This is a genomic window from Sutcliffiella deserti (assembly GCF_020037475.1).
Classification (GTDB): domain Bacteria; phylum Bacillota; class Bacilli; order Bacillales; family Bacillaceae_I; genus Sutcliffiella_A; species Sutcliffiella_A deserti.
The window spans coordinates 173,015-288,357 of record NZ_JAIQDB010000002.1; the positions used below are offsets into that span (position 1 = coordinate 173,015).

General features: G+C 40.3%; 87 protein-coding genes, 2 pseudogenes and 3 riboswitches (2 of these 92 running past the window's edge). Of the genes and pseudogenes, 62 read left to right on the forward strand and 27 right to left on the reverse strand.

What is annotated here, in order from left to right; genetic code table 11:
* From K9B36_RS06265 to K9B36_RS06295, 7 genes are all read left to right on the forward strand, one after another.
* Nucleotides 1-1,870: the 3' portion of an LPXTG cell wall anchor domain-containing protein gene (locus K9B36_RS06265; RefSeq protein WP_223701170.1), read on the forward strand. Its footprint begins 638 nt before the window's first position; 1,870 of the gene's 2,508 nt are visible here — the last part of the coding sequence; its start codon lies off the left edge, out of view; its stop codon occupies nt 1,868-1,870.
* A 60-nt stretch (nt 1,871-1,930) separates the two neighbouring features.
* Entirely contained in the window at nt 1,931-2,638 is a 708-nt protein-coding gene (locus tag K9B36_RS06270; protein WP_223701171.1) for a class D sortase, read from the forward strand.
* Nucleotides 2,639-3,169: 531 nt separating this feature from the next.
* Complete coding sequence (gene licT / locus K9B36_RS06275; protein WP_223701172.1) at nt 3,170-4,000, forward strand: BglG family transcription antiterminator LicT; 831 nt, start codon at nt 3,170-3,172, stop codon at nt 3,998-4,000.
* Between the two features lie 139 nt (nt 4,001-4,139).
* Entirely contained in the window at nt 4,140-5,996 is a 1,857-nt protein-coding gene (locus K9B36_RS06280; RefSeq protein WP_223701575.1) for a beta-glucoside-specific PTS transporter subunit IIABC, read from the forward strand.
* 65 nt (nt 5,997-6,061) lie between these two features.
* Nucleotides 6,062-7,489: a glycoside hydrolase family 1 protein gene (locus tag K9B36_RS06285; RefSeq protein WP_223701173.1), complete on the forward strand. Its 1,428-nt coding sequence runs from the start codon at nt 6,062-6,064 to the stop codon at nt 7,487-7,489.
* A gap of 588 nt (nt 7,490-8,077) precedes the next feature.
* Nucleotides 8,078-9,280 (forward strand): NAD(P)/FAD-dependent oxidoreductase, encoded by a 1,203-nt coding sequence (locus tag K9B36_RS06290; RefSeq protein ID WP_223701174.1) that lies wholly within the window; start codon nt 8,078-8,080, stop codon nt 9,278-9,280.
* A gap of 188 nt (nt 9,281-9,468) precedes the next feature.
* Nucleotides 9,469-10,302, forward strand: a complete 834-nt coding sequence (locus tag K9B36_RS06295; RefSeq protein WP_223701175.1) for an aminoglycoside adenylyltransferase domain-containing protein — start codon at nt 9,469-9,471, stop codon at nt 10,300-10,302.
* 33 nt (nt 10,303-10,335) lie between these two features.
* Here the strand turns inward: K9B36_RS06295 and K9B36_RS06300 are convergent, their stop codons facing one another.
* Both K9B36_RS06300 and K9B36_RS06305 read right to left on the reverse strand, forming a co-directional pair.
* The gene (locus tag K9B36_RS06300; RefSeq protein WP_223701176.1) at nt 10,336-11,499 is read right to left on the reverse strand and encodes an ABC transporter permease; all 1,164 of its coding nucleotides are present in this window, start codon (nt 11,497-11,499) and stop codon (nt 10,336-10,338) included.
* Nucleotides 11,483-12,235, reverse strand: coding sequence for an ABC transporter ATP-binding protein (locus K9B36_RS06305; RefSeq protein WP_223701177.1), 753 nt, complete (start codon nt 12,233-12,235; stop codon nt 11,483-11,485). Before K9B36_RS06305 ends, K9B36_RS06300 begins: the two co-directional genes overlap by 17 nt.
* A 176-nt stretch (nt 12,236-12,411) precedes the next feature.
* Between K9B36_RS06305 and K9B36_RS06310 the strand changes: the two genes are divergently transcribed.
* On the forward strand, nt 12,412-13,113 hold the full coding sequence (locus tag K9B36_RS06310) for a LytR/AlgR family response regulator transcription factor (RefSeq protein WP_223701178.1): 702 nt from the start codon (nt 12,412-12,414) through the stop codon (nt 13,111-13,113).
* Between the two features lie 22 nt (nt 13,114-13,135).
* Nucleotides 13,136-14,116 carry a sensor histidine kinase gene (locus K9B36_RS06315; protein ID WP_223701179.1) on the forward strand — a complete coding sequence of 327 codons (981 nt, stop codon included), beginning with the start codon at nt 13,136-13,138 and terminating at the stop codon, nt 14,114-14,116.
* Nucleotides 14,117-14,500: 384 nt separating this feature from the next.
* On the opposite strand, the gene murJ is transcribed toward K9B36_RS06315, so the two are convergent.
* Both murJ and K9B36_RS06325 read right to left on the reverse strand, forming a co-directional pair.
* Nucleotides 14,501-16,012, reverse strand: coding sequence for a murein biosynthesis integral membrane protein MurJ (gene murJ / locus K9B36_RS06320; protein ID WP_223701180.1), 1,512 nt, complete (start codon nt 16,010-16,012; stop codon nt 14,501-14,503).
* A gap of 33 nt (nt 16,013-16,045) precedes the next feature.
* Nucleotides 16,046-17,068 carry an ATP-grasp domain-containing protein gene (locus K9B36_RS06325; protein WP_223701181.1) on the reverse strand — a complete coding sequence of 341 codons (1,023 nt, stop codon included), beginning with the start codon at nt 17,066-17,068 and terminating at the stop codon, nt 16,046-16,048.
* A 566-nt stretch (nt 17,069-17,634) separates the two neighbouring features.
* On the opposite strand from K9B36_RS06325, the gene K9B36_RS06330 reads away from it, so the two are divergent.
* The 3 genes from K9B36_RS06330 to K9B36_RS06340 all read left to right on the forward strand — a co-directional run bounded on the left by K9B36_RS06330 (nt 17,635) and on the right by K9B36_RS06340 (nt 22,989).
* Nucleotides 17,635-18,855, forward strand: coding sequence for an MFS transporter (locus tag K9B36_RS06330; RefSeq protein ID WP_223701182.1), 1,221 nt, complete (start codon nt 17,635-17,637; stop codon nt 18,853-18,855).
* Nucleotides 18,856-19,123: 268 nt separating this feature from the next.
* Nucleotides 19,124-20,389 carry a beta-ketoacyl-[acyl-carrier-protein] synthase family protein gene (locus K9B36_RS06335; RefSeq protein WP_223701183.1) on the forward strand — a complete coding sequence of 422 codons (1,266 nt, stop codon included), beginning with the start codon at nt 19,124-19,126 and terminating at the stop codon, nt 20,387-20,389.
* Nucleotides 20,390-20,607: 218 nt separating this feature from the next.
* The gene (locus tag K9B36_RS06340; RefSeq protein ID WP_223701184.1) at nt 20,608-22,989 is read left to right on the forward strand and encodes a sensor domain-containing protein; all 2,382 of its coding nucleotides are present in this window, start codon (nt 20,608-20,610) and stop codon (nt 22,987-22,989) included.
* A 571-nt stretch (nt 22,990-23,560) separates the two neighbouring features.
* Here K9B36_RS06340 and K9B36_RS06345 read toward each other — a convergent pair.
* The 4 genes from K9B36_RS06345 to K9B36_RS06360 form a co-directional block, all read right to left on the reverse strand.
* The gene (locus tag K9B36_RS06345) at nt 23,561-24,529 is read right to left on the reverse strand and encodes a DMT family transporter (RefSeq protein ID WP_223701185.1); all 969 of its coding nucleotides are present in this window, start codon (nt 24,527-24,529) and stop codon (nt 23,561-23,563) included.
* Nucleotides 24,530-24,605: 76 nt separating this feature from the next.
* On the reverse strand, nt 24,606-24,920 hold the full coding sequence (locus K9B36_RS17045) for an SdpI family protein (protein WP_223701576.1): 315 nt from the start codon (nt 24,918-24,920) through the stop codon (nt 24,606-24,608).
* A gap of 266 nt (nt 24,921-25,186) precedes the next feature.
* A complete protein-coding gene (locus tag K9B36_RS06355; RefSeq protein WP_223701186.1) occupies nt 25,187-25,651 on the reverse strand; it encodes a hypothetical protein in 465 nt (154 codons plus the stop codon).
* Between the two features lie 107 nt (nt 25,652-25,758).
* Nucleotides 25,759-26,544 carry a PhzF family phenazine biosynthesis protein gene (locus K9B36_RS06360; protein ID WP_223701187.1) on the reverse strand — a complete coding sequence of 262 codons (786 nt, stop codon included), beginning with the start codon at nt 26,542-26,544 and terminating at the stop codon, nt 25,759-25,761.
* A 281-nt stretch (nt 26,545-26,825) separates the two neighbouring features.
* Between K9B36_RS06360 and K9B36_RS06365 the strand changes: the two genes are divergently transcribed.
* From K9B36_RS06365 to K9B36_RS06465, 22 genes and pseudogenes are all read left to right on the forward strand, one after another.
* Nucleotides 26,826-27,737: a GNAT family N-acetyltransferase gene (locus K9B36_RS06365; protein ID WP_317889862.1), complete on the forward strand. Its 912-nt coding sequence runs from the start codon at nt 26,826-26,828 to the stop codon at nt 27,735-27,737.
* Nucleotides 27,738-27,825: 88 nt separating this feature from the next.
* A complete protein-coding gene (locus tag K9B36_RS06370; RefSeq protein WP_223701188.1) occupies nt 27,826-28,683 on the forward strand; it encodes an NERD domain-containing protein in 858 nt (285 codons plus the stop codon).
* Between the two features lie 185 nt (nt 28,684-28,868).
* Nucleotides 28,869-28,971: riboswitch (SAM riboswitch) on the forward strand.
* 167 nt (nt 28,972-29,138) lie between these two features.
* Nucleotides 29,139-30,242, forward strand: a complete 1,104-nt coding sequence (locus tag K9B36_RS06375) for a 5-methyltetrahydropteroyltriglutamate--homocysteine S-methyltransferase (protein WP_223701189.1) — start codon at nt 29,139-29,141, stop codon at nt 30,240-30,242.
* A 427-nt stretch (nt 30,243-30,669) separates the two neighbouring features.
* Complete coding sequence (locus K9B36_RS06380; protein ID WP_263399286.1) at nt 30,670-31,668, forward strand: Gfo/Idh/MocA family protein; 999 nt, start codon at nt 30,670-30,672, stop codon at nt 31,666-31,668.
* Between the two features lie 284 nt (nt 31,669-31,952).
* On the forward strand, nt 31,953-32,495 hold the full coding sequence (locus tag K9B36_RS06385; protein ID WP_223701190.1) for a hypothetical protein: 543 nt from the start codon (nt 31,953-31,955) through the stop codon (nt 32,493-32,495).
* 160 nt (nt 32,496-32,655) lie between these two features.
* Nucleotides 32,656-33,843, forward strand: a complete 1,188-nt coding sequence (locus tag K9B36_RS06390; RefSeq protein WP_223701191.1) for a transglutaminase-like domain-containing protein — start codon at nt 32,656-32,658, stop codon at nt 33,841-33,843.
* A 7-nt stretch (nt 33,844-33,850) separates the two neighbouring features.
* Nucleotides 33,851-34,048 (forward strand): annotated as a pseudogene (locus tag K9B36_RS06395) (carbohydrate ABC transporter permease); the annotation flags it as partial.
* A 606-nt stretch (nt 34,049-34,654) separates the two neighbouring features.
* Nucleotides 34,655-37,054 carry a S8 family serine peptidase gene (locus tag K9B36_RS06400; RefSeq protein WP_223701192.1) on the forward strand — a complete coding sequence of 800 codons (2,400 nt, stop codon included), beginning with the start codon at nt 34,655-34,657 and terminating at the stop codon, nt 37,052-37,054.
* A 154-nt stretch (nt 37,055-37,208) separates the two neighbouring features.
* Nucleotides 37,209-37,586 (forward strand): nuclear transport factor 2 family protein, encoded by a 378-nt coding sequence (locus K9B36_RS06405; RefSeq protein WP_223701193.1) that lies wholly within the window; start codon nt 37,209-37,211, stop codon nt 37,584-37,586.
* Between the two features lie 394 nt (nt 37,587-37,980).
* Nucleotides 37,981-39,780, forward strand: a complete 1,800-nt coding sequence (locus tag K9B36_RS06410; protein WP_223701194.1) for a sigma-54-dependent Fis family transcriptional regulator — start codon at nt 37,981-37,983, stop codon at nt 39,778-39,780.
* A 264-nt stretch (nt 39,781-40,044) separates the two neighbouring features.
* A complete protein-coding gene (locus K9B36_RS06415) occupies nt 40,045-41,355 on the forward strand; it encodes a four-carbon acid sugar kinase family protein (RefSeq protein ID WP_223701195.1) in 1,311 nt (436 codons plus the stop codon).
* Nucleotides 41,334-42,353: a 4-hydroxythreonine-4-phosphate dehydrogenase PdxA gene (gene pdxA / locus K9B36_RS06420; RefSeq protein WP_223701196.1), complete on the forward strand. Its 1,020-nt coding sequence runs from the start codon at nt 41,334-41,336 to the stop codon at nt 42,351-42,353. Before K9B36_RS06415 ends, pdxA begins: the two co-directional genes overlap by 22 nt.
* Nucleotides 42,346-43,236 (forward strand): 4-hydroxy-tetrahydrodipicolinate synthase, encoded by an 891-nt coding sequence (dapA, locus tag K9B36_RS06425; protein ID WP_223701197.1) that lies wholly within the window; start codon nt 42,346-42,348, stop codon nt 43,234-43,236. Before pdxA ends, dapA (K9B36_RS06425) begins: the two co-directional genes overlap by 8 nt.
* Before the next feature lie 240 nt (nt 43,237-43,476).
* Entirely contained in the window at nt 43,477-44,478 is a 1,002-nt protein-coding gene (locus K9B36_RS06430) for a tripartite tricarboxylate transporter substrate binding protein (RefSeq protein ID WP_223701198.1), read from the forward strand.
* A gap of 84 nt (nt 44,479-44,562) precedes the next feature.
* Nucleotides 44,563-45,078, forward strand: coding sequence for a tripartite tricarboxylate transporter TctB family protein (locus K9B36_RS06435; RefSeq protein ID WP_223701199.1), 516 nt, complete (start codon nt 44,563-44,565; stop codon nt 45,076-45,078).
* 23 nt (nt 45,079-45,101) lie between these two features.
* Nucleotides 45,102-46,580 (forward strand): tripartite tricarboxylate transporter permease, encoded by a 1,479-nt coding sequence (locus K9B36_RS06440; RefSeq protein ID WP_223701200.1) that lies wholly within the window; start codon nt 45,102-45,104, stop codon nt 46,578-46,580.
* Between the two features lie 51 nt (nt 46,581-46,631).
* Entirely contained in the window at nt 46,632-47,963 is a 1,332-nt protein-coding gene (locus K9B36_RS06445) for a hypothetical protein (protein WP_223701201.1), read from the forward strand.
* Between the two features lie 33 nt (nt 47,964-47,996).
* Nucleotides 47,997-48,863, forward strand: a pseudogene (gene dapA / locus K9B36_RS06450) (4-hydroxy-tetrahydrodipicolinate synthase).
* A gap of 59 nt (nt 48,864-48,922) precedes the next feature.
* On the forward strand, nt 48,923-50,089 hold the full coding sequence (locus K9B36_RS06455; RefSeq protein ID WP_223701202.1) for an iron-containing alcohol dehydrogenase: 1,167 nt from the start codon (nt 48,923-48,925) through the stop codon (nt 50,087-50,089).
* 238 nt (nt 50,090-50,327) lie between these two features.
* Nucleotides 50,328-51,314, forward strand: coding sequence for a phosphoglycerate dehydrogenase (locus K9B36_RS06460; RefSeq protein WP_223701203.1), 987 nt, complete (start codon nt 50,328-50,330; stop codon nt 51,312-51,314).
* Nucleotides 51,315-51,470: 156 nt separating this feature from the next.
* Nucleotides 51,471-51,620: a DUF7713 domain-containing protein gene (locus K9B36_RS17085; RefSeq protein ID WP_451923550.1), complete on the forward strand. Its 150-nt coding sequence runs from the start codon at nt 51,471-51,473 to the stop codon at nt 51,618-51,620.
* Between the two features lie 178 nt (nt 51,621-51,798).
* Nucleotides 51,799-52,965 carry a nucleotide sugar dehydrogenase gene (locus K9B36_RS06465; protein WP_223701204.1) on the forward strand — a complete coding sequence of 389 codons (1,167 nt, stop codon included), beginning with the start codon at nt 51,799-51,801 and terminating at the stop codon, nt 52,963-52,965.
* Nucleotides 52,966-53,017: 52 nt separating this feature from the next.
* On the opposite strand, the gene K9B36_RS06470 is transcribed toward K9B36_RS06465, so the two are convergent.
* The 3 genes from K9B36_RS06470 to K9B36_RS06480 form a co-directional block, all read right to left on the reverse strand.
* Complete coding sequence (locus tag K9B36_RS06470; protein WP_223701205.1) at nt 53,018-53,959, reverse strand: LCP family glycopolymer transferase; 942 nt, start codon at nt 53,957-53,959, stop codon at nt 53,018-53,020.
* A 602-nt stretch (nt 53,960-54,561) separates the two neighbouring features.
* Nucleotides 54,562-55,065: a sigma-70 family RNA polymerase sigma factor gene (locus tag K9B36_RS06475; RefSeq protein ID WP_223701206.1), complete on the reverse strand. Its 504-nt coding sequence runs from the start codon at nt 55,063-55,065 to the stop codon at nt 54,562-54,564.
* A gap of 391 nt (nt 55,066-55,456) precedes the next feature.
* Entirely contained in the window at nt 55,457-56,818 is a 1,362-nt protein-coding gene (locus K9B36_RS06480; protein WP_223701207.1) for a cell wall-binding repeat-containing protein, read from the reverse strand.
* A 334-nt stretch (nt 56,819-57,152) separates the two neighbouring features.
* Here K9B36_RS06480 and nagA point away from each other — a divergent pair, with 334 nt between their 5' ends.
* From nagA to K9B36_RS06500, 4 genes are all read left to right on the forward strand, one after another.
* The gene (nagA, locus tag K9B36_RS06485; protein ID WP_223701208.1) at nt 57,153-58,346 is read left to right on the forward strand and encodes an N-acetylglucosamine-6-phosphate deacetylase; all 1,194 of its coding nucleotides are present in this window, start codon (nt 57,153-57,155) and stop codon (nt 58,344-58,346) included.
* A gap of 230 nt (nt 58,347-58,576) precedes the next feature.
* Entirely contained in the window at nt 58,577-59,296 is a 720-nt protein-coding gene (nagB, locus tag K9B36_RS06490) for a glucosamine-6-phosphate deaminase (protein ID WP_223701209.1), read from the forward strand.
* A gap of 247 nt (nt 59,297-59,543) precedes the next feature.
* Nucleotides 59,544-60,014: a DUF5643 domain-containing protein gene (locus K9B36_RS06495; protein WP_223701210.1), complete on the forward strand. Its 471-nt coding sequence runs from the start codon at nt 59,544-59,546 to the stop codon at nt 60,012-60,014.
* Nucleotides 60,015-60,575, forward strand: a complete 561-nt coding sequence (locus tag K9B36_RS06500) for a hypothetical protein (protein ID WP_223701211.1) — start codon at nt 60,015-60,017, stop codon at nt 60,573-60,575.
* 90 nt (nt 60,576-60,665) lie between these two features.
* Here K9B36_RS06500 and K9B36_RS06505 read toward each other — a convergent pair whose 3' ends face one another.
* The 3 genes from K9B36_RS06505 to K9B36_RS06515 form a co-directional block, all read right to left on the reverse strand.
* On the reverse strand, nt 60,666-61,394 hold the full coding sequence (locus K9B36_RS06505) for an amino acid ABC transporter ATP-binding protein (protein WP_223701212.1): 729 nt from the start codon (nt 61,392-61,394) through the stop codon (nt 60,666-60,668).
* Nucleotides 61,391-62,035, reverse strand: a complete 645-nt coding sequence (locus K9B36_RS06510) for an amino acid ABC transporter permease (protein WP_223701213.1) — start codon at nt 62,033-62,035, stop codon at nt 61,391-61,393. The genes K9B36_RS06505 and K9B36_RS06510 overlap by 4 nt, the downstream gene beginning before the upstream one ends.
* 83 nt (nt 62,036-62,118) lie before the next feature.
* A complete protein-coding gene (locus K9B36_RS06515) occupies nt 62,119-62,889 on the reverse strand; it encodes a transporter substrate-binding domain-containing protein (RefSeq protein ID WP_223701214.1) in 771 nt (256 codons plus the stop codon).
* A 939-nt stretch (nt 62,890-63,828) separates the two neighbouring features.
* Between K9B36_RS06515 and K9B36_RS06520 the strand changes: the two genes are divergently transcribed.
* On the forward strand, nt 63,829-64,398 hold the full coding sequence (locus K9B36_RS06520; protein ID WP_263399288.1) for a plasmid pRiA4b ORF-3 family protein: 570 nt from the start codon (nt 63,829-63,831) through the stop codon (nt 64,396-64,398).
* Nucleotides 64,399-64,452: 54 nt separating this feature from the next.
* Here the strand turns inward: K9B36_RS06520 and K9B36_RS06525 are convergent, their stop codons facing one another.
* The 3 genes from K9B36_RS06525 to K9B36_RS06535 are packed head-to-tail and all read right to left on the reverse strand — an operon-like array spanning nt 64,453 to nt 68,098.
* Nucleotides 64,453-65,532, reverse strand: a complete 1,080-nt coding sequence (locus K9B36_RS06525; RefSeq protein ID WP_223701216.1) for a Ger(x)C family spore germination protein — start codon at nt 65,530-65,532, stop codon at nt 64,453-64,455.
* Nucleotides 65,529-66,623, reverse strand: a complete 1,095-nt coding sequence (locus tag K9B36_RS06530) for a GerAB/ArcD/ProY family transporter (RefSeq protein ID WP_223701217.1) — start codon at nt 66,621-66,623, stop codon at nt 65,529-65,531. Before K9B36_RS06530 ends, K9B36_RS06525 begins: the two co-directional genes overlap by 4 nt.
* A gap of 11 nt (nt 66,624-66,634) precedes the next feature.
* The gene (locus K9B36_RS06535) at nt 66,635-68,098 is read right to left on the reverse strand and encodes a spore germination protein (protein WP_317889866.1); all 1,464 of its coding nucleotides are present in this window, start codon (nt 68,096-68,098) and stop codon (nt 66,635-66,637) included.
* 816 nt (nt 68,099-68,914) lie between these two features.
* On the opposite strand from K9B36_RS06535, the gene K9B36_RS06540 reads away from it, so the two are divergent.
* From K9B36_RS06540 to K9B36_RS06575, 8 genes are all read left to right on the forward strand, one after another.
* Nucleotides 68,915-70,387 (forward strand): MBOAT family O-acyltransferase, encoded by a 1,473-nt coding sequence (locus tag K9B36_RS06540; RefSeq protein ID WP_223701218.1) that lies wholly within the window; start codon nt 68,915-68,917, stop codon nt 70,385-70,387.
* Nucleotides 70,388-70,583: 196 nt separating this feature from the next.
* Entirely contained in the window at nt 70,584-71,537 is a 954-nt protein-coding gene (locus tag K9B36_RS06545; protein WP_223701219.1) for a DUF1574 family protein, read from the forward strand.
* A 253-nt stretch (nt 71,538-71,790) separates the two neighbouring features.
* Nucleotides 71,791-72,816, forward strand: coding sequence for a glycosyltransferase family 2 protein (locus tag K9B36_RS06550; protein WP_223701220.1), 1,026 nt, complete (start codon nt 71,791-71,793; stop codon nt 72,814-72,816).
* Entirely contained in the window at nt 72,806-73,228 is a 423-nt protein-coding gene (locus tag K9B36_RS06555) for a GtrA family protein (protein ID WP_223701221.1), read from the forward strand. Before K9B36_RS06550 ends, K9B36_RS06555 begins: the two co-directional genes overlap by 11 nt.
* 29 nt (nt 73,229-73,257) lie before the next feature.
* Entirely contained in the window at nt 73,258-74,985 is a 1,728-nt protein-coding gene (locus tag K9B36_RS06560) for an ArnT family glycosyltransferase (RefSeq protein WP_223701222.1), read from the forward strand.
* 273 nt (nt 74,986-75,258) lie between these two features.
* Nucleotides 75,259-76,023, forward strand: coding sequence for a transposase (locus tag K9B36_RS06565; protein WP_223701223.1), 765 nt, complete (start codon nt 75,259-75,261; stop codon nt 76,021-76,023).
* Between the two features lie 886 nt (nt 76,024-76,909).
* Nucleotides 76,910-82,672 carry a pullulanase gene (locus tag K9B36_RS06570; protein ID WP_223701224.1) on the forward strand — a complete coding sequence of 1,921 codons (5,763 nt, stop codon included), beginning with the start codon at nt 76,910-76,912 and terminating at the stop codon, nt 82,670-82,672.
* A gap of 1,105 nt (nt 82,673-83,777) precedes the next feature.
* On the forward strand, nt 83,778-84,713 hold the full coding sequence (locus K9B36_RS06575; RefSeq protein WP_223701225.1) for a DMT family transporter: 936 nt from the start codon (nt 83,778-83,780) through the stop codon (nt 84,711-84,713).
* 95 nt (nt 84,714-84,808) lie between these two features.
* On the opposite strand, the gene K9B36_RS06580 is transcribed toward K9B36_RS06575, so the two are convergent.
* Nucleotides 84,809-85,210: a hypothetical protein gene (locus K9B36_RS06580; protein ID WP_223701226.1), complete on the reverse strand. Its 402-nt coding sequence runs from the start codon at nt 85,208-85,210 to the stop codon at nt 84,809-84,811.
* Nucleotides 85,211-85,379: 169 nt separating this feature from the next.
* A riboswitch (cyclic di-GMP riboswitch) is annotated at nt 85,380-85,467 on the forward strand.
* Nucleotides 85,468-85,550: 83 nt separating this feature from the next.
* Between K9B36_RS06580 and K9B36_RS06585 the strand changes: the two genes are divergently transcribed.
* The 5 genes from K9B36_RS06585 (at nt 85,551) to K9B36_RS06605 (ending at nt 90,539) form a co-directional block, all read left to right on the forward strand.
* Entirely contained in the window at nt 85,551-86,870 is a 1,320-nt protein-coding gene (locus K9B36_RS06585) for a DUF5667 domain-containing protein (protein ID WP_223701227.1), read from the forward strand.
* On the forward strand, nt 86,818-87,318 hold the full coding sequence (locus tag K9B36_RS06590) for a M15 family metallopeptidase (protein ID WP_223701228.1): 501 nt from the start codon (nt 86,818-86,820) through the stop codon (nt 87,316-87,318). The genes K9B36_RS06585 and K9B36_RS06590 overlap by 53 nt, the downstream gene beginning before the upstream one ends.
* Nucleotides 87,319-87,491: 173 nt before the next feature.
* Nucleotides 87,492-88,403 carry a DoxX-like family protein gene (locus K9B36_RS06595; protein WP_223701229.1) on the forward strand — a complete coding sequence of 304 codons (912 nt, stop codon included), beginning with the start codon at nt 87,492-87,494 and terminating at the stop codon, nt 88,401-88,403.
* 2 nt (nt 88,404-88,405) lie between these two features.
* Complete coding sequence (locus tag K9B36_RS06600) at nt 88,406-89,017, forward strand: DUF4166 domain-containing protein (RefSeq protein WP_223701230.1); 612 nt, start codon at nt 88,406-88,408, stop codon at nt 89,015-89,017.
* Nucleotides 88,986-90,539, forward strand: a complete 1,554-nt coding sequence (locus K9B36_RS06605; RefSeq protein ID WP_223701231.1) for a YndJ family protein — start codon at nt 88,986-88,988, stop codon at nt 90,537-90,539. Before K9B36_RS06600 ends, K9B36_RS06605 begins: the two co-directional genes overlap by 32 nt.
* A 50-nt stretch (nt 90,540-90,589) precedes the next feature.
* Here the strand turns inward: K9B36_RS06605 and K9B36_RS06610 are convergent, their stop codons facing one another.
* Nucleotides 90,590-91,525, reverse strand: coding sequence for an acetamidase/formamidase family protein (locus K9B36_RS06610; RefSeq protein ID WP_223701232.1), 936 nt, complete (start codon nt 91,523-91,525; stop codon nt 90,590-90,592).
* A gap of 192 nt (nt 91,526-91,717) precedes the next feature.
* Between K9B36_RS06610 and K9B36_RS06615 the strand changes: the two genes are divergently transcribed.
* Nucleotides 91,718-92,446: a GntR family transcriptional regulator gene (locus K9B36_RS06615; RefSeq protein ID WP_223701233.1), complete on the forward strand. Its 729-nt coding sequence runs from the start codon at nt 91,718-91,720 to the stop codon at nt 92,444-92,446.
* A gap of 252 nt (nt 92,447-92,698) precedes the next feature.
* On the opposite strand, the gene K9B36_RS06620 is transcribed toward K9B36_RS06615, so the two are convergent.
* The 6 genes from K9B36_RS06620 to K9B36_RS06645 form a co-directional block, all read right to left on the reverse strand.
* The gene (locus K9B36_RS06620; RefSeq protein WP_223701234.1) at nt 92,699-93,256 is read right to left on the reverse strand and encodes a DUF2812 domain-containing protein; all 558 of its coding nucleotides are present in this window, start codon (nt 93,254-93,256) and stop codon (nt 92,699-92,701) included.
* Nucleotides 93,253-93,594, reverse strand: a complete 342-nt coding sequence (locus K9B36_RS06625) for a PadR family transcriptional regulator (RefSeq protein WP_223701235.1) — start codon at nt 93,592-93,594, stop codon at nt 93,253-93,255. Before K9B36_RS06625 ends, K9B36_RS06620 begins: the two co-directional genes overlap by 4 nt.
* A 351-nt stretch (nt 93,595-93,945) precedes the next feature.
* Nucleotides 93,946-96,660, reverse strand: coding sequence for a leucine-rich repeat domain-containing protein (locus K9B36_RS06630; protein ID WP_223701236.1), 2,715 nt, complete (start codon nt 96,658-96,660; stop codon nt 93,946-93,948).
* Between the two features lie 349 nt (nt 96,661-97,009).
* A complete protein-coding gene (locus K9B36_RS06635) occupies nt 97,010-97,186 on the reverse strand; it encodes a hypothetical protein (protein ID WP_223701237.1) in 177 nt (58 codons plus the stop codon).
* A gap of 39 nt (nt 97,187-97,225) precedes the next feature.
* Nucleotides 97,226-97,315, reverse strand: a riboswitch (cyclic di-GMP riboswitch).
* Nucleotides 97,316-97,539: 224 nt separating this feature from the next.
* Nucleotides 97,540-98,919 (reverse strand): Glu/Leu/Phe/Val family dehydrogenase, encoded by a 1,380-nt coding sequence (locus K9B36_RS06640; RefSeq protein WP_223701238.1) that lies wholly within the window; start codon nt 98,917-98,919, stop codon nt 97,540-97,542.
* Nucleotides 98,920-99,183: 264 nt separating this feature from the next.
* Complete coding sequence (locus K9B36_RS06645; RefSeq protein ID WP_223701239.1) at nt 99,184-101,163, reverse strand: PAS domain S-box protein; 1,980 nt, start codon at nt 101,161-101,163, stop codon at nt 99,184-99,186.
* Between the two features lie 307 nt (nt 101,164-101,470).
* On the opposite strand from K9B36_RS06645, the gene K9B36_RS06650 reads away from it, so the two are divergent.
* From K9B36_RS06650 to K9B36_RS06675, 6 genes are all read left to right on the forward strand, one after another.
* On the forward strand, nt 101,471-102,370 hold the full coding sequence (locus K9B36_RS06650; protein WP_223701580.1) for a carbohydrate ABC transporter permease: 900 nt from the start codon (nt 101,471-101,473) through the stop codon (nt 102,368-102,370).
* Nucleotides 102,370-103,197 (forward strand): carbohydrate ABC transporter permease, encoded by an 828-nt coding sequence (locus K9B36_RS06655; RefSeq protein WP_223701240.1) that lies wholly within the window; start codon nt 102,370-102,372, stop codon nt 103,195-103,197. Before K9B36_RS06650 ends, K9B36_RS06655 begins: the two co-directional genes overlap by 1 nt.
* Nucleotides 103,198-103,271: 74 nt before the next feature.
* A complete protein-coding gene (locus K9B36_RS06660) occupies nt 103,272-104,549 on the forward strand; it encodes an ABC transporter substrate-binding protein (RefSeq protein ID WP_223701241.1) in 1,278 nt (425 codons plus the stop codon).
* 1,297 nt (nt 104,550-105,846) lie between these two features.
* Nucleotides 105,847-107,646, forward strand: a complete 1,800-nt coding sequence (locus tag K9B36_RS06665; protein ID WP_223701242.1) for a cache domain-containing sensor histidine kinase — start codon at nt 105,847-105,849, stop codon at nt 107,644-107,646.
* Entirely contained in the window at nt 107,627-108,376 is a 750-nt protein-coding gene (locus K9B36_RS06670; protein WP_223701243.1) for a response regulator transcription factor, read from the forward strand. Before K9B36_RS06665 ends, K9B36_RS06670 begins: the two co-directional genes overlap by 20 nt.
* Nucleotides 108,377-108,423: 47 nt before the next feature.
* A complete protein-coding gene (locus K9B36_RS06675; protein WP_223701244.1) occupies nt 108,424-109,461 on the forward strand; it encodes a Gfo/Idh/MocA family protein in 1,038 nt (345 codons plus the stop codon).
* A 715-nt stretch (nt 109,462-110,176) separates the two neighbouring features.
* On the opposite strand, the gene K9B36_RS06680 is transcribed toward K9B36_RS06675, so the two are convergent.
* A complete protein-coding gene (locus K9B36_RS06680; protein ID WP_223701245.1) occupies nt 110,177-110,824 on the reverse strand; it encodes a general stress protein in 648 nt (215 codons plus the stop codon).
* Between the two features lie 248 nt (nt 110,825-111,072).
* On the opposite strand from K9B36_RS06680, the gene K9B36_RS06685 reads away from it, so the two are divergent.
* Complete coding sequence (locus K9B36_RS06685) at nt 111,073-112,143, forward strand: bifunctional glycosyltransferase family 2/GtrA family protein (RefSeq protein WP_223701246.1); 1,071 nt, start codon at nt 111,073-111,075, stop codon at nt 112,141-112,143.
* 61 nt (nt 112,144-112,204) lie between these two features.
* Here the strand turns inward: K9B36_RS06685 and K9B36_RS06690 are convergent, their stop codons facing one another.
* Nucleotides 112,205-112,714, reverse strand: coding sequence for a hypothetical protein (locus K9B36_RS06690; protein WP_223701247.1), 510 nt, complete (start codon nt 112,712-112,714; stop codon nt 112,205-112,207).
* A 247-nt stretch (nt 112,715-112,961) separates the two neighbouring features.
* Between K9B36_RS06690 and K9B36_RS06695 the strand changes: the two genes are divergently transcribed.
* Both K9B36_RS06695 and K9B36_RS06700 read left to right on the forward strand, forming a co-directional pair.
* The gene (locus K9B36_RS06695) at nt 112,962-113,699 is read left to right on the forward strand and encodes a polyphosphate polymerase domain-containing protein (protein ID WP_223701248.1); all 738 of its coding nucleotides are present in this window, start codon (nt 112,962-112,964) and stop codon (nt 113,697-113,699) included.
* Nucleotides 113,696-115,343 carry the 5' portion of a CotH kinase family protein gene (locus K9B36_RS06700; protein ID WP_223701249.1) on the forward strand. The gene runs 131 nt beyond the window's last position, so only the first 1,648 of its 1,779 coding nucleotides appear in the window; it begins with the start codon at nt 113,696-113,698; its stop codon lies beyond the right edge, outside the window. Before K9B36_RS06695 ends, K9B36_RS06700 begins: the two co-directional genes overlap by 4 nt.

Below are 115,343 nucleotides of genomic sequence, written 5' to 3' on the forward strand. Positions count from 1 at the left end.
AAACGTTTCATTTGAAAAAGAAGATCCTACCAATCTTCTAACAAAAGTTCACGTGGACATGCAAGTTGATGTAGAGGTAGAAGCGGCGAAATTAAAGCTTAACGACGGTTCTAAGGTTGAACTAGATCCTAAAGATAACTTTGCAATTATAGGTGATAGTGAAATAGACGCAGATAGTGTCACTGCATTATGGCTGATGATTGACGGCAAAGAGTACATCATCGACCTGACTGGACACAATGTTAAAGATGGAGTACTAACAATTGTCGTAGATAAAAAGGTGCTAGGAATTGAACTTCATGTAGTTACCAAGATTGACCTGACCATTCCAGAAGGGCTAAACCTGGAAAAAGCGAAACTAATACCTCATGATGGTACAAAAATTAAACTTAAATATGAAGATGGTTTATTCGTCTTAATGAGTGAAGATCATATTGAGCTTGAGCAATTAAAAGCGCTATGGCTGAAAATTGACGGCGAAGAGTACCACATCGACCTGAAGGCTGACCATGTTAAGGATGGCGTTTTAAAAATAGTTGTAGATGAAAAGATGCTTGGAATTGTAACTAATGTAGTTACTAAGATTGACCTAAGCATTCCAGATGGGCTAAACCTGGAAAAAGCGAAACTAATACTTCATGATGGTACAAAAATCAAACTTAAATATAAAGATGGTTTATTCGTCTTAATGAGTGAAGATCATATTGAGCTTGAGCAATTAAAAGCGCTATGGCTGTTAATTGATGGTAAAATATGTAAAATCGACTTGGATAAAACAAATCTTGTCGACGGTGTGCTTGATATTGACATCGACCACACAGACTTAAAGTTTCATCTAGTAACAGAGCTTAATTTAACATTGCCGGAAGGGCTTGATATCGAAAAAGCCAAGCTGATTTTGAAAGATGAAACAACGATCGATTTAGATGTTTCTGAGCGGTTAAGTTTTGTACTAGAAGATATTTATCTGCATGATATCTCTGCATTATGGTTAAAGGTAGATGGAAAAGAGTACACGGTAGACATTTCTAAAGCGGATGAAGTTGAAGGAGTGCTGCACATCGACCTTGAGCTGGATATCTTCTTTGACTATGTAACAAAGCTTCACCTGGATCTACCTGAAGATATTGATATTGAAGAGGCAAAACTTGTGCTTGCAGATGGTACTTTTGTCGACCTTGATGTAACTAAAGATTGGAAATTCATCTTTGGAGAGGGAGAATTTTATCTACAAAATGTAACAGCACTTTGGCTGATGATTAATGGGAAAGAATGCCTTATCAATCTATCTGACTGGAACTATGAGCTTTCTGATGAAGGACATCTTTCCGTTACAATACCGAAAGAGCTAATTGATCTGCCGGAAGTTCCTGAAGAAGAAATCGAGATTGAGCTTCTGACTAGTATTAAAATCCATCTTCTTGAGTTCACAGGAACAATTGACAGTGCTGTCCTTGTTTATGGAGATGACAAGCGCTTAGACCTTGAGATCGTCGATGGTATGCTTGTATTAAACTTAGAAGATTTAAAAATTGCCTTGGAAGATCTTCTTCATATAGAAGTTGTTATTGATGGAGAAACCTATACAATCGTTCTGGATGAGGAAGAGTTAACAATCGTTGATGGTGAAGTTACAATCAACACGCATATTGATGTAGATGTAGACACGGATGTAAAAGAAGACACTGATGTAGATGTAGATGTAGATGAAACAGTAACAGAAGTTAATGATTCTGATGAAAAACCGAAAAAGAGCGGCATGCTTCCTTACACTGGAGAAAGCAGCAATATGTTGTTCTACCTAATCGGTATGCTCCTTACTTCTTTAGGTGTATTTACGCTAAAGAAGAGAAAGTTGACCGAAGAATAAGTTAAAAAGGAACAGGAGGGGGAGGACTTGCCCTCTCCTATTCTATTAATGAGGTGAACTATGAAGAAAGTAATCGCGTTCTTATTAATTTTTATTGGAATCGGTGTGATGGTGTATCCAAAAGCAACCGATTATTATAGTGCCCAGAAGCAAAACAATCTGATCGAGGAATGGGAAAATCAAGATCTCAGCTCAGACAGTCGTCCTAAAAATGCAGAAAGCTCCAATCACGATACCGCGAAAAACAGCTACATAAATTTAGACTCCATTTTTAATCCATCCGCAGGAACAGCGGAAGCAGCAGAAACAACTTCTATAGAAGAAAGTCAGCAAGAAGCTACGGAAGAGGTGGAAGCGAGCGAGAATAAGCCTTTAAGTGAAAGCATGCTCGGAATCATCACCATCGACAAAATCGATGTGAAACTACCTGTCCTTAATAGTGCTTCGCAATATAATTTAGATTACGGTGCAGGTCATTTAACAGGAACGGTGATGCCCGGCCAAAAAGGCAACAGTGCCATTGCGGCCCACAGGAGCAGGAAATATGGAAAGTTGTTCAACCGACTGAATGAAATCAGTGAGGGGGATACCATTACAGTTAAAACGAGGGACGGAAGCTATACTTACACTGTGACCGATACTAAGATTGTAAAGCCAGATGATCTGTCTGTGCTTCATAATACCAGTGAGGAGATTTTGACACTAATTACTTGCGATACACCAGAAAATCCGGTGAATCGACTTATTGTGAGGGCTGAGTTACGATAAAAAGGGTCACGGGGGGTCCTCTGCTTCCTTAGCACTTTAAATTGATAATGCTGGGAGCGTATAATTCCATGTGCTATAACGAGGGAAACGCCGTTCAACTGGTATTTAGAGATTTGCAGAAAGCTGCTTAGATTATGTTGATCTTGCCTCACCGAGGAAGGACAAAGGCTTAAATCTTTTACATCTTATTATTTGTAAAAAAAAATGGTTGCGCATAAATTTAATGTGTTGTAATATACTAAGTAAGCGCATACAGAACGGATTGTTACTGTTAAATCAGGCAAAACCGATTCCCTTAAAAGAGGGAAGGTTTTGCCTTTTTTGATGGCTGTTTTCGTAAACTTTGTTGCTTTTTCGTATTTATAAACTATCCGTTATATTCCTTGCAGTCGTGCTCTTTTCTTGGCTGTACATTAGGAACTGCATGTTTGGATAGAATAACTAATCGGTAAAAAGTCCAATTGCCGACTTTTTACTAAAAAATAGCACAAACTTTGAGAAAAGAGTTTTTTGTTATCGGAGGTGGAAGAAGTGAAGATTAGTAAGATACTGAACAATAATGTGATTGTCTCTATAAAAGACGATCAGGAAGTGATTGTCATGGGGCGTGGGCTTGCCTTTAACAAGCGTGTTGGAGAAGACATCGATGAAGATAAAGTAGAGAAAATCTTCACTTTGGAAGACCAGGATATCACAAAGAAATTTAAAACCCTGATTGCGGATATACCAATGGAATATATGGAGCTAACAGAAGATATTATCCTTTTTGCAAAGCAGAAGCTTGGAAAAGAACTGAATGATAGCATCTATATTTCTTTAACTGATCATATTCATTTTGCGATAGAGCGTTATAATCAGAACCTTCCTATCAAAAATGGGCTGCTCTGGGAGACGAAGAATCTTTATAAAGAGGAGTTTGAAATTGGTCTTGAGGCTTTGAATAAGATTTGTGATCGCTTTAACGTCATTTTACCTGAAGACGAAGCTGGTTTTATTGCCCTCCATATTGTAAATGCTCAATTTAATGAGGACATGACTAACACGGTCGACATGACGAAAGTGATCCAAGATGTTTTAACCATCGTAAAGTACAGTTTCAAAATCGAATTTGATGAGTCTTCTTTAAATTATCACCGGTTCATCACTCATCTGAAGTTCTTTGCTCATCGCTTGGTCAAAGGCGAGCACCACAAAAATGGGCAGGAAGATGATTTGTTAAATGTCATTATTAATAAGTTTCCTGATGCTTATCAATGTTCATTGAAGATTAAGAAGTTTGTAGAAAAGCAGTACCGATATGAACTGACGGAAGAAGAATTGCTTTATTTAACGATTCATATCGAACGTGTAGTAAAAAAATGAATATTCTTTCCGCTTAGGATTGTTACTCTATGAGGCAAAACCTGAATTACGGGAATGACGGGCAACTTATGTCTGATCTTCACGTAGTTTAGGTTTTTTCTTTTGAAAATGTTTTGAAAAATATTGGAGGTGTAAGGTGATGAAGCATAAAGAATTAGCAAAAGAAATATTGGAATTGGTTGGCGGTGAAGATAACGTTCAAAACGTTGTTCACTGTATGACAAGGCTTCGTTTCAACTTGCGCGATAACAAGAAAGTGAAACGCGTCGAGCTTGAAAATCTGGATGGGGTCATGGGTACAAATATAAGCGGATCGCAATTCCAGGTTATCATCGGTAACGATGTGCCGCAGGTTTATAAAGAAATAATCAATAACAGTAAGTTGAATGAAGATAGCAGTAACGGAGAGAAATCAGGAGGCAGGAATGTCATAAGTGCTATCTTTGATGTCATCTCTGGCGTCTTCACCCCTATTCTTCCTGCCATCGCTGGTGCAGGGATGATCAAAGGGATTTTGGCCATTCTTGCTACATTTGGCTGGCTTGATGCGGCGTCCCAGACATACATTATCTTAAATGCCATTGGAGATGGAGCATTCTACTTCTTGCCAATCCTGTTGGCAGTCAGTGCAGCTCGTAAGTTTGGAAGCAACCCTTATATTGCTGCAACCATAGCCGCAGCCATTTTACATCCCACGCTAACAACTTTATTCAATACTGGTGAACCCATTAGTTTTATCGGGCTGCCTGTCATAGCGGCAGTTTATTCTTCAACCGTTATTCCGATAATACTTGCCATTTGGATTGCATCTTATGTTGAAAAGTTTGTGGATGGATTCACACATAGTTCTTTAAAGCTGATTGTAGTGCCGACTTTGACCATTTTGGTTGTTGTTCCGGTTACGTTAATGACAGTCGGTCCTCTAGGAGTCATTTTAGGTGACTATCTATCGGCCGGGATGGGCTTTTTATTTGAAGATTATGGATTTATCGCAATGGTATTACTGGCTGGTACTTTTTCGTTAATCATCATGACTGGTATGCATTATGCTTTAGTACCAATTATGATCAATAACCTTACAGTGAAAGGCATTGACTATTTAATGCCCGCGATGTTCCTGGCGAATATGGGACAAGCAGGAGCCGCTTTTGCTGTTTTCTTAAAGTCCAGAAATAAAAAATTTAAATCTCTTTCGTTGACCGTTTCCATAACTGCTTTAATGGGAATTACAGAGCCTGCCATGTATGGAGTTAACGTTAGACTTAAAAAACCATTTGTCGGTGCTCTTTTAGGTGCAGCTGTGGGGGGATTATATTACGCCTTCACAGGGGTTGCTGCTTATATCTTAGGTGGAAGTGCAGGTCTGCCGGGGGTTACATCATTTATCGGACCGACTTTTGTACACGCATTAATCGGACTTGCCGTCGCGTTTGTCGCAGCCACCATCATTTCCTACCTATTAGGTTTTGAAGATGTCCCAGTTGATAACCAGGAAGAAACGAAGACAGATGCTGCTATAGATGTTCAAATAGCAGAATCGGCTACCCTTTTAGTAAGCCCAATTAATGGGGAAGTTGTGAAACTTTCTGAGGTAAGTGATCCAACCTTCTCATCTGAAGTAATGGGTGAAGGAATAGCTATAAGACCATTAGATGGAAAGATTGTATCTCCGGTGAATGGGGTTATTACAACCTTATTTAGAACCAAACATGCGATAGGTATAACATCTGATGAAGGAGTGGAAATCTTAATTCATGTTGGAATTGATACAGTACAACTTAATGGTAAGTACTTCGAAGCGTTGATTGAGCAAGGAGATAGAGTGGTGGCAGGCCAACCTTTGTTAGAAGTGGATATTAAAGGTATAAAGCAAGAAGGATTTGATACTGTGACACCTGTTATCATCACTAACACCACTTCGTTTGCAAAAATTAACAAAACGAATAAAGCAACGGTTACACATGATGATGTTTTATTAACGCTTGAAGCTAAGTAATTAAAAAAGGGTGTGGTATTGCGATTCAAACTACACTCTTTATTATAAAAATGGAGGTAATCGATATGAAATTTCCAGAAAACTTTTTATGGGGTGGCGCTACAGCTGCCAATCAAATCGAAGGCGGGTTCCACGGGACTGCCAAAGGACCGAACCTTGCTGACGTATTACCAGGTGGCAAAATTCGTATGAAGCTTTTATCACAAGCTGGTTTCGACTTTGAAATGGATATGGACAAATATACTTATCCGAACCATGAAGCAATAGACTTTTATCACCGTTATAAGGAAGATATCGCTTTGTTTGCAGAGATGGGATTCAAAGTGTTCCGCATGAGTATTGCCTGGAGCCGTATTTTCCCGAAAGGTGATGAGCTAGAGCCAAGTGAAGAAGGGTTGGCGTTCTATGATCGAGTATTTGATGAACTTCATAAACACGGAATCGAGCCATTAGTGACTATTGCTCACTATGAAACGCCATTACACTTGATTAAAGAATATGGAGGATGGAAAAACCGCAAGTTGATAGAATTCTTCGAGCGTTATGTTACCGTTCTATTTAACCGCTATAAAAATAAGGTGAAATATTGGCTGACTTTTAATGAAATCAACGGTGCAACACACTTCCCGTTATTCGGCCTTGGGTTCTCTGCAACTAGTGACGAAACACGTCTGCAGGAAAGTTTTCAAGGACTGCATCATCAATTTGTGGCAAGTGCCATTGCGGTAAAACTCGGACATCAAATTATTCCAGGCTCGCAGATTGGCTGTATGCTTATCTATGCGCCGACATATTCTTATGATGCTAATCCAGAAAATGTGATGCATGCCTTGTCTGATGGAAGAATGTTTAATTTCTACTGTGGAGATGTGCATGTGCGAGGAGAATATCCGACGTTCGCAAATAGATTTTTCAAAGAAAATGATATTGTGATTGAAATGCAAGATGGTGATTTGGAGACCATTAAAGAAGGAACGGTTGACTTCATTTCTTTCAGCTACTACATGTCCAGAACGGAGAAGAAGAACAAAACTCCAGAAGAAATCGGAGAAGGAAACCTGATTGGAGGGGTGAAAAACCCATTCCTTAAAGCGAGTGACTGGGGCTGGGAAATCGATCCGACTGGTCTTCGTGTGGCACTAAATGAGCTATACGACCGCTATCAAAAACCTCTTATGGTAGTTGAAAACGGATTGGGTGCCTACGATAAGGTTGAAGAAGATGGCAGAATCATCGATGACTATCGTATAGAATACCTCCGTGACCACATTAAAGCGATGGGTGAAGCAGTTGAAGATGGTGTCGACCTCATTGGATATACATCATGGGGATGCATCGACTTGGTAAGTGCTTCATCAGGAGAATATTCCAAGAGATATGGCTTCATCTATGTTGATAAACATGATGACGGAAGCGGAACGATGGAAAGAAGCAGGAAGAAATCATTCTTCTGGTATAAAGACGTTATCAGCAGTAATGGGGAAAAGTTATAAGAAAAGGGTCGAGGGGACAGGTCCCTCGACCCTTTTTGCTTTAAAGTAATAAAGTGATTTAATATTTTTTTAAGGGCTTTGTTCCATTATTTGAGAAGTATGGGGATGGGACCTTTGCTTCTTTTTAAATTTTTTAGAGGAGGCGGAAGGAACTTGGCCCTTTGCATTCATAATTCTTCGCCCAATTACGAATTTTCTAATCTATTATGTTTATTGTATCATTGAAAGGTTCCTCCGCTTCTTTATTGCCTTAAGTTGCTAAAGAGTTACTAGAAATATAGCAGCGTGATTTCTTCAAATATTAACTGCCATGATTATATAACATCTTTATGCTACTTTAAGAGGAACCTAGGAAACACCTTCCACACTTTCATCTTCCTTTCAGACCCCCGTAATAGGGAATGGCTCAAAATTCGCAGACACCGAAGTGTCACTTGCTAGCTCAATGCTTAAAGCAGTTTTATCCTCATAACAAACAGCCTATCTTTCTAAAGTCCTGCTGCTTCCCCCACTGGTAATAAATATCTTTTCCCACTCGTTATTTTCATGTCTTTCAGGGGAATTAATGAAAGACGAGGAGGAGTAAAAATGAATTTACATAATGGGCGTTTATACTGGCCTGAAACCTATACGGGTATCGCTCAGTATCCAGAACTTGAAGAAAATATTTCGTGTGATGTATTAATTGTTGGCGGTGGGATGGCTGGCGCTCTATGTGCTCATGTTTTGAGCCAAGAGAAAGAGTTAGATGTTGTAATAATTGATAGAAGGCAGCCTGGTTCAGGTAGTTCTTCAGCTAATACAGGACTTTTACAATTCTCCAGTGACAAAATGCTTCACGAACTGATGGAGCAAAAAGGAGAGCAAGATGCCGTTTATTTTTACCAGCTTTGTCAGAATGCGATGAAGGATTTACACAAGATTGCGTCTGAGCTCGCAGAAGATCCAGAATTCCGCTCGCAAAACAGTCTATATTTTGCCAGCTCAAATGAAGACGTCTCCAAGCTTGTTCTTGAATATGAGGCGTTAAGGAAACATGAGTTTCCCGTAGAATATTTAGAAGCATCGGATATTTCTTCAAGATTTCCTTTTTCCAAACCAGCTGCTCTTGTAACAAGTGGAGATGCAGAGGTGAATCCATATAAATTTGTACAGATCTTGTTAAAAGAAGCTACAACCTCAGGGGTTAGAATTTATGGGCAGACGCCGCTTATTCATAAAAATAAAACCGTTCATGGGTTTACATGCGAATCTGAGAAAGGCACGATTGAGGCGCGTTATATTATCTTTGCAACCGGTTATGAGAATGACTTTCTCGCGGCTCAGCTTGGAGCAGACTTAAACCGATCATATGCCATCGTCACCGAACCGCTGCCTTCATTAAAAACCTGGTACAACGAGTGGATGATTTGGGAAACAAAACGCCCTTATCTCTATATGAGAACGACAGAGGACGGCAGAATCGTTGCTGGCGGCTTGGATGAAGATAAAGCAAAGGCACCGTTAAACGAGGGGCTGATTGAGGAACGAGGAGAGCGCATTCTCCAAAAAATCATAGAGCATTTTCCAGCTCTCTCACCAAAACTTTCGCATGCTTGGTGCGCCACATTCGGAGAATCACACGATGGTTTACCATATATCGGGGAACACCCAATCCGGCTTGGTGAATATTATTGTCTAGGCTTTGGCGGAAACGGAACCGTCTATAGCATGTTAGGCGCAACGATAATAAAAGATTTAATCACGAAAAACTCTCACCCCGCTTCACGGTTGTTTAGCATGGAACGGTGAAAGGGAGCAAGCGGACGGTTCTGCTGCTTCTTTAGTATGTTAAAATGTTAAGGCGAGGATTGGAGATGGTCTGACTGTATGGGTTGAGCCATCTCTTTTCCATGTTAATGGTAAGAGGTGTAATAGGGAATAACCCTCCATTCATGAACACCAAAGGATCTGATGGTAAGAAAAAAGGAGTAATAATAATGGTTTATAATTTCAAAACGAGTTCACCCGATATAAAGGACTTTATTATACATCTGCAAAATAGGATTGCAGAAATAATAAATGGTAATTTGACTGGTATCTATATCCACGGTTCTTTAGCACTTGGAGGGTTTAATCCGAAGAGTAGCGATATTGATCTTTTAGTAGTTACAAAAAAGGCGTTGACAGTTGAAACTAAAAGGAATTTAGCGGAGCTCTTTTTAAAATATTCTAATGCTCCATTTCCTATTGAAATTAGTTTCCTGAATATGGAACAATTAAAAGTTTGGAAACATCCCTGCCCATTTGATTTTCATTATAGTGAATTCTGGAGAGAACGGTATGGAAATGATTTGGTAGGTGGAACATGTGACTATCTAAATAGTGACGTTCATACCGATATGGATTTAGCGGCGCACATTACTATTACTAATGAAAGAGGAATTTGCGTATATGGTAAATCTATTAAAGAGGTTTTTCCATTTGTTCCACAGTCAGATTATCTATCATCAATAATGGGTGATTTTAAGGATTGTTTAGGAAATATTGAAGAAGATCCTATTTACTGTACGCTAAATTTGATTAGAGTTTATTGGTACCTTAAAGAAGGAGTTATTTCGTCAAAGCAAGAAGCGGGTAACTGGGGGGTATCTGCATTTCCCATAGAGATGAAAGATACTATTGAAAAAGTGGTCAAATGTTATTCAACTGACAAAGATACTTATGGTTTTGAGAAAGATGAACTTGAAGTGTTAAAAAAATACATATCAAATAATGTACAGAAGTTACTAAACTTAAATATCAACAAAACGCCAGACACTCTGCACGGTTAACGTACGGAGGGTCTGGCTCCTTAATGCTTTAAATCAGTTCATCACCCATTTGTCTTTAAGAAACATGATTCTTGCGATGATGAAGGCAACGATGATGAATAAAAGGTTGCTGCCGATCATGATTGCTAGGTGTTGATAGTTGATAATCCCAAAGCTGAGTTCTTTCAGAATGGTGAATATATTCATGATGGGTATCGCAAAGTGGTGGAATTCAAGTTCGTTGATTCCGATTCCTGTGATAATCAACAATGGGAACATCGCTGCCAGCATGATTGGCGAGCTGTAGCTTTGTGATTCTTTAACGGTTTTGGCGACGATGCTTGTAATCATAAGTATTGTTGCAACAAACATCGAATAAATGACGGAAACTAGGATGGCAAAGCCTATAACCAGAAACACATTTTCTTTTAATGATACGGCGCTTTTCAGGTTTTCTGTCAAAAAGTTAATTTCCAATGCGACCACTAGTAAGGTGATGATACCTGTGAGAGACCCAATCGAAACGATGGTCAGCCACTTTGCCATTAAGAGTGACATGCGGTTCACCGGTGTCATCAGGAGAGCTTCCATGGTTTTCTTTTCTTTTTCACCTGCAAACAGGTCGGAAGCTGCCGGGCCGGCACCGATTCCGATAGCCAGAGCCAGGATCAGTGGAATCAGCATGGCAATCAGGTTAATGGTTGGATTTTCCTCGGAAAGCTCTTTTTGATCGAGGGTGAAGGGCTGCACCAATTCTTGTGCGGTACCCTGTGCCTCAAGACGTTCGGCTATCACGGAGTTTTTATAAACTGCCAGAGCGCTTGTTACCAGGTTCATAAGATTGGAGGAGTTTTGGCTAAACGAGTCCCCAACTACGGTGACACTCGTTGTCACTCCCTGCTCCACACTATTTAGGAAGTTGTCATCCATTAGCAGGGCTGCCTGTGCCTCGCCCTCCTGAAGAACGCCCTCTGGATTGTCAGATTTTACAAAGGTGATATTTTCATAACTTGCAAAAATGCTTTCTTCTGCAGTGGAGAAGCTATTATCCACTGCAAGCAAATAGGTTTCTCCCTCGCCATCCGACACCATATTTTCATAAAAAAGGACAAGTCCAGTCATCATGATAATGGGCAATAGAACTGTCAGTAGCAAGGTACGTCTGTCGCGGAAAGAGTCTTTCATTTCTTTTAGATAGATTTTAAGAAGCATATTCATCGTTCCCCCTTACAAGTTTGCTCATAAAAATATAATTCAAATCGCGGCTGCCTTCGGATTTATAAAGCTGCTCGAGGTTTCCGTGGTGGACAAGCTCGCCTTTATGCATCATAGCCACCGTGTCGCACAGCATTGTCACTTCCTCCATAATGTGACTGGAGAAAATGATGGTCTTGCCTTCTCGCTTGAGCTGGTGGACAAGCTGACGGAACACGTTGGATGACGTAATATCTAGCCCTGTTGTCGGCTCATCGAACAGAATGATGTCCGGATTATGGATTAAAGTTCTGGCAATAGCCACCTTTTGACGCATCCCTTTTGAAAAACCCCCAACTTTACGATTCATGTAATCTCTCATACCGAACATTTTTGCCAGATCATCAATGCGGACCTTTGTCTCATGCTTGCTCAGTCCATATAATGCAGCGAAATACTCCAGATTTTCACGGGCAGTCAGACGGTCATACAACCCTGTTTCTCCACCAAAAAGGACGCCGATCTGCTTTTTAATCGCATCTGGATTCTTGACCGTATCAAAGCCGTTCACACTTACGTTTCCATCAGTCGGTGTCAGCAATGTGGCGATTGTTCTTAGTAGCGTTGTTTTGCCGGCACCGTTCTCACCAAGCAACCCAACGACCTGGCCCTTTTTCACCGTGAACGATACATGCTTTAACGCTGTTACAAACACCTTTTTATCCTGAAACTTTTTCGAAACTTCCTGTATCTCAATCATGTTTTGTGCACCTCGTTTTTTTTGTGATTTCTTGTCTTTATCATACAAACAAACTAGAATGAAATCTTTACTTATGTCGCGAATATTCCATTTGCTGTCGCGAAAATGACCATATCTTTACTTTTTGATGGTAAAATAAAGAGAAAATGGAAACCATGACGACAGGTGAGGCTAAAATGATGAAAATTGGACTTGTAGATGACAGATACATAGACTTGGATAAACTGAATGGGATTGTGGCGGGGGTGCCGAATATAGAAATAGTCTTCTCTACCCAATCAGCGGAAGAAGCCTATGAGCATATTAAAAAAGAAGCTGTGGAGTTATTGATTGCCGATATTGAAATGCCCAACCTTTCCGGCTATGAGCTTGCGGACATCATTCATTCCCACGCCCTCAATATCTCCGTCATCTTTGTTACAGGAAGTAGTGGTTACGCTGTTCATGCATTTGAATTGAATGTCCATGACTATATCATGAAGCCTTACACAAAGGACCGACTCGTTAAATCCATCGAACGCCTCCTAGAAAAATCAAAATCAGCGGAGATTGCGGGCAGACTTTATATTAAACAGAAAAACGACATACATATAATCCAGAAAAAAGATATCGTCTTTATCGAACGCTCGGGAAGATCGACCACCATCTACACCAAAACAGGTCCGATTAAAACCTATCAAACATTAAACGAACTTGAAGGCGAACTAAGGGAGCGTGACTTTCTCCGCTCGCATCGTTCCTTTATCATCAACATTCATCATGTAAAGAACTTTTCCCTTTACGCCAAAAACTCTTACACCGTGACCTTTGAGGGGCTTGAGGAACAGGCAATGATCACCAAGGATAAAGTAGAGTTTCTGCAGCATCATTATTTTTAAAAGCTCTAGGAAGGATGACACCATGCTATCAGCTTTACGATATTGGATCCTGCTTACCGCATTCGGGACTGTGCACCTGCATTTTTTTTTCACGAGCCTTTCTTGGAATGTCCCGATCTATCTGACAGGTCCAGCCGTTATCGGCCTTGTTTATTATGTATCTAAAAAGATTTTGCTGCAGATCGATTCGCTTGGACTGCGCTGGAATATCTTCCTTTTCGCCGTGCAGCTCCTGCTTATTGTATTTTATTTTACAACCGAGCTCTCTTGGTTTGCCTTTATACCCTTTATTGTTTTTATTAGCCTTGAATTGGTCCGGCTGCTCTGCTCGATGAAAATAGCCGCCATGGAACGTAGACATCTTCAATTTGAAGAGCAACGGGAACATATCAATGAAACATTCCGACTTGTAAGGAGTGAACGGCATGACTTCCTGAAGCATGTTTCTGCTGTGCACTTTATGCTGGAGAACGACCAAAATAAAGAAGCCAAACAGTATCTTGACGAGCTAGTGGGGGGGTATGAGGAAACCAATCTGTCTATCAAAGGCGAACGAGGCGTGGTTGCAGGCATTCTTCATCAAACATACCGCAAGGCTCAGAGTAGTGGTATTTCGATTGTCTATGATCTGGATGTGCCAATCTCGAGCCTTCCCATTTCCGACCAGAATATCGTTATCCTCCTTGGCAACCTGCTGGAAAACAGCCTGGATGCCTGTGAAGAATGGCAAAACCAAAAGGAAAGTCAGCCCATCCTGACTTTGCAATGTTACAAAAGAAGCGGACTTTACCTGCTTGTATGCAAAAACAGCACCCCTTCAATTCCAACAGACCTGCTCGATAAGCTCTACAAAACCTACGGGCATTCCACAAAAAGCAAGGATCATCAAGGTCTCGGAACAAAAGTAATTATGGACATCGTGGAAAAACACGGTGGCTTCCTTGACTTTGTTTACAAAAATGAGGAGTTTATGGTTAAAATCAAGGTACCAGCGATACGTTGAGCAGGGAAATGGGTCATGGGGACAGGTCCCTTGACCCGTTTATCCTTTAAATGACAAAAGGATAAAGGCAAGGCGCACCAAGGGTTTTTGAGGCGCTGGAGATGGTGTGAAGTGAGTTATTTTTCTCATACAAGGATACAAAAGAAATGCAGGGGTAGGCCAACTTGTTGACCGCTCCTGCATTTCTTTTGTTTTCTGATCAATCTCCATAGGTTTGGAGGGAGGTTTAAATATCATTGTTGTTTTTTAGCAAACGTATTCCGCACATAATAGACTGAATTGATGGGGAAGTCTAGTGCTGATGGGGTTACCGCAAAGAAAATCCGGTAACAGCAAGTTGGGAAAAACACAAGATTGGGTCGAGGGACCTGTCCCCGCGACCCACTATAACCTTTTCAACAGTCTCTTGGAGAGCAGACGGATGTCCTCAAGTTTTAGGAGGTGAATTAGGATTGTGTAAATGCATATGCCTGCGAAGATCGTAAGAAGTAGGGAGATGTTTTCCCCTGTACTAACTTTCAGATTTTCAAAGATTCCTTTACACGCTAGTCCCATTAGAATTGAAGCCAGTGCTACCTTGATAAATGAAATGGTTGTACTTTTCAGACCAAGTTTCCCGATTTTTTTCCTCAAAGATCGTAGCAAGAGGATGGTACAGAATATGGATGAGACACTTGTTGCGAGAGCAAGGCCGCCAAGTCCGAATGGTTTCCATAAAAGAAAGTTAAGCACAATATTCAATCCCATTGCGATGGCAGCATTGACCATGGGTGTCTTTGTATCGTGCAAAGAATAAAAAGTCTTGGATAAAATCAGTTGAAGTCCCATACTAGTCAAGCCGATTGTATAGAAAAAGAATGCCTCTGAAGTCATCATAACCGCTTCTTGGTCAAAGGCACCTCTCCCAAATAGGAAGCGGACAATCTGCTCTGAGAAAAACAACACTCCCACAGTTACAGGAAGTAGAAGGATAACGACTCCTGCCAAAGCTTTCGACAGTGATTCCTTAAGCCCTGTGTTATTCTTTTTGGCAGCCATCTTTGAGATAGAAGGAAACAGGACCGTCGAAATGGAAACAGCAAAGATGCCAAGAATCGATGTATTCAAGGTGAAAGCGTAGTTTAGAGCAGAAATCCCGCCTTCTGCTACCTGCGAGGCGAGAGTCCTGTCTACCAGCTTATTGATTTGGGTGACGCTTGACCCGATAATAACCGGAATCGCCATTATGGCCATCATTTTTATGTATTTATCTTTAAAATCCAGGACAAAGGTGAATCTATACCCATTTTTATAAGCAAAGAACATAATAAATAAAAACTGGATTAACAGGGCTGAAATATTGGCAATACCTAGTATGATTAAAGAATCAAATAGATAGCTGGCAATGATGGATGCAATGGTGATGATACTCAAAGGAAGCCCGGCCAAAGCAGGGACCGCAAACTGTTTCTTGTAGTTCAGGTAAGCGCTCAAAATTCGAACAATCAAGGTAAAATAGATCCCAGCAATACTAAGGCGGGTGAATAAGACTGCAAGCTTCAGTGTTTCTCCTTCAAAACCGCTGGCGAAAACTTTGACAAGCGGCTCTGTGAAAATAAGAGCAACAACGATAAATGAAGTGCATAATAATACCAGAATGTTAATTAAATTATTGGTAAAATACCTGCCCCGTCCACTTTCTTCATTTTCTTGAATTTTGCTGTAGATAGGGATATACCCGGTAGAGATTCCAGCTGCAATGATTCCGAATATGACGGTGGGAATGGTAAGAGAAATCACGAAGGCGTCACTAATTTCAGATGCACCGTAAAAGTACGACAAGGTGATATCCCTTATAAAACCGAAAACTTTGGAAAACAAGGTTAACACCATGAGGAAGATAACCGTTTTTTTCATATAGTCTCTCTAGCCTTTACATGTACTAGTTGTTTACTCATCATAAACAAAAAAGTGATCTCTGTATCTTATCATTCTTGTGTTCCATCTTGGCTCAACCGAAGCATACTCATTCAGCAAATTATATTGGATGAAAAGATATGGGAAGTTCACTTCTGCTCCAAGACCCATCACTTGGCTTCCGCAAAAACGAGGGTTAACATCGGTGAATTTGTATTCTCCATTTCTCTCAATGAATTGAATGTTAAGAAAACCATTCGAAGCAATCGCGGTGGCAATTTCTGAGGCTGCCTGGATAAGTTCCTCATCATATATGACCTTTCCATCGAGGACGATTCCGTTAGATACTCCAGTTCGTTCACGGGGCATTGCGACAACAACTTCCCCTTTATGCAAAAACACATCTACACTGTATTCCATGCCATCAAGGTATTCCATCAATATTTTTCGATCACTATTTTTATTAACAGCACAGTAATCGTTTACATTGAAAGCTTTTGAATTTCCTTTAGCCAGTTCATCCAAATAATCTTCTCGACTCATCAACAGTGCAAATCCAATCGCACCGTATCCGCTTACCATTTTGGCAACGGTATATCGTTCATCAGGGAATTTATTTTCCAATAAATGTAGCAGTTCTTCAGCACTATTAAAGCCATAAAATTTTGGTATGTATTGATCAAGATTGGCTTCCTTTAAACGAGCATATACCTGCTCTTTGTCCAGCAACGCTTTGAAACTATCACTCTCTGGAATGGCTATCAATGGTCCCCATTCATCTCTGTATGTATCGAAAAGTTCTATTTCCTCATGAAGCGAGGGGAAAATCACCTCAATCTTCTCTTCACTTACAATCTCAGAAATCGCATTCTTATAATCTTCTATTTGAGTGAACCGGGGAATCTGATAAGTAGTATCGCAAAATTGATTGCCCGAAGTGATTTTCCTTCTGTCCGCTCCGACGATATGGATATGGTCTATCTCTCTAAGGCATCTCAACACCCCTTGAGCGGTCGGTCCTCCTATCCCAGTCACTAATACATTAATTTTTCGCATCTTTCTCCTCCTTGACACTAACCGAACTTTAACATGTATCTATACCCTAACATAGGCCAATCCAAACCTAAAATAATAGGGTCATGGGGACAGGTCCCTCGACCCGTTTGTACGTTAAACCGCTAAATTAAATTTCTTAATTCGTTAATAGGATTTTGCTTGTTTGTTGAGAAGTGGGGGACGGGGGTCTTTTCTTCTTTTAAATAGGTAATCGGGAGAAGTCCGGTTGTCATACCTCCTTTTTTATCCTATGCGAGAGGAGGGTTCTTTTGCTTCTTTTTAAACTCTTGTGAAAAGCCGAAGGAATCGGCCCCTGAATTCAATCAATTCTTGAATCATTTATGGGGAACTGATCTCCTTTTTTTATTTGTATCATGGAACTTTTTCATTGAGTTGAAAGAATATGGGTCAAGGGACCAGTCCCCGCGACCCGTACACCTTTAGTCGCAGGTGTTCTATTATTTTCTTGGTTATAAAGCAGTAAGTATTATTCAATCTTTTGCTGAATGTAGCGCGTTCCCTATCCATTTATTATTAGAATATACAAAGTGGAAAGGGAGACTATAATGAACAGTTTATATAAGGATTCTCGGTTTCGTTCTATTATTTTTGCGAATATTACCAGTTCTATCGGAAGTGGAATTACTATGATTGCCATTCCCTGGCTGTTGGTGACAAGCCAAAATGGGAATGAGGTGTTTGGGTATGTGGTGATCGGCATGACCATTCTCAATTTTATGCTTACTCCCTATTTGGGCTACCTGATTGATAAGCTATCAAGAAAGAAAATGATAGTTAACAGTAAAGTATTTAGCCTGTGTATATTGCTTCTCTTTTCAATGATTGGTTTTGCGGGTGTTGACTATGAGTTGTGGCATTATATAGTGATTTATATGATTGGCAGCCTTTACTACACTATTTTCTATCCAACAATGTTCGCCTTGAATCAGGAGCTGTTTCACAAAGATCAGTTCAAGGTGCTAAATGGAACGATGGAGGTTCAAGGGCAACTGTCAAGCATGTTTGCCGGAGCGATAGCTAGTATCCTCTTATTAAAATGGGATCTGCACTTTATTTTGCTTTTGGATGTATGCACGTATGCACTTGCTATCTATTTTTTTATGAAAATTCCATATGTCAGGGCACGAGCGGTTGCCTCTAATGAATCAAAAATAAAAGCATCAGCTGCTATCGGTTATTTAAAGAAACAGCCAGGCATGTTCCTCTTTCTTCTGGCATCCTCTCTACCGTTTATTGCCGTTATGCTGACGAATTATCTGTTCCCGGTGTACCTGTCAGATGTCTTAAGGGTACAAGGAAATATTTATGGCGTTCAAGGGATGATTTACGGGTTGGGTGCTGTGCTTGCGGGTGTGTTTGTTCCAATCGCAGCTCGAAAGTTTGGGGATGAGAAATTAATTGTAGCATCGATGATTATTTTCACCCTAGCCATCGCCTTCATGGTATACCTGTCCATTCCCGGCTATCTATTCATGATGCTATTTATCGCCATTGGGAACAGTGGTTCAAGGGTTGCCAGGAATGCATTCATGATGGACCACATTCCTAATCAAATGATGGGGAGGGTGGATAGCCTGCTCAGGGCGGTCGGCCTTCTTTTGCGAATCGCACTGCTTGGCTTGTTTACAGGCTTAGTCTCCACCGGCCTGATACTGTTATGCTTCTCTATACTGACTGGAATACTTATGATTGCTTCGGTTTATGTGATTTTAAGGGTCATGGGGACAGGTCCCTCGACCCGTTTATACATTAAAGTAATAAAATAGTTTAATTGGTAGATAAGAGTTTTCCCCCGTTGTATGAGAAGTAGAGGGACGGGCCCTTCATTCTTTTTAATCTCAAAAGGCAGAAAAACCGTCTCTTTCCCACTCCTTTCCACACTTTCTTACTATACTAATAGTAGTTGAAAATAATCCCTCTATTTGTAAAAAAAACAGTACTATATCCCTATGTTTATGCAAGGTCCATAAAAATTGGAAATTCAAAGTTGATGTTACTTTGAATATACCGATATAATGATAGATGTAGCAAATATTGTCGATTAACGTTTTGTTACGTATGAACTCATATTGCCTTATTGAAAAGGTAGGTTTTGGAATAGTGGAAAGAATTGTAGTAACTGGTTATGGTGTATTGGCACCTGGTGCACATAATAGACATACCTTTAGGGAAATACTAGAACAAGGAATTTGTACGCAGGAGATAGTGGATAACCGTGGACCAGGTGGCTCATCGATTGTAGCGGGACTCGTGCATGACGAATCTATTAATCTATGTAAGAAAAAATACAAGCGATATCCTAAAAGTAGTTTAATGGCAATGGTGGCTGCTGAAGAAGCAATAAGGATGGCTCACATCAAAGAAAGCCATTTGCAGGAGCTATCCGTAATTATTGGAAGTTCTGGCGGAGCTTTAAATGAAATAGAGGAGCTTGCACCGAGAGGAGAAGAATATCGAACCTATCCCATGCATGGTCTTGCGATAGCGGATGCTCATACGATATCTTCCGCAGTAGCCGTCTACCTTGGGGCAAAGGGTCAGGTGTATACGATCACTACTGGCTGTACCTCGAGTATCGACAGCATCCAACTTGCAATGGCATTGCTGCAAACCAAGCAGACAAATAGATGCGTAGTGGGAGGCACTGATTCGACTCTGGGAAGGTGGAGTTCGTATGGTTTCTTTAAGATTCGGGCAGTGGCAGGAAACACGGAGATCGAAAATACAGGTATTCCATTCTCCAAGAATAGCAACGGATTCGTGCTTGCAGAAGGAGCGGGGATGCTCGTATTAGAGAGGGAAAGTGATGCCCTGCATCGAGGGGCTTCTATATACGGGGTCATTGACAAAGTGGGGAGCAATAACAATGCTACTGGACTTCTCCTATCCAACCCGTCAGAGAAAGCAATGATACTCGCCCTGAAGGATACACTCGGCGATAGCAGTCCGGATTTTATTAGTAGCCAGGCTTTAGGTTTATCCGTCAATGATGACATCGAGCGAAAGACCTATCATGCTCTTTTTGATCGGACGATGAAAATTACCTCTATAAAGGGGACGATTGGTCATACATTTGGAGCAACTGGTGCCTTACAAACCATTTCCGCCCTTCAGTCCATCGAACATGGCTTCATTCCCCCAACTCTTAAGACAGATACCTATGGGTTTGAAGACATGGGTATTGTCACACAACCTATTTATCAACCAATCAATAGAGTGGCCATCACCACCCATGGATTAGGCGGGAATAATTCATGTTTACTCGTCTCTAAATATAGTAAAAAAACAGATTCAAAGTAGCGAAAGTTTGAACAAGGCTCTTTTCTTAAAGATTGTTGCTATAAGCCCGTAAAAAATCGGCAGTTGGATTTTTTACTGTCCTAACCTCACAAAATTAAGAATAATTTTTTTAGTTATACAGGAAAAGAGCACGACAGCAACGATTTTAACGTGATATACCCGCTTACGTAAAAGCAACAATCTATGCGAAAACAGCTTTTAACAAAAAGGATGATACGATGTTCTTTATTTTTATGTCCATCATTGCACTGATCCCTTTAGTGATTGGGGTTACCATTCTATATCTATTGAAAAAAACAAGCCTGGCGCGGGCTTTGTTCTTGTTCTTATTTTTTGCGTCGTTATGGCAAATTGATGTCGCCATCTTATACGGTCATCCTCATTTATCATATGCTACGACTGAATTTTTATTTCGGTTCTTTCGATTGGGGCCAATCATGCTCACGCCTATCTTTCTGTATGTTGCATATATTATGAGTGTTGAGCTTGTCCCAAAATTCCAACAAAGCAAATGGCGTTTTGTTGTAAATAAAATAACTGTAATTATGTCTTTCATTTTTGCTGTTGCAGTTTATATAATTAACTGGACATCCCAAGGAGTAAGCCAGCTCGTAATGATACGATATGAAAATGTGACACCATTTTTATTCCCGGAATACGGCTCACTTTCTTGGGTGTTTCAAATAAACGTTGTTCTCTTTATCCTCAGCATTTTAATTTGCTTTGGTTTAAACCGTTTAGTAGAGGATAAAAATGTTCGCGCTTTTCTATTCTACTTTTTACTAACAATCATAGTTGGGTACAGCATTGTCATTCTCAACATGCTTCCAGAGATGAGGCTGTTTCCGAGTGGCATCGGAGTCATGGTCTTCGCCGTATCCATCCTTATACTCGTTACGAAACTTCACACGCAGTTAGTAGAAGAAATGAACAAAGAACTGGAACAACAGAAACATTTCTTGCGGACCGTGATTGATATGAACCCTAGCTATATATACTCAAAGGATGAAGAAGGACACTATACTTTAGTAAATAAGGCATTTGCCAATCTTGTTAATCGTTCGTCGGAATCCATCATAGGGGAAAAAATTGAAGTAATCTCCCCGTCCCCGGAAATGACAAACGTCATGGACTTAACAGATAAACTGGTATTTCAAAAAGGAAAAATGCTTCAACTGGAAGAAAATTTTATCGATAGCTCTGGGAATGAAAAATGGCTTCAAACAGTAAAGGTTCCTATTGATATTTCGGGTAATAAACTTGTTCTCGGAGTATCTACCGATATAACAGAACGAAAAAAACATGAAAACGAGGTCCTATTTCAAGCGGAACATGATGATCTGACGGGTCTGCCTAATAGAAGATTATTTAATAGTATCCTGCCAACCATTATTCATCAGGCGGAAAAAGCTCATTCAAAAGTAGCTGTGATGTTCTTGGATTTAGACCGCTTTAAATATATTAATGATTCACTAGGCCATGATGTCGGTGATCTACTATTGGTAGAAGTAGCTAACCGTCTGAAAGAGGCCATAAAAGGGAAAGCTGGCATTTCCGTTTACCGCATAGGGGGTGATGAGTTTACCTTCATCGTTTCTACAAATAGCCTACCTGAAATTCAGGAGTTGGCCGAGTACCTGGTATCTGAATTCAAAGCGCCTTTTAAAGTGGAAAATTCAACGATGTATATTACCCCGAGTATAGGAATCAGTATGTACCCAGATGACGGCCATGATGCAAGAACGTTAATTAAGTATGCAGACACTGCGATGTACTATCTTAAAGAAGCCGGCCAGAATGGATATCAGTTCTTTACTGGAGAAATGAAGGATGTATTTTATCAAAAAATGCTCATCGAAAAAGAACTGAGGCCTGCCTTGGATCGCCAGGAATTTGAGCTCCATTATCAGCCTAAACAGCATATCTCCAAAAAAGAGATACACGGGGTGGAAGCGTTGGTTCGCTGGAAGAATGATAAGCTTGGTACCGTATCTCCGGCTGATTTTATACCAATAGCGGAAGAAACAGGACTTATCCTACCTCTTGGCGAATGGATATTACATACAGCTTGCCTTCAAAATAAAAAATGGCAAACGGAGGGATATTCTCCGCTGCAGGTTTGTGTGAATATTTCCATGCGACAAATAGCGGAAAAGGATTTCGTCGATAAAGTATTGCACATTCTTGAAATAACAGAGCTTGAACCACAATACCTAGATTTGGAGATTACAGAAAGCATCGCAATGGCTGACCAGCAATCAGTCATCGACAAACTCGCGGCCCTAAGAAACATCGGTATCACCATCGCCATGGACGACTTCGGTACCGGCTATTCTTCACTCAGTTATATCAACAAATATCCACTGGATGCCGTAAAAATTGACCAATCCTTCATCAGAAACATCCATCAAAGCGATGAAAACAAAGGAATCGTCAAAAGTATCCTAGCGATAGCCCAACAGCTCAAACTAAAAGTCATCGCCGAAGGGATTGAATGCAAAGAAGAACTCGAATTCCTCAATAAAGAAAAATGCCACTACGCCCAAGGCTACTATATTAGCCGTCCCTTGCCCGCGAACGAAGTGGAAAAGCTATTTTAGGGTAATGGAGACTGGTACCTCGATCCGTTTATCCTTTAAATGACAAAAGGATTAAGGCTTACCTCTGGTGATTGAAGCGCAGGACATGGTGTAAAATGAGTATTTTCCTCACAAGGGTACAAAAGAAATGCAGGAGCAGGCCAATTTGTTGACCGCTCCTGCATTTCTTTTGTTTATCTATCCATTCTCCCTAGCTTGGAGGGAGGTTGGAAAATTTGAGTAAATGATCTGAAGTGATGGGGAAGTCGGGTGATCATAGGGTTACCGCAAAAAAAAGTAGGACCAGCATGTTTGGAAAAAAACGCAAGAGAGGGTCTAAGGACCTGTCCAAGGCCACTGAAAAACTGAAAACAGATAGTTTTGTGTGGCTTCTAGCTGTGGAGTGGAGCAAATGGCGTAGACTCCAGCGGGAGAGTAGCGACAAGCTAGAGACCCCGCAGGGCATAGCCCGAGGAGGCTCAAAGTCGCCCCGCGGAAAGCGAAGCCATTTGCGGAAAGTAACAGCGGTGTTTAACACAAACCTAGAATTATGTACTTTATCAGTGGCCTCGACCAGTCGCCCCGAACCACGTTACCTTAGTTTTGGAGGCAGGTTCCCCGACCCGTTCCTTGTGTATACACTGTGGATGAACATTCCCATCACAATCATCAAGAGCCCCGCCATCGCTATTCCGTTCGGGAAGGGGGCGGAAAGTAGCAGCACTTCTCCTGCGAAGACGAACAAGACTTGTGTAGACTGGGTTGCTTCAACGGCTGCTAGTTTTGCCTGATCTCCATTGACTTTATCTGTGGCGATAAAAAATAATGTGGTGGCAATCACACCCGAGCATATGGCTACTATGAAGGATTGAAATATTTGACCTGTATCAGGTAAACCTACTTTGACCACACCGAGTGCTGCTATGATTATCCAGAATGGAATGGTCGCCAATGTCATTCCCAGCACTCTTTGAAAAGTGTCGAGCCTTCCTCCACATACCTCCATCATTTTCCGGTTCCCAAGCGGATAGGCGAAGGCAGCAAGTAAAACCGGAAGAATGCAGGCAACCGCCATCTCAAGAGAAAAACTGCCGGACGCTTGTTGCCATTGTATTAAAATGACCCCAGCTAGAATCAACAATGAAATAAACAGAGCCTTCAAGGGTATCTTTTGCCTAACTTTTACCGTACCTTGTTTTTCCCTTATGATGACAAAGAAAAAAGGTCCAAGCAAAACGCCAGCCACAATCGTCAATTGCCAGGTTCCAGCAACGAGCCAGCCTGGTCCATATGCAGCAGCAAAGGTTAGAGGTGCATAAAACAATACGAAACCAACAAAACTCCAGCCAAGCCACTGGAAAGGATATTGGCGCATTTCATTAAGCAGAGGCTTAAGATTCTTTCTGGCCACCACAATAAGAATCAAAAAAGGCACCATAAAAAAGAACCTTAAGGAAGAACCCCAAAGCCAGCTGCCCCCTGCAAGTTCCATGGAGCGGTTTAGAATAAACGTAACAGCAAAAAACATCGAGGCAAGGATACCCAGAAAAAGTTCCCTCATATGAACACCACTTTTTTTAATGGTTTTTCAAACTAGTATAAATATATGTGATGCATTAAAAAAGTTCCTATCTTTTTTATTCAGTAACCCTCTCTGAATACATGTAGCTTAGTATCACAGGCGGAATCAAGAAAAGTATCGGAGAAAAAGCAATCATAATAGACACGGGCTCCTCCATGGGCGGAAGAAAGAGTAGCACAATCCCGAAAAGCAATTCCGGAATGGACCAGATCATTAACATCAGGCCACCGTACTTATTAATCTTGTACCACGCCTCTTCTGACTGATAAGACTTCGGAAACCTGACGCCGTACAAGTAATTCATCTTAACCTTCTCTAAGTACAAAGGGATACTCAAGCCTATGCACAGAATGGCAACAAATATGAGCATGATTCCTAAACCGATATTCACAAACTTCACCTCTAGTTTTTAAAGATTTTAGCGTTATTTACTGAACGAAATACAAAAATAATTCTATTAACTCAAAATATTCACTTTATATTAACATGAAAAATCCCCGAAAAAATCTATAAAATAAAGTTTCGGGTAAAAAAACGTTTTGCAGAGCTATTAACGAGTGCTAAAGTTAAGTGAGTTTTACATATCTTACAATCGATGGTACTTCAATAAAAAAAACACACCCCTTTAGGAATGTGTTATTTATTGTATCGTTCCAACTTTCTAATACATTTAAAAAACCCAACCAGAATTAAAAGTAAAATAGGATCCACTATTGCGGAGTACTGCAGTTTCCACCATCCATAATTAAAATAGCCCCAGGGTTCAGGCAAAAGTGCCAGCAATTCATATAACAAGATTCCCAAGGTCCATGATCCAATATATAAACTCTGTTTAAAGAATCCTTTTTTAAATGGAAAGTAATTCAGGAAAATTACATTTACCGGCGGAATTAAAACTGTATGCGCAAGTAATCCCACCCAATCTACGTCTTGGGTTAAATACCAGTAGGCACCATATTTAAATTCCACTACAATATCGTGTGTCTGCTGAAACGCAATCGTAAAAAGCCAAATATGCAGCATCTGGTTTCTGTTCAAATTCTTCTCCATTTTAAATGCAATTATATTAAACAAGATGATTGCTAAAATAAGTCCAATCATGGTTTTTTCCTTTGTGAGAGTTATTTTGCTATTATCATTTGTTTATAGGGAAAAATTATTCCATTACTTATAATATAGGCCCTTTATAGTAGCTGTCCTGTTCTAACTCAAAGCTCGACGTTAATCTGCCCTTCCAGATAGGTCACTGCTTCACCGGACATTTTTACCATATCGCCCAAATCCGTACAGTGAAGCTTTCCGCCTCTAGCTGATAATTGCAGTGCTACCATATCATTTTTATTTAAAACGCTTTTCCAATATGGAACCAAGGTACAATGAGCAGAACCAGTTACCGGGTCTTCCTCAATCCCTGCCTTTGGAGCAAAGAATCTTGATACAAAATCCGCTTTCTTTCCTTTGGCAGTCGCGATGATTCCAAATCCGTCCAGCTTTTTCAGCATATCCATATTTAAATCAAGGTCCAGAATATCCTGTTCTGTTTCAAAGATTGCCATATAATCTCTTGCTTTATAGACCTCCATAGGCTGCTTGCCAAGCCCCTTAATCAGCTCTTCTGGTGCCTCACATCTTATCCCCCTTCTAGATGGAAAAAGAAGCGTGTACAGACTTCCATCCTTCGAAACTTCCAACGGGCCACTTGCCGTTTGAAACCTTAACGTATTAGAAGTCTCATCAGTATAATTGCTTATAACATAAGCGGCTGCCAATGTGGCGTGTCCGCACAGGTCCATTTCCTCTACCGGAGTGAACCATTTTAGTTCATACTCATCGCCTGCTTTTACAAAAAAAGCCGTTTCAGGCAGATTATTTTCAGCAGCAATCTTCTGCATCAAATCCACCGGAATCCATTCCTCCAACGGACAAACCGCTGCTGGATTCCCCTTAAATAGCTCATTAGTAAAAGCATCAATTTGATATATAGGTAATTTCATAACTCACACAACCTCCTCATCGCTAAATTAATGCGTCATGTCATTTTAAAATATCTGAAAACTTGGGTCAAGGGGACTGGTCCCTTGACCCTTCTTCGCTTTAAAGTGATTGCTTGGATTCTTTTGCAAGGGCATCGAGCTGAAGGTATAAGTGAAAATATTTCTACATGAAATGAGAATAGCTTAAAGTTTTTGTAAGTTAAATATTGTAAAATATAAAAAGGTACAGTTCTACTGTTTCCTAAGAATTACGATTTCTCTTCACAAGGGGATTCTTGTCGGTGGATCAAAATTATTGTTCCATACAAACTAATGTAATTGCGGAGAAGCTGAAAATACAAAGAAAATACAGAGGTGCAACCATGCTAAGTAAAGAAAAATTAATCCAAATCAAACAACTCAAAGAAACTTGTGAAAAAGAGGGAGGGTTCGAGTTAAAGCTCAACATGGATATGCTCGAGAACCGAGATGAAAATAGTAAGGAAGACTTTTTCCATTATGAAAAAGAGGAACTTGTCGGTTTTCTCGGCAGTTACGGATTCGGGAATAAAATAGAGATGACCGGAATGGTTCACCCGGATTATCGTAGACAAGGGATCTTTTCCAAGTTGTTTATAATGGCTGTGGAGGAGACGAAGCAACAAAATATTAAGACAATCTTGTTAAATGCTCCGAACGCATCTCAAACAGCCAAGAAGTTTCTAAAAAACATTCCCTGTACCTTCTCCCTATCGGAATACCAAATGAGATGGCACCAAACGAACTTGTATGACGATCCTGCTGTGACTATAAGACGATCAATTTCGCAGGATGATTTGGAAGCGGAAATTCAACTTGAAGTTGCCTGTTTTGGATTTAGTGAACAAGAAGCGCGGGAGTTTAATAAGAGGATGCGGGAACTCAATAGCGAGGACATGTACATCATTGAAGCAGAAGGAAAAACTGCCGGGAAAATCCGGGTATCCGAAACAAACGGAGAAGCATGGATATATGGATTCGCAGTTTTTCCCGAGCTCCAAGGCAAAGGAATCGGCAGAAAAGCCTTATCCAAAGCTGTAAAAAAGGAAAATGAAAAAGGCCTGCCCGTTTTTCTGGAAGTAGAAGCAAAAAATGCCCATGCACTGAAACTTTATGAATCTTGTGGGTTCAAAAGCTACCATTCACAAGACTATTACCTGTATCTCGGTTTGTAAAAGGGGTCAAGGGGACTGGTTCCTTGACCCGTTTGAAACCTTCCTAACTAGTATCATTCTATATTCTAAGGAAAAATGAGGTGCCCTATTGTCCAACCTTAAGAAAGTCACAATTTTAGCTATAAGTGTTATTGTATTATCACTGATATTATTTCTTATCGCTCCATTCGTAATGCCTTTAGTATTATTGGCAGTTGCTATCTACTTAAAAGCAAACTACGCCAAAATTAAAGGGGCAGTTGGGGAAAGTTATGTGAACAAGGAATTAGAAAAACTTGGACCAATGTATAGAGTGTTTCATGATTTATATATTCCCAATGAAAAAGGCGGCACGTCACAAGTCGATCATGTCGTGACCTCCCCAACGGGCATATTTGTAATCGAAACAAAGCATTATGAAGGCTGGATTTTCGGCGAGGAGAATCAGAGAAATTGGACTCAAGTAATCTATAAACGAAAAGAGAAATTTTTAAATCCGATTTGGCAAAATTACGGTCATATCGAGGCATTGAAGACTTATCTTGGAAACCAGAAATTTCATTCGATCATTGCATTTTCCAGCAGATCCACACTTAAGTTTGAAGATAACTTTAACTCCGCTAGGGTGATCCAGATTCCGAAGCTCACTACAGTAATAAAAGAGTCAAAAACACGACAACTAAGTGAGGCGGAACTACATAAAATAAATAGAGTACTGGAAAAACTGATAATCCAAGACAGAAGACAAAAAAAGATCGTACAAAAAAAGCATGTAGAAGTCATTAGAAACAAACAGAAAGAAAAAGTAGCGGCAAGGGCAGTGGCGCAGCATAAGACAGTCAATCGTGTCACTACCAACCCGTGCCCCAAATATGATGGACAACTTTCTATCAAGAAAGGGAAGTACGGATCGTTCTATGGGTGCAGTCACTATCCGGTATGCAGGCATACGCAGAAAATATCGTAAGAGAGAGAGGGCGAGAGGAAGGGCTGGTAAGCCTTTCCTCTCGCCCCCTAGTTGTTTGGAAGGGTGAATTGGGTCAAGGAACCAGTTCCTCTGACCCATTAATTAATTGAAAATTTAAAATTATAGTTGACAACTAATCATTTGCCCTTTATAGTGTACCTAATAACTTAATAGCATCCAATTTTTTCTTATCCAGAGAGGTGGAGGGACTGGCCCTTTGATACCTCGGCAGCGGACTTTTTAAAAGTACTGTGCCAATTCCAGTAGCGTAATGCTAGCAGATAAGAGGAGAAGGTCTTTTAAATTCGTTTATTACCCCCTCTTCTTATTTTTAGAAGAGGGGGTTTTTATGTTACATAATCTAAACACAATAAATTAGTTCACCTTATAACTTTAGGGATGCTGGATGAGTTGTTATATAGGAAAAATTTTAAAAGACAAAGGATGGGATTTATATGACAAAGACATTAATCAGAGCGCCATTTAGAGCAGATCATGTGGGGAGTTTACTGCGCCCGGAAACAATCCATCGTGCAAGAAAGGAGTTTCAAGAAGGAACTCTTTCTTCAAGCGAACTTCACGATATTGAAACAGAAGAGATAAAAAGAATTGTTGAAAAGCAGATTGAAGTTGGACTAAAAGCTGTAACAGACGGAGAATTCCGCCGCAGATTCTGGCATACCGATTTTCTGGAACATTTAATTGGAATAGAGGGTTATGTACCAGATCATGGCTTTCAATTTAAAGGCGAGGAAACAGAAAGGTACGATGTGTGTGTGACAGGAAAGATCTCCTTTAACCACGACCATCCGCATGTGAAGGATTTTGTTGAATTCAAAGAAATAGTCGGGGACCGTGCAATTGCAAAACTAACAATTCCAAGTCCAAATCAATTGTTCAATGCCGGAATTCGGAACCTTGATATTTATCCGGACGTTGAAGAATATGCGAATGATGTGATCCAAACGTACCGCGATGCCATTCAAGCCTTTTATGACAAGGGTTGTCGTTATCTGCAATTAGATGATGTTTATATTGCCGGCCTTAATGCACCGGAGATTCCATTCAATGACAGCGGTTATTCGCGTCAAGAGTTGATTGACTTGGCGCTGCATGTGGTGAACAGTGTACTAGAAGACAAACCGGAAGATCTGATTATAACCACTCACCTCTGTCGGGGTAACTACCGGTCAAAATGGGCATTTGAAGGCAGCTACGCAAAAATTGCCCCAACATTGTTTGCAAAAGAAAAAGTGAACGGGTTCTTCCTGGAATATGACGATGATCGCTCAGGAGATTTCCAGCCACTTGAGCACATTCCAAGTGGTGGTCCCCAGGTTGTTCTTGGAGTATTCACTTCCAAGCATGGAAGTTTAGAAGATAAGGAAAACATTAAAGCACGTGTGGAAGAAGCTGCGCAATTTGTGCCATTAGAACAATTATGTATCAGCCCGCAATGCGGCTTTGCGTCCACTCATCATGGAAATATCTTGACCGAGGAAGAGCAATGGGCAAAACTGAAATACATTGTCGATATTTCTAAAGAAATCTGGGGTTGAGGGACGTGGGGACAGTACAGTGTCCCACTCTAGCTTCTTTTATCAAGCGAAATTCATGTTCTAGTCTCATAATCTTATAGGTGAGGTTCAGCTTTTTCGGAATCAACAAGACATGTAGATAACCCTGAGGGATGGGGAAATCTACATGTTTTTTTAGTAGAATAATTTATGGCTGTTTTCGCATTGAGTTAAAAAACTTCTCTTCCTTTTTTGTGGAATGTACAGAACCAACGCACCCTCCTTTCCCAATCTTGTGAGCAGATCAAACTACAGCATAGACATGATTGGAGCAATTATTAGTAGAAAGGTATAATTAAAATAGAGCTATCATTCAAAGAGAGTACTTCAAATATTGTTAGAGGCTATAAGTCGGGTTTACCATACCCATCCTTCACAATTATATTTTTCAAAAAAGGAGATGATCCATATGAAAGTCAAGTGGGGTATCATGAGTACGGCCAATATCGCGAAAAAAGCGCTAATTCCTGCACTCCAGAATTGCGAAAATGCAGAGGTTGCTGCAATTGCAAGCACAAGCGGAAAAGCGTCAGAGGTGGCAAAAGAGCTTCATATTCCAATAGCCTACGAAAGTTATGAAGAGCTGTTGGATGATCCGGAGATTCAAGCTGTCTATATCCCGCTTCCAAATACACTTCATAAAGAGTGGGTAATGAAGGCAGCCAGAAAGGGGAAGCATGTACTTTGCGAAAAACCTGCTGCACTGAATTCGGAAGATGTTCGAGAAATGGCGGATGAGTGCCTTGCCAACGATGTGCTGTTTATGGAAGCATTCATGTATCAGTTCCATCCTCAGCATCAGCGTGTAAAAGAACTGATAGCGGAAGGGGCAATCGGGGAAGTTCGTCATATGCACGCTATCTTTACCTTTCAATTAGATTTTGAAAAACATAAACAGAATATCCGGCTCAATAGGGAGCTTGGCGGAGGAAGTATATGGGATGTTGGCTGTTATTGTATCCATTCCTCCCGTTTTATTCTCGGCCAAGAGGCTTCAGAGGTATATGTAAAAGGGAATATTCATGAAGCCTTCGGTGTAGACACCAAAGCTGTGGGAATACTCAGCTTTGAAAAAGGAGTTACCGCTAGCTTCGAATGCAGTTTTGAACAGCCTATGAGGGATCTCTATGAAATTTCCGGAACTAAGGGCACTATCCAAGTGCCGGTTGCGTACCGGTCAGACCGCTTTCCAAAGGGAGAAGTCAGCATCAACATCACCAATGAAAAAGGCGAAGAAAGAAAAGAAACCTTTAAAGGAAATCAGTATGAAATCCAAGCTGCTCACTTTAGTCAATGTATATTGGAAGGGGAAATGCCAGTCTATTCAGCGGAAGAGACAATCTTGAATATCCAAACTATTCAAGCTTGTTATGAGTCTATGAAAAAGTGTTCTCCTGTAAAAGTCTAAATAAGTATGCTGTCGCCTGTGCGGCAGTTTTTTTATGGGAAATAGATGAGACGTAGAACCAACAAAACCAGTAGATGTCTTCGCAAGTTTTATAGTAGAGAAAAGGAGCTTATCCTTACGCCGTTCGTTGATGGTTATGCAATCCATCCTCGCAAATTCCACTCTCTCCCCCTGTCCTCCGTCCAACCATTATTCTACTATTTTCATAGAATGTATTAGAAGAGAAAGGTAGATTCCTTTTTCTTCATTAGATAGATATCCAGAGGGAAAAGGAGGTGAGTCATATGAAATATTATCATTATAAAAATCAGGAATCCTACACAAACCACCACCATAAAAAATGCGATCCAAAAATCAACATTAATGTAAATTGCTCAGATAATGGAGATCATGATGAAACTATCGCTTTCAGAGCTGTGAATAATCTTCAACAGCGGATAGATGAAATCGATGTGTTTGAAAAAGTTCTGTTCCAAAATGAGCAATTTGATATTGGTAACGTCTATAATTCCAACAACTCCACTTTTGTACCACGTGAGGACGGAGTCTACTATGTAGCAGGAACCGTTTCTTTCCTTCCTGATAGTACAACCGAAGATTACCGTGTGCGTGTAGAAATACGTGTTAACGGTTTTAGTGTTGCGGCTGACAATGATTATTGGGGCGAAATTAACCAACAATTCGTATACGTCAACGCAATCAACGTATCCACTATCCTTCAACTTGAAGCTGGAGACCTCGTCGAAGTCTTCATTACCTCCACAACACCAGGGACAATCCTAATCAATGAGCCTTCCTTTAGTACTCGATTCGAAGCAAAGGCCTAAAGTATAAAGGGTGGGTCAAGGAACCAGTCCCCTTGACCCATTAAGGAGCAATAGTCAGGAGGGAAGACCTTTTAATAACCATGAAACTCCTTTAAAATATAATGGAGAAATCATTTTTATATTGATAAAACTAAACCTTTTAGCAATGAAGGGGGTTACCATGAATAACAAAGTGCAAGTTAACTATGAATATATGAACAGGGAACGTGGTCTCACCAGATTATGGTTAGCCTGGCCAGACAGGGAGAAGGTGACGAACTTCCACGCTACTAGGTCACCGTCCCAGCGGTCAACAATTATCGATCAGGAGCTGGCCTATTTTGAATTGGAAGCAGGGGAGAGTGTGCAGCTCTCTTACACTAGTCAAAGGTACTCGTCTGATAAAAGTCCATTGTCCTATGATGCTCGCTCTTTTTATCTAATGTCGTCCGTTTTGTCTCCTGTGAATGATGAAATAAGAAAACTCGCACAGGAAATAACAACAGGAAGCGAAACAGAGTCTGAAAAAGCGAAGCGCCTTTTTGAATATCTTGTTGAACAGTTTCAATACGTCTATCCTCCTAAATCACGTGGTTCATCCGCATTTTTAATCGAGAAAAAAGGGGATTGTGGGGAGTACTCCTTCCTCTATGCCGCCTTATGTCGGGCGCTTCAGATTCCTTGTCGAACCATCGTAGGAACCTGGGCAGTAGGAAAGATGCAGGCACATGTCTGGAACGAAGTATATATTGAAGAAACAGGTTGGATTCCTGTTGACTGTAGCATGGCTTACATACAAAAAAAGAAAAAGTGGCAGTTTCTATTTAGTGATGTGAAGACATTACCGTGGCGAAAATATTTTGGCTCAACAGAAGGTCAGCGGATTGTTTTTTCCTTTGACGCAGAAATTCCATTGAAACCAGAGTATACTGGTTTTGATGAGAAGGAAGAAGCTTCCCATACGAAGCCAGCATCGTTCTTTAAAATAGAGAAAAGTCCTTTTTATTGGGGGTACCAATCACTAAAAGGTGCTGCACCCTATTTGCAACCAGCATACGTTAAATTTGATAATAAAAATTTGTTAGAAGAGGGGGCAAAAATAGACAACCGAAGCTATCTAGGGGAATGGACAGTGAAGGAGAGTGGCCTTAGGGGGTTCACGTTTTTATTAAAGAGGATTTGTTTTGCTGTGATTATTATTGGAGTAATTCTCGGTCTGCTAGTGGATAATGATTATCTAACTATAATTAATAACCTCGCCCTTGTTCTGGTTAGCGGATCTTTTTTGATAAGGGGAGAGCGGCCTTTATTGTTTGGTCCTTTTACCGTAGTTTTTTTGTTAGGATTTTTGTCGGCTGTGAGTGGATAGGGGGTAAGTGCGCCCAATAAACATCCCTTCCGACCCTTCCATGTTTACCCTGCCACTTGGGTTAAACACTTTTAAAGGGCAATACATCAGTTACTGGAACTATATCATGGCAGCATCCATGGTGTTCACCCTGCCAGTCCTGTTTATCTACGGATTCTTTAACCGCTACTTCATCAAAGGAATCTCATCTACAGGCGGTAAATAAAACAGATAAAATGGTACTAAAAAGCCCGCGCTCCTTCAGATGAGTGAGGGCTCTTCGACATTTGTGGGGAGATTCCTGCGAGGGTCTGGCCCCTTTTAATAGTTTTCTTCTGCTTTCCGTTTAGTATAGAGGGTAGGAATGTAAACTTGGAGAATGAAAGTAGAATAGGTCGAGAGTATAGGCACTTGCCTGTGTTAGTTATAATTATAAATCTGGTTGTTTATGAAAATCTAAAGACTAGTTGATTTGATTAGTCTTATGAATAAGTAGAGTGCTTGTGAACGGAGGAGACAAATTTTTAGGAAAGTATGTCTGGATTTTGGAAGTTAAATTGTTTTACAATAAGCCGCCAACTGTCTCTTTGTCACTCTTTAAATGTCGAACCCAAATTAAGAATATATATCATAGTTTCTCTACAAAGTATAAGTCTAAAGTTGCCTTTTTAATTGTCGAAATTTTAAGACTATTTACTCAAGGATAATTGAACTTAAATATATAATATCTACTAGTGTAAGAATTTATTGAAAATACGTCCTCTTTTACAATAAGAGTTCGTGTATGAATTAATTCTTAACAATCATTTAAGAGAGAGGATGAAACTAAAGGATGAGGAAGAATTTTTCAAAAGTATTATTTATTTTTATGGCATTTGTACTTATGATTTCAACGTTTAATATTGGTGCAAATGCAAATGGGGGTAATTCACAAACAGAGGTAACTGAATTACCTATAGCTCAGCTGCATGGAGATATAGAACTATCTTCAAACAGACCGACATCTGTTATTGTCGAATTAAATGCTGAATCTATTGTAGAGGCAAAACAAAAAGGTAAAAAGCAATCAAAGGCTAACTTAAAGTCTGAAAGAAATAAAGTTATTAACGCTTTAGAAAAAGCAGTGAATAGTGCAGATGTGAACAGAGAATATGACTATGTGTTTTCTGGATTCTCTGTAGAATTACCTGCCAATGAAATTATGAATCTATTAACAATTCCAGGTGTGAAAGCTGTCTATCCGAACGTACATTATACGGCTGAAGTGATCTCCGCTGAAGAAATTTCTGCAGAGGAATTCAGCCCAGCTATGATGGAGAGTGCTCCATTCATCGGTGCCAATGAGGCGTGGGATGCTGGATTTACTGGTGAAGGTGTTACAGTAGCCATCATCGACACGGGTGTTGATTATACTCATCCCGATTTAGTTCATGCCTTCGGAGATTATAAAGGGTGGGACTTTGTAGGTAACGACAATGATCCACAAGAAGGAGCTGGTCAGTACCACGGTACTCACGTAGCTGGTACAGTTGCAGCCAATGGAACAATCAAAGGTGTGGCGCCTGATGCTACATTGTTAGGCTACCGAGTACTGGGTCCAAACGGCGGAACAACCGAAGATGTTGTTGCGGGTATTGAGCTGGCTGTGCAAGATGGCGCGGACGTTATGAACTTATCACTAGGAAATTCACTAAATAATCCAGACTGGGCAACTTCGATTGCTTTAGACTGGGCGATGGCTGAAGGAGTAGTTGCCGTTACTTCCAATGGTAACGCTGGTCCTAACAACTGGACAGTGGGGTCACCGGGTACATCTCGTGAAGCTATTTCAGTAGGAGCTACCCAACTTCCATATAATGTTTACAATACTTCTTTATCTACTTCGGAAGGTGTGAGTTATCCGACTGCAAAAGTGATGGGATTCCCTTCCGACGAGGAGTTACTAGCTTTAAATGACGAAGAATATGAGTTTGTATATGTAGGGCTTGGAGCCGTTGCTGATTTTGAGGGTAAGGATCTTGAAGGGAAAATCGCATTAATCAGCCGAGGCGAGTTTGCATTCGTTGATAAAGCAATAAATGCTAAGAACGCAGGTGCCGTTGGTGCAATTATTTTCAACAACGTTGCTGGTGAGCATGCAGATGTTCCGGGAATGGCGATACCAACAATTAAAACGGAACTTGCAGATGGACAAAAACTTCTAGCAGAATTGGAAGCAGGAAATAACAAAGTTACTTTTAATAGTAAATTTGGACAAGCTGTTGGAGAAACGATGGCTGGTTTCTCTTCTCGTGGACCGGTAACACATACTTGGATGATCAAGCCAGATGTTTCTGCACCTGGAGTAAATATCGTAAGTACATTCCCTGGTAACAGTTATGCAGCATTACAAGGAACTAGTATGTCTTCACCCCATGTTGCTGGTGCTGCAGCATTACTACTTGAAAAACATGCTAATTGGGGACCAGAGGATGTAAAATCTGCATTAATGAATACGGCCGTAGATGTGATTGATCCTGCTACAGGAGAAGCTTATAAACACAACTCCCAAGGTGCTGGAAGCATCCGTGTTGTGGAAGCGTTAAATACGAAAACTCTAGTAGCTCCGGGTAGCCATTCCTTTGGTAAATTCGTGAAGGAAAGTGGTAAACAAGTAGAAAAGCAAAGCTTTAAAATTAAAAATCTTTCAGACAAAAGGAAGAATTATAGCTTTGAAGTAGAATTTGCAGGTAACCCAGATGGAATTAAAGTAATGTTAAGTAATAATTTAAAGATACAACCAGGAAAGTCTCAACAAGTGAACTTCAAAGTTCAAATTGACACTTCCAAATTAGCTCCAGGTTATTATGAAGGCACAATACATGTAAGCGATGGTGAACAAATCATCGACGTTCCAACAATCCTGTTTGTTGGTGAGCCGGATTATCCACGAGTGACAGGTGCATTTATGGAGAAGGTAGAAGAAGGGTCATACTATGTGGGATCTTATTTACCTGGTGGTGCTGAGGTATTAGCATATGATTTATATGTATTTAATGCAGATGGTACAATTGGTGGGTTTGTCGATACATTGGGAACATTTGAAAATGCTTCTGCTCCGTACCATGAATTCCTGTGGGATGGTACAGTGCAAGGTGGTATTGAGCTTCCTGATGGGGATTGGGTGCTAGGAATTTATGTAGAGCAAGCTGGTGTTACTGAGTATAAAGCATATTTGGTTACTAAAGAGTAATATTTAATGAATTGAGGAACATGGGAGAGATTCCGTGTTCCTTTTTTAATTTAGAGCGAGAAAATTTTTAAGGTTATAATGATAGATGTAGCAACATGAATAATATCTAAAAAACAACACTGCTACTCAACCATATAAAGAAAGGATGATTAGAATGCGTGCAGAAGAACTCAAAGAGAAAGCAGTATCATTTCTTCAACTTGTAGCATCCGGTAAAGTCCGCGAAGCATTTGAAAAACACGTCAGTTCTGAATTCCGCCACCACAATCCTTATTTTCCTGGAGATGCAGACTCCCTCATGTCTGCGATGGAAGAAGACGCAGCTGAAAATCCTAACAAGACTCTAGATGTGAAGCATGCTATCGCAGAAAAAGAAACCGTTACCGTTCACTCCCATATCAAGCAAAATCCGGACGACCTCGGCGGAGCTGTCGTCCATATTTTCCGCTTCCAAGGAGACCACATCATAGAATTGTGGGATGTGTGGCAAGCGGTTCCAGAGGAATCCCCTAATGAGAATGGAATATTTTAAAGTGGTGTACGGGGACTGGTAAGTCAGAGTGGAGCGGTTTTCTCTTATCGTAAAATGCTATAGTCTTACAAATGCTAGGAGATTTAATTGTATAAAGCTCCTCTCTCCGCGCACCATTTATCGCAATCACTTAAACTCCTTTCTCACCATAAAGCTATAACTTAACGTCTGATTGGACAAACAAATGGAAGTTTTTTAAACAGGCAATGGAGTTGACTTCTCCTTGCCTTTCCCTTGACTTATTTCTCAGTTCCCTCCCCCATTTTCCATCATTCAAAGATTCCCTAAGGACTGGTTGTAAAGAAAAACTAAAAAATGCAAAATACAACATAGCTTAATTATTTTTGCTATAATACGATAAGTGTATAATATTGCAACAAAGGGTGTTGTGTTTATGATAAAAAAGCGAGCATTAGTTATTGCCCCATACCAGGGTTTAACAGAATTAATAAGGAACCTCGAAGTGGAATTATTGGATTTTGAGATTATCGTACATGTAGCAGATTTGGTGGAAAGTTTGAACTTGTTGAAGGTCTATCAGGATGATCCATTCGACTTTATTATTAGCCGTGGAGGAACAGCGGACCTATTAAAGAACAGTACAAAGATTCCCGTAGTGGAAATAGAAGTATCGGGATATGATATCCTACGCATATTGACTTTATTAAAGGGCTATAATCAAAAAATTGAGATAATCGGATTTAAAAATGTTGTTCAGGGATTTGAATCGATCTCGAAATTGATTGAAATTGATATGACCTATACCGTCGTAAACCGTAAAGAAGAGGTAGAACCTGCGCTGAAAAGGGCCAAAAAGAATGGTGCGAAAATTATTGTCGGTGATACCATTACGGTCCGTCTAGCGAATGAAATGGATCTTCAAGGAGTATTAATTACCTCCGGAAAAGAGTCCATTCTGGAGGCCTTTTATAAAGCAAGGCAAATGTATAAAGTTCTCGCCCAGCAAATTGCTAAAACCACTTTTTATCAACAAGTTATAAATAAACTGGATTCTGGCATTGTTATCGTTTCAGAAAATGGTATAGTCCGATTTGCGAATGCTGCGATAGCCGATATTCTGCACATCAAACAAGAAACAAATGTATCCATATTCGAAACTCATCCATATTTTAGGAAAATAATCGAAAATACGAAAAATGAAATCTCGTTTCAATATCAGCTGACTAGAGATGATATTGAAGCGCTTTATAACATTACATCCGAGAGTATGGATCAAATTGATCAAGAAAGCTTATTCTTCTTCGAAATCTCCCGGTCGAATAAAGTGAGTCAGCAGGAAGATATTCAAATTATTTTCCCGCATAAAAATGTCGCCTATCCACAGCTTGTAATGTCAGGAAACCTATTTGATAAAGCACTGGAGATAGCAAAGCAACAAATGAAATCCTCCTTGCCCATCATTGTTGTAGGGGAAAAGGGCTCAGGCAAAAGGCTGCTTGTAAACACATTATATAGATCATTGAAACATCATGATGGATCGTTGATTGAAATTGAAATTAATAGAAGCAATACGAAGAGCTTTAACCAAATATTGAAGATGCTTGAACAAGAAGGCGAACATTCCCTTATCCACATAAGAGGATTAGAGAATACAAGCCTGCCGCAGCAGCAAAAACTCTTCCAACGTCTAGATGCGATGAGAGCTCAATTAGTTTTTTCCTTCATTGGGAGCAGGAACGTATTTCTGAACAATGAACGGAAACTTGAGCCCCGTCTTTTTGAAGCGATTACATCTAAACCTATCTACTTTCCTCCATTGAGAGAAAGAATGGACGAGTTAAATGAAATGATTCAAACCTTTATTGTTCAATATAATGAAGTGTACGGGAAGCAAGTTGTTGGTGTCCGTCCAAACGTATTGGAAGCAATGCAAGCCCATCCGTGGAAGGAAAACCTGATGGAGCTCAAGCGACTTATAGAGGGTTTTGTAAAGCATTCCGATGATGAATACATTTCCGAAGATGTATTAATAGAATTGCAGGGAGAATCGCGAACTAATCCAAGTATTTCGGACTCGACCAGAACTTTTATTAATTTGGATCAGCCGCTGGAGAACATAGAAGCCGAAGTTATTCAACTTGTAATGGAACAGGAAAATATGAATCAATCAAGAGCAGCCAAAAGATTGGGTATCAATCGATCCACTCTTTGGAGAAAACTAAAACAAGAATAAAAACTGACGGCAGTAGCTGTCGGTTTTTTTTGTTGAAAAAGCATAAAAAAGTGTTTTAAATTGCAACACAAAATAATTAATTTTAGTATTTGAAAATAAATTTACAAAAATGTGTTGATTTTTAAACATTAAAAGATTATCTTAGTATTAAGAAATGCTAAAAAATAAATCACGACATTACTGTTGCGTTTTTAAACACTAACACTAACAAATACTGCCTGAGAAAGTTTACAACATACTAGTAAGTCACCAGGAGGTGAGAGGTTGAAAGTTGGAATTATTGCAGATGACTTAACGGGGGCTACAGATACCGGAGTACAATTTGCCAGGAACGGATTGAATACATCAGTATTAATGTCGAAAAATGAGGCGCTTGCCACTGATTTAGAAGTCCTAGTCATCGACACCGACAGTAGGGCAATTCCCGAAGAAGAAGCGTATCGGCGGGTGAAAGAGACTTGTTCGTTTCTAAAAACCCTGAACTCAAACATCATCTATAAGAAAATCGACTCCACCATGAGGGGGAACATCGCCGCTGAACTCGAAGCGGTTTACAATAGCCTCTCGCCGGATTTCGTTATTGTCGCTCCAGGATACCCTAAGAATAATAGAATAGTAGAAAATGGGATCGTGTCCATCCATGGCAGGCCAGTGCATGAAACAGAATTTGCAAACGATCCGACCACCCCGGTAGAAAACTCTAACTTTGTAGAAATGTTGAGAAAAGGGACAAGGCATAAGGTTGGATTGATTACTAGCCATGATTTAAAACAGGGAGCTGGCTTTGTTCTTGAAAAAATGAAAGCGTTTCACAGTCAGAATACTGCTTATCTAGTATTTGATACTACAACAGAAGAAGAACTCCAAAAAATCGTTCATTACGTGAAGACCTCTAAATACCAGGTTGTATGGTGCGGATCGGCCGGTCTTGCGAACTATCTGCTGGAGGGGCGTGATTTCAACACCGAAGCCAAGAAGATAATGCCCAAAAATGACAGCCCTGTACTGATGGTAATTGGGAGCGTAAATAAAAATTCGAGAAAGCAGCTCGAACATGTTTTAGCAGACGAACACGTGAAGGGGATTATTCTCCAGTCCCACCTTGTCCTTGGTGATAAGGAAGTAGTACAGAAAGAAATCAGCAGGGTGCTTCGTGAAGTGGATGGCGCAGTGGACCAGAGTCGTCATATTGTTCTCTACTCAGCAGGAAGTCCAGAGGAAGTGAATTTAGCGAAGAAGATTGGAGAAGGCTACGGTCTCTCGCCGAAAATGGTAAGTGAAAGAATTTCTGAAGTGCTAGGGAATATAACGTCGGAAATTATCAAGAAGCACACAGTGGACCGCTTATTTCTTACCGGTGGAGACACTGCCAAAAAGGTTTGCAATTCATTGAGAATCGGTGAATTTAAGTTAATAGATGAAGTGGAGACGGGAATTCCCATCGGTACACTGGTATATAAAACAGGAGTCCTTACCATCACCAAAGCAGGCGGTTTCGGTACCGAATATACATTAGTACAATCATTAAATATTTTGAGGGGAGATAAAATCACATGCGCCCAATCATTGGTATAACAATGGGAGATGCGGCTGGAGTAGGACCGGAAATCATCGTCAAGGCTCTTCAGTCACAAACAGTTTATGAAAAAACTCGCCCTGTCGTCATTGGAGATGCAAAAATCATCAAACGAGAAGCAGATAACTTAGGGGTTTCCGTTGACATTCGAATCATTACGGATACAAATGAAGGCGCTTACGAGCTGGGGGTCATTGACTGTATCGACCTTGACCTCTTACCAGAGGACCTTCCTTATAGTAAAATTTCAGCAGAAGCAGGAAATGCGTCCTTCTGTTTTATAGAAAAAGCCGTAGAGTTAGCTATGACGAAACAAATAGATGCAATATGCACAGCACCTTTAAACAAAGAAGCCTTACATAAAGGTGGTCATCTCTACCCTGGTCATACAGAAATACTCGCTGACCTTACTGGTACGGAAGACTATTCGATGATGCTGTCCGCACCGAACCTGAAAGTGATTCATCTTACAACACATGTAGGTTTAATTGAAGCAATCAACCAGATTAATCCGGAAAGAACCTATAAAGTGATTAAACTTGCACATGAAACCTTAAAACGAGCAGGTTATGAGAAAGTGCGAATTGCGGTCTGTGGAATTAATCCACATGCAGGGGAAAATGGGTTATTCGGAAACGGGGAAGAAGCGGAAAAATTAGTACCTGGAATTGAACAGGCTCAGCAAGAGGGAATCGAAATAAGTGGCCCTCATCCTGCAGATACTTTATTCTTCCGTACCATCCGTGGTGACTTTGATGTAGTGGTGGCCTGCTATCATGATCAAGGGCATGGGCCAGTTAAAGCACTTGGACTAGAAGCAGGTGTCAATATTACAGTCGGACTGAAAAACGGAGTCATCAGAACCTCGGTGGATCACGGAACTGCATTTGACATCGCCGGAAAAAATTTGGCAGATGAAGGTTCATTGATAGAGGCGATCAAAATGGCTGTGGAGCTCGCCCCGAAAGAAGCGAAAGGGAGGCAAGAACATGTTTAAACCTTACGGAATCATTCCGGCACTCGTCACACCTTTTACTGCCGAAGGAGATGTGAATGAACCAGTCCTTCGTAAATTGGTAGGAAACATGATAGATGCTGGTTGCCACGGTATTTTTTGCTTAGGAAGCAATGGCGAATTCTTTTCCCTCTCCCAAGAGGAAAAAGTGAAAGTGGCACAAATCGCGGTGGAAGAAGCAAATGGCAAGATCCCTGTTTATGCTGGTACCGGTGCTAATAGCACAAAGGAAACGATTGAGTTGACCAAACAAATGGAAGAGGTTGGTGTGACAGCGGTATCGGTGATAACACCATATTTTGTGAAACTGTCTCAAGATGAACTGCAGCAGCACTTTAAATTGATTGCAGAAGCCGTTAACCTCCCAATCATCCTTTACAATATACCGGGGTTAACCGGGAATTCTTTAAGTCCTGCTACGGTTATAAAACTGGCGGATATGGAAAACATTGTGGCTATTAAAGACAGCAGCGGGAGCTTTGATAATGTCTTGCAGCTTCTCGAAGCATCTCGTGACAATTTCACCGTATTAGTTGGAACAGATTCCCTGATCTTGCCAACCTTGATGGCAGGAGGCGGCGGTGCAATTGCAGCAACTGCAAATTTCATGCCGAAAGTGGTCGTCTCGATTTATGAGAAATGGCAGGCAGGCGACATTGAAGGAGCCGAACAGGAACAACGGAAGCTAAGAGCGTTACGAAATGCCTTTCCAAAAGGAACATTGCCATCGGTTTTAAAGGAATCATTAAATGGTATCGGGCTCCAAGTAGGCGATCCAAGGCTGCCAGTTAAACCTTTATCCGAAAAGGCAAAGAAAGAAGTACAGGAAATTGTCCAAGACTATAAAAGCGCTGGATATATCTAATAGGTTTTTTTAGCAAAAATTGAGAGCGTTTACCTTGTTAAGATAGAAAAGAAGAGTCAATATGTATAACCAGTTCCATCCAGTTGATTGCAGTGGGGGAGTTTCCTTTCTAAGAAATAGCGGTAGATGGGAGCGCATGTAAACGGAGCTTAGTAGGCTCCCACACCGACCTGTGAAAAGCGAACAATCAACAGGGAGTTGAACAGAACGCTAACTAAAAAAGAAAAAGGGGATGTAAACATGAAAATCAAACAAATAGTAATATTAATGCTGGTTACCGTAATGGCAATCATGGCAGGATGTAGTTCCGACTCGTCAAACGAGGCAAATGGAGATACGAACTTCCCGGAGAAAGACATACGAATTGTCATTCCTTATGATCCAGGCGGAACAAGTGATTTAACTTCAAGAGCAGTTGCTGACGTGATTAAGGAAGAAAATCTACTAGATGAAAATGTAACTGTTTTAAATCTACCTGGTGCCAATACAAGAATCGGCCTGGAAGAAGTTCTAAATGCAGATCCGGATGGACACACCATCCTGCTTCATCACTCTACATTAAATGCCATGAATGCAGTTGGTCAGCTTGATATTTCTTATGAAGATTATGACCTGATTGGGCAGATTTCCTATACACCAAACGTACTTGTAGGAAACGCAGACTCTGAGTATCAAACTTTCGATGAATATTTGGAAGCAGCTAAAGCCAATCCAGGAAGTATTTCCGTAGGGGTACCGAATATCGGTTCTACCGCTCATTTAGCATATGAAGCAATTATCAGTGCGGTTGGCGCAGAAGGTCTATTCAAACTGGTTCCATTTCAAAGTGGTGCGGACTTGATCACAGCACACCTTGGAGGCCAAGTAGATTTACGTATGGCATCTACGCCGGATTCTATCCAATATGTTGAATCAGGAGACGTTATTCCATTGGTTACTTCCAGTTTAGACCGCCACTTCCATGAATCACTGCAGGATGCAGTCTCAATGTCAGACTTGGGAATGGATACGGATGTTGTAGTACGTTTCGGATTCTACGCTCCTAAAGGAACACCACAGGAAGTGCTGGATATTTGGGAAGAAACAATCAAGAAAGTGTCTGAATCAGAATCATTCAAAACAATAGCAGAAAATGCTGGAATGCAGACGGAATTCCTGAACACAGAAGAATTCCAAAGCATGAATGAAAAGGTTCAAGGCGTTTTTGATACATTAGCCGAGAATATTGACTTAAACGAATAGAATTTTAGACATATAAGTTGTTAGAATAGTGTAATAGGCTCCAAACAGCCTATTACACTAATTTCTATATAGGGAAGGATGCATATGAAAAAAAGTCTGATCATTCAAGCCGTATTCTTATTATGCGGTCTTCTGTTTGTAGTAACGGCAAACACAATTAGTACAAGAGGCTTTGGTGGTGATGTGCTCAACCAGAGAAACTATGTCATCATCCTTGCATGGTTATTGATTATCTTTTCCTTTATTTCGATAGTTGCAGAAGTGCTTAAAAGCCGTAAGGGTAAACAGCCTGCTGAAGTTTCCGAGGCGGAAGCAAAAATGGCGGAGCTGGAAGCGGAATCAGGGACAACGATTGAAAAGAAGAGTTCCTCTAAAGTTTACCTTTCGATGGTATTGGTATTTTTATTTGTACTTGGTTTTTCATACATTGGTTACTATGTTACCTCGTTTGTATTTGTCTTCCTGATCACATGGCTTATGTTTGATTGGGACAAGAAAAAATGGATTAAATCCCTCATATTTAGCATAGGGCTGAACGTTGCTCTCTATGTATTATTTACGCTGATTAATGTGTATTTCCCTAAAACTTTGTTATTCTGACTACCCAAGTGGGAGGCTTGTAAATGGAACTATCAAATATTTTATCAGAAGTCTTATTGAGTCCCACATTTATCTATATCATGATAGGAACCATTCTTGGCGTTATTTTCGGTGCAATACCGGGATTGACTGCCACTCTTGCGGTTGTTATCTTGCTTCCATTAACCTATGGAATGGAGCCCCTCGCTGGAATTGCTACCTTACTGGCAGCCTATATTGGCGGTATATCAGGAGGCGTGGTCGCTGCTATATTAATAGGAATGCCAGGGACACCATCTTCCGTAACGACGGTGTTTGATGGCTACCCATTAGCCAAAAAGGGCTTCGGTCCAAAGGCACTGGGGATGGGTGCCGTTTCAAACTTATTTGGTTCCTTAATCTCTCTTGCCTTTCTTATCATGCTCGCTCCACAGCTAGCGAAGTTTGCCCTTTCTTTTACGCCGTTTGAATACACGATGGTGATGATCTTTGCCTTTGTCATAGTGGCTGGTCTAACCGGAGACTTCTTCAAAAGCATGATTGTTACATTTTTCGGATTATCGATAGCAGCATGGGGGTTTGATCCTATCAATGCTGCAGAACGGAACCCATTAGGTCTTGACTTTCTTAGTAATGGTGTTCCAGCCATCCCGGCAATGATTGGTTTATTCGTCATCTCCAGAGTATTTGTGGAGTTGGAAACCGACCAAAGCTCACCGATTATTCCTAAAAGCAAAACAAATTCGGTTCTTCCAACACTAAGAGAAATAAAAGAGTCTATCGGAAACTTCTTTCGCTCAGGGATTATTGGAACAGCAATTGGAATTCTTCCGGGAATCGGCTCTTCCCTTGCCACCTTTGTAGCGTACGACCAAGCAAAGAAGGCAAGTAAGAAGCCTGAGACATTTGGAAAAGGGAACATACAAGGAGTAGTAGCCTCTGAAACTTCTAATAATGCCGTAATCGGTGGGGCGCTAATCCCATTATTGGCGCTAGGTATCCCCGGGGACGGGGTTACCGCACTCTTGCTTGGTGGATTGCAGATGCATGGTTTGCAGCCGGGGCCTTTGCTTTTTACAAACCAGCCTGAGTTCTTAACCGGTTTGTTTGTTGCATTTTTTGTCTCGGTTGTCATCATGTTTTTGTTTATGGTAACAATTGGAGCGCGAATTTTTCCATTTTTACTTTCTACCAAGAAAGTGTATTTATTGCCGATTGTTCTGGTAATGAGTATAGCAGGCAGCTACAATATTGGCTTTCGGATTGAAGATGTATGGATTATGGCCATTTTTGGTGTCATAGGCTATTTTATGGATAAGTGGAAGTTCTCTACATTACCACTCGTTATTACCTTGCTATTAGGAGCAAGCTTTGAGAAATATATCCGAAATGGTTTAATTCAAAGCGGTGGAGATCTTACTCCCTTCTTTACACGCCCAATTGCCTTGCTGTTCCTTGTCCTAACGGTTCTAACGCTTATCTTTGTCCTTAAACCAAAAAAGAAATTGAACATCAACGTATAGATGAATCATAGAATCAGTCCCCTCTTTCTCGTGAGGGGGTACGTTTTTGCCTTGGCATTGCTAGTCTATTTTATCAATCTATTTATCGGTTCAAACATGCTGGCAATGCTGTTAAATGGATTATCGCTCATGCTGCTCCTTAGCGCCATGGTGGCCGCGGGCAGGTTCTATTTCATTATGACGGCAATGTTCCTGATTTGCTCGGTCGCTTTCCTAGTAATATGGGAAAAATCCTGGATAGAAATGACAAACGGTTTTTCAACCATGGTGAAGCTAATCTTGTTTATTGGCATCGTCCCGCTTATTTCATTTCCAGTGCAGGGGTATGTACCAGAAATTAAAAAAATGCTGCTAGCTTTAAATGATAAGACGTCTTCATTTAAAGTCAGTCACTATGCCTCCTTCATTTTAGCGAATATGATTAATCTTGCAGCACTCCCCATATCTAAGGTGATTTTCTTCCAGGATGGTGCAAATCGGGCCAGACAGATGTTATATGGGGAATTAACGATTCGCTCCTTTGCATTAGCGATGATGGTCACACCAATTGGAGCTGCGATCGCTGTTGCCGTCGACCTTACAGGAACGAAATGGTCCTCCGTCCTTTCGGTTAATTTTTTAATCGTTTGGCTGGGATTATTCATATCCTATGCCCTAACACGAAAGAAAAGGGAATTAATGGAATTGAGAGAACAAGAACATGAAGAAGGAAGTCTACCAGTGGAAAAGCCGAACTATGCCTTATTGGTAAGTGGGTTCCTCCCATTCGGTGCATACTTCCTTTTCTTGATTATTTCAGATGGCTCTCTTGAATTGGGAATTATGGAACTAATTCTTTTAAGTGTTCTCCCATTTACGTTTGTTTGGAGTATCCTGCAAAAAAAGACGGTTGGTTGGTGGAATGCCGTCCTGTTTCAGATTTTCCAGCAAAACCCGAAGTCATTTGGTCAATATGCGGTCATAATCAGTGCGGGGCTATTCCTACATACGATTGAGTTGACCGGCATTGATGAGAAATTTTCCGAGGTCTTACCGGGGATCGGATTAGAAAAAGCCGCATATTTTTATATTCCGGTTACTATTTTTGTCGTATTATTCTTGTCGATGCTTGGTGTCCACCAGTTTGTTGCAATGATTTTTATGGGGGAATTGATTGATCCGGAGTGGTTCGGAATAGCCCCGACTGTATATGCAAGCTCACTGCTCATTGGGTTTGCTTCAGGTATGCTTTCGAGTTCCTTTAGTGGAGCAAATATCCTGATGAGCAATCTTTTATCCGATGCATCTTCATACGAACTTGGAAAGAAGCATTATCTTTTTACTTTCATATTTATTTGTATTTCAACGGCGGTCCTGGTCGTAGTGAATACCTATGTATTTTGACTGGCGACACAATAGGAGGTTTCTATGAAAATAATGAACGGGATTATCTCGGCAATGCTTACCCCTTTTCATGAAGATCTAACAATTGATGAAACAACAACCCGGAAGCAGGTGAACCGTCTAATTAACGAAGGGATTCACGGGTTGTTCATCCTTGGAACAAACGGGGAGTTCTTTAGTTTAAGTGACGACGAGAAAGTGGAGTTCGCCAAAATTGTAGTGGATGAGGTAAAGGGAAGAATCCCTGTCTGTGCCGGAACCGGAGCCATACGTACCCAGGATGTAATCGAACTAACAAGAAGAATGGAAGAGGTCGGAGTGGATAGCGTTTCTGTGTTAACACCATATTTAATGACCATCAGCCAGAAGGAATTATATGCGCATTATAAAAAGGTGGCGAAATCAACAAACATGCCAATCTTGATTTATCATATGCCGGGTAGGGCCAATAACAACTTAGCTCCCGAAACAGTTACGGCACTGAGTAAATTGGAGAATATTGTTGGGATTAAGGATAGCACGGGAGACTTTGATCAAATCTTAAAGTATCTGTAAGCGACAGATGAGGATTTCTCCATCTACTCTGGTGCCGACCCATTAATCCTATGGACATTGATGGCAGGTGGAAAAGGGGCAATTGCCGCCACCTCCAATATGTATCCAAAGCTCGTGGTTTCGATTTATGAACATTGGAAAAATGGTGATATCGAGCAAGCGAGAGCGGCACAGGAAAAACTAAGATCAATCCACAATGCATCCAGCATGGCCAGCACCCCGGCTGTATTCAAAAAGGGCATGGAGTTACTTGGCCACCCGGTGGGGCCGACAAGAGACCCGGTGGAGAAGATTTCACGAGAAGTGGAGAATAAAGTGAAAGAGATTATGAAGGCGTACGAATAGTTGTGAAAATTGTAGCCTCGCCCGCTATAAATACAATTCAAAAAGGGGATATGATGAACATGAACAATTTATTTTCTTTTCAAACATCAAAACGTATCATAGCTGGAAATGGTTCGCTGAAACAATTCAACGAGCAGCTGCCAAGCTTAGGAAATGTGAGCAGAGCTCTAATTGTTACAAGTGGTACATTTAAAGAAAACGGTTCACTTGATTTATTTACAGGACAGCTATCCGAGGCGGGGGTCGAATTTGAATCCTTTATCGATATTCAACCAGAGCCAACGGTCGAACATATTGAAGATGTTTTTAAAAGAATGGCAGGCAAAAAATTTGATTTGCTGATTGGCTTGGGAGGGGGGAGTGTCCTTGATGCTACCAAACTTCTTTCTGTCATGAGCACGAATGACATTCCGTTAAAGGATATGGTTGGGACTGACAAGGTGAAGCAAAAGGGGATTCCTATGGTATTGATTCCAACAACATCCGGGACCGGTTCGGAAGTCACACCGAATGCAATCGTTACTTTCCCGGAAGAGGAGCTTAAAATTGGAGTGGTAAGCCGTCACTTACTGCCTGATCTTGTAATTTTAGATCCGACTCTGACATTAACATTGCCGCCACGAATCACGGCTGCCACAGGAATGGATGCATTTGTTCATTCATTTGAGTCGTTCATTTCTAATAAAGCGAACCCAATTAGTGATATGTTTGCGTTAGAATCTATGAGGCTAATCTCTCGAAGCATCATCAAAGCATATGAGGAAGGATCCGATTTGCAAGCACGCCATGACATGCTCTTAGGATCCACTTACGGTGGAATGGCTCTTACAGCCGCTGGAACAGCAGCCGTTCATGCCCTTGCGTATCCACTCGGAGGGAAGTTCAACATTCCCCATGGAGAAGCCAATTCCATGCTTTTACCGCATGTGACATTATTTAATTTGGACCATATCGAAGAACGTATGGCAATTGTAGCTCGAGAATTAGGGATGGTGGAGGGGGATACAGTTCCTGTTTCCGAAGCTGCCCAAGTTCTAATTAATAAAATTCAAGAGTGGACAGAACGTTTAAATATCCCTCAAAAACTTGAAAAATTTGGTATTAAAGAAGAGGATGTTCCTGCACTCGCAACAGCAGCTTCAAAAGTTACTCGTTTATTAAACAATAATCCCAAAAAGATGACAATTGAAGATATGGAAGCGATTTACCGCCGACTATTGAAATAACCAAGGTTTATTGGGGGATATAAAGTGCTTCCCTTGTTAGTAGAAATAGCAGGAGAGGGATTCCTGCGAAAGGTAGTGCTAAAGTGCTAAGGGGAGACCTCTCAAGTGAAAGTCGAGGATGTTTTCTAAGCGTCCATCGTAAAGCGAATATCTGAAGCGAAGAGCAACAGGAAGGTAAGCTGCCGCCCTAACTAACTTTCAGGGTAGCTAAGATAAAAAGGGAAAGGGGCAAAACATAATGAAGGTAATTGTAACATCACCCAGCTTTGGAAAGTTTCATGACCATCTAGTGGAGGATATGGAGGGAAAAGGATGCAAGGTTCTCGTCTTAATTCCATATTCAAGAGAGAAAATGCTAAAAGAAATCGTCGACGCAGATGCACTTATTGTCGGACTAGAAACAATTGATCAAGAAATTATAGACAGTGCTAAACAATTAAAGGTGATTGCCAAACATGGTGTAGGCGTTGACAATATTGACATTGTAGCAGCAAGTGAAAAAGGAATTGCCGTTACCAATGCACCGGGAACCAATAACGATGCAGTTGCCGATCTAGCATTTTGCCTTATGTTAAGTGTTGCGCGTTCCATTCCAGCAGCAAACAATCTCGTAAAGAACCAAAAATGGGGCCGTTTTGATGGAGTATCCGTCTGGGGGAAAACTTTAGGTGTTGTCGGATTAGGTGCTATTGGAAGAGGTGTCGCACAGAGAGCTTCAGGATTCAACATGAAGGTTCTCGGTTATGATATTTCGGAACCAAGTGCAGAAGATAAAGCGTTAAATATAGAACGGGTTTCATTACAGGAGCTGATAACCTCTTCAGACTATATTTCGCTTCATGTTCCACTTAATAAATACACAGAAGGCATGATTGGCGAGAAACAATTTGAAATGATGAAATCAAACGCTATTTTAATTAATACAGCTCGTGGCGGCGTCATCAATGAAAAAGCACTATACAACGCCCTGACAACCAACAAAATTCGCGGATGTGGCCTAGATGTTTTCGAACAAGAACCACCGGAAAATCACGACCTGGTCGGCCTTAGTAACCTTGTTGTCTCCCCGCACATCGGAGCCTACACTAACGAAGCCGTCCAACTAACCAGCCAAATGTCTGCAGACAACATCTACCGCCTACTCAATAATCAGCCACTAGAAAACATAATGAATCCGGTCCACGGGGACAGGTCCCTTGACTCAGCCAAAACTCATTCAAAGTAACTAGCTTTTCTTTTAAGTTAAAAAGAAGGAGTTAGCTAAAGGTTCAAAGACCAACAAAACATTGCGTAACTGCAATTGTTTTGTTGGTTTTTTTGGGGATAGCACAGAAATCCACCACAACTAGGGTATCATACAAAAAAATCTTCTATTTGCTGCATGACGTGTTATAGGAAGATTGAACACGATGAACATGTGGAAGAAGTCCCGCTTACCATTATCGATGGAAAGCCTCATATATGGGACGAGTTCTTCAAAATGCTCATGACTAATGAGGGTTTCAATTCAAAATGGAAATCAAGGATATAAACGGATTAGAGAACTGCTAAAAAATCGGAAGTGAAACACTCACCATGATACTCCCCTTTTTCCTGTTAGTATGATAAAATCTACTATAGCAATGTTAGTAAAAAGAAATAAATGGGAATAATTGAATAAGTAGCTCCTAAAATAAGCAAAGAATAGAAACAAGGATGTGTACATACAAATGAAAATCACAATCGCCGGAACAGGCTATGTTGGTCTTTCCAATGCTGTACTTTTGGCACAAAACAACGAAGTCATCGCACTTGATATTATCCAAGAAAAAGTGGACATGATTAATAATAAAAAGTCTCCGATTATCGACAGTGAAATTGAGGAATTTTTATCAACCAAAGAACTGAATCTAACCGCAACAACCGATAACCAAAAGGCTTTCCAAGATGCAGAATATGTTATCATCTCGACGCCTACCAACTATGACCCGGAAAAGAACTATTTTAATACCAGTTCCGTTGAAGCGGTTATTGAAAAAGTGTTATCCATCAATGCCAACGCGGTAATGATTATTAAATCAACTGTACCAGTAGGCTATACTGAGAATGTTCGTGAAAAGTATAACACAAAAAACATCATCTTTTCTCCAGAGTTCTTAAGAGAAGGAAAAGCCTTATATGATAATCTTTACCCATCAAGAGTCATTGTAGGGGAGCAGTCTGAAAGAGCATCAGTATTTGCTAATCTGCTAGTCGAAGGTGCAAAAAAAGAGGATATTGATGTGTTGTTCACCAATTCAACAGAAGCGGAAGCAATTAAGCTGTTTGCTAACACTTACCTTGCCATGAGAGTCGCTTTCTTCAATGAACTTGATTCATATGCAGAGGTAAAAGGTTTAGATGCCAAACAAATTATAGAGGGTGTAGGCCTTGACCCACGAATAGGCGAACATTATAATAATCCATCCTTTGGTTATGGAGGCTACTGCCTGCCAAAAGATACGAAACAGCTTCTTGCCAACTATGAAGATGTGCCAAACAGTATCATGGCAGCTATTGTAGATGCCAACCGAACAAGAAAAGAACATATAGCCGATATGATTTTAAAACGTAACCCTAAGATTGTAGGTATCTACCGTCTTACAATGAAAATGGACTCAGACAATTTCAGACAGTCTGCCATTCAAGGCGTCATGAAACGCATTAAGGCTAAAGGGGTCGAAGTAGTTGTTTACGAACCAGCGTTAAAAGAAGCAGAATTTTTTAACTCGAAAGTGGTAAATGACTTTGAAGAGTTTAAAAAGATTTCAGATGTAATTGTTGCGAACCGTTTATCTGATGATCTAAAGGATGTAGCAGATAAGGTATATACAAGAGACTTGTTTAGTAGGGATTAATAGAAGAAGCCTTGCAGAGGAATTATCCTTTGCAAGGCTTTTTGAATCTTTATCAATCTAGATTTAAATGTTCTCTCAATACTCCTGACACACGCATCCGCTCATCTTCCGGCACCTGGAAGTAATAGATTCCTTCAATGTTGGCACCTGATCCGCTAAGCTGCATGACCTCTAAATCATGTCGTGCTTCTTTATAGTTCTTCTGGATATCCATCATTTCATCTGTCACCAGATTGGTTCGAACATTGTCCCCAATAGCACCAAGAATGTTATCAAAGTTGGCCAGACCAGTGAAGGATGCTCCCTTATTAATAACCGCCTGCACCACCTGCTTCTGACGGTCTGCTCTTCCGAAGTCGCCACGAGGGTCCTGCTTCCGCATTCTCACATAGGACAAAGCCGACTCTCCATCTAATGAGATCGTCCCTTCATTAAATGTTTTGCCACTCTGTGTAAAAGCGAACGGATTATTCACCTCTACTCCTCCAACCGCATCGACAAGATCTTTAAAGCCTTCCATATTGATTTTCACATAATAGTCAATTGGAATATCTAGAAAGTTCTCGACAGTAGGGATACTCATTTCTACGCCACCAAAGGCATGAGCATGATTGATCTTATCCTGGGTACCGCGCCCGATAATCTCCGTTCTCGTATCACGCGGAATACTTACCATCTTCATTGATTCTGTCGTAGGATTCACCGTTAAAACGATCAGCGAATCTGAACGCCCCTTCTCCGTACTTCCTGTCTCTTTATCCAGTCCTATTAAAAGAACAGAAAACGGCTCCTTGTCACCAAAATTCACCTTATCTGTACGCTTTTCCGAAAACTCCCGATCAATCGGCTCGTGCATTGTACTCAAGGCTTTATTAACAGTATAAAAAGTATATCCAATAAATCCTCCGACTAATAAAAACAAGATAGCAAAGACACTAAGCGCAATCTTCTGCCATTTTTTAAGACGTTTCTTTCCTCTATCTACACGTGTCATCTAATTACTTCCTTTAATTTGAAATTTTGTCGAACCCTAGTAAATTATATATTAGAAAGACCATTATGACAATTCTTTTATGGGTCGCGGGGACAGGTCCCTTGACCCACAGTTTTTATGGAAGAAAAGATGCCCCAGTTGACTTAACTAAGGTAATTATTTAGAAAAAAACCTTCTTTGGTCATTCGTGAATTTCTCTGTTTAACATATTTGGATTTTAATGTCCACCCACTATAGTGTGTGGTTTTGGGATATATACCACTATATTAGGTCGCGGGGGCAGGTTCCTTGACCCGGATTACTAAGGTGCTAACTGACCGTAGTTTTACATAAACAAGATAAATGGTGAGGGAAAACCCCGTTTGATTATTCTAAAGTTCCTCAACATAACATAATAGGGTTTATAAGTACACCAACTATAGAGTGTAATTTAATAATTCCACCCACTATAAAGGGAGATTACCACCGATAATAATTCTTTTTTAACAGTATAGTGGTTAAATATATCAATAAAGAGGAATGGGAAGGGACTAGTGTCAATTCCCTTTTTTACTAATAGAAAAGCCCTGCAGGCAAACTCACCCCGCAAGGCCTTTCTAAAACTAAAGCCTATCCATTTCTACCAATTTTTTTATCTTCTGAATCGCCCCTCGTCGCCATGATTTTACCGCAGAGGTGGAAGTTTTGTATTCCTTAGCGAGATCCTCGAGCTTTTTACCGTAACAGATATAGCCAACCAACCAGATTTTCTGGTACTCTGTTAAATTTTCCATATAATACTCGAGTTCTCGGAGTTGATCCTCTATCGTAATCGTTGTATCAGGAAGAGATTCCTCGAGCCCCTCTTTCCAGGAAAGGTGAGTTTGTTGGTGTCTTCTTTCCTTATTTAGCACATTCAGCAGTTTCCCTCTGATGGATGTATAAGCGAAGGAGGTGAAACTGCCTTTTTCATCCTCAAACTTTTCCCACGCATGCCAAAGTGCAATGGTTGCTTCGTGGTAATAGTATTCGTGATCATAGTAGATATGAAGAGAACGGATAATTTTGTGAATCATTGGCTCATATTGTGCTAGGACTTCACCATATTCATTTTTCTCGCAATTCACTGGGTATATCCTTTTGAGAAAGTGCACTTTCCTTGTATTCCGCGGTAAGGTAAATGTATAACGAACCACGAGGGAAGTCTTGTTGGTGAATGGACTATACAATGGTATGAAGGGAGAGAATTTGAATGGTACTCTCTGGGGAGGATTGTATTTAAAGGGTTTGGGGGTGATGTGAATGGGAGGTTTGGTGGGTTTTGGGGACAGGTCCCTTGACCCAATTGCGAGAATGCTCGCTCATCCTTTTTTAAACCTAATAAACAAAGCCGTCTAGAACAAATGATTCGTTCCAGACGGCTTTGTTTGTGTAATTGGATAACTCCTTAGCTACATAGGCAATAGCACCAAACAGATAAACGTTAACCTGGGACAATGTACCTGTCCCCATGTCCCATTAGTTCCGGGGTGTGATAAACATTTGTGTCCAGTATTGTCGGTAGCCTTTGTTTCCGTTGTGATGTCCAACGCCGATATGGGTGAAGTCTGTTTTTAGTATGTTAGCACGGTGGCCAGGGCTATTCATCCAGCCGTTCATCACACTTGCTGCGTCGGTCTGACCTGCAGCGATGTTTTCTCCAGCTAATCGGTAAAGAATGCCGTGGGCCGTCATCATTTCAAAAGGAGAACCAAAAATAGGCGAAGTGTGGGAAAAATATTGATTGTCGTGCATATCCTTCGACTTTATTCTGGCAACTTCTGATAGTTGCACGTGGAGTCTTAATGCGCGAATCCCTTGTTTTTCGCGTTCTTTATTAACATTCATAAAAACGTCCCATTCGTTTTTGGTGACTTTTTCTACATTTCCATCCACAAGTGTCAGCATGGAAAGCTCGTATGCGGCCTGCGCCGATATAGCATTTTCCCCGCCAAAAGGAATTAACGTGTTAAAACCCAATGTATTAACTGTCTTTCGAACACTGCTAGGAACATCAGTGGTGTTTGTTAAAACAATGGAAGAGTTTTGTTTTGCAGCTAACACAGAGCCAGCCAAGGCATCTGCAAACTGTCTGCCTGTTGCAACATAAGCAGCTTTGTTTGGCATTGGTAGCTTCGTCATGATTTCATGTGCTGTCTCATAGCGATCTTTTCCGTGATAACGAGTCGCCTTCGGTAATTTACGGGCTACCTCTAGACTGACGGCATTTTCTCCCCCAACAATAATTGTGCTGGTACGATTAACTAAAGCATTCACTGTTTCGGAAGCCAACTTTGATTGGTTTGTTAGTAAAATAGGAATACCATTTCTTGCTGCGTAAGGTGCTACCGCTAATGCATCTGGAAAATTGGTCCCATTAGCCACGATCGCTTTCGTTGAAGGAAGTCGTTTGGCAATTAGTGCAGCCGTGTCGTATCTGTTTTCCCCCGCTATGCGATCGACAGTGACTCCTAAATTCTTTAATGAATCTTCGACGCTCTTTGAAACTGCTGCCGTTCCCCCGAGAATAATTACCTTCTTGACGCCAAGGTGCTGAAGTTCCTTTTTCGTAGCTGCATGTAAGCTAGTCTGTGGAGTTAAAAGAATCGGTGCATTATAATGGTACGCAAGAGGGCCACCAGCCAAGGCATCTGGAAAGCTATCTCCTCTGGCTATTACCACAGTTTCAGAACTTGCCCAGCCAGCCTGTGAAATTTCCACAGCTGTACTATAACGATTGTCTCCTGAAATTCTCTCTGCGGCCTGTACATCATGCCCAATTATAAAGCTCGCAAAAAGAATAGAAAGAAGCAAAACAGAAATTTTATATGATCTGATCATGCTTAACAACTCCTGTGTGTTTTAATTTTAATGTAATCTATTTTCTATTCTATCAAACTCCCAAGAAGTCTGAATGGGACTTAGGGTACGGGTACATAGACCTTCTATTTAAATTCCTTTATATAACACTTTGTCATTGGGAAGAATAGTGCAACGAGAGAATCATTTTATTATTTTAGATTTCTAAGAAAGAAGTAGCGTAGCAGAAATCACTCATTCCAGCTTTAATTTTATTCCCAAAACATTCACTACGTATTTTCACAGAAGTTTAAAGAATTCTAATCATAGTCTATAGTAAAAAGCTAGATACCGTTAAAGCTAGAGGGGGAAGAACATGACTACTTTTATTATGGAAGGTGTTACCGTATATGAGGAAACGGAAGTAATCAAGAACGGGTATGTTCTTGTCAAGGATGGCATCATTGATAGAGTTGGGTGGATGAAGGATTTAGCGGATTTAGCAGAAGAAAGCTATCCACGCTACAATTTTTCATCACAGCCAAACTTCTCACTGGTTCCCGGCTTTATCGATATACATATTCATGGAGCAGGTGGGGCAGATATGATGGACAGTACACCAGATGCATTAAGGAAAATGACATCTATCTTGCCACAGGAAGGTATTACAAGCTTACTTGCAACAACCATCACACAAGAAGAGAAGGAGATTTCTAATAGTCTTGCAAATGTTGTTAAATTCATGAAGAGTCAGCCAAGATTAGGAGAGGCAGAAATTCTTGGTGTTCATTTGGAAGGACCTTTCATTTCTCCTAAAAAAGCTGGAGCACAGCCGGTTTCTCATATACAACATCCTTCTCAAAAACTGTTTGAACGATGGCAGACAATAGCTGATGGAAACATAAAAGTTGTTACGATGGCCCCGGAAGAGCAAGGTGGACTTGAATTTATTAAGCATGCAGTCTCGCAAGGGGTGGTTGTTTCCATCGGGCATTCTGATGCGACATTTGAAACGGTGGAACAAGCTGTCACATTAGGCGCCTCTCACGTCACCCACCTTTATAATCAAATGCGAGGGCTTCACCACCGTGAACCTGGGGTAGTCGGAGCAGCCCTTAGCATAAACGATATATATGTGGAAATTATATGTGACGGGATACATGTCCACCCGCAAGTCGTAAAAGCTACATATAATGCTAAAGGTTCGGAAAAAATGATCTTAATTACTGACAGCATGAGAGCTAAATGGCTGGAGGATGGCAACTATGATCTAGGTGGCCAAGAAGTTACTGTGACAAGTAATACGGCATTACTTAAGGATGGAACATTAGCAGGAAGTGTGCTGAAAATGGATGAAGCTTTACGAAACTTTTTGGATTTCACAGGTGCATCGCTTCTTGAGGGAATAAAAGTGGCTTCTGAAAATCCGGCAAAACGACTCGGGGTTTTCAATAGAAAAGGAAGTATCCGGGTTGGCAAAGATGCCGATTTTATTATTCTTGATAATAAAAATGAAGTGACGATGACATTTTGTCGTGGAGAGCTATCCTACCAAAAGGGAGGCCACTGAAAAACTGAAAACATATAGTTTTTGTGGCTTCTAGCTGTGGATTGGAGCAAATGGCGTAGACTCCAGCGGGGGTGTAGCGACAAACTTGAGACCCCGCAGGGCATAGCCCGAGTAGGCTCAAGGTCGCTCCGCGGAAAGCGAAGCCATTTGCGGAAAGTAACAGCGGTGTTAACCCAAACCTAAAATTATGTACTTTTTCAATGGCCTCACCAAAAGGAGGGAGGAGAATCTTGTTAATCATCGAAAACCAAAACTACGAAGCGATGAGCAAAAAAGCAGCAGAACATATTATTGAAAGAGTGAAGCAAAATCCCTTCCTTAATCTTGGTCTTGCCACTGGTGGGACTCCTCAAAGAATGTATGAATATTTAGTGGAGGATTATCGTAAGAACGGTTCGGACTATCAGAATGTTAAATGCTACAACCTCGATGAGTATGTTGGTGTTTCTAAAGATAATAAGAATAGCTATTATCATTACATGAAGAAAAACCTTTATGGACATATAAATATAAAAGAGGAGAACACCTTTATCCCAAATGGCATGGCCAAATGCTTGGAGCACGAATGTAGGGAATATGAGGAAAAGTTAACTCTAAGCGGAGGGATTGACCTTCAAATACTAGGAATTGGTGAAAATGGTCATATCGGCTTTAACGAACCAGGGACACCATTCAATGCTTCAACCCATATCGTCCAATTGGACAGCTCTACTCGAAAAGCAAATTCCCGTTATTTTTCCACAGTGGAGGAAGTTCCAACACATGCGATCACAATGGGCCTTCACTCAATTATGAAAAGCAAGGAAATTCTCCTTTTAGTTTCAGGAGAAAACAAAGCAGAAGCATTTAAGCAACTTACTAGTGGAAAAATTACAACTGACTTTCCAGCTTCCATTCTGCAGAACCATAAAAATGTTAAGGTGATGGAATGTTTAGGTTTAAATGAGTAGTTAGGTTATTTCTTTTTGTGAATTGAACAATTTGATGATGGGGGAAAGCTCCTATAAAAAATAAACAAGTGTATATAAGCAACCTGCTGAGTTGGTATAAAGGCTTTTATAGGTTTATACAATTACTTGGTGGGTTTTTTTATACAGGATAATTGCCATTAAAATCCAATGGATTATGCTATAATTATACTGTTATAGAGAGCACCTATTTACATAACCAAAATAGGGTTACAAAGGGGGAGAACACATGGGAGTTTGGATCAGGAGAATCATAATTATAGTCTGCCTTTTGGCTTTGGTGCCTAATTTGATAAGTCTTGCAACTTCACCATTCGATTCGGTGTTACCTGATGAAGTGAAGCGGCAAATCAAGAGTGGGGATGCAAAGGCGGTTAAACTAAACGAAGAAATTTCTTTTGGACAGGATACGATACACTTGCAGCAGCTAGTCTTCTTGGAGGATGAAACGGTGCTGCAATTCAAGGTGAGAAAAAAAGAGCAAGGATGGAGCTTTCCTGATGGGGCACTTAAAATAGTAGATTCAGAGGGAGAAACTTTGACGATGAGAGGTGGAGGAAGCAGCGGGACGCCTGGTGGCTCCGACAATCTAAATTATTACGAAAAGTTACCTTGGGATACCAATGAAATTACCATCAGCATCGAGTGGTACGACCGATCCTATGAAGAAGTTATTTCTTTGCAAAAGGAGGGTAACTAGATGAAACAAGGGAAAAAGAGGGCGGTAGTGGAATGGTCCGTAGCAATTGTTTTGCTGCTCACAGTCATCACTCAATCTCCTTACGTACAGTATTATACTCTGTCCCCCTTAGCCGCTCATGAAAAATCAGAAAGAACATTTCATTACGGCCCATCGGAAGTAGAGGAAGAAATAGATTTAGAGAAAGTAAGAGTTTACTTGGGGCATTACAAAGGCTGGTTTTCCGCTAATACGGTTATAAGACATAACATGCTTTTCTGGGCGCCAGGGAGTCAAGTTGGTGGACAGGAAATAGAAGAAGACGAAGATATTAGCTATTCTTGGAGCGGTTCTAGTATAACTAAAGACACTTATTTAACAATGTTCTATGGAATTGTGTCAAACCCTGAGATAAAAGAAGTAATCCTGGAAATGCATAATGAGGAACCCCTTACCTATCCTTTAAAGGATCATCAGATGTTTATTTTTCATTGGTACGAAGAGGATTTTCGGCAAGATTGGGTATCATTGCAAGGGATGGATGCAGACGGGAAAGTGGTGTATGAGCAAAAACTCCGATGATGAGAACAGACCTGGGAGGGCTTCTCCTTTTCCGCCATACAATAGGAGCAATACAAAAAGTACCAGCCCTTATTGCTGGTACTTTTCCATTTATAACACTTTCCCAAGAAACGCCTTCGTCCGCTCGTGCTTCGGGTTACCAAACAGCTCGCTTGGTACATCCTCTTCCACAATGAAGCCGCCGTCCATGAAGATTACGCGGTCTCCCACTTCACGGGCAAAGCCCATTTCATGGGTCACCACGACCATGGTCATTCCTTCTCTGGCAAGATCCTTCATTACTTCGAGCACCTCTCCGATCATTTCCGGATCAAGGGCGGAGGTAGGTTCATCGAACAGCATGACCTTTGGTTCCATCGCGAGTGCTCTAGCGATGGCGACACGCTGCTTTTGGCCTCCGGATAATTCTCCAGGATAGCCATTCGCTTTTTCTGCAAGACCTACTTTCTCTAGCAGTGCCATTGCTGTTTTCTTCGCAGCTTCCTTATCGATGCTTTTTGCTTTCATCGGTGCCAGTATAATATTTTCGAGCACAGTCTTGTGAGGGAACAGGTTGAAGTGCTGAAACACCATGCCGACTTCCTGGCGAATTTTATTGATATTAATCTTGGGATCCGTAATATCATTGCCATTAACAATGACCGTTCCACCGGTGATGTCTTCGAGTCGATTCAAGCATCTCAGAAATGTACTTTTACCTGATCCGGAAGGGCCGACGACACAGACCACTTCCTGTTCCTGAACGACCGTATTGATATCCTTTAACACTTCGAGATCTCCAAAGGACTTTTTTAGATTCTTAACTTCAATAACACTCATCGCTGTTCATATCTCCTCTCTAGGTAATTTCCAAGCTGGGTCAGAAGATAAATAAGAATAAAATACATCACTGCAACGGTGCTCCATATTTTAAAAGCTTCATAGGTGGCAGAGACGACAACCTGACCTCTTTGAGTTAGTTCGGCAATCCCGATAACGGAAAGAAGGGAAGTATCCTTTAAGCTAATGATTGCCTGGTTTACAAACGTTGGCAGCATTCTTCTTAACGCTTGAGGCAACACGATGTAGCGCATCGTCTGGGTACTGTTAAGGCCGAGCGTTCTCGCTGCCTCTGTCTGCCCTTTGTCAATCGATTGAATTCCAGCACGGATAATCTCTGCAATATAGGCACCAGCATTAATGCTGACCCCAACGATACCGGCAGTGACCGGCTCCAAGGAGACAAACGAAAGTGAATTTAAACCAAAATAGATAAAGAACAGCTGAACCAGGAATGGCGTTCCCCGTACAATGTTAATAAACCAAATCGCAATCCATCGAAGAGGTGCAATTGGTGACAGGCGGAAAAGCGCGGTGATCAGTCCTATGATAAATCCAAAAAATAAACCAATGAAGGTTATGTAAAAAGTAAGTTTTAGCCCTGTCCATAACAGCGGGAGGGATTCTATAATCACATCCATATTCTTTTCTCCTTTCCACCACATGTTATTCTAAATTAAAAAAGACAGCGCGCATCAAGAGCGCGCTGAGAAGTTTGCTTTATTTATTCACCATCAAGATAACGGTCTAAGATTTCATCATATTCTCCGCTGTCTCGAAGTTTCTGAAGACCATCGTTGATTTTTTGAAGTAGTTCCGCGTGTTCACCCTTTTTCACGGCAATCCCGTATTGGTCACCGTTCAGGCGATCTCCCACTGTTTTTAAACCAAGCTCTCTCGTTTTGATTGCATAGGCAATTACAGGATAGTCCTCAATTAGTACGTCAGAGTTCCCGTTTGCAACTTCCTGGAACATCGAAGGACTGTCGTTAAATTGTCGAACTTCCTTGATTCCATATTCTTCTTTAAACTCTTCCGCTTTATCTGCGCCTGTTGTACCATTTTTAACGGCTACTACTTTGCCCTCTAAATCTTCTAAACTGGTAATATCATTATTATCTTCGGACACAACCAGTGTTAAACCAGCATCAAAATAAGGATCTGAAAAGTCCACTTTCTCTTTTCGATCATCTGTAATACTCATTCCGGCAATCGCTACATCAAGCTGATCAGCCTGAAGAGCAGGTATGATTCCACCGAAGTCCATTGGCTTCAACTCAATTTCGAAACCTTCTTCTTCAGCAATGGCACGAATTAAGTCAATATCAATTCCTTTGTATTCACCGTCCTCTTCAAATTCGAAAGGAGGATAAGTCGTATCTGTTCCAATCGTATATGTATCGCCGCCTTCACCAGAACCGCTACCTTCACTTCCACATGCAGCAAGAACCAACATTACTGCCATCAATATACTTAATAAACCTAACTTCTTCATCAAACCCCTCCAATTATTAATTGATTATTCTGCACCTTTACGATATTACAAAATATTACAAAGGACTGCAAAAGATATGCCTTCCATAAAAATGGGATAAAATCACCCCTTATCTATGCATATTCCCTTATATACCCAAAATACCAATAAATAAAACAAGTGGGTCGCGGGGACAGGTCCCTTGACCCAAAAAGATTATGGGGACAAGTGCAGTCTCCTATAAATGAGTGAAACTGGAAAATTAAACTATATTATTAAGTGGTTATTAGTATAATTAAAATAAGAAACGGTCTTCGGAACAGGTACACTGACCTTGCCTGCTAGGGGTGGGTCAGAGTACCTGTCCCCAAAACCCATACAAAACCCATAAGGCGGTGACGGAAAATGGGATTGTTTTTCCAAAAAAAGAAAAAGAAAAAAAGCTCAAAACTGGTGTACTTAATAAGGATCATCCTAACTTGTATCATGATATTTTTGTTAGTACTGGGGGTACTTCCAGATTCGAATTTCTCTTTCTTTTTCGGGGTATTTTTTATGGTAGCAGGGATAGGTTCGATAGTTGAAGGAATCGAAAGTTATTTTCAAAAAGAAGACAAAAATATCTATTTTATTGATGTCACAATGGCGGGTGTTTACTTTTTTTTATCATTTACATTTTTGAATTAGCTTCCACTTACTATTTTGCGATATTTATTACACAAAGCGAAATGATGTTGATCTGAATAACACCTTAATAAAAGTTAATTTTAAAGGATTTATGTCAAGTTTCAATCAAACGTTTGTTTGAAAAACTACTTTAAATTACTTTCTTACTATTATACACATCTGCCAAAAAACAGTTGAGAAGGTCCAACCGAACCATTTTTCCAACTATCCTTTCATATGTTAAATTAAATGCAGTGGTAGTATCTACAGGCTTTTCCTACTAAGGCAGTGGAATTGAAAGCGACATTGATGCTGGAGAACTACTCTGTCTGGCGCAATATCATTGTGCCGAGCGATACGACATTTCCCAAGCTACATAAAATTCTTCAAGAAGTCTTTACTTGGCAAAATAGCCACCTGCACGATTTCACAATCTTCCCAAGCAGTACAAACGGTAAAGTTGTATCCATTACCCAAAATATTCCGATCGTGACCCTTGTATGCCATGAGGAGGCCTTTAATTATCAAGGGAATGTACCAATGCAAATGGAAACAGGCCGGAAGTTGTCTGAATATCTACTATCCAAGTTTGTCTACAATTACGATTTTGGAGATGATTGGCAGCACAAAATTGAGGTGGAAAGCCTGATAGAAGACTACATTCCCAATTATCCTACCTGCTTGAGCGGCGAAGGAAACGCTCCGCCTGAAGTTGTCGGCGGAGAACCAGGTTATGAGCACTTCCTAGAAACCATATTGGACAAAGAAAATCCCGACCGTGAACACATGTTGAGCTGGGGAAGATCGCAAGGATATGAGGAGTTTGATTTAGAAAAAACCAATCGTAGTCTGAGAAAATTATAGTGGATTGTAAGGACAAGGTCCCTTGACTGGGTCAAGGGACCAGTCCCCATGACCCTAGCTTATCACACCAGATTCCGAAATTTTCACTTTGGCTTTAACCTTAATCGGAATTGTGGGGTACTGGTCTTTCCATTTGTCATTATCCCATTTTCTTGTGCGGTGTTTGATTTGAAAGCCGACGCCCAGAGGGTCGATGTTCAAATCTTGAAACATGCGAATCATTTTTTCTGCCCTTTTCTTAATATCTTCCTCCATCTGTTTTTCCACTTTCCGCTTTAGCTCCTTTGTTAATTTTTCACCCATGTACTCCTGGATGATGGCTTCGGTTTTTACAGTGATTGTGATGGTGGGATCTTTATCAATGTTTTTAATGCTATAGCTTCTTTTCGAACCAATATGAAAAACGGAGGCGGACTCCCCATGGTCGTCTAGTTTAACAGAGAAGGACGCGTCGGAAGCTTTTCTCTCGTTTAATAGCATAAAGATGAAATTATCTTCGCCTTTCAAATAATCGATGTATTGATCTCCTTTAAAAAGAGCAACCCCTAAGATGTTCACTTCTTTATCATCAAGTTTTAAGTAAGGTAAAATTGGATCCCTCCCTTCCTCCAGGTAGGCCTTTGTGAAGAGATGTAAATTTGTCTTCGGGAGGATGCCGCTTTCGATATTGTGCTCGATTAGGTCTGATAAAAACATCCCGTTATCGCTTTCGCCATACTGAGTCTGCAAATCTTTTTTTAGGTTTCCTTCTGTAACAGCAAGAAACATTTTAGCCCCCGTAGCAGGATCACGCCGGAAAGTATCAATAATATCGTAAATCCCTTTTTCAGCCAGTTCCGCACTGTACAAAACAACTTCAATTTTCCCACTAACTAAGGGTTTGGGTGACTTTCTATTAATTTTTTCCCTTAGAACCTTACTGAGCTCAGCAGAGGAAGTATAGGTTTTGTTTTCCACTGTAAGATCAGGTTTATAAATGGGGAAAACTGCAGTAGCAACTAAGGTTTCCTCATTATCCCCTAGTTCATATCCTGCGGCGGTTACCAATTGAACGTCATCAATAATCTTTTGATTTAAACAACCAGATAAGAAAAAAAGGAAAGAAAACAAAACTAGATTTATGCGTTTATTCATTCTTTTTTCCTCCTGATCTTCGTGATAATGAGGTATAGCAGAAACAAAATTGGAATGTAGACAAATTCAGAATAAAAGCCCATTTTCGTTGTCCAACTGCTAAGAAATGTGATGTGTTCTCTTTCTCTGAAAAAATATCCAGACAAAAAGGTGAGCACGAGTATCCCAATAATCGCATGCTTCTGCTTCATATTGAAAATTTTCTTCATCCCACGTGAAGCAGCCCAAAATGCTAAACAAACATTAGGTAAAATGATGAGTGCCCAGGATGCAATCCCGATGTATTCAAACCGTTCCACCACAGGCATCTCTACTATTTTCCATAACGTTAATGTTGCCCATTTCTGATTGGTTAATTGTTCCTCACTGAAATAGCTTAAAGAAATCACAATTATTAATAGGTAGGAAAATAAGGTTAACAATGCTCCGCCATGTGCCCACTTTTGCGATTTTTTTGCTTCTTTTATAAAAGGATAGTAAAGCAGCAGCGTAGAAAACCCTAGGTAACTAAGCGTCATTTCTTGGGAAGCTGCCGCAATATCTGTTAAAGAGTGATTCCAAACCGGTAGCAAAGAAAGGAAATCGGAATATGGGATGGGGAACAGGAATGTTAAGATTAAATAAGAGGGAATCACGACGCCTAGGAAGCAAATACCTGCAACCGTTCGAAACCCGCCAAAAACAGTGTAGAGAATAAGCACCCCAAAAAAGATCATCATTAAAAACACACTCAACTCCGGAAACATCCAAACCCGTATCACTTCGAAGTAGGAGTATAAAATAGTAATGCCGACGAAGGAAAAGTAAATAACCCATATAAGGTTAAAAAAGTTACCGATCCACTTTCCGAACATAAATTTGTGAATATCGATAAGGTCCATTTTAGCGCGATTTAATAACTGGTAGCTAATCCAGATGATAAGATGGACACCAATTCCTGCAACAACCACCGCGATCCAAGAGTCATTTCCGGCCTTTGTGACGACCGATCGCTGAAAACCTAAAATCCCCACACCGACCTGGACGGAGTGGAAAAGAAAAAACACAAAATAGGGAGATACTTGAAGAATTTCATCTACTTCCTTTTTCATAACTAACCATCCTATGTATAGAACTCGTCAATGTCTTTTTGTTTCTTTTTCTTATCCTTCTTTTTTGCAAATCTTACTGTCTCTTCTGCCTGAACTTCCACTGGTCTTTTATTTTGAAGAGTAAAGGGTAGGCGAATGATGGCATCTGTCATATCTGCTAGCCTTAACGGATAGAGTGGTTCTAAAAACGGCCTGCCTAAGGAAGTAAGTCTTAGTAAGTGTATGAGTAAAAAGCAAAAGCATAGAGTTACACCAAGCAATCCGAGAAAATGAGCAGAAATTAAGAAGGGGAACCGGATTAATCGGATCGTATTGCCCATCTGGTAGACCGGAGTCGTAAACGAAGCCAAAGCTGAAAGAGCAACGATAATCAGTAATACATTACTAGTTAGCCCTGCCTCAACAGATGCCGTCCCAATTACTATCCCGCCAACGATACCGATCGTTTGACCTACTTTTGTAGGCAACCGGGCCCCAGCCTCACGCAGCAACTCAATAGCTAACTCTAAAATAATCGCTTCTAATATAGGTGGTAAAGGAATGGCACTTCTCGAAGTTACTAGAGTACTCACTAAATCTTTTGGAATCAGTTCATAATGATAGGTTAGTACAGCCACATAAATGGGAGTGACTAAGATGGAAAAAATAACAGCGAACAAGCGCACCACTCGGAAGAAAGAAGCAATAATCCAATTTAGAAAATAATCCTCAAACGCCGAGAAAAACTCAAAAAGCGTGGTTGGTCCAATTAACCCATGCGGTGCGCCGTCCACGAGAATAACCACCTTTCCTTCCGCCAACACGGAGGCCACTCGATCGGGTCTTTCTGTGTCGATGAATTGTGGGAAAGGCGAGTTATTGTTATCCTGGATTAATTGAGTAATATAGGAACTATCATTAATCTGATCAAAGGAAATATCGTTGATTCTCTGAATGACGGTGTGAACATTTTCGCTATTTGCAATATCCGTCAGGTAGAGAACAGCCACCCTTGTCTTTGATAAGTTTCCAACAGTGTATTCTTTCACCTCTAACTGTGGTACCGGCAGTCTTTTCCGTACTAGATTTAAATTTACATCCAATGACTCCACGAAAGCTTCTTTTGGACCAACTACACTAAACTCTACCTCAGGTAAGGAGACGGTCCTTCCCTTTTTTGCAATCGCTGGTAATAAGGCGAGTTTGGTATTTTCTTTTTTTAACTGAACCGCAACATAACCTCGTAATAAATAATCTTGAATCTCGCTGCTATCATCTGTCACTTTAATATCATCAATCGGTAACTTTAATGCTACCTCCTCAATCGTACCTATTTCTTCTTTATTAAAATATGGTAGAAGATCCTTTTGCACAATATCTCGATCCACCAATGAGCTAAAATAATACAGATGGAAAGGAGTTTTTTCCTCCGCATAAAAGGAATCCACAAAATCATCGGACTTTCTCCACTGTTTTAACTGCAAATCAATGGGGATTTCCTTAACTGCCTGTGTATCTTCAGTATCTGTGTCCTGTTCTGTCTCAAGCTCTTTCTCTTTCCCTTCAGAGCTTGGGATTAACTTTCTCACTTTCCTTCTCTTCATATGCTCACCTAATTTATGTAATAGAATAGATATGATGGTTAGTATTCCAGGAAAAACCGGGAATATACAGGTGGGTCGCGGGGACAGGTCCCTCGACCCACCCTGTTGGTGTTTAGCAGCTATAGAGAACAGAAGGTATGGAATGTGGTAGAATAAATGAAGAGTTTTTGGATTTTAGGGACAGATCCCTTGACCCAAAGGGATGGTAAATGTGCATCAGGGGGGAACAAGCGAAAAGATACTCCGCAAGTGAATCTCTTGTTATAGTAAATAATGAAAAGCTGTTAGAATGAACGGAAAATGTTACTGTCCTGTTATAGCTGGTTCTTTAACGGAGCGTGTGGGTTTCTTAAGGAGTGGCACCTAGAAAGTATGTCTCTTTTTTACTCTCCTGTTGAGTTGATCAGATAAGATATTTAAGAGGGTGTCAGAATTTATCCTTATCCTTTATTGACCGATAATAATACATATAATGAACATCCTCACGATAGGTCCAGGTATAAAGATGGCGGGACGGGTTCAAGGGGTGGGAGAACAGAGTTTTGTCTCATCTGGAGATAATGTGTGGAGTGTTTTAACACGCTTGGAAGGCAGGGAGCGTTCGTTAGGGCTGGATATACCACCCGCCAAGCCTTACTACCTGTAGCTCTACTAGTTAGGGACAAGGGACCTGTCCCCATGACCCACAAAAAGAGGGGAAGGTGCAAGTTGTTATTTAATTCGTTTGAATTTATTTTCTTTTTTTTACCTATTGTTTTTTTGGTATATTTTTATCTTAATAAAAGGAAACTCGTGTTGCCGGCTAAGCTGTGGTTAGTGTGCAGTTCACTTTTTTTCTATAGCTGGTGGAATGTTCTGTACTTGCCACTTATTCTTTCTTCCATGGTCATAAATTACTTTATCGGCCGGAAATTAGGTGCGAGCACAACATTCGTTAACCGTAAGGGCTTATTGGTGCTCGGAATCGTTTTTAATGTCGGGCTACTAGGATATTATAAATATTCGGATTTTTTTCTAGCGAATGTCAATTACTTTTTCTCTACCAACATGGCGCTGCTTAATTTAGTGCTTCCTTTGGCGATTAGTTTTTTCACTTTTCAGCAGATTGCCTATCTAGTAGATGCCTATAAAAAGGAAACTAAGGAATACAACTTTTTGAACTATGCGTTATTTGTTAGCTTTTTTCCACAATTAATCGCAGGGCCTATTGTGCACCATAAAGAAATGATGCCACAGTTTGCAAGTAATCGAAACAAACTTATAAATTATAAAAACATTGGCCTTGGCATTTTTATTTTTTCTATTGGTCTATTCAAAAAAGTCGTCATTGCCGATACCTTTGCAGTCTGGGCCACAGCCGGCTTTGATACGACAGAGTTATTGACCCTTTTTGAAGCATGGGCGGTTTCACTATCCTATACTTTTCAAATTTATTTTGACTTTAGTGGGTACACCGATATGGCGATCGGAATCGCACTGTTATTTAACATCCAGCTCCCTCTTAACTTTAACTCGCCATATAAGGCGTTGAATATCCAGGATTTTTGGAAAAGGTGGCATATGACACTTGGTCGCTTTTTAACCACCTATATCTATATCCCTCTTGGTGGAAATCGAAAAGGGAAGCGCAGAACTTATATTAATATACTTTTGGTATTTCTTATCAGCGGGTTCTGGCATGGGGCAGGATGGACATTTGTCTTTTGGGGGCTATTACACGGAATTGCTATGATGATAAACCGCTACTGGAAATCATTTAACATGAAAATGAATGCAATCCTTGCCTGGTTTATTACATTTAATTTTGTAAATGTTGCCTGGGTTTTCTTTAGAGCGGAGACATGGGAAGATGCGATAAAAGTTGTAAAAGGAATGGCAGGTTTATCAGGAGTGGAAATTCCTACAGAAATCATCCCCTATAGCATTTTAGCTAAAATCAATGCACTCGGACTTGACGTTGCCATCATCTCATCGTTCGGGGCTTCTATAGGAAAAAAAGCGGTATTGGCAATCATACTCGGATTTGTTGTGGTTCTTTTTTTCAAAAATTCGGTACAAATAGTGCGGAATGCGAAGCTAAACTGGATTCATGCTCATTTTGTCATTGCCTTGTTTTGCTTCACTGTCCTTTATATGTTGTATTTCGTAGTGGAAACGGAATTCCTCTACTTTAACTTTTAGCAGCGCTAGTAATGGATATTTTTGATATTTGGGATGTTTTTGCTGGTGAATGGAACTGCTGGCGAAGGGTGAATTTGCTATGAGGAGGAGAAGCCTCCACAGCCAGTCTTGGAAGGATTTCGAGAGTCGAGCGGTGCACATATCCGAAAGAATCCGTTAGGTTTACCAAAGAGTTTACCTTTGAAGGAGTTTTTTAATGAAGCAGCATAAAAAGTTTGTTCTATATACTGTGGGAATCAGTGTCTTCATTATTTTTGCTCATTTAATTGTGATGGAGACTTTTGCAAGGAATGTACTGGTTCCTAATGATACCGTGCATATGAAAGAAAAGTTGATTTTGGACAGAAAAGAAGAAATAACCATAATAGGCTTGGGGGATTCCCATGTAGGAAACGACCTTTACTTGAGGGAGAATGGTTTTAATCTTGGCAGGGGAGGAGACACGACGCCAATTATGTATTTTAAATTAAAGTGGCTGATTGAAAACGATGTGAATGTAGAGCATTTATTGCTGCAGATGGATTATCACATTTTCTCCTACTACCGAACGCAGCCAGGCAATCATGTGAAAAACTACTACCATATTATTGACGAACCGGTAGATTCAGAACTTGGAGACTATCCCTCTGCTAATACATTTTTTGGAGATAATTTTATCTTCTACTCTTTGCTGGACGTCTATTCTCCCATCATTCACAAAACCTTTCTGAATTATCTAAAGGGAGACTTCACGAAGCCTGATGTTTCCTACAATGGCCAACTATCGACAGATTACGATTGGACAGTGCTTGATGAGGAAGATAGAATTGCATCTGCAGAAAGTAGAACAGCAGGGACTCTGTACAACCAATATTTAATAAGTGAAAAACTGGTCCACTATTACGAAAAGATTATCGAACTTGCACAACAGAATAACATCAAAGTAACGCTGATAAGATACCCTCTTGCCAACGAATATTTAGATCTAGTAAACGAGGAAGTCGAAACAGAATTTAATGAACTGCTGAGCAGAATCGAAAATAAGTACAACCTGAAGACATTAGACTACAGGTATATCTTTCAAGAAAAGCAAAACTACTTTATTGACCAAGACCATCTCAACAATACCGGCGCAAAAGAACTCGGCAAAGTGATTGAAAGTGAATTGTAGAGAGGGGGTCGGGGGGACTGGTCCCTCGACCCAATTCCTCGACCGAGATTATAAAGGTTTGATTAATGTCATCCGCAAGAAGAGGCAGTTATCTGCCTCTTCTTACGTCCAAAGTTGCGTCTTAAATTATTATCGGGAGCGGGTGGGACAAGGGACCTGTCCCCAAAACCCACTATGTACTAAACCAATAAAAATCGCTAAAATAAGGGAAGAGATTACTGGGACAAGGAATCTGTCCCCTAGGAGGTTCGAAATGTTTAAGTTTGGTGGTGCGGTGCCGATTTTGGCTATTGTGATTCCTTGTTATAATGAAGAGGAGGTTCTGCAGGAAACGACAGCGAGAATTAGCTTGGTTATGGAGAATTTGATTACCGATCAGCTAGTTTCTCCTGAGAGCAAAATTCTTTATGTGGACGATGGAAGTGCAGATCGGACATGGAAGATTATAGAAGAGCAGAGCCAAGAGAATTGGTATGTTAAGGGCTTGAAGCTCGCAGGTAATGTTGGTCATCAAAATGCTCTGTTGGCTGGATTAAAAGTGGCAAGTGAGCATTCGGATTGTGTAATTTCAATAGATGCTGATCTTCAGGATGATATTACAGTTATCAAAGAGTTTATCCTTAAATTTCATGAAGGCAATGATATTGTTTACGGTGTTAGAGAGGATCGGACGACGGATAGCTTTTTTAAAAAGAATACGGCTCAGCTCTATTATAGACTAATGGCTGCTATGGGGGTGAACCTAGTCTATAACCATGCTGATTATCGGTTGCTTAGCCACAGGGTCCTTACCCAATTAAGCCAATTTCAAGAATCCAATTTGTTTTTGCGGGGTATTATTCCACTTATTGGATTTAAATCCACCAAGGTTTATTATAAACGGCACGAGCGGTTTGCCGGGGAGTCTAAATATCCGCTGAAAAAAATGCTTTCTTTTGCAATGGAAGGGATAACTTCCTTTAGTGTGACGCCCATTCGCATTTTAACCGTAATCGGGATATTCTTTTTGCTATTAAGCATGGGTACAAGTGTCTATTCACTGGTCCAAAAAATTCAGGGACAGACCGTTTCAGGCTGGACATCGTTAATGCTATCGATATGGTTTATAGGAGGCATTCAACTGATGGGGCTAGGATTAATAGGGGAGTATATTAGTAAAATATATATGGAAGTCAAAAAGCGTCCCAAATATCATATTGATATTGATCAATATTCTTTTGCAAAAGAAAATGCAGATAAATCAAACCATTCACCTATAGGCAGTCAAAGTGAGAGGTAGATTAAATAACAGCTTCATCCGCTTTTTATTGGTAGGTATCATCAATACAGTGGTAGGCTTGTCCAGCATGTACCTCTTATTGAATGTCTTTCATCTTAACTATTGGATATCAACTTTTGTAGGCAACTCTATTGGGGCCATTGTTAGCTATCTGTTAAATAGATCTTTTACATTTAAAAGTAGTGCTGGTCATTTCACTAGTTTCCCAAGGTTTATTTTCGTGATCTTGATTTGTTATTTTCTTTCCTACAGGGCGGGCTTATTTCTCACCCATGCGACTCTAACAGGACTGGGGTACGGGGGGAATCAGCATCTTGAGGAGAATATTGCCATTCTAATTGGGACAGGTTTATATACGATACTCAATTATCTTGGACAAAAATATTTTGTGTTTCATTCAAACAATAAATAAACAAATGTGTACATAGGTGGAGGAATACTGTGAATCGAAAGCATATCCAACAGCATAAACAACATTATCTTATCTTTTTTTCCATTATACTGGTGGCGTTCCTTTTGCGGATAGTTGGTACAGATTTTGCAGCACCACTTATTACCGAATCCGATGAAGGAGCCATCATCAAGCCAGTCCTACATATGACGACAAATATGACATTAGATCCAAATATGTACAATCGTCCGGATCATATTATGATTTACCTTAATTTTGTCATCTTAAATATTTTAAGCTTTTTAAAATTCGGCAGTTCGGTGGCAACCAGCTTTCAGGAGAATGCCTTTTTCTTCTATCATTCTGCACGCATGGTTACTGCCGTATTGGGGACTGTCAGCATATTTATCGTTTACTTGATTGGAAACGAATTTAAAAAGAAGTTCGGGCTCGTGGCAGCCGCTTTGTTTGCTGTTTTCCCGTCCTATGTTCACCATTCTCATTATGTATCGCCTGATGTTCCGATTACCCTTTTTACGTTAATCATCATCTTCGCCTGTATCAGATTCCTGAAAACGCAAGAACGAAAGTATCTTCTATTGGGGACTTTTTTCTGTGCCGTCAATACAGCCGAAAAATACCCAGGGCTTACTTCCACTGTAATGATCGGGCTTGTTTTAACGATGGTTGCAATCCCCTCTATTCGAGAGGATTTCTGGAAGGGCGTTGCACATCTTTCTAAAAAATATGTGATGTATGCAGGTGTCTTCTTATTCTCCTTATTTCTTGTGGCACCTAATATTTTCATCGAATATGGAAAAGTAATCGAAGCCCTTGTGCGTGAAAGTCGTTCGAACCATTTAGGCGCTGATGGACTTGGCTGGCTCGGGAATATGCTCTATTATTTTAAAATGTATTTCAATATGTCTGGTATTATTTTACTATTATTTTCCCTAGTCGGTTTGCTAATTGTTATTAAAAAGAGAGAAATAATTGCGCTTCCCTTATTCTTCGGAGGCTTCTATTTTATTTTAATCAGTTACTTGCCGCTGCATTGGGAAAGATGGGCGTTACCGATGTATGTTACTCCCTTACTGATTGGCGCCTATGGAATCCGTTCTGTTTATGATTACGTAAAGCAACGGCAGATTGGAAGGGTTGGTTATCTTCTAAGTCTTGCTGTCATTGCAATTACAATGTTCACTGATTCAGCTTTGGAAACTTACCGGAAAACTTGGACCGACACGCGCGTGGCAGCCTATGAATATAGTAAAAACAACGGAATCGAACCGGCCAATACATTGTTTGAGGGATATACACCCTTTAAACCGGACTATCCAACGCGTATCTTTGACCATTATCCAACCGAAAAGGAATATATCATGCTCTCATCTAGCATGTATAACCGATTCTATAAAGAAGAGGGAAGATACCCGGAATACGTCCAGTTCTATGAAACAATAAGAAAAGAAAACGAGCATATCATCACCTTCCAACCGCAAATACTAAAAATACCAGTCGGCAATGCGGCATACAAAGTTACCTACAAAACCGAAGCAACCCGACTACTCGAAACAGGAAGGCTCCTTAAACAACTCATAAAAACCCGAAACCACCTCGACGGCCCCCAAGTCGAAATCTATCAAGTGGGTTTTGGGGACAGGTCCCTCGTCCCAGGGTGGGACAAGGGGACAGGTCCCTCGACCCACCTGAGTGGGACAGAGTACCTGTCCCACCGACCCTTGCAGGAATTTCATTGTTTGTGTAGAACTTCTTAAGTTGGAAACAGTATTACTCCCCTTAGTTATCAACCGATTATTATGTAACTCCACTTGATTCCCTAAATTTTAATTCCTCTACTGTTATCACCCAATCTTTAATTCGTTTGAAAGATAAGTTCTTTAATTTAGCTTGAGCCTGTACATGGGTATTTTGTGTGGAGGGGGTAGTAACTTCATTCCATTCAGTAAGGAGGGACCCGGGAAAATTTATAACCGTTTGAGAATTTAGGGGAGGCTGTTCACCTGAATAAAATGGAGGTGATTATTTTCATGCCAAGGCAAGCACGGAAGAGAAGCAAAAGCGGCATCTACCATATCATCATGAGAGGAATTAACAAGCAAACCATTTTCGAGGAGGAACATGACAAGCAAAGGTTTCTAGTAACGGTGGCAAAGTATAAGAAAATAAGTAATTTTGAGCTTTATAGCTACTGTTTAATGGACAACCATATACATCTTTTAATGAAGGAGTCAGAGGAGGAAAGCATTTCAGACGCATTAAAAAGGATTAATTCAAGCTATGTTTATTGGTACAATGCTAAATACGAGAGATGTGGTCATCTGTTCCAAGAAAGATTCAAAAGCGAAAACGTAGAAACCGAAGATTACTTTTTTACCGTTCTACGATACATTCATCAAAACCCCATTAAGGCAGGATTGTCGAACACTGTTTTTGAGTACAAGTGGACAAGTTTTCATGAGTATTTCAACCAATCTTGCATAGTCGACACAGAGGAAGTCCTACAACTCTTTTCCCCAAATCGAAAAACTGCGATGGAAATATATATTACCTACATGCAACAATCCAATGAAGATCAATGCCTCGAAGATTATGGAAAGATCAGAAGAAGTGATAGCGAAATAATAGCTTTATTAACCGATTACCTGGGAATACCCAATATCTCAACCTTACAAAAAACGGAAAAAGATAAGCGGGACGCTGCATTGGCAGAACTTAAACAAGTCAACGGTGTCACTATAAGGCAGTTGGCAAGGATTACAGGATTATCAAGAAGTGTTATACAGCGGATTTGAGAATTTCCCTTCTCTTTCTTTTTATCCCAAGAAAACAAATGACGGGACAGTGTACCTGTCCCCGCGACCCAGTGTTATCACGCACTCATCTTCAATTTAGAGCTTTGGCTGATTGCTTTTAAGATGAATAATTTATCTGGCGCGGTTAGCATTCTCCAACTTTTCACTTTAATCTTCATAAGAGTCTCTCCTTTTAATTTTTTGTATGTTGTTGGTTAATCGTCTTGATGAAGATCTATAATAGTAAAATACCCCCTTAAACCCAGTATAAACAACAAAAATTCCAACATTTTCCGCACGAAAACAAGGAGAATTTGACGGTTTTTGGGTTTTGGGGACAGGTCCCTTGTCCCGATGTTCTATTAATCATTGAATCTGGTAAAATTTATTAATATAGTAAAAAAAAACTAAGCTTATAAGCAGAGGAGTATAGTATGTTTTTCGAAAAATTCTGTTTTTTCTGCAATGAGAAAACAAATCAATATTATACTTATAAAGAAATGAAAAAAAACCTTTCGTTGCAACTTAAGTAAAACATATGTAGAGCGCAGAGCATTTGTGAAACTCTAGTAATCTCTCATGCTAAATATCTTTACTAGCCGAGAAGTGGGTGGATACTTCACAAAGCAGCAGAAACGTAACGCTAAACAAGAAAATTGGGACGAGGGACCTGTCCCTCCGACCCAAAAAAAACATTGATTAATCAAAAAATTAGTAGTATCTTAGTTATAAGCGTTATGATAGCGTTTGCATTATTTAATAGTTTTATAGGAGTGGGGAGTTTTTACTAGATTGTGCAACTTTGTGCAAACGGTTTCATCTCCTTAAAAATTTTATGTTTGTGCAAACGGTTTCGCAATTTATAGCAAATGAAAGGGGTAAAGTGATGAAAAGGAAGCCTTATCAAAAAGGAATGGCAATACTATTATCGGTTCTCTTAGTTGTGTCGATGTTTTCCGGATACATACCGAGTGCAGTTGCAGAAACAACGGAAAACCGACATATCAGCTTGTCCTATGAACGAGCGGATGGGAATTATGAAGGCTGGAACCTGTGGGTTTGGGGGACAGGCGCAAAGAATGACCAGATTGATTATACAGAAGTAAGAGATGGAAAAGCGATTTTCAACATTGAAGTTGGACCAGATACAGACGAGGTAGGATTTGTGATCCGCCGAGGTACTGGCTGGGATGAAAAGGATTTTGATGGAGACCGTTTTATCACGGTAAGCAAATCAGATTCGATTACGAAGGTACATGTGAAAAGTGGCGAAGCGGAATTTTTTACAGTCCCTGATGTTAGTGCACCGAAAGTGGAAGATGGCAATGCTCACTTCTTTTTCCGCGATAAAGAATTATTTGCACAAAATGAAATGAATCTCGTAGAAAAAGTCGAGCTTCAAATAGCAGAAAATAGATATGAGATGACAGCTGAAAGCGAAAATGAGCGTTTTTCTTACACGCTAAACGACGTACCGGCTGGTGAGCATGAATATACTTATTTTGTTACAGTCGATGGCGTAACAACGGAAGTAACCGACCCTTATAATACAGTGGACGGAAAATCCGTGTTAACTTATCAAGTTTCAGAAGTAGAGGTTTCAGCAAAAGTGGAGCCTGCTGCCGTGAACTATAACGAAAATGCAGTAGTAACCGTGGATCTTGGCGGAGAAGAGGACACCGAACCGGAAACAGCAATTCGCGAAATGTTTATCAACTTGACTGCAATTGGTGGGGCGGAAAAAGTTGCAATCGACCCAGAGCTCAATGAATTAACAGTGGCTGTTGATCAACGTGTGACAGCTGGCATGAAAACTTTGCCGATTGTGGCGATTGACGAATTTGGAAACCGTCATGAAGGGGAAGCGACTCTTGAAGTGAAAGCCCGTACCTTTACGGGAGAAGAAGCGGATTTTGACTGGGATGAAGCAGTGGTTTACTTTATGCTAACCGATCGTTTCTTTGATGGAGACGCTTCAAACAATGACCCTTATGGTATTAACTATGACAAAACTAAGTCAGGCACATACCAAGGTGGAGATTTTAAAGGAATTACACAAAAATTAGACTATCTAGATGAGCTTGGTATAAATACGATCTGGATTAATCCAATCGTAGAGAATATTAAACATGATGTAAGATATACAGAAGATCCAGAGACACCTTATTACGCTTACCACGGATATTGGGCCAATAACTTTGGTGAATTAAACCCTCACTTCGGTTCCATGGCAGATTTCCATCAACTGATTGATGAAGCGCATAACCGCGGTATAAAAATCATGGTGGATGTAGTATTGAATCATACTGGATATGGATTAAAAGCAAGTGATGCTGGCAACGGCCATATCCCTAATTTTCCTACAGATGAAGACCGTGCCCGCTTTGATGGCATGCTTCGCAGTGGTGGATCGGATACGGTTCGCGGGGAATTAGCTGGTTTACCTGATTTTATTACGGAAGATTCAGCAGTACGTGACCAAATTGTCCAATGGCAGGTAGATTGGATCGAAAAGTCCAAGACTGCTAATGGCAATTCAATCGATTATTTCCGTGTAGATACCGTGAAACACGTAGAAGATACCACATGGATGGCTTTTAAAAATGAACTAACGAAAAAAATGCCGGAGTTTAAGCTAATCGGTGAGTCATGGGGAGCAAACGTAAACGATGACCAAGGTTACTTGAATACCGGAATGATGGATTCCTTGTTGGACTTTGATTTTAAAAATTATGCAAGTGATTTTGCAAACGGCCAATTGGATGCTGTTCAATCTAAATTGGAAAACCGTAATGCAGCACTATCTAACGGTGCAACACTTGGGCAGTTCCTAGGAAGTCATGATGAAGACAGATTTTTTGAGCGAGTAAATGGTGACCTGGGTAAATATCAGGTGGCAGCCTCTCTTCAATTAACATCCAAAGGACAACCGGTTATCTATTATGGGGAAGAACTTGGTTTACCAGGTAAAAATGATTACCCTTACTATACGAACCGACAAAACATGCCTTGGGACGAAGTTGAAGGCAATGAAGTATTAGCTCATTATCAAAAACTTTTAGCATTTAGAAATGATCATTCCGACCTTTTTGCAAAAGGAGATCGCACAAAGGTGGCGGGCTCTGACAGCGAAGAGTATCTTCTATTCTCTCGTAGCCATCAAGAGGAGGAAGTTTATGTAGGTTTGAACACTTCCACAGCAGAACAGGAAGTGGAAATAGATTTTGATTTAGCATATGCGAATGTAACCGACCATTATGGAGAAAAAACGTATACTACTTCTGCGGACGGAACAGTTACGATTTACCTTCCGGCGATGGAAGATGGCGGTACCGTGTTACTTACAGTTGAAAATGGAACCGTACCTGGGGAAGAACCGGGAGATACCGGCGAAATCGGAGAGAACACGCTTCGTATCCACTATCAAAGAACGGACAATAGCTACGAAAACCTCGGTCTATGGTTATGGGGAGACGTTGCTGCTCCTTCTGAAAATTGGCCAACAGGCGGAACACCTTTTACAGCAGAGCAAGTAACAAACTATGGTGCATACGTGGATGTTGAATTAAACTCCGATGCACAGGAAATTGGCTTCTTGGTTCTAAATAGAACCAATGGAGACAAAGATGGCGGCGATAAAGTTTTAGAATTATTCTCCCCAGATCTTAATGAAATTTGGATCAAACAAGGTTCAGATGAAGTGTTTTTATACGAACCAGCTGAACTGCCGGAAGATACCGTGCGAATCTATTATGATCGCCAAAACGATGATTATGATGGATGGGCATTGTGGAATTGGGGCGATGTAGAAGCACCATCAGACGGTGAGTGGCCTAAAGCTGCAACAGATGCAGCTGGAATTGGTAAATTTGGTGCTTATTATGATATTAAACTAGTAGAAAATGCAGAAGAAATAGGCTTCCTTTTTGTTAATAAAGAAACAGGAGCACAAACAGGAGACATGAAATTCGAAATGTTGAATGAGTATAAAACATTATTTGTAAGAGAAGGAGAAGATAAAGTGTACACAGATCCTTATGGTGCGGTACCAATCGCCCTTATATCAGGTGAAGTGCTTTCCGACAAGCTTATCACTCTTCTTTTCTCAAAAAATGAAGGGCTAGATGTAGAAGAGCTGGCACAACAGATTTCGATTAAAGACGTGGATGGAAATGATGTAGAGTTTTCCCATGTCACGCTTCAAGGGGAACGAGGGGTTCATATTCATGGAACATTTGACCTTGATAAAATCCCTTACACCATCACTTACGGAGAGCGTACGATTTCGGTCAAATCCGGCTGGAGACTGATTGATAAAATGTACGGTTATGATGGAAAGCTTGGGGCAGAACTGCATGAAGATGGTTCCGCTACATTAAAATTATGGTCTCCAAAAGCGGATGAAATCTCTGTTGTCTTATATGATAAAGACGACCAGAATACTGTGGTAGATACAATCGCCATGACTAAAGGCGATCGTGGAGTTTGGTCAGTAACGCTTTCAGTCGAAAACACTGGCTTAAGCAGTTTAAGAGGTTACTATTATCACTATGAAATCGTGCATGGAGACGAAACAAAGCTTGCATTAGATCCTTATGCAAAATCCATGGCAGCTTGGAACAATGAGGCGGGAGACCCTGTTGGGAAAGCAGCCATCGTGGACATTTCGTCTATTGGACCGGAATTAGACTATGCAACAATTCCAGGCTATGAAAAAAGAGAAGACGCGATTATTTACGAGGTTCATGTACGTGACTTTACCTCTGATCCTAATATAGGTGAGGAATTAAAAGCACAATTCGGAACGTTTGCTTCCTTTGTGGAAAAGCTGGATTATATTGAAGAGATGGGTGTCACACACATTCAACTTCTGCCGGTAATGAGCTATTTCTTCAGCAACGAGTTGGCTAATGACGAAAGAATGCTGGATTATGCTTCTACCCAAACAAACTATAACTGGGGTTACGACCCACACAGTTATTTCTCTCTATCTGGTATGTACTCGGAGAATCCGAATGACCCAGAATTGAGAATAAAAGAGTTCAAAAATCTTATTGCAGAAATTCACAAGCGTGACATGGGAGTAGTCCTTGATGTGGTGTACAACCATACTGCGCAAGTATCTATCTTTGAGGATCTTGTACCAAATTACTATCACTTTATGGATGCTGATGGTACCCCAAGAACAAGCTTTGGCGGGGGACGCCTTGGTACGACTCATAAAATGGCAAGAAAAGTACTTGTTGATTCCATTCTTCACTGGGTGGACGAGTATAAAGTAGACGGCTTCCGCTTTGACATGATGGGGGACCATGATGCAGAAAGCATTCAAATGGCTTTTGACAAAGCGAAGGAACTTAACCCGAATATCGTCATGATTGGCGAGGGCTGGGTAACATTTGCAGGCGATGAAGGTGAGCCTGTTCAAGCGGCTGACCAACAGTGGATGCAATATACCGAAGCGGTTGGAAGCTTCTCTGATGAAATTCGTAATGAATTAAAATCAGGTTTCGGCAGCGAAGGACAACCACGCTTCCTAACAAATGGAGCACGAAACATTCAGCAGATTTTTGATAACATTAAAGGACAGCCACATAACTTTACAGCCGATCAACCAGGCGATGTGGTTCAGTATATTGCAGCACATGATAACTTAACGTTGTACGACGTTATTGCACAGTCGATTCAAAAAGATCCAGATATTCCAGAAAATAACCTGGAAATTCATAAGCGCATTCGAATTGGGAATAGTATGATCCTGACTTCCCAAGGGACAGCATTCCTGCACGCTGGCCAGGAATATGGTCGTACGAAACAGTGGAGAGCGGAAGCGGATGAACCTCCTTACAAGTCAACCTACATGACAGACAAGGACGGAAACCCATTCCAATATCCATACTTTATCCATGATTCTTATGATTCATCGGATATCATTAACCGAATCGATTGGGAAAAAGCAACAAACGAAGAACTATATCCAATCAACAATGTGACAAGAGAATACACAGCAGGACTAATCGAATTACGTCGTTCTACTGACGCGTTCCGATTAGGTTCTAAAGAATTGGTAGATTCAAATGTTACATTGCTTGCGGCACCTGAAATGGAAGATCAGGACCTAGTAGTTGCTTATCGAAATGTGGCGACAAATGGCGATGTCTACTATGTATTTGTCAACGCGGATACAGAAGCTCGAACATTAACAATGGAAGAAGACTTAACAGATGCAACGGTAGTTGTCGACCAAGATGAAGCAGGCGTGAAGGAAGTTTCTGAAAGAACTGGACTTAACTTGACTGCTAGTGATATCACAATCGACCCACTGACTACAATTGTTATAAAAGTAAGTGCTGAGGGAGAAAACCCAGGCGAAGGAGACGGCGAAACCCCAGGTGATGGAGACGGTGAAACTCCGGGTGATGGAACTCCTAAAGAAGATGGTAAAGAAAAAGAAGACAAAAAGTCAGATAAAGAAGAGAAGAAGTCCAATAAAGAATCCAAAGCAGGCGACAAAGCAGCTGACAAACAAGAAGGTAATAAATTACCAAAAACAGCTACCTCGCTGTACAACTGGATGCTATTAGGATCCATGATGATCGTCTTTGGCGGCGTATTTATGGCGAGAAGATTAATTAAGAAGAGTGAATAAAAGGGGCCTGCCCCCCATTACTGTAATGCGTTAAAGTGTTTGATTGATGGAAGAAGAGCATGGCGATAGGTGCCATGCTCTTTTTTTATTGTGAAATTTTGTTATTTGCAGGTGTCTGGTTCAAACAGCTTATAATGCTCAAAACTCACACCTATCTGGGAAAATACATGAAAAGCAAGAGCGAGGAAAGATGATGTATGTTAAAGGGCGAAGTAAGTACACGAAAAGCGAGAGTGAGGAAAGATGATGTATGTTAAAGGGCGAAGAAAGTACATGAAAAGCGAGAGTGAGGAGAGATGATGTATATTGAAGGGCGAAGTAAGTACATGAAAAGCGAGAGTGAGGAGAGATGATGCATGTTGAAGGGCGAAGAAAGTACATGAAAAGCGAGAATGAGGAGAGCTGATGACTGTTGAAGGGCGAGGTAAGTACATGAAAAGCGAGACTGAGGAGAGAGGAAGAATGTTGAAGGGCGAGGTAAGTACATGAAAAGCGAGAATGAGGAGAGATGATGTATGTTAAAGGGCGAAGTAAGTACATGAAAAGCGAGAGTGAGGAGAGATGAAGTATGTTAAAGGGCGAGGTAAGTACATGAAAAGCGAGAATGAGGAGAGATGATGAATGTTGAAGGGCGAGGTAAGTACATGAAAAGCAAGAGCGAGGAAAGATGAAGTATGTTAAAGGGCGAGGTAAGTATATGAAAAGCGAGAGTGAGGAGAGATGATGCATGTTGAAGGGCGAAGAAAGTACATGAAAAGCGAGAGTGAGGAGAGATGATGTATGTGAAAGAGCGAAGTAAGTACATGAAAAGCAGGGAATCCGAAGAATGATGTACCCAAAGGAGCGAACTAAGCATTAGTGTAATTTTCGGGGAAAGAGACCTTGGAAAGGGTGGAACTATGAAAGGCTATACTAAAATATAATATGGTATTTTTTACTGAAGCGTCCTGGAAGTTGGCACAAGTAAAGTTTAGCAGTATAATACTTAGGTAGCTAACCAGTATCCATTGTATTTTTTATAGAAAAAATGAGTTTGAGTTTAGTAGAAGAAACAGGAGTGGTGTTTCTTCTTATTTTAGTTTGAGTTAGAAAGAGGAGAGCGTTTTTGCAGAATTTAAAATACTATCTGTTCCTGTTTGTCATTATGATTTTTTGGGGATTTAATGTTCCTCTTTTGAAAGTTTTAGTAGAAAATATAAGTCCTGTCACCATGACTTCTTACCGAGTGATGCTGGCTGGACTTACTGTTTTTATTATCCTTTGGTTCCTTAAGTTACTTAGGCTTCCTACTTTAAGAGAAAGTAAATATATTGTTCTTGGATCTTTTTTAAATGTAGTTTGTCATCATTATTTTTTATCAGTAGGGTTAAAATTAACAACTGGTACGAATGCGGGAATCATTGTAGGTGCTGGGCCCATCCTGACGGCCCTGATAGCTGCGGTGCTTATTAAGAGAAAAACCTCTGTATGGAGATGGATTGGGTTTGCTCTAGGGGGAATTGGTGTCTCCGTTACGGTTTTGATAGGAAGTCAGGGAGTAACAGGAGTGTCGCTTGGGGATGTGTTTGTGTTTTTATCAATTTTCACACAGGCCTTCAGCTTTATCTTAATCAGCAAGCTTGCCAAAACGTTGGATCCTCGCCTGTTGACTGGTTATATGTTGGTTATAGGAGCTAGTGTTTTGATGGTAATTAGCTGGTTCACCGAGCCTGGAGGATTATCAGGCTTTGCTACGATATCCTGGAAAGTCTGGCTGGCGTTTTTCGTGTCCGCAATTCTAGCGACGGCTGTTGGGCACATGTCCTATAACTTTATTATAGGCAAAACGGGACCTGCAGAAGCATCAATTTTCCTTAATTTCACTCCATTCTTTGCCCTTATCGGTTCGGCCATTTTGCTTGGCGAAAGAATCATGCCGTACCATATAATAGGATTGTTATTTATTGTTATGGGGGTTTTATTGGGATCAGGTGCTTTTGAGGAGCTAGTGTTGAGGAGAAAAAGAAGGAGGGGCCTGGCCCCGGCTGCGCTAAAGCGCTAAAGTAAATACCAAATAAGTCATGTGGGTTTTGTCTGCATGGCTTTTTGGTTGTGTATTTCCTTTAAAACACAGCACCATGAGAATGCAGGATAAGGTCACACATTATATTTAGTAATATACTCCCACACCTTTCGTCCTGTTTCATCGTGCTTAAAAGTAAATAATGTCTGCCCGAACATGATATTCATCCCTGAAATATCACGAATTTCAGAGGCTGCTAAGTAGATTTTTAGCCTCTGGAATTCTTTTAACTTCATAAAAAATTCCTCCTTTTCATGCCCTTCGTGATTAGCCGTTTCCACAATTCCTGTTGCAATGCCTCTTGCAATTATTCCTTTTTTATTACTATATAAAAAAACTAAATCATCCTTCTTAAAGTGGTGAATAAGCTGTTTCCATTTGCCATAATAGGCTGCACATTTTTCCTTGTTTAACATATCCACTTCACAGGCTTTATTGGATGATTGATTTGTATTAAGTATATGTACTCTGCTCATTCCGCTTCACCTTCATTTTTTTTAAGTTTATTCCACTCTTCATTCTAAAATAAACAAAGTTTGGGTTTTATCTAATACTTTAGTACTGTTTTAATGGAATGTTGGTAGAGTGGGTATTTTTCAGCTATACAGTAATACGACAAAGTTCTATAATTTATGTAACAATATAAATCCGAAAAGGCAAACCTTTGGAAACTTAGGGACGCAAAACTATAGGGGCTTCTATTAATCTCTTAATATGCCAGCCAGTTACCGAAGAGTGTGGTCGTGCGCTATTCTTCGGAGTAGCTTTTTTTTCGATAGATTTTTATTGAACTTATTATAGGGGGAACATCCACCAATGAAAAAACTGATTTTTTCAACAACTCTTGCTTTTACACTAACTATTGGATCTTGTGCAAGTGCAGAGGGTAATTTTTCTGCTGATGCTGGTACAACACCGGATGAGTTTGGATATTTTTTTGATCGGCTTTTAGAAGACTTGAAGTATGCATTCACGTTTGATTCTGAAAAGGAAGCTAATCTATTGGTAGATTATGCAATGGAGCGTCTGGCAGAGGCAAAATCGATGACAGAAAAAGAGAAGAATGAATTTGTTCAAGAACTAGTAGATGACTATATGGAAATACTAGAGGATGCACAGGTTAAGATTTCTGAGATTGTATCTGATGAAGAAACAGAGGAAGAACTAAAAGAAGAATTAAGTGATTTGCTTGAAAGTATCACAGAGATCGATGAAGAAATAAACGAACAGTTAGATGAAGAGAAGCAACAAAAGGTTGCTGAAAAACAAGATGAAGCATACATGGTTGCAAATGTGGTAAAGGGCTACGATATCGAGCAAGTGAAAGCTCTACGTGACCAAAGCTTTGGCTATGGCGAGATAGCTAAGATTATCTCTCTTTCTGAAATTACAGGAAAAACGATCGATGAGGTTGTTAGTCTATTGAGTGGCGGAGAAAAAGAATTGGAAGAAGTTATGGTCGAATTAGGTGTTACCATGACTCAAATTAAACAATCGGCTCTTTCCAAAAAAGCTCTATCCGTTGAGGAAGCTTTAGCTGCTGCAGTCGCTAATGGAGACGAAAAAGCTATAGAAAAGCTAACAAAAAAACTAAATAAACTTCAGGAACGTCAAGAAAAACTGGCTTCCCGAGAAGATCAGGACGAAGAAGCTGAAGAGCAGGAAGAAATGGAAGTAGCAGAAGCAGAAATGGAAGTAGCAGAAGCGGAAGAAGCAGAAGAAGCAGATGCAGAAGAACTAGAAAAACAACAATCCGAAGAAACTACTGAAAATGAAAATGAAGTAGCAAAAGAGGAAGGAAAAAAAATAGCGGCACAAAATAAAGAAGCAGCGAAAAAGATTGCTGAGCAAAATAAAGAAAAAGCAAAACAGCAGGCTGAAGCTGCAAAAGAAAAAGGAAAGAAAAACGAAGACGATGAAAATGTAGAAAAAGAAGAAGAAAAAGAAGATGATGTAGAAGAAGAAAAAGAATCAGAAGATAACGAAACAGAAGAACAACCAGGGCAAAAAGGAAAAGATAAAGCAAAGGAAAACAAAGAAAGAAACGGTAATGGAAATAAAGATGACGAAGACGAAGATGAAGATGAAGACGAAGATGATAATGATGATGATGAAGAAGAAGTTGGTGGCGAATAAAGGCCTCCCCCCGTCACGGGAAAGCGAAGTCTTGCAGAATATTTCTGCAAGGCTTTTTGATTGTTTTTTGGTGGCCACTTATTGTTACCGTTCTTTTGAAACTCAACAAGCAATCTATCAAAATTTTGTAGATCAATATGGAGAAGAAGCGGCCAATCGCTTTAGTGCTAAGCCTGGCGAGAGTGAACATCAAACTGGACTGACAATGGATGTGACTAGTGAAAGTGTAGACTTTGCCCTTGTTGAAGAATTTGGTTCGACAAAAGAAGGAGAATGGATAGCAGCACATGCAGCGGAATTCGGTTTTGTTCTTAGTTATCCAGAAGGGAAAGAGGATATCACCGGTTATATCTATGAACCATGGCATTACCGTTATGTAGGAGAAGAGCATGCAAAGTTTATGAAAGAAAACGATCTTGTGTTAAAAGAGTATTTGAATGAATATTAATTTATTTTGATTGGATATGGTTTGTTTTGGTGGAAGTATCAAAATAGTGTCCCTAATTAGGAGGCCAATTCGCAATAAAGCGGATTGGCTTTTTTTAGAATTTCTACGGAAGTTGTAATTCTAGTAAGTAAAAGTATTCTACTTATGTTACTTTATTTATAGAGGTGTATATCATGAAAAAAAAACCAATTTATGTAGAAATTCCAATTGAGGCTGAGGTAGATGCAGTTTGGGGAATGACACAAAAACCTGAAGTTCATAAACAATGGGATCTGCGCTTTTCTTCTATTACTTATTTACCGAAAGAAAATGCAGATCAACCACAATCCTTTTTGTATGAGACGAATATTGGGTTTGGCCAGAAGGTCGCTGGCTGGGGGAAAAGTATAGGTACACATAATAAAACAGATGGTTCAAAAACATCCTCTTTGCACTTTGGTACCGAACAAAAAATTTCTCCCATCCGTGAAGGAAAGGGATATTGGAAATACATACCTAAAGAGAACGGGACCACATTTCTTACCCTGTATGATTATGATACTCGATTTGGTCCATTCGGTCGATTTTTAGATCTTTTGTTTCGTCCTATAATGGGGTGGGCTACTGCTCTTAGCTTTGATGTACTCAAACGATGGATAGAAAAAGGGGAAGTGCCACGAGCACAATATATCCGTTTTTTTAGTAGTGTTCTAATCACTGCGCTCTTTTTCTTTGTGTGGTTTTATCAAGGACTCGTACCGAAAATAATTGCAAAACATCCTGAAGAAGTTGCTATGTTATCCAATCTATCTGCTTTAGCTGGAGCTACTGCAGAAATGGCTGTAGGAATCATCGGTGTGCTTGAGATTTTGTTTGCGTTTGTATGGCTATTTTATCGTAAGAAAAGACATTTATTCGCCCTGCAAATCATTGTTTTTCCAATACTAACAATTACAGCCTTAGCAGCTAATCTAACAATCTCTGTGCATCCCTTTAATCCGGTCACCTTTAATGCTAGTCTCTGGATACTCTCCATAGTTGGCTATTTACTTACAAAAGATTTACCAACTGCCACTAGTTGCAAACGAACGAGAAAGGGTGTTTGATTGTGTCCATTTACCACACCCTGTTAGGAGATGACTTTCTAAAGCTACATCCAAAATTGCAAGCACGTTATACGCTTCCATTGGGTGAACCGTTTTATGCGGTCGGAAAAATGTCAAAGATTGAAACAGGTGCTTATTGGCTAAAGCCTCTTTTGAAACTAGCTACGCGCTGGAATTTTCTTTTTCCTGAAAGTGGGAAGGATGTTCCGTTTACGATTAAAAATACGTGTCGTTCCTTATCGACTGGTGAAGAAGAAATATATTGGGAGCGAACTTTCTATTTCAAAGAAGTCAAAAGACATTTTAATGCATCTATGACTATTGATGCTGACCGGAGAGTAGTGAGAGATTATTTAGGTGAACCGAATTTATTTTACTCTGATTTAATGTTCAAGGTTACACCAGATGGGAGCCTTCATATAAGCTCAGGGTACCAGCGTTTAGTTATGGGGCTTATGGAAATCCCTATTCCGCAGGTCTTAAGAGGAGTTGTGACGGTAGAGGAAGGATATGACGATGTCCGAGAAGTCTTTACGATCCAAGTTTTTATTCATAATCGGATTGTGGGAAGGATAATGGCCTATGAAGGTGAATTTGAAGCACAGTCTTTTTAGCCCTATTACAATTATGGGGATAGTCCTCTTTACAGCAAGCAGCCTGAAAGTGGACGAACCATACACATTGATGTTAACAGCTGCACAATTAATTTTCGTTCCACTCTTATTGCAACTTATTATAGAACCAAAAATTCAGTACATTATTTTTACATGGATTGCTATGTTCTCCATCTTTTTATTGCATATTACATCTTCCAATACCTTGCAGATTCTACTTGCTCTTATTTATTTGGGGTTCACTTTTTTTGTAGCTTTGCATGGGTTTAGACGTTTTTTTCAGCGCGGTTTTACTAATTGGGCAGAAATTTCAATTGATATAGGGATGATCTATTTATTAGTAGGCGGTTTATGGTTTTTTGCATATATTGCTGGGATTGATACAGGTTTTAGTCCACTGATAACCTGGTTAACAGCCATTCACTTTCATTATTCTGCATTCCTATTTACTATATCCTTAGGCTTTTTTGGACGCTTGCATGATTCAAGATTGTATCGGTTAATTGTTCCCATTATTCTAGCAGGACCTCTGCTCGTCGCTATTGGTATTACATTCTTGCCTGTTCTAGAATTGATTTCCGTGATCTTGTACATTTTGGCAATTTACAGCCTAATAGTTTTGGCTTACCGAACACCTTTTAACACTAGGTTGCAGGCCATTCTCATACGTCTCTCCTATAGTGCACTTGGTGTTACAATCTTATTTTCATTGTTATATGCGGCAAATAGTGTCTTTGCCAAGTGGACGGTTACGATTGACTTTATGATGAAATTCCATGGGTTACTGAACTGTGTCGTTTTTGGAATGTTAGGAGTACTCGGTTGGACTCTAGCGCCTCCTCCAACAAGGCAAGGCTTCTGGAGCTTTCCAGTAAGTAAAGTTCGAGGGAAGTTCAATAAAAGTGGAGATCAACTTTCAGGACTAGTGGATGATATGAGTGTTTTTGTTGATACGAAGGTTACATCAAAAGCAATTGTCGATTTTTACGAGCAGACTAATCAATATAGATTGTTCGCTAATGTAAAATGGGCCCTTTGGTTTAAACCGTTTGCTTTAGGCTATAAATTAATTAGTCTGAGACTTCAGCAATTGAACCTACCCCTTTCTAGTAAAAGTATGGAAATGACAGGAAAGATATACGAGGTAGACTCTTCACTTGACGGGAGAAATAAACCACGTGCCTGGGTACGCAGGGTGAAGAAGAATATTGTTTTTGTGGCGATTTATTCACATCACATAACAGAGGGGAGAGCATATATGAATATTGCACTTCCTCTTCCATTTGCATCTATGATTGGTATTTTGCAAATAGATCAAACCAATGAATCTCTTATACTCACAAGTGAAGGTGAAGGAGAAACTGGAATTTTCTTAACAGTAGGTAAAACTCTTTTCAAGCTACCATTATCGGAGCAATTTTTTATCGAGGAAATAGAGGAAGGTTCATTGTCAGCGGTTCACAAAATGAGGATTTTCGGGATACCATTTTTACAAATCGATTACCAAATCCACCGTAAATAACGGGTAAAAATAATTAAAACACCCAGAAACAATCTGGGTGTTAATTTACTTTACCGTAGCACCCCATGAGGCAAAACAGCATGAACACCCTTCACACCATTCACCACTTGAGTCACTCGTAAATCCACCGCTACACTAGATAGTGCGGTGGCTTCTACCTTATCAATCTCAAACAGCTCTTGCATCAGTAGTACCATTTCATCCAGCGCAACGGCCGCTGCCTCATTCAGATCTTCATTAAATCCAAAGGTAATCCAGCCAGCTGGAGTATTGGCTCTCGGCATTTTCAATTTCATATCTTCTCGAACTGTTAGTGTTATATCCACATGATCCATTGGGCATTCAATTGCCGTACCTGAGCTTTCACCGTCACCTTGCAGAGCATGTCCATCTCCTATCGAAAATAGTGCGCCCTCTACTGAAACAGGCAAGAAAAGACTGCTGCCTCGTACAAGTTCTTTACAATCAATGTTTCCGCCACAGTACCGGGGAGGAGCGGTGGAATGTGTTCCTGGTTCTGCAGGGGCAACACCTAATAACCCCATAAAGGGCGAGAGTCCCACATGAAACTTGCGGTCGCCTAACAGGCAGCTGCCTGTCATCGTTTGTGGAGTCAACTCCCAATCCACTTGCAGTTTTTCTGTTTCCACAATCCCAAGCTTCTCGTTCTGCCAATTCTTCAAGCCGCCAGCCCAGTTGCGTCCGTACCAGCCAGGGACAATCTCATTTAATCGAACCTCCAACACCATGCCTGGTTTGGCATTGCGTACTGCAACTGGACCGAAAATCGGATGTCCGGGCTTTTCTTCTTTTTCCCTTGAATTGAAAATTACTCTCTCCTCATTTTTAGAGGGGGAATAGCCATACTGAATATCTAAGGTTTTCAGGTGAATGGTATCGCCGGAATCGACCGTCAATATAGGCTCATAGTCCTTATCAAATGATCCATGGATATTTTTTGAATCTAGTTCTATTTTATGTATCAATTCTTTCAACTCCTTTGGTTGTAAAGCTCTAGAGAAGTATTTCGGTAAGGGTGGATGAAAAACCTTTATTGAGATGAATTATTAGATTTATCAAAATAGTTTGACATTTAATTCAAACCATGTAAAATAAAATACATAACTGGTACCTACCAGCGTACCAGTATCAAGCGACAGGGAGGTGAGTAACCAATTGTGATTAATCAAACGAGCCCTATGCCTTTACATAGTCAGCTTCGTAATCTTCTTGAAAAAGAGATTATGAAAGGGAGCTTTGAAAAGAAAATTCCCAGCGAAAGAGATTTGATGGAGCGTTACCAGCTTAGTAGGACAACAATAAGGGAAGCGATTTCTTCCTTGGTTCATGATGGATTGCTAGAGAAAGTGCATGGAAAGGGAACATTCATTAAAAAAAATCCCCCTGTTCATGAGTGGATGAACACGTTAAACAGCTTTACCAAAACTATTGAAAATACTGGTCTTGAGCCTGGTTCCAAGCTCATTGCTCATGGGTATACCAATTCACCTAAAAATTATTTCGATTTACTTCAGTGTCCTGATGGCTACTTCATAGAACGACTTCGCTATGCCTCTCATTATCCAATTGCGATGGAAAGACATTATTATTCTACCGAAATTGGAAAAAAACTTGCCTCTTATGACCTTAACTCTATTGTTATTTATGATGTGCTAGAACAAGACTTTGGGCTGCAGCTATGGGAAACGTACGAGACTATTTCCTGCAGGGGTGCCAATAAAAAGGAAGCAGAGTTATTAAATGTGCAAGAGAAAACTAGTTTGCTTGAGATGGAAAGGATACTCTATGACCAGACTGGTCAATCAATAGAATGCTTGAAAAGCGTGTATCGACCAGATATGTTCGCATTTAAAATAAAACGTTTAAGAAATGGGGGAAGTGTATGAGCTTAAAGGTAAAGCTAGTTAAAAAACAAAAAATTAAGATGACACCGAGCGAGGCTATTGTTGAAACACTTTTGGCAGAAGGCGTGGAACATATTTAGCAAGGTGCAAGATGCAAGACGGCTAGGCTGATTATTGATTGCGTCTTAGCAGGTGGCCCCAAAATTAATTGAGGGAGAGACGCCTTAAATTCCCCCCAAAAAAAGAGCTGCCGAGTTTCCCTGCTTTGCTTGGAAATCTCGGCTAGTCCGTTTTTCAATGTCTGTTTTTTTGAAGTTTATTCACTCGATAAACATATCCGAGATAAGGCAAACCTGTGAAAACCAGCCCGATTAATGAAAGAGAGAGAAGAACCGTTTCGACAATTTTTACAGTACCTTCAAATCCAGTGAATAAGGAAAAGTGAGAAATCAGGAAAGATACTGCCATGATTAAGAATGTAACCACAACCATTACCAATGCTCCCTTGCCCATCACCTTTTTCTCGTTTTCGTATTTTTCGACGACCGAGTCTTTGTCGGTATAGATAGGAGCTGTTCCTGGTGAGGCGCTATAAAGGTGGATATAATTTGCTAACGAACCCATGTGCGTCCAGCCTGCCTCTTCGAAAAAGGCAAAGTAATCGCTATCTGCATCTTTGCGATAATCAAGTGAATATTGGAGCTCCTGACTTTGTCCTTTTTTCATCTTATAGCCCATAAAGGCAAATCGATCGAATATCCACCCTTTGCGAGCGAGCCTCTCCAGTTTTACCATGTCCTTTTCTTCATCAAATGCCAATCCGCCGCTTATCACATACTTCGTTTCTCTCATTCTACATCTTCTCCTTTCTGATCGAAAATAAGTTTTGCATGCATAATCATTTTTTCCCTGCGTTTCACATCTTTTATTAGCAATTCAATCCCTTTTTTTGTAGCAATATACGTTTTTCGCTTATCTACCTCATCACCAAGCTGCTCGATCATACCTGCCGTTAAAAGCTTCTTAATGGTGGTATACATGGATGCTGGACCAATCGTAAATTGCTTTTCCGTTAACTCTTCAATGTTTCTCATAATAAGATAGCCGTGTCTTGCTTCAACTAGTGAGAGCAAAATATAGTACGACGTATCTGTCAGTTCACCTGTTTCAAGTACATCATTTCGAGCCATTTGATCACCGCCATTCTCCTTTATATCGTTTAATGATATATCATTAAATATAATATATCGTTTAATGATATATGTGTCAATAGCTGTTAATTAATTTGCATTTTATAAGGCGAAAATAGTTCTCTTTGTGCGTTGGAGTGGCGGGGGAGGGTTAAGCAGTTTTTAGTTTCGCTATAGGCCGTCGTTGTTCTCCACGAAATGTTACCCGATACCCTGCTTATTCTCAAGTGAGCCTATTAACATAACAAAAAGCCTGTCCACCCAACGCTCGATAGCGAAGGGGGGACAGGCCTTTGTTTTACTTGATAGATTTGGTTAATTTCTACCACCTCGACTTGATCTAATCGAGATTTAGATTACTCTTGTTCTTCTTGCAAAAAGCAAAGCACCAAAACCAACAAGTAACAAAGCAAACCCTACAAGAATATAATTCATTGTATTTGTAGCAGTTACCGGTAATTTATTGCCTTCTGCTTTTTTATCAGTACTAGTTTTTGTATCTTTTTCTTTCTTTGTTCCATCAGTATTTTTATCGTCTACTGGTTTTCCTACAGGTGTTTCTTCTTTGTCTTCTTCAACTGGTGCAGGATTTTCATCTTCCTCGTCTGCTTCAAGAGGAAGAGTGGAAACAGTGATTTCGTTTAAGTCTAACCAGTTGCCTTCAGCATCAAAAGCGGCTATAGCAATGTCATAGGAAGTATCTGAATGTAGGTCTGTGAAAAGGTAATAGCCTTCTCCAACTGTATCGACCCATTCCTGATCTACCATTATTTCATAATAAGCAATTTCTTCTTCGCCTTCATATGTCCAATCAATTTCAATGCTGTTATCTGTCACATCAAGTACATTGATATCGATTAGGGAGGATCCATAATAATCGTCTTCATCCAAATATACTACTACTCCTCTAGCAATAAGTTCATCCACAATTGCAAGTTCTGGAGTACCTTCTTCAAATGTTAATCCTTCAATTCCAAATAAACTTACTTCCATTAAATAATCTAGTGTCAAAAGTACGCTAAGATCAGAAACGGCTGTATGGTGCAGATATAGATATTCCAGATCTGACAGTGTGTCCAATACGGAGATATCCGTAATCGGGTTTCCGGAAATATCTAAGCTAAATAGATACATATCTTTTAAAGCATCAATATTTGTTAGAGCGTTATCTGCAATACTTAAGTGCCCTAAATACTGAAGGTTCTTCAATGGTGTCAGGCTTTCAATCATATTTCCTTGAAGGTCCAAGGATTCCAGGTTATAAGCGTATTCTAAGCCAGAAATGTCACTGATTTGCATATGTGAAGCATACAGATAATATAATCGGTCCATATCTGATTGGTAGATTACACGATCTGGCAGGTGAAGGGACTGACGAATTGCTTCGTCTAAACCAGCATCAGCAATAGTGATAATATCACCTGTTGGAAGAGGAAGTGTCCTAGCCAATGTAAAAGCCTCATCAACGAACTCTCCATCCTGATTATACATTTCTACTAAAATATCGTATTCTGTATCTGCCTTTAAATTTGTAACAAGTAGGTAATTTTCGATTGTTTCTTCATAAAGAGTACCATCAACATATACTTTGTATTGATATTCATGGTAAAGGTCCTCTTCGTTCTCGAAGCTGTACCACCAGGAAAGGAATATACTTTCCTCTGATGTACCTTCTGTCCATAGGTCAAAATACGGGAAAAACTCCTCATCGAAAAGGTCCACATATACTCCTGCATCCTGCCATACATTTAATATATTCCACACTGAAGACCCTTCGGAAAGGTCAAGATTAGTACCAAGTAATGTCACTGAAGTAAGATGTGTCAGCTTAAGCAGTACATCAATATTGGAAATGTTCGTGTCATTCAAATAAAGGTATTCAATATTTGTTAACTTTTCTAAATGTTGGATATCTGAAACCGGGTTACCTGCCAACCATAAAATATAGAGGTTGGTTAAGTTGCTTAAAGGTGTGATATCGGTAATATTGTTTCCTTCCAAATCCAAATCGTACAACTTAGTTAAATTGGCTAGAGGGCTTACATCTGAAATGTTATTAAAATAAAGAGCAAGGACCTCTAAGTTAACCGCTTTTTCCAAACCTTCAAGGCTTGTAATATTCATATCAGCAGCATAAAGCTCTGTTAAATTCACTACATCACTTTCATATAGATCTCTTGAAATACCGTAATGATCTTTAATAGCCTGGGCTAAGTTAACATCTGCAAATACAGCCTTCTCTCCAGTTGGAGCTGGTAGTGTAGTGATTTCCAGACTGTTTTCCAATAAAAGAACATTAGAAGATGTAAGGGCTTTTACCGTCACTTCATATGTTGTATTTGCTGTTAAATTATTGAAGGTGTAATCCATAAATCTTCTAGAAGAACCGGATTCGATGAGATTACCGTCAAGGTATAACTCGTATTTCGCTAGTGATCGATCATTTTCACTAATATAACCATACCATAAAACATTAAAGCCACTATCATTCACATACATTTTTTCGATTGCTAAGAAAGGTTCTTCCATAAAATCATCTTTGATACTTTCTTCAATGGAAGCATCTTTTTTTGTAACAGGTTCTTTTTCTTCTTCCACATTGGAGTCTACTTCTTCCACGTTAGAGTCTACTTCCTCTACATTAGAGTCCCCATTCTCTTGATTCGAGGCAGGAGCTTCCAACGTAATCGTTATTGCTGGGCTAGTAAAAATAGTATCGTTTGAATTCCATGCAATACTATATTCAATGCTATGACCACTTGGTGCCACTTCGTCAAGATATGTATAGACGTGTGTGCCCTCCGCGGATTGCTCTTCTAGTAATTCTGGTGAGATTTCCTCGGATACCCCATCTTTTACTAATGAAAAGCTTTCGTTTTCACCAGTTACTTCATTATTACTGTGTGTTTCCCAAACAAGCGAAACGCCTTCTTCTGTTTGCACTACTTTCGTTAAAAGAACACCAGCGTCTTCTGCAGTACCTTCTGCATTTACAAAAGCTGGGCTTAATAATGAAAGAAGTAAAGTAAATACAACAACTACATTAAGCAAAAAATGCTTTTTCAACTAAAACCAATCCCCCGATTCTATTAAATTCTCTATCTAACAAAATGATTATACTCGCAATGTTCAGAAAAGGGAATTACTTTTTATGTAATATTTTTATATAAAATGTAAATTATTTTGTTGACAAAATTCGGATATAGTAAACTATTAATTTGCTATAGTTTAGGGTGGGGATAGTGACTGTGAGGGAGGAGAAGTGCGGAATAGATTGATAAAAGAAGGGAATTTTCATACAAAGCTTCTCATATACAATAAAAAAGAAGGCGCCATTAAGGTTTACCCTTAAAGAAGCCTTCTTTTTTATTGTATATGTAGGTCATGTTGTTGCGGCTACCCCAGAAAAGCAAATCTAGCAAACCAAGTTTTGAAGCTTGGCCCGGCATAGGTTAGCTTCCAGCTTGTGATGTTCTGCTTTAGCCATAATGGACGCTTTTAACTCTTGATCCAGACAATCCTTGGCTATAGCCGAACAATAAGTAAACCTCATTGTGTGCCATAAGTACTGTAAGATGCGTATGAACTTCATAGCGTTTCCTCCTTTTCTCATAAATCAACGGAGGTTGATGCGGGTAACTGGCTGACAAGTTTCAAAACACAAACTTTAGTCCCTATAGTTTTGCGTCACTAGCTTACACTAGCTTTGCCTTTTTCCATGATTTATGAAATACCTTCTCATTATAATGCTTATGGTGATTATTTATATAGGCATTTAGACTTAGTTTGTCGGATTTAGTCGAATATCACCATTGTTAACTGGTTATATTTGATATTCCGCTATACAGCTCATTTAACTGAACAGGGTGACTCTCCATATGGAAAGTCACCCTGTTCTCTTGATGTGCTTGGATATATTTGTTAAAAGGGGCCAGACCCCTATTACTAGTACAGCTTCCCTTGCTTATATAGAACAGTTGATAGTTTCATGACAGAATGGATGTAGCAGTTCTGTCGAAGTGGGAAGGGGTCGCCGAAGTAGGCGGGGAGGATGCTGTCCATGGTTGTTTTCATTTGTTGGTGCAGCAACTGGTACACTTGGTCCTCGGAATAGAATTGTGTTTCACGGCCTTGCATCCATTCGAAGTAGGAGACAATAACCCCGCCGGCATTTGCAAGGATGTCAGGTATGATGATGACTCCTTTGTCGCTCAGGTATTTGTCTGCTTCACTTGTTACGGGTGCATTGGCTCCTTCCACGATAATTCTTGCTTTTATTTTGTCCATGTTTTTCTCGTGTACTTGATCTTCCAGTGCAGCAAGGATCAGAACGTCCATATCAAGATATAACAATTCGCTGCGGTCTTGGATCTCTGCCTTTATTCCTGCTTCCTCCAGCTGTTCTATAGTTGTAGGAAGATCGCTGTTATGGAGTGAGGTATAACGTACAAGTGCAGGAATATCTAACCCATCAGGATTATATAATGTAACGTTTTTATCGCTGACCGCCACGACCTTGTTCTCTAAGTACTGACACTGGAATGCCTCGAGAGCTGCAACAGATCCTACATTACCAAAGCCTTGTACCCCAATTTTCAAAGGCTTTCCATCGTAGTCCAATGCCGTTTTTGCAAAAGGATTATCGTTATTGGTAAGAAACTTTCTTTGCTCTTTCATGAAGTCGTACAGCATGTAGCGGAAGGTAAAATAGACGCCCTTACCAGTTGCTTCACGACGGCCAAGAGAACCGCCGTTGACGATGCTTTTACCTGTAAAGCTTCCTTTATATGCCTGACCTGGTCGGATGCTTTTGTATTCTGCCATCATCCAGTCCATTTCCCGTTCGCCTGACCCCATATCCGGTGCTGGAATATCTTTGTCAGGTCCGATGATATCACTGAAATACTGGACATATTTTTTGCAAATAAGATGCAGGTCTTTCTCCGAAAAGGAGCGAGGGTCCAGGATGATTCCCCCCTTACCTCCTCCGTAAGGTACGTCATGAAGCGCATTTTTTAAGGTCATTAGGGAAGCAAGATTAATTACTTCCTCTTCATTAACGGACTCATGAAAACGTATGCCCCCCTTATATGGGCCAAGCGCGTTATTATGCTGAACACGAAAGGCAGGTATCCTGACAACGCTTCCATTTTCTAAAGCAATCCGAAGAAAGGACTTATGTACATGATTTGGAGTGGAAAGTATGGCTCCTAAAGAGGTGAATGCCTGTTCTCGATCATTTCCCTGTAGACCAGGGAGAAATGCGGTGTCCTCCAGTAAAGCGTTCAATGAATCTTGTACAATTTGTTTCGTTTGGCTAACCATTTTACTTCCTCGCTTTCTTATAGAATTTAACGGAGCGTTCATACAAATGGTCTACCCTGTTTGGGAAAAATTCAAAAGTCCTGTAGGTCACTTTCTGATAGGCTGTTTTCGCATTGATTGCTGCCGTACTCTTTCTCTGATTAAAAATTTTTCCTGATTTTGTGTGAATAGGAAAGTGAAAAACCCTATTGTTTACAGTAGCAACTCTTTGAGAGAAGACCCTTCAAGAGCCTTCTGAATTAACCAAGGAAGGGAGCTTAAAGCCTATTTATATAGCTGATAATTATTCCGTCCACTCTTCTTCACCGTATACAGAGCCTGGTCGGCTTTGCGGAAGAGCTCTTTGGTGGTTGAGCCATTTTGCGGGTATAGAGAAATGCCAATGGAAGAGGTGGCGTGAATCTTGTGCCCTTCAATAAGATACGTTTTCTGTAAGGAATCGTGAATTCTATTGGCAACCATTTTAATATGATCGGTATCTTTCAGAGTTTTTACAAGAATAACAAATTCATCTCCACCCAGACGAGCTACCATGTCTTGACCTCGAACGCAATACTCCAGTCTTTTGGAGAGAGCAACCAGTAATTGATCCCCGATTTCATGGCCGTAGGTATCGTTAATTTGTTTAAAATTATCGCAATCCAAGAAAAGTAGGGCAAGTTTCCCGTTTTCCTCTTTGGCAGTGGCAATGGTCCTTTCCAATTCCTGCTCTAATAAACGCCGATTCGGTAAGCTTGTAAGGCTATCGTGATAGGCCTGAAACGTAAGCTGCTTTTGAAGTTGTTTTCGCTCTGAGATGATCCTGCCTGTGAGAATGATGTTAGCAAGTTCTCCCTCTCTGTGGATTGGCGTTCCATGCACTTCAACCCAAACCTCTGATTTTGCAGTGTTCTTATACCGATATTCCCTGACAATCTGCTCGTCCGTTTCACATAACTTGTTGAAAGCATCTTGCAATATAGGTTTGTCCTTTTCATCTAAACCATATAAAAAGGTTTCGCCTAACAAATTTTCATAGTCCTTACCTAGGATATTTCGGTAAGAAGGAGAGGCGTAGGAAATAGTGCCATCTACCTTTACCACCTTGATTAAATCACTCGAGTGTTCGGTAATTAGGCGGAATTTTTCTTCGCTCGCCTTTAGAGCACGTTCCATTTTTTTCTGTTCGGTGATGTCTTGGGCTATCACATATACTCCTGTTACTTCCCCGCAAACGATAATAGGAACATACGAGACGTTGAAAAATAATTTGCTGCTGTTGGCATGGTGGATCATCGTTTCAAAGCTGTTAATCTGCCCTTGAAGCGATTGCTCAAACGGATCGATTGGGAGCTGATCTCCAACAAAGTCAATATAGTTCAAACCAATAATCTGCTCTTTTGTATAGCCTGTTATGGCCACACACGCTTCATTGATTTTTTCCACGATACCAGCATTATTCAAGATGAAAATGGCGTTTTTTTGATAGGAAAATAAGGACTTATAAGCTTCCTTACTTTTTTCAAGGTTTTGCTCCAACTCTCTGAGATGCTGAATATTACGATAGATCATCGAAATGGCTGCAACGTTTTGTTGCTCATCCAAGATGGGGGAATAGCTTACAGATGTATGTATTTCTATTCCTTCCTTTGTAACACGAATGGTTTCTTGAGTTGGCACGATATTGCCTTGCTTTAATGTGAGAAATGAATCACCAGTTTGAATTTTTAGTTTTTTTGGAATAAAGTTCAGCTGATGCCAGTCTTGTCCAAGTGTTTCTGCTTCAGACCAGCCAAACTGAGTGGTAAAGGCTTCATTAACTTTTAAAACCTTTCCGTTGCAGTCAATCACAAGCATAGCGTCGACGGTATTCGCTACTAAGGAATGAAGAAAAAGATAGTCTTCATCCTTTGTCTTCCGTTCATTTACATTTTTAGTAATGGCGAGAATATAGGTTTTATCCCCGTCATTCACAGGAGTTAACGTTGTTTCAGAGGCTGGCATGTCTGGGACAAAGAGATTAAGGTCTGAGTAGGTGACAGAATGTTGACTTTTTATACACGTTAGATAATGGGTATTTAAAAATTCAAAGGTCGAGGGAGGTAGTACTTCTACTAGTTTCTTCCCTACCATATCAATCCCCAGTCGTTCCTGTGCAGATCGATTAACCTTGGTATACCATAACTGATTACCTTTATACTCCACTAAAAAGACCATATCCATCATATGTTCAAAGAAAAACATAAAGTGCTCTTCAATTTTCATGGCTTACCTTCTTTACTTCTGAATTTTACTCTGATAAAGCATCTTCTTCCATTATAGATATTATTGGGTGAAATTTCTATATACATGTCTGATAAAAAACGAAAAACAGGTTCTTCTTAAATTAGGTCTCTCTTTTTCGACAAAACTTTCAGTCAATATTGTGCACCTAAGCTGTCAATATAGTGACCCTTGTTTGAAAAGGTGCCCGTATATAATAAAAGAAAGCGGTTACAAAAGGCGGGTGAGTAGGTTGGAGACAAAGATTGAGCCGAGAACAGGCACTAGCAAGGTGGAGACAAATGCACACGTGGTCGAAGCTAAGCCGAAAAGAAAGTGGAAGTGGAAGAGTATCTTAACGTATACGGCTTTTGTTGGGCCGGCGTTGCTTTTTTTCCTCGTCATACAAGTTATTCCTTTCTTGATGGGGGTGTACTACTCTTTTACTTCATGGAATGGAGTCAGTGCTGCAGCAGAGTGGGTTGGGTTTGAGAACTACAAGAGGATTTTTACAAATGATGAGACTTTCTACAACTCATTCATATTCACAACGAAATTTATGTTTACAGCTGTTATTATTAGTAATCTTATAGGATTTGGGTTTGCGCTTCTATTAAATGCTGCGCTCAAGACTCGTAATATATTAAGAACGGTATTCTTTCTTCCGAACGTTATCGGGGGATTACTATTAGGATTTATCTGGCAGTTCATTTTTGTAAAAGGGTTTGCATCTGTTGGTGAAATGACTAATTTATCTTTCTTTAAACTTCCATGGCTAGGGGACGAAACAACTGCTTTTTGGGGAATTGTTATTGTGTTTGCCTGGCAGATCAGTGGATACATGATGGTCATTTACGTAGCAGCGTTACAGGGGGTAGATAACTCCTTACTTGAAGCCGCAAGAATTGATGGCGCTTCCAACCTGACGCTCGTGACAAAAATTATTATTCCATTAATATTACCGGCATTTACGATTTGTTTCTTCTTAACAATTTCGATGGCATTTAAAATATTCGACTTGAACCTCTCTTTAACAGGAGGCGGACCATTCAATTCAACACAATCGGTCGCAATTAATATTTATCAGGAAGCTTTTAATAATAACCGATATGGGTTAGGTACAGCAAAATCCATCATATTCTTCGTAGTTGTTGCGATATTCACAACAATTCAAGTATGGTCGACGAAGAAAAGGGAGGTTGAGGCATAGTGGGCGAGAAATATACCAAGAAAACCTTTACGCTAGAAATTATCGGAATTATATTAGGGCTTATCTTCCTCATTCCTTTTTACTTTGTCTTGATTAACTCGGTTAAAAGCTTTAGTGAGATATTGATTGATGCGGCAGCTTTACCTCAGGAGATCCTATTTTCCAACTACGTAAAGGTGTGGGAGATTATCCAATTTCCACGAGCTTTCTGGAACTCCCTAATCATCACGGTGTTCAGTAATATCGGAATTGTTTTACTTAGCTCGATGGCGGCTTGGAAAATGGTCCGAACACCAGGGAAGCTTAGTAAAATATTGTTTATCTTAATCGTATCTGCGATGGTTATTCCATTCCAAACGGTTATGATACCTTTAATGAAGCTTGGCGGCACGCTAGGAATGATCAATAGTATTCCAGGTATTATCATGATGTACTTTGGGTTTGGTGTCCCGCTTTCCTTATTTCTCTATCATGGGTTCGTGAAAACCGTCCCAGTGGAAATTGAGGAAGCAGCAAGAATTGATGGGTGCAGTCAATTTGGAGTGTTTTGGAGAATCGTCTTTCCACTGCTTAAGCCGATTACGGTTACGGTTATTATATTAAATACATTATGGATCTGGAATGATTACCTGCTGCCTTTACTGGTTTTACAAAGCGCAGAATTACGGACAATACCACTTGCTACTAGCGCATTCTTTGCACAGTATACAAAACAGTGGGATATGGGACTTGCAGCACTTGTCCTTGGGATCACGCCAGTCATTATCTTCTTCCTGTTTCTACAAAGGCATATCATCAAAGGGATTGCCGCTGGATCTGTTAAATAGACTTTTGGTACTTGATAGACAGTATTAAAAGTTTATATAAAAATTGCATCACAAACTTAAAAGGGGGCATTACAATGAAACGTTTTATACTTCTATTATTATCGTTAACACTTGTAGCTGGTATTTTCGCAGGGTGTTCAAGCAATAATTCATCAAGCAATAATGACCAGGAAAAATCAGATGGGGATGAGGTTACATTAAACTTCTTCCAATTTAAAGTGGAAATCGCGGATCAATTAGCCGAAATGATTAAAGAGTTTGAAGCAGAACATCCAAACATCAAAATTAAGTTAGAAACAGTTGGTGGCGGAGCGGATTACGGTGCAGCACTTAAAGCGAAATTTGCTTCAGGAGAGCAACCAGATATTTTCAATAATGGTGGTTTCAAAGAGTTAGAGCTTTGGAAAGAGCATCTAGCTGACCTTTCTGAAGAGCCATGGGCTGCAAATGTACTTCCAATCGGAAAAGTACCAATGACAGATGTTGAAGATGGCAAGCTTTATGGAATGCCGGTTAACCTTGAAGGATATGGTTTCATTTACAATAAAGACTTATTCGAACAAGCTGGTATTACAGAGCCACCTGCAACTATTACTGAACTAAAAGACGCTGCTAAAAAGCTTGAGGACGCAGGAATCACAGCATTCTCAGCAGGATATGGCGAGTGGTGGGTTATTGGACAACATTTACTGAACATTCCTTTTGCACAACAAGAAGATCCAGAAGCATTCATTGCGGGACTTTATGATGGAACAGAAAGCATCGTTGGCAATGAAGCGTTCAAGAATTTCAAAGAAGTACTCGATACAGAGCTTAAATTTGGGAACAGCAATCCTTTAACAACTGACTACAATACACAAGTAACACAATTTGCGGCAGGTCAGACTGCAATGCTTCAACAAGGTAACTGGACTGAAAACATGATTTATGAAATCAACCCTGAGATGAACATGGCATTCTTGCCAATTCCGAACAGTGATGGTGCAGAAGCAAATCGTCTGCCAGTAGGGGTTCCGAATAACTGGGTACTAAATAAAAATTCCGAGCATTTAGAAGAAGCGAAAACATTCTTAAATTGGATGGTTTCTTCTGAAACAGGTAAACGCTACATCACAGAAGAATTTGCATTTATTCCAGCATTCGATAACATTGAGCCAGCTGGTTTAGGAGATCTTGGACTATCGATTCTTGATTATTCTAAAGAAGAGCAAACGATTCCTTGGACATGGTTCATGTGGCCGGATGGAGCGAACAAAGAGTTTGCAGCATCTATTCAAGAGTATGCAGCAGGGAAGATCGACTACGATTCTTTATTAGAAAAATTCCAAACTACTTGGGATAATTTGAAGTAAGTATTGTTGAACAGCTAGGAGCACCAGGTTTTTGGGTGCTCTTTTTAGATTCTTGAAAGTTAGGAACGTCTATACTTTTAAGTGAAAATGCTCTATCTAGTGGATGAAGGGTTGTGCTAAAGACCGCTATTCCTCTCCACGAAAGGCTACGCGTCCGCGGGGTGCTTGGGAAGCCTCCTTGGCTATCGCCTGTGGGGTCTTCCCTAAGCACTATCTCCCGCTGGAGTCTCCGCCTTTCGTTCCGATCCACAGCTGGGTACACCGATGATTAAGTGATGCACTATTAATGGTCTTGATTGTTAGAACGTCTATATTTTTAAGAGAAGATGCTTTACCTAGTGGATAAAGGGTGGTGCAATAGACTGCTGTTCCTCTCCACGAAAGACTACGCGTCCGCGGGGTGCTTGGGAAGCCTCCTCGGCTATCGCCTGTGGGGTCTTCCCTAAGCACTATCTCCCGCTGGAGTCTTCGCCTTTCGTTCCGATCCACAGCTGGGTACACCGAGGATTAAGTGATGCTCTATTAAGGTTCTTGATTGTTAGAACGTCTATATTTTTAAGTGAAGATGCTTTACCTAGTGGATGAAGTGTTGTGCTAAATACCGCTGTTCCTCTCCACGAAAGGCTACGCGCCCGCGGAGTGCTTGGGAAGCCTCCTCGGCTAACGCCTGCGGGGTCTAACCCCGATCAACAGCGGGGAGTACCAAGAATCATATGGTACTCTTTTATTAGTGCAGCGCTTAGTGTAAAGACTTCCCACCATTAGGAATGTAGATAACGACACCATAAATATATAGTGCACCACCCTGTGTATTGGAGTGGCGGGTGCTCGACTCCAGCGGGAGATAGCGGTAGACGGGAGACCCCACAGGCGCAGCCGAGGAGGCTCCCGCACCGCCCCGCGGAAAGCGAGCACCTGGAACGGAAAGGAACAGGGAGTACTAACAGAACCCAGCATATTGTCAGGTAAGATTTATAAGTGAAAACTTCCATAAAAATTGAGAATGAAGTCCCACAGCTAAAAAGCGCTTACCCCTGTGTATTGGAGTGGCAGGTGCTCGACTCCAGCAGGAGATAGCGGTAGACGGGAGACCCCGCAGGCGCAGCCGAGGAGGCTCCCGCACCGCCCCGCGGAAAGCGAGCACCTGAAACGGAAAGGAACAGGGAGTTGCAGAAGTAACTTATCTATTATCAAGTAGTATCTAAAGATTTCGTAATATAATCAAATAATATCCTATTATTACGAAAAGAGCCTTATAATAAAAGGAACATTTGAAAGCATGCTTTGGAGGTACACTATGTTTAAGAAAAGCATTCGCAATAAGCTAATCGTCCTTTTACTTCTCATAACTATATTGCCATTTGGCACATCAATCATCATTACCTACTACCAAACTAAAGAAGCCTTCAAGGACCTCGTGGTTCAGGAAAATAGTAATCTCCTTTATCAGGGGAAAATAAATTTGGAAACCTATCTAAAAGAACTGAATGCCCTAACGCTTTCTTTATATAATAACCCTGATTTTATTAATTACATGAGAGCTCCTGATAAAGAAGACAACTATTTAACTATCGGACTCGTAAAAAACGTCCTGCAAACAATTCTTTACGCAGAGGATAATATAAGGCGGGTGCAGCTTTCTTTTGCAGAAGAGGAGCGGGTCATTACTGCCTCCAAGCGATCCACCGTTGTATTTTCGAGCGGAGCGGATTCAAGTACTGTATTTGAACGGTCTTATCGGCAGGCACAGCTTAGCCCATTTAACATGTATATTGATACCACACAGGCACAGCAGGGGAAAAACAGTATCTTTCTGCACCGGGCGTTAACAAATGTACCATCCGATCAGATACTTGCTTACATCACAATAGAGATTTCAACGGATCGAATTCTTGAATTAAGTGAGAACTTATACAATCAGGAGACAGAAGAATTTTATATTTTGTCTTCTACAGGCGCACTTATTTATAGCTCAAATGCGGAAGTTTTTGCCAAGCAGGAGGAACAAGAATGGATTAGCACTGTGATGGATTCTAACGTCGATCAGGCGACAATGGAATGGAGAAACGATGACTTTCACGGTGTTATCATGTATGACCAAACACCTGCAGCTGTAGGGGGTTGGGTGCTTGTAAAGCGCGTTCCGTATACTACCTTATATGAGAATGCTTTTGTTGTTACGAAAATCAATATTCTTTTCGGGCTCTTGGGCTTGTCACTTGTCATTCTTGCCACTCTTTTCGTTTCTTTCAAAATAACCTCTCCCATTCGCGTTCTTTTAAAGAATATCCAGCAGGTGAAAGAAGGAAACATGAACGTTCAATTTGAGTCTCTTGGTTCGGATGAAATTGGCATTTTAGGATTTCGCTTTAAACAAATGATGGAAAAAATAAACCAGTTGATAAATCGAGAGTACAAACTTGAACTGGAGAATAAAACCAATCAGTTAAAGGTGCTGCAATCGCAGTTAAATCCACATTTTCTCTATAACGCCCTACAGTCAATCGGGACGGTGGCCTTGAAGAATAACGTGCCTCAAATTTATACGCTTGTGAATCATCTTTCGAAAATTATGCGCTATGGGATGAACATGGATGAGGACATGGTACCACTTAAAAAAGAAGTAAATTATATAAAGGCCTTCCTTCTTTTGCAGCAGGAACGATTTGGCGATCATTTGGAATATGAGCTGAACGTACAAGAAGAGGCGATGAATGTTCCTATCCCAAAAATGATTCTCCAGCCCATTATCGAAAATTATTTTAAGCATGGTTTTGATATCCGAGAAGGGGTAGGGAAACTAACGGTGGAAGGCAAACTCGATGAATCTTTTTTAACCCTTTCAATCCGTGATAATGGAGTAGGAGTAACCGAGGAGAGGCTAGCAGAAATCTATCAACATTTTCTTGCTGGGCGGATAGATGACAATGAAGAAAAAACCAATATCGGATTAAAAAATGTTTATGCAAGGTTAGAGCTATACTATGATGGAAAGGCCTCCTTACACTTATCGAATCATAGAGAAGGAGGACTGATTGTCAGACTGCAAATTCCAATAATAATGGGAGGGGTTAGGGATGAAAGCGATCATCATTGATGATGAGAAGCATGTTCGGGAAGGTCTGCTCCTCTTAGCAAACTGGAAACAAAACGGGATCCATACTATACTGGAAGCGGAGGATGGAGAGCAGGCGATGGAACTTATAACTGCCCACCGGCCGGAAATTATCTTTACCGATATGCGCATGCCCAAAAAGGATGGAATAAGTCTTTTGAAATGGCTTGCCTCCACCGAAATGAACAGTATTACCATCGTGGTAAGTGGTTACGATGACTTCACCTTTATGCGAAATGCGATTTATTATAAGAGCTTTGATTATATTTTGAAACCGATTGATCCAGAGATATTAAATGAGACGCTCGAGCGGGCCGTTAGTAAGTGGAAGGAGCAGGCACTTGCGAGAAGGTCAGCTGAAGAGCCAGAGCAGCCTGCTGTTTCAAAAGAAGAGAAGAGTATGAAGGACATTGAAGAATATTTACGCCAAAATTATCAGCAGGACATCACCTTGCAAGAAATTGCCGATCGCTTTTATTTAAGCAGAGAGCATATTTCGCGAAAATTTAAGCAGGAATATCACGAAACCATTACAGATTATGTCACTCGAATTCGTATGGAAAAAGCAAAAGAACTGTTGGGTAAGCCTATAATGAAAATATATGAAGTTGCCTACCATATTGGCTACCAAAATGAGAAATATTTTAGTAAGGTGTTTAAGAAATTTACGGGCATGACGCCCAATGAATACCGGAGTACTGTCTTGAAATAGCAACAATATTTTTTAACGACAAGAGAATTTACAGATGGGGTGTAAGAATGGAAAAATTAAGAATGGGTATAATCGGAGTTGGCGGAATCGCACAGGGTCGCCATATTCCAACCTTTATGAATTTAGCAGATAAAGTCGTCATAGAAGCTATCAGTGATGTAAATGAGGAAACGGCAAAGATGGTAGCGGAGAAATTTGGTATTAAAAAGGTCTATTCACATTATGCGGAAATGTTTGAAGAGATTGATGCAGTAACCATTTGCACACCTAATAAATTTCACGCAGAAATTACGATTGCAGCCCTTGAAGCGGGTATTCATGTTTTTTGTGAAAAACCGATGGCGATGACACCTGATGAGTGTGAACGAATGATTTCTGCTTCCATTACTTCAGGAAAACAACTTGCCATTGCCTACCATTACCGCTTTATGAAGGAATCGGCTGCAGCGAAGCATCTCGTAATGGAAAATGAGATCGGCAAGCCAATTGTCGCTCGTGCAAAAGGGATGAGACGACGCAAGGTTCCAGGTTGGGGTGTTTTTACAAATAAAGAGCTTCAAGGTGGGGGAAGCCTGATCGATTATGGGTGCCATCTGCTGGATTTATCATTATGGTTGCTTGGAAACCCGAAGCCCGTAGAAGTTATGGGAACCTCCTATAATGAACTGAGTAAAATCCCAGGTCAAGTTAATCAGTGGGGCAGCTTTGATCACGAAACCTTTGAGGTAGATGACCATGTAACAGCCTACATAAAGTTTGAGGGTGGTGCATCCATGCTGTTCGAAACATCCTGGTCTGCCAACGTAAAAGGAGACGAAGAAAGTGTCAGTATTTCTGGAATAGATGGTGGAATCGATCTTTTTCCTTTTCATATGAATCAAATGAAGCATGGTATGCTGATGAATACAGAAGCGGATTGGGTACCAGGAGAAGATGACCCGAGTATGCCTCAAGCCTTGAACTTTATCAACAGCTGCTTAGGACTCGAAGAACTAGTAGTGAAGCCGGAGCAGGCAATGCAAGTATCCCAGATAATTGATGCTATTTATCGCAGTAGTGAAACGGGAGCAAGCATCCGGTTATAGAGTGGCTAATGATTATGAATTTAATAGTGAATGTATATAAATCAAAAGATAGCTGCCATTATAAAGGCAGCTCAGTTTGTAGCCAAGAAGGGGTTCGGAATCGTCACATTCCGAACCCTTTTTAAGATTTAGTAATTTTTTTAGGTGGATAGGTAACTCTTAAATACTATACTTAGGCTATCGCTGGACCTCCTCAAATCCAGTTGGCCATTTTCTATAGATTTAATCCAGCAAGTGTAAGCATCGACAATTTTTTAAGGCCCCTTGTGTGTTGTCCAACGCATACCATGCTTGGCGAAAACACACTCGATGGTTTTAATTCGCCTAGAAATAAATCTCCTTTCCCCTTGTTTAATGCCTCCGGTGTACCACTTCTTCCACAAGTGCTTGCCAAATGTGGAAGGATACCACCTTGTAATGAACCTTGCTTTCAAAAATCATAATTACCTAAAGTGTTATTTATATTAATTTTAAAATACACGTGATTATCGTTCCACAAAAAGTTTAGAAAATTGAGTTGATTGGAGGGGAAGGCACGTAGACTCCTGCGGGAGGCTCCCGGACCGCCCGCGGAAAGCGAAGTGCTGAAACGGAAATCAACGGGTTTACTTACCCAGATACGCAAAAAATGTAGACAACTTCGAAATACCTCGAGGTTGTCTACAGTCTGTGCTCTCTTTATATAGGCAGCGCTCTTTTTCTCAATACAATGAAATCACTTATGTCCTTTTGGCACTAAAAAGGGCTTAGCGTCTTCTGGTGTGAGATCATCCTCTTCCACGAAATTCAACGCTGCTTCCTCTTGGATGTTGAGACTATCCTCCTCGATCCACTCATCCAGCGGTTTATTACTGTCAATGTTAGCATCCGTAAACGGTCTGGAACTGTTGGATGTAGGTGCGATATCTGCAGGATCATCTTCAAGTGTTAAGGAGAGGTCTTCCTGACTGCGGAAGGTTTCCATATGTTCTGATTCCAAGGCAGGTTCAGCACTAATAATATCAGTTAAAATAAGGACCTTCCCCACTTTAACATCATATTCATAGCGGTATGCTTCTTCTTTCAAAAACCCCATATTAATTAAGGTGGCGGCAACTCCATCTATACCGGATACTCCGAAAGAATTGTCCATGGAGCCGGGATTTTTCAATGGGTCGATATTGGGGCTGGGAGTGTTCATTAATTCTTCATCCGCCTCGGCTGGGGAGGATTCTTCATTCAATGGCTCTAGCTCCCCGCTGGTACTTCTGATAAGAAATATCTCCTCCGAACGGAAACCTTCATCTTTCAGCCAATTAATCTTATCCATCGCTTCCTGTTCTGTAAGATAGGACCCGACAATTTCCTTTAGATGTGCTCCCATACTGCCTTCCTCCTAAAAGTATAATCGATTTGATAATACATATATACCCCGTGTGGTGGGAAGTTTAACCTGAACTTTTATTCTACTATTTGTTTGAAAAAATAAGCGTGTTTGTTTTACACACAATACGGGGTATTGAGTATATAAGCAAGGAAAAAACTTTGAAAATTAATACATAGATTAGGAAAGCTAGTTGCTTTCCGTTATCAATATGTTGTTTATTTTGAGATACACTGGGGGAGTTTCTTTTGAAAAGCACGAATAACGTCACCATTCTGATTCCGGCCTATAATCCTGACTATAAGTTGACAGAATTAGTAAGAGATATTATAAAAGAAGGATTTCAGAAAATTGTGGTTGTAAATGATGGTAGTGATCCTGAATGTAATTCTATTTTTACTAATTTAAAGGATTACAAGGAATGTACAGTTATTGAACATGAGGTTAACCAAGGGAAGGGACAAGCCTTAAAAACAGCATTTTCCTATTTTTTGAAGCATTTTCCCAATGATACTGGGCTTGTAACTGCTGATGCAGATGGACAACACGCAGTGGAAGATATGAAAAAAGTGGCGAAAAGACTGTGTGAGTGTCCGAAAAGCTTGGTGCTGGGAGTGAGGGACTTTTCTGGAAAGGATATCCCTTTTCGAAGTAAGTTTGGTAATGTGCTAACGAAAAGTGTCGCCAAATTTGCAAGTGGAGTGAAAGTATCTGATACACAGACTGGGTTAAGAGGGATACCCGCATCTTTTTTAAATAAATTGATTCATGTGGAAGGTACAAGATATGAATTTGAAATGAATATGCTTGTCGAATGTAAATCAAATAATATTGAAATTGAAGAAGTGAAAATACAGACTATCTATATTGAAGAAAATGAATCTTCTCATTTTAACCCTATCAAGGATTCCATTAGAATTTATTCGGTATTTCTTAAATTTGCATTTTCTTCCGTTCTATCATTCGGACTCGACGTACTTTTATTTGCCTTGTTTGTTGCGATTTTAAATGGTGTTCTGGTTGAGACATACATTATTTTTGCTACAATCTTTGCAAGGGTCCTTTCTTCTCTATTCAATTTCACCGTCAATCGAAAAATCGTATTCAAATCGGTAGCTAAACATGCTTTAGCGAAATATTTCACCTTAGCTGTAGGACAAATGCTTGCTTCTGCCTTACTTGTTTACATGGTATTTTTGATGATCGGTTTCGGTGAGGTAGGTATTAAAATAGTTGTCGATATCTTTTTATTCTTGTTAAGCTATGTTATTCAAAGAGAGTGGGTATTTAAGAAAAGATACGAACTTGGTACAGAATGACGGTACCTTTCTCCCCCCTTACTTAGTCCAATACTGACTGGCTAGAGGGGGGATTTTTATATTAATTGTGAGATGGCATAACAAGTGCGTTAAGTGTACCGTTCTTTATTTTTACATTTGTCAGGTTTTCTTCCAGCAGATCGGACCTTTTCGCTTTAACAGTGTAAATATAGCTTCCAGGGGAAGCGATGTAGTCTGTCCATGAAATATTCATGGTACCTATAATCGTTTTAACTTGATCTATCTGTCCAAGCTGTCTTAAGGATGCAAAATGTTGAGTGGTTATAAGTATATCGTTTCGCCATAAAGTAAATTCAATATAATAGCTGTATTCTTGAACGGTTCCGGTCTCCAATAAAATGGACAGTATGGAATCCAGTTTGATTCTTTCCTTTGGAAATTTAGTTTTTACCTCTAATGTTAATAGTTTTTCATGATGTTCAGGGGGAATTTCCCTGGCTTCTTTTGTTTGCGCAGAATAGTACATTGCTTCCGTACTTTTAGTTGAGGTTTTGCAATTGCAAGGAACCCGACAACCGCAGCTTTTTCTCCATTCAAAGTATAAGGACATGGAAAACCCTCCGTTTGTAATTGAATCTAAGGGTAATATATGTGAAGTTAGAAACTTTGATTGTACACTTGTCCTCCTTTAATCCACTTTCCTTCCTTTTTTGTAGAAAAATTACTTTTTGTTGTAAAATATTTCTTATATATCTATAATTGGAGTTGTATTTAAAGGGTTAACATTTTCTTAACTAAACTGTAACGATAAATTTACATAGTTTGAATTTAAGCAAGGAGGAGGGCAAGATTCTGCGATGGCAAAAGAAATATTCACTAGATATGAATTGAAATATTTAATACCTAATGAAGTGTACTTAAAGCTGGCAGAAGCAATTCTCCCATATACCCGGTTTGATAGTTTTGGAGAAGAAGGAAAATACAACATTGTAAGCTTGTATTTTGATTCGCCTAACAACGACATATACTATGAAACTCGGAATAAATTATTCTTTCGTCAAAAATTAAGATTAAGAGTCTATGATAAGGTGACAAGAACTGATTCTGCCTTTTTTGAGATAAAACAAAAATACAAGAATGTAGTAAATAAAAGAAGAACCAAGATTTCGTTGCAGGATGCTTACCGCTATTTAGACCAAGAGGGTTCATCTCTTCCCACCAATTTAGCCATTTCCAATCCGCAGATAATGAATGAAGTGCACTCCTTTAGAAATCTTTACAAATTAAAGCCAGAAGTTGTAGTTAGCTATGACCGGCAAGCTTTTCAGGGAATATATGATGACGATTTGCGCATCACCTTTGATTTCAATTTAACTTGCCGGTCACAGGATTTACATATTGAAAATGGGTCATACGGTACTCATTTTGTTGAACCTGGACTGGTGATACTAGAAGTGAAGGTAACACATAGCGTGCCGCTTTGGTTGTCGAGATTACTCAGTGATTTAGAATGTCCAAGAAAAAGTGTCTCCAAATTCTGTACGAGCATTGATTTGATGACAGAGGAGAAAAGCAAGGGGGGCATTTTTTTATGACTATAACAAAAAAATGGAGCGTATTAGTCCTGACAGGGGTACTTTTCCTTTCGATTTTTGCGGTATCCTTCACACTCTCACCCCCAATGCAGACTTCAAACCCTGCATTGGAACAGGAAGAAATTGAGAAAGAAGCAAACATACCATTACAGCCCACAAATGAGATCTCCGATTTGTTTTTAACTGTGGATGACGAGGATTTAGAGCATTTATATACACGAGATAGAGGAAATGATACTAGAATTCCCGGCAGGCTAACAGTTGGAGAGCATACAAAAGAAGTCGCTACGGAACTTCGGCTACGAGGGAACTCCTCTAGAGCGTTACCAAAAAAATCGTTAAGTCTCCGTTTTGATTCTGAACAGGATTTTATTTTTGGTGGTACCCATCTGAATTTAAATTCAATGTATACGGATCCTTCTATGATGCGGGAGAAAATTGCGTTCGATATGTTTCATGAGCTAGGTCTCCCGGCTTCGAGGACGCAGTATTTCAATCTCTATATTAACGGCGTATATGAGGGCCTATTCATTCAAATTGAACGGGTGGACGAAAGGCTGCTTTCCTATTCAGGGTTAAGCCCAAGAGGGACTCTTGTTCGAGATGCTTTCCGCCAAAACCAGGACCTTGAGAATGTGGAGACTCGTTCTGTATTCAGTTTTGATATTAGTACAATAGAAGACCCCGCAGTGTTTTTATCGGAAACGACTAATTACAGAAATAATCCGGATTGGGACTCTTTTAGGAGGTTACTTGAGTGGGTATACCGGACAGATGCTGGACCTGATTTTGCCAAAGGCTTTGCAGAGAAGGTTCAGCTTAATTCTTTTATGGATTGGCTTCTCCTTCATTTTTTGATTGCGGATGTTGATGCCTTTTCGGATGATTATTGGATGTACCTTGACCATGATTCCAACGATGCTAAGTGGATCCTGCTGCCTTGGGACAAGGACTTATCCTTCGGGTCCCACTACCGGGCTGCCACAGGGACGGCTAATCACTATTTCGGGTACGAATCTCCCCTGCAATCTATACAGGATAATCTGCTTTTACAAAAGTTCCTTGACACTCCAGAACTACGCGAAAAGTTGAATGAGCGATTAGTTTACTTAATGAAAGAAAAGTTCACTCTTCAATACTTTGAACGTAAGATTGAAAATCTCTCTGCCATGATAAAAGTCAATGAGGAAAAACTTATAGATGTTGAGCAATTTAAGATGAACCGAAAAAACAATCATGGTGAGCCCGGTTTAGAAGAATATTATCAGGAAACTATTTTGGACTTTGTCGAACTTCGATATCAATACCTTGCGCAGTATCTCCAAGGATTTAATCTAGAAAAATATACGGCGACCATCGATGTGAATGATGCGCAGCCTGAGGATACAATTTACTTTAGAGATGGTGCAGGCTGGGTCATTGGCAAGCTGGAGGTAAGCTCCATCTACAATACAGATAAGATTACCTTAAGTGTTAGACAGGAGGATGCCTCATCTGCAATTGACCGGATATGGACAATTGAAACAGAGGGAGAGGCTCTGAAAGGAAAGTTAACCATCTATTATCGCAATGATATTGGATGGATTGGAAAAGAAAATTGGTATCACGAAGATACACCGACAGACGGACAATGGGATTTAGTAT

Bases quoted from the DNA above. Each gene is read 5' to 3' on its own strand.
- K9B36_RS06270 (WP_223701171.1), top strand. From the start codon at position 1,931: ATGAAGAAAGTAATCGCGTTCTTATTAATTTTTATTGGAATCGGTGTG.
- K9B36_RS06280 (WP_223701575.1), top strand. From the start codon at position 4,140: ATGAAGCATAAAGAATTAGCAAAAGAAATATTGGAATTGGTTGGCGGT.
- K9B36_RS06285 (WP_223701173.1), top strand. From the start codon at position 6,062: ATGAAATTTCCAGAAAACTTTTTATGGGGTGGCGCTACAGCTGCCAAT.
- K9B36_RS06290 (WP_223701174.1), top strand. From the start codon at position 8,078: ATGAATTTACATAATGGGCGTTTATACTGGCCTGAAACCTATACGGGT.
- K9B36_RS06295 (WP_223701175.1), top strand. From the start codon at position 9,469: ATGGTTTATAATTTCAAAACGAGTTCACCCGATATAAAGGACTTTATT.
- K9B36_RS06300 (WP_223701176.1), bottom strand. From the start codon at position 11,499: ATGAATATGCTTCTTAAAATCTATCTAAAAGAAATGAAAGACTCTTTC.
- K9B36_RS06305 (WP_223701177.1), bottom strand. From the start codon at position 12,235: ATGATTGAGATACAGGAAGTTTCGAAAAAGTTTCAGGATAAAAAGGTG.
- K9B36_RS06310 (WP_223701178.1), top strand. From the start codon at position 12,412: ATGATGAAAATTGGACTTGTAGATGACAGATACATAGACTTGGATAAA.
- K9B36_RS06315 (WP_223701179.1), top strand. From the start codon at position 13,136: ATGCTATCAGCTTTACGATATTGGATCCTGCTTACCGCATTCGGGACT.
- murJ (WP_223701180.1), bottom strand. From the start codon at position 16,012: ATGAAAAAAACGGTTATCTTCCTCATGGTGTTAACCTTGTTTTCCAAA.
- K9B36_RS06325 (WP_223701181.1), bottom strand. From the start codon at position 17,068: ATGCGAAAAATTAATGTATTAGTGACTGGGATAGGAGGACCGACCGCT.
- K9B36_RS06330 (WP_223701182.1), top strand. From the start codon at position 17,635: ATGAACAGTTTATATAAGGATTCTCGGTTTCGTTCTATTATTTTTGCG.
- K9B36_RS06340 (WP_223701184.1), top strand. From the start codon at position 20,608: ATGTTCTTTATTTTTATGTCCATCATTGCACTGATCCCTTTAGTGATT.
- K9B36_RS06345 (WP_223701185.1), bottom strand. From the start codon at position 24,529: ATGAGGGAACTTTTTCTGGGTATCCTTGCCTCGATGTTTTTTGCTGTT.
- K9B36_RS17045 (WP_223701576.1), bottom strand. From the start codon at position 24,920: ATGCTCATATTTGTTGCCATTCTGTGCATAGGCTTGAGTATCCCTTTG.
- K9B36_RS06355 (WP_223701186.1), bottom strand. From the start codon at position 25,651: ATGATTGGACTTATTTTAGCAATCATCTTGTTTAATATAATTGCATTT.
- K9B36_RS06360 (WP_223701187.1), bottom strand. From the start codon at position 26,544: ATGAAATTACCTATATATCAAATTGATGCTTTTACTAATGAGCTATTT.
- K9B36_RS06375 (WP_223701189.1), top strand. From the start codon at position 29,139: ATGACAAAGACATTAATCAGAGCGCCATTTAGAGCAGATCATGTGGGG.
- K9B36_RS06380 (WP_263399286.1), top strand. From the start codon at position 30,670: ATGAAAGTCAAGTGGGGTATCATGAGTACGGCCAATATCGCGAAAAAA.
- K9B36_RS06385 (WP_223701190.1), top strand. From the start codon at position 31,953: ATGAAATATTATCATTATAAAAATCAGGAATCCTACACAAACCACCAC.
- K9B36_RS06390 (WP_223701191.1), top strand. From the start codon at position 32,656: ATGAATAACAAAGTGCAAGTTAACTATGAATATATGAACAGGGAACGT.
- K9B36_RS06400 (WP_223701192.1), top strand. From the start codon at position 34,655: ATGAGGAAGAATTTTTCAAAAGTATTATTTATTTTTATGGCATTTGTA.
- K9B36_RS06405 (WP_223701193.1), top strand. From the start codon at position 37,209: ATGCGTGCAGAAGAACTCAAAGAGAAAGCAGTATCATTTCTTCAACTT.
- K9B36_RS06410 (WP_223701194.1), top strand. From the start codon at position 37,981: ATGATAAAAAAGCGAGCATTAGTTATTGCCCCATACCAGGGTTTAACA.
- pdxA (WP_223701196.1), top strand. From the start codon at position 41,334: ATGCGCCCAATCATTGGTATAACAATGGGAGATGCGGCTGGAGTAGGA.
- dapA (WP_223701197.1), top strand. From the start codon at position 42,346: ATGTTTAAACCTTACGGAATCATTCCGGCACTCGTCACACCTTTTACT.
- K9B36_RS06430 (WP_223701198.1), top strand. From the start codon at position 43,477: ATGAAAATCAAACAAATAGTAATATTAATGCTGGTTACCGTAATGGCA.
- K9B36_RS06435 (WP_223701199.1), top strand. From the start codon at position 44,563: ATGAAAAAAAGTCTGATCATTCAAGCCGTATTCTTATTATGCGGTCTT.
- K9B36_RS06440 (WP_223701200.1), top strand. From the start codon at position 45,102: ATGGAACTATCAAATATTTTATCAGAAGTCTTATTGAGTCCCACATTT.
- K9B36_RS06455 (WP_223701202.1), top strand. From the start codon at position 48,923: ATGAACAATTTATTTTCTTTTCAAACATCAAAACGTATCATAGCTGGA.
- K9B36_RS06460 (WP_223701203.1), top strand. From the start codon at position 50,328: ATGAAGGTAATTGTAACATCACCCAGCTTTGGAAAGTTTCATGACCAT.
- K9B36_RS17085 (WP_451923550.1), top strand. From the start codon at position 51,471: ATGACGTGTTATAGGAAGATTGAACACGATGAACATGTGGAAGAAGTC.
- K9B36_RS06465 (WP_223701204.1), top strand. From the start codon at position 51,799: ATGAAAATCACAATCGCCGGAACAGGCTATGTTGGTCTTTCCAATGCT.
- K9B36_RS06470 (WP_223701205.1), bottom strand. From the start codon at position 53,959: ATGACACGTGTAGATAGAGGAAAGAAACGTCTTAAAAAATGGCAGAAG.
- K9B36_RS06480 (WP_223701207.1), bottom strand. From the start codon at position 56,818: ATGATCAGATCATATAAAATTTCTGTTTTGCTTCTTTCTATTCTTTTT.
- nagA (WP_223701208.1), top strand. From the start codon at position 57,153: ATGACTACTTTTATTATGGAAGGTGTTACCGTATATGAGGAAACGGAA.
- K9B36_RS06495 (WP_223701210.1), top strand. From the start codon at position 59,544: ATGGGAGTTTGGATCAGGAGAATCATAATTATAGTCTGCCTTTTGGCT.
- K9B36_RS06500 (WP_223701211.1), top strand. From the start codon at position 60,015: ATGAAACAAGGGAAAAAGAGGGCGGTAGTGGAATGGTCCGTAGCAATT.
- K9B36_RS06505 (WP_223701212.1), bottom strand. From the start codon at position 61,394: ATGAGTGTTATTGAAGTTAAGAATCTAAAAAAGTCCTTTGGAGATCTC.
- K9B36_RS06510 (WP_223701213.1), bottom strand. From the start codon at position 62,035: ATGGATGTGATTATAGAATCCCTCCCGCTGTTATGGACAGGGCTAAAA.
- K9B36_RS06515 (WP_223701214.1), bottom strand. From the start codon at position 62,889: ATGAAGAAGTTAGGTTTATTAAGTATATTGATGGCAGTAATGTTGGTT.
- K9B36_RS06525 (WP_223701216.1), bottom strand. From the start codon at position 65,532: ATGAATAAACGCATAAATCTAGTTTTGTTTTCTTTCCTTTTTTTCTTA.
- K9B36_RS06530 (WP_223701217.1), bottom strand. From the start codon at position 66,623: ATGAAAAAGGAAGTAGATGAAATTCTTCAAGTATCTCCCTATTTTGTG.
- K9B36_RS06545 (WP_223701219.1), top strand. From the start codon at position 70,584: ATGAAGCAGCATAAAAAGTTTGTTCTATATACTGTGGGAATCAGTGTC.
- K9B36_RS06550 (WP_223701220.1), top strand. From the start codon at position 71,791: ATGTTTAAGTTTGGTGGTGCGGTGCCGATTTTGGCTATTGTGATTCCT.
- K9B36_RS06565 (WP_223701223.1), top strand. From the start codon at position 75,259: ATGCCAAGGCAAGCACGGAAGAGAAGCAAAAGCGGCATCTACCATATC.
- K9B36_RS06570 (WP_223701224.1), top strand. From the start codon at position 76,910: ATGAAAAGGAAGCCTTATCAAAAAGGAATGGCAATACTATTATCGGTT.
- K9B36_RS06580 (WP_223701226.1), bottom strand. From the start codon at position 85,210: ATGAGCAGAGTACATATACTTAATACAAATCAATCATCCAATAAAGCC.
- K9B36_RS06585 (WP_223701227.1), top strand. From the start codon at position 85,551: ATGAAAAAACTGATTTTTTCAACAACTCTTGCTTTTACACTAACTATT.
- K9B36_RS06590 (WP_223701228.1), top strand. From the start codon at position 86,818: ATGAAGACGAAGATGATAATGATGATGATGAAGAAGAAGTTGGTGGCG.
- K9B36_RS06595 (WP_223701229.1), top strand. From the start codon at position 87,492: ATGAAAAAAAAACCAATTTATGTAGAAATTCCAATTGAGGCTGAGGTA.
- K9B36_RS06605 (WP_223701231.1), top strand. From the start codon at position 88,986: ATGAAGGTGAATTTGAAGCACAGTCTTTTTAGCCCTATTACAATTATG.
- K9B36_RS06620 (WP_223701234.1), bottom strand. From the start codon at position 93,256: ATGAGAGAAACGAAGTATGTGATAAGCGGCGGATTGGCATTTGATGAA.
- K9B36_RS06625 (WP_223701235.1), bottom strand. From the start codon at position 93,594: ATGGCTCGAAATGATGTACTTGAAACAGGTGAACTGACAGATACGTCG.
- K9B36_RS06635 (WP_223701237.1), bottom strand. From the start codon at position 97,186: ATGAAGTTCATACGCATCTTACAGTACTTATGGCACACAATGAGGTTT.
- K9B36_RS06640 (WP_223701238.1), bottom strand. From the start codon at position 98,919: ATGGTTAGCCAAACGAAACAAATTGTACAAGATTCATTGAACGCTTTA.
- K9B36_RS06645 (WP_223701239.1), bottom strand. From the start codon at position 101,163: ATGAAAATTGAAGAGCACTTTATGTTTTTCTTTGAACATATGATGGAT.
- K9B36_RS06660 (WP_223701241.1), top strand. From the start codon at position 103,272: ATGAAACGTTTTATACTTCTATTATTATCGTTAACACTTGTAGCTGGT.
- K9B36_RS06665 (WP_223701242.1), top strand. From the start codon at position 105,847: ATGTTTAAGAAAAGCATTCGCAATAAGCTAATCGTCCTTTTACTTCTC.
- K9B36_RS06670 (WP_223701243.1), top strand. From the start codon at position 107,627: ATGAAAGCGATCATCATTGATGATGAGAAGCATGTTCGGGAAGGTCTG.
- K9B36_RS06675 (WP_223701244.1), top strand. From the start codon at position 108,424: ATGGAAAAATTAAGAATGGGTATAATCGGAGTTGGCGGAATCGCACAG.
- K9B36_RS06680 (WP_223701245.1), bottom strand. From the start codon at position 110,824: ATGGGAGCACATCTAAAGGAAATTGTCGGGTCCTATCTTACAGAACAG.
- K9B36_RS06690 (WP_223701247.1), bottom strand. From the start codon at position 112,714: ATGTCCTTATACTTTGAATGGAGAAAAAGCTGCGGTTGTCGGGTTCCT.
- K9B36_RS06695 (WP_223701248.1), top strand. From the start codon at position 112,962: ATGGCAAAAGAAATATTCACTAGATATGAATTGAAATATTTAATACCT.